The organism is Okeania sp. SIO2B3, from assembly GCF_010672525.1.
Taxonomy (GTDB): Bacteria; Cyanobacteriota; Cyanobacteriia; order Cyanobacteriales; family Microcoleaceae; genus Okeania.
On the sequence record NZ_JAAHGH010000007.1, the window covers coordinates 102,362 to 217,704 of the forward strand.

Consider the following 115,343-nt stretch of genomic DNA (forward strand, 5'->3'; position numbering starts at 1 on the left):
AACTTTGTAATATCTACATTGGCAATAAAAATTGCTCGAACTAACAAAATTCCTAAAGCATAAATTACAATCGCAATTCCTGTTAATGGGTCGCCAGTAGTACTTTGATTTTCAACTTCTCTGATTTTTTTACTAGATGGAGTTTGGTTCTGATAAATAGTAGCGATCGCTGTACCAATAACTCCTAAATAAATTGCCAAAATTGGAAATCCTGAAAATCTCCAACCATAATGTAAATAACTCAGACTTAATAAGTTCAGCGTAGCAATTGAAATCCAATTTGTAGAGACAGAATTATTTGATTTTTTATCTTTTTCTTTTTGGTTTAATACATCGCTATCTACAGGGTTTTGACAATTGGTTAGGGTTTGAGTCCCCATCCACTTTTTCCTTCTTCCTTCTTCCTTCTTTATTCTTCCTTCTTCAACAAAATAAATGATTATGCTAGTTAGTAAGAAGCAAGCGATCGCTACTATTAACCATTCCCCAATATTTCCCCACAAACCTAAACCATCTATTGCCCAAAAATTTACAGGTACTAATAGTAATGTCACCAATCGTAACGTCTCAGAAGTTAATCGCAAACCTCCGATTTTTCTAGTCCAAAATGTCGCTCCCCAAAAGCATAATGTATATGCTAAAAGTACTAAATATTGTCCGGTGAGTGGAAATTTTTCCCACTGACTAGCAGCAAGTAATCCAGAAGATACGACCACCATAAATAAACCTAAAAAAAGTAGCCATCGGAGGCTAATTTCTGCCATCAATGACTGTAATAATTGAGCGATTAAATTAGGAGATTTTTTGGTGGAACTATTAGAAATACTAGGGCGTGAGTTTGCTTCTTTTTGAGATGTTTGAATATTAGTTGCTAATGTGGGTTTAGTTTCGATAAGTTGTGGTTGTGGCAGTGGAGAACTTAGATATTTTTGGCATAGTTTTCTAACTTCATCGTCAGAAATTAAACCTAAGCGTAACCAAATATCTAAACCTTCTAATAGTTGTGGATGAGTTCGATCAATATTGATTAACATTCAATTTCTCTTCTAACTTCCTCAATTTCAATATTATGAATTTTACAGAAATTTGACAACAGTCCCTAAAAGTTCTTCTGGTTTCTTGCATTCGTCTTTAAATAGAAATAAACAATGGAGGAGTCAGGAGTCATAAGTCAGGAGGAAAAAAAGAACAACAGAGGAAAGTAGAAGGAGAAAATTTTTTATCACTAATTAAACGGACATGATATCAAAACTCAGACAAAACTAGATTCTTGCTTCTGTGGTAGATAACTAAATAAATAGACATCTCCAAAAATCAAAAATTAAATCAATTCTTATCCATAAATTATCAATTATTCCCCTCCTGGGAGGGGTTAGGGGTGGGTAGCCTGTTGCCCGTTACCCGTTGCCTGTTCCCTGTTCCCTGCTATATAAGTTTATAATTCTACTTCTTTAAAGCATAAAGCAAAAAATTTAGTATTTTCGTCCTGGTAAATGCAGGAACTTTTAGTATAATGAAAATAGGTAATCCTAAAAATGTAAAAATATTAGTTGCTACATCCCTTGAACGATCGGGAGGTATACGATAAAAATCATTACTTGTTTACCGAAAAATTGTGCTCTAAGCCCTCTCCTTTTAAGGGGATAAAAAAAGAGAATATACCTTATTTCAAGCCTCCTTATTGCAGAGGTACTGACCGCTGATAACTGATGACTGAAATGACCGCTTTCTGAAAATGTAATCTAAAAGTTTATCGCTCATTTTATTCAACAATTAAAATAGAAAAAAATAATGAAATTAAGTAAAAAAGATAGAAAAGATAAGATTCGCATAATAGCCAAAAATTCAGGAATAAGACAAGAATACCTGGATTTAAAGCTGACAGATGACGAAATCTTAGAAGTGTATGAAAATCTACGTCCTTTGCAAATTGTTAAACCTGCCAATACTTACAACAGATATATGTTAAGTCAAAATACAGGTAAAGCAAATAAAAAGGCAAAGCTAGCAGAAACCAAAGCTAATGCAGAAAAAGAAAGAGCAGATCGAGCTGAGAGTCAACTACAGCAATTTTTAAATCCAGAAAATTCTGAACTTTTACAAATAGGTCGATGGTTAAAAAATGCACTATCTCAAGTAGGTAAAGAACGTGCTGAATTATTACAAGAAAAAGACTTAGTGCATAAGACTGACTACGAACATCATGTAGAAGATATAAAAGATGCTATGGAAGAGCATCAACAAATTGCAGAGGAAGTTGTTTTAGAAAGTCATCAACTCAAAAAAGAAATTAACACTAAACTTGATGTATTAAGACATCAACAAAATATGACCAAGAAATATATTATCAAGCATTACGGTATAGATGTATGGCAGAAAATTGAATATTATTTTGATAAAAAAGTAGTTTAAAAAGGGTAGTTTCAATGAAGATAGTTCAAGGTTTAAATTATCGGCAATGGCAACAAAGAAATACAGATAAATTCAAAACTCTGACAGTTGCACAACAAAAAGAAGCTCGAACACAAGGATTTTTCAATCGAGGATGGGATAAAGTTCAAAAATCATGGGACATACTTATACCTTTTGTCAATATAGTGAATAACAATGTTGTCACTATGTTCGACCATAAACTGAACAAAGGGGATCTTATTGGTGCCATCGATCACTCTCTCCATGAAACAGAACATATTGAAGAAGTTTTAGACCAGCAAGTTGACAAAATTGACCAAATTTTGCAGAAAGCAACAGATATATTTAAGAAAACTAAAAAACGGTTTGCCACTTACGAAACAGCAATGGAGCATAGATACAATGAGCAAAATAAGACTTGATAAACTATATACACTATATGACGCTTCTGAAATCAAAGATATTTGGAATGCAGCTCAAACAGTACCCTGTATCAAAGACCCAAAAGAAGGTTTTATCAGTCCATATAAGTATCGAACTAATAAAAGCTCAAAACCATGTCCCTATTGTGGAAAAAAAATGGTGCATGGTAAACAATATTCTACTCAGTCCAAGGAAGAAGCTAAAAAACGAGGTTATGAGTACAAAACAATTGATGGGAAATCATACATAAATCAAGCGGGTTCATCTTACTATCACGAACATTACGTTACCATTGACCACAAATTGAATAAAGCACGTTTCCCAGAAAAAATGTTTGATTATGATAATCTAGAAGCAATTTGTTGGCGTTGCAATAATGAAAAAAGTGATAATCTGATATTTGAATTAGAACACAAACTAGAACATCTTAAATCATTAAAGAAGTCTGTTTTTAACAGATATCCAAATGCACATCAGACATCTCCAGAAAAGAGGCAGTAGGCAGTAGGCAGTAGGGAACCCACCCCTAACCCCTCCCAGGAGGGGAAATAATTGATAATTTCTGTGTGATAATTGATTTGATTTTTTATTATAGGAGATGTCTATTAATGAAATATTTGGTATAGGGGAGTTGCTCGCTAGTGCCAAGGAATTTTATAGTTAAATTTTTACAGCCACTAGCGATAAACTGTAATATGAAATCCGGTTATACAGTTATCGCACTTTCTACTTCCATTCAATGCAGATATAAAATGCCGGAATATCTCCATATAATTCCCACTCTCATCCTTCTTTTCTCCTGACTCCTGACTCCTACTCCTGACTCCTAACTCGGAGAGCGATACGATAACTAATTACCCGGATTTTATATAAAACTCTATCTAAAGTATTATGAGTTCTTCCTTCTTTTTCCATTCAGCTATTTTGACATCACACTCCAGACAACTAGAATTTTCTATTTTCAACTGCTTGATTTTATCGAACAACCCGCCATAGAATTCCTGATTAATTGTTACAAATAATAATGAATTAACTACCACAATAATTTGACTGATAACTGTTAGTGTAGTTCCTCTGTAGGAAGCTAACTTTTCGCTGAAATGACCTATTTTCATTGGGCTTAATTTGATTGTGCTTCATTAAAACTGCTTATTTCTGTTATGACCCTAAATATTTATATATGACTTATTTCTTTATGCTTAATTCAGGTTTTTTTAATATTTCTTAATTGAAAAAAATTATCAAATCAAGATTAGGTTTACTGTTTTAATTGATACAAAACAACTTGATTACGCCCTGCTTTCTTCGCCTGATATAAAGCTTCATCCGCTCGTTGAATAATCTTTTCTCCTGTAGTTCCATGTAGAGGAAAACAGGCAACTCCAAGAGAAGCAGTAATATATGGCAGAGTTTCTCCTTGATTTTGTAATGATAATTTCCTTACTCCAGAACAAATAATTTCTGCTCTTTGTTGAGCAATTTTTAGAGGAGTATTAGTTAATATCACAGTCATTTCTTCTCCACCGTAACGACAAACAATATCATATTGTCTAACTTGTTTCTGTAAAAAATGCGCTACTTTTTGGAGCACAATATCTCCTACATCGTGACCATAAGTATCATTAAACTTTTTAAAGCGATCAACATCCACCATGATAATACTTAGAGGTTGTTGATAACGTTTCGCTTTGATAATTTCTTGCTTGAGAGATTCATCTAAATAGCGTCGATTAAATAAACCTGTTAGGGAATCACGAATACTTTCATTTCTTAATTTTTCTCTAAGTTTGAGGTTGTACAGTCCTAAAGAAATTTGTTCGGCGACAGTACGAGCTAACTCTCGTTGATAATTACTAATTCCTTGTGGCAGTTCACTTCGTAGGTAAAATATCCCCCAAGCTTTACCTTGAGCTAACAGAGGTATACAAATAGTACCAGTAAGTTGAGAGTCCTGATAAGTATGAGGACAAAATAATTCTGGTTGATTATTGCTAGCAATATGAATTTTTTGATGGCGCAATGCCCAACAATCATTAAATTCAAGCAACATTTCACTATCGGCTAAATTGCCATAATGACTAACACTTTCAAATTTATGGTTATGTTCATCTCTTGATAACACAGTGCCAGAAAAACCTGGAAACAATTTTTTGATAAATTCTGTTAGCAATTTATTCGCATCTTCAATTTTTTCGCAAGCTTGTAAAAAATCTATCATTTGGTTAATAATTGCCATTTCTTGGTTGCGTTGCTCCAGTCTATGTACTGATTCTTGCAAACGCTGTACCTGTTGTTCTAAATTATTATTATTACGATGCAACATTTCAATTTTCTCAGTTTGTAGGCGATCGACTTCCTCTTGCAATATCTGAATCATGCCATACATATCCACAGAATTCAGATTTTCCAACAAGCTAGTTTGTGTGACGATCCCTAACAATTGGTCATCATCACCACATACAACTAATCGCCTTATTCCCAATTTTTGCATTTTTTGATGAGCTTTCCATAAGCTATCAAACGGAGTCAAACTCTGTAAAGGTGTACTCATAACTTCTGAAGCTTTGAATTGTTTGATATTCATCCCCAGCGCTTGAAATTGCACAATATCTCTTTCTGTGACAATTCCAATGGGATATAACTTCTGTTGTGGATCTGTGCGAACTATTACGATAGAACTCACTCGATACTTTGCCATTTTTTCTATCAAAGCAAATATAGATAAATCAGGGGGTCCATGAATAACATTAGTAGTCATCACTTCTTTCACCTGTCGATGTTTGAGTAAATCAACTGATTTTAAAGAATTGCGGAGACTTGCTACTGTAATCAAACCTACTAATTCTCCTGTCTTGGATAATACTGGTAGATGACGAATTTTATGCTGCCGAAAACAATTAATAACTGTGAAAATATTCTCGTTCTCTGAAGCAACTATTGTAATCAACTCCCGAGTCATCACATCATTTATTTTTACATTTTCCATAGAAATTTCTTGGGCAATTAAGCGTACTATATCTCGCTCGGTTAGTATTCCTAATAGTTGATTATTTTCTACTACTAATAAACAACTCGATCGCTTGCTTGACTCTATACTTTGATTTGATTTTGTAACTACATCAATCCCCTCATCTTTGTTTCTGGGTTTACTAAGCTGATTTATTGCTTCAGTCAGTGACATATCTGAAGTAACGATTAGAGGATTTCGCTCAATTGCTACCTCAATCTGTGAATTTAAAAATTGACCTTTGTTAATAGACATGGATCGTAAGTATAAAATTACAAATATACAATTTTAGCTTTAATCTTATTGGGGACTTAATCCCTACCAATTGTGGACAACGCAGCTTGGTTTTAGGGTGTTCAGCAAGCCCTATTTAGGTATTAGGTAAACTTTTATCATAATAAGTAGAAAAATCAAATTATTTATATATTTTTTGTATATTGACTGTTGAATGATATTTCTTTCCTGGAGAACGTTTAAACAAATTTATTTTAGTAAAAAATACACTGTTTATTTTCTGTAGGTATTATACCTACGATTTACTACCTTCGGAGCCTAGCAATTATACTCAATTTCATAATACATAAATTAGGAGAGTATTCGTTTTGTTAGTCTTGTAGATGTAATGATATTTATCAGTAAATTCCTTTTACTGTCAGAAACAAAGCTACAAAAATCACTACTTGTACACCACTGCGTTAGTTTTAATTAAAGTATTAGACATCTCCTCCAAAAGAGGGAGTAGACAGTAGGGAGAAATAATTGATAATTTCTGTGTGAGAATTGATTTTATTTTTGATTTTTGGAGATGTCTATTACCGACAAATATCTTTCTTGCTAAGTATTAATCTCCTAGATAAATCAATATTAAGTAGAAGTAGTAGAATGCAGTTTGTAGATTCTACCACTTTTAAATAATACAAAAAATTGTGCTACTTATAGAACCCCTAAACGGATCTATTAAGCATCTCCTCCATGCATAGGGAGTAGGGAATAGGGAGTAGGGAGTAGAGAGTAGGGGGAAATAATTGATGAATAAGAGTGCAATAATTGATTTGATTTTTGATTGTTGGAGATATCTATCTATAGCTATTTCAACAATTAATAATTAATAATTAATAATTAATAATTACCTCTCCTTGAAACCGGATAGGATTGATTCAAAGGAAAATTTTTCTTTATTATCCCCGAAAAAAGGGGAGGCTTTAAACCAAAATTTTTCGGTAATTAAATATCAATATCTATAGCTATGTAACTAAATATCAATATCCTAACTTATTTGCCTAAAAACCCAACATTAGCTAATATTCCACTCACGGCTTTGATAGAACCCATTTGATCCCTATATATAGCGCTGTGCGCAGGCAACAGGCAACAGGCAACAGGCAACAGGGGGAATAAATTGCCTATCATACAAGACTTTTAGCTATTTGGCCTTTCCTGTAATTTGTAAATATACCAGCGCTCATTGCTATAATTATGGTACTCAAGTCTTTTGGCGCATAAATTTTGACCGAAAATCTTGGTGTTGGTGTGTTGAATTTTTTGTATTATTTCTCCCCACATCTTCCCTTTTTCTTCTTCCCCTCCTGGGAGGGGTTAGGGGTGGGTTGTCTCCTGTCTCCTGTCTCCTGTCTCCTAACTAAAAAAATTTAATATTTATGAAGATACCAAATGAGTTCTATAAATCTCCCCATCTTCCCCATCTTCCCAAACTCCCCATCTCCCCCATCTCCCCATCTCCCCATCTCCCCCATCTTCCCAAACTCCCCATCTCCCCCATCTTCCCCATCTCCCCATCTTCCCCATCTCCCCATCTCCCCACCCTCTCCATCTCCCCACACTTTACATATTAGTGTAGTCAGGATAATCTTAATATTGGCGTGATTTGGCAATTTTTAAACTGAGTAAAATTACTGGTATAATCCCTACCAACACAATTGCTAAAGCTGGACCTGCTGCCTCCGTTAGTCGCTCATCAGAAGCCAAATTATAAACCCTTACTGCTAAGGTATCAAAATTAAACGGACGAATTACCATTGTTGCAGGTAACTCTTTCATCACATCCACAAAAGTTAACATTGCTCCAGTTAATAACCCTCCCCACATCATCGGTGCATGAACTTTAACCAGAGTCTTCGTGGGTCCATAACCTAAACTTCGGGAAGCATCATCTAAACTTGGTTTGATTTTAAGCAAACTTGACTCCACAGCACCAAATGCTACCGCCATAAACCTCACCAAATAAGCAAACACTAATGCTGTAATAGTTCCACTGAATAATAAACCAGTTGATATGCCAAATATTGAACGCATAAAACTATCAATGATATTATCAACCGCACCAATGGGAATCAAAATTCCCACTGCAATAACTGAACCCGGTACAGCATAACCCATTGCAGCAATGCGAGTTGATAAACGCATTCCCAAATTTCGATTCAACCGCACGCCATATGCCATAATTAAGGCGATCGCCACAGCAAAAACAGCCGTAATTCCTGCCAAAATTAAACTATGGGAAGCATAACTCCAAAACTTTCCCCGAAAACTTTCCGCACTTTCAGCAATAGTCATTTCTAATAATAATCCTGCTGGCAACAGAAAACCTAACAATACTGGCAGCAAACAAGCAAATAAACTGACTATCCCACGCATTCCACCTAAATGAAACTGCTGCAATTTTTGATACTGACTGCTAGTTTGATAGTATTTTGCTTGCCGACGCGACCATAACTCCAGCAAAATTAACCATAAAATAAATAACATCAATACTGCTGCTAACTGTGCTGCAGCAACTCTCTCTCCCATGCCAAACCAAGTCCGATATATGCCAGTGGTAAATGTTTCGACTCCAAAATATTGTACTGTACCGAAATCATTGAGAGTCTCCATCAGCGCTAGAGCTAAACCTGCCATTATTGCTGGTCGAGCTAGGGGTAAAGCTATTTTATAAAAGCTACGCCAAGGGTTGCATCCCAGGGAGCGACTGGCTTCTAAAGTACAGGTTGATTGTTCTAAAAAAGCCACTCGTGTTAGTAAGTAAACATAAGGATATAGGGTAAGGGTTAATAGAGCGATCGCTCCTCCCATGGAACGGATCTCCGGGAACCAATAATCACTAACACTTGCCCAACCAAATACCTCTCGCAACCACATTTGCACAGGCCCATAAAATTCTAGTAATTCTGTGTAGGTGTAGGCGAGAATATAAGCAGGAGTTGCTAATGGTAACAACATCGCCCATTCAAAAATGCGACTACCAGGAAAGCGACACATTGTGACTAACCATGCTGCTCCTACTCCGATGATGACAACTCCGCAACCTACTCCTACCATTAAGATAAAGGAGTTTAGCAGATAACGGGGTAAAACTGTAGAAGCTAAATGACTCCAAATTTCTCCTGTATCCGAGAAAATACTGCTGAGAATAAATAGTACAGGAGCTGAGATTAAAAAGGCGATCGCTATGACAAATACTGTCCAAGCATTCCAGTTGAAATAGTTAATTTTTTTCACATTATCAAACATTTTAATTTTATACATTAGAAATTGTTTGTCAAATAAATATTAAACCATGTAGGGGGTAGGGTGCGAATAACGCACGTCTCCCACAGGAAGCGGTGCGTGAGCTGTCAAACCAATCGTGTTTGCCATTCTGTACCGAAAGCGGAACGGAGTTCTATCGTTAATTTCAGAAATTGTAAGAATACTGTCACAAACCGTTCTTAGAAACCTATGATAATCTATATAAATCTATGATTATCTGTTCCATTCCTGCTTCTAGCTGGCAACGTCGGCGTTATCCAGTCCACAGGCTGACACGGACGTTTGCTTCGCAACGCTGGCGCGAAACGCGTTAGCGTTGCGGAGCAAACTGCCCGCCATAGCTAAATTAAACGCTGCATTTCCTACGGAATGCTTCCCTACGGGATGCTTCCCTACGGGATGCTACGCAAACGCAAACAAATATCGTTCGCAGCTAAAATTGCAGTGTTCGCACTTAAACACTCTTTCAGATAAAGATAGAGACTCTTTAACAGTTCCACATCTACTGCAGGTTTTAGAACTAGGAAACCATCTATCAACAATGGTTAAGGATGAGCCATATAATTCACACTTGTACTCTAACTGTCTACGAAATTCATAAAATCCCATGTCAGTAACAGCCTTAGCCAGCTTGTGATTTGACATCATACCTGATACATTTAAGTCTTCACCCACCCCTCTAGCTCCCCTCCCGGGAGGGGATGGGGGTGGGTTGTGGTTTTTAGCTAGAGAAGTAGTTAGTTTATGCAATGTATCTTTTCTGATGTTGGCTATCCTGTTGTGTAGCCTGGCTATTTTTAGCTGTGCTTTTTTCCAGTTATTAGAAAACTTGACTTTATGTCGGTTAAGGTACTGCAACCGAGAAAGTTTGGCTTCTAACTTTCTGTAAGGTTTAGCACCAACAAAGACCTCACCAGTGGATAACGTGGCTAGAGATTTTACTCCTAAATCTACTCCAACTACATCTACTGACTTCTCAGTAATTATGGAAGCTGAGTCTATCTTGAAACTAACAAACCATCTATCAGCTTTTTTGCTAATAGTTACAGATTTAGGAGCTATATTATCTGGCAGTATTTCATAGGTTTTAATCCATCCAATTCGAGGTAATTTTATATGTTTAAAACCTACTGATATAGAACCATCTAAAGTAAAACTATCATCTCTACCTTTCTTCTTGAATTTAGGTTGACCCGACACTTTACTCAAGCAACGTTTCCAAGCTGACGATAAATATCTCAAGGCATACTGAGGAGCTGTTTTTGACACTTCATAATACCAATAGTTATTAGGTTTAACCATTGCTACTAATAGTTTGTGCAAATCAATAGCTGTAGGAAATTTAAGTTTACTGTCAGGATTGTTGGAATTGTGATTAAGGATGTTCCTAGTCAGCCATAATCCCCAATTCCAGGCGTGCCTTGCAACACCAGCGTGTTTAGCTAGTAAGGTTTTTTGCTGATTATTCGGATGTAGTTCAGTTTTAAATCCAAGTAGCATAAAACAGATAATTGGTGATTTTCACGCGATTATACTAGATTATAGCCAACAGTTATTAGCCCTAACTTAATCTTTTGTTGATATAGCACTACAAGAATTGGTTAGGACATTTTTCAATCTTAAAATCCTTTTACAGTTTGCTATTCCCTGTTCCCTGTTCCCTAGCGCGTAGCGCTATAAACAGCCTCTTAGAAAAGTTTCCATAAACTTAATGAGAACATTTCCTAAAAATTAGGTTAATATAATTGAGAAGTCAATAATGTTCTAGACATATTTTAAGAATCTAAGGGAGGTTAAACAATAAATGGCCCAATCTGTAATTCTCTGTTTGGAGAGTCTCAGCAAACAATTTTCTCGCACTGCTATCCCTGCGGTGCAAAATGTCAATTTAACATTGTACCAAGGGGATATACTAGGGTTATTGGGGCCTTCAGGTTGTGGCAAAACAACTTTATTGAGAATGATTGCTGGATTTGAGCAACCACAGTCAGGTATTATTACTATTAATGAGCAAGTAGTTGCTGGTGTGAATGATTGGGTGGCACCGGAAAAACGAGATGTTGGTATGGTTTTCCAAGATTATGCCTTATTTCCCCATCTGACGGTAGCTAAAAATATTGCATTCGGTCTACATAATTCTGGCAAAAAGTCAAGTAGGCAAATTAATCATCAGGTTGCAGATGCTCTGGAATTAGTTGGTTTATCTGGTTTGGAAAGTCGCTATCCCCACGAACTTTCTGGGGGTCAACAGCAACGGATAGCTTTGGCGCGTGCTTTGGCACCAAATCCAGCTTTAGTATTATTGGATGAACCTTTGAGTAATTTGGATGTACAAGTCAGAATCAGATTACGGCAAGAATTACGAGATATTCTCAAAAATGCTGGTGCTTCGGGAATTTTTGTTACTCACGATCAAGAAGAGGCAATGGCTATTTCTGATCGGGTGGCAGTAATGCGAGCTGGATGTGTGGAACAGTTTGGTACTCCGGAAGATATTTATACTGAACCTGCTTCTCAGTTTGTAGCTGAATTTGTAACTCAGGCTAATTTTTTACCTGCACGTCGTCAAGGTCAGCTGTGGGAAACGGAGCTTGGAGATTTTGAATTAACAGATAATCATTTATTTGGTGGGAAAATTGGTAGCTTAGATGAGTTCGATCAAGTTGAGTTAATGATTCGTCAGGAAAATTTGATGTTAAAACCTGATGATGGGGGGTCTGTAGTGATTCACGATCGCCAATTTTTAGGTCGTGAATTTCGTTATTCTTTACGCACTGAATCTGGACAAGAATTAATTGCTCGTACAACTCCACAATTAGCATTGCCCATGGGAATTAAGGTTAAGGTATCTATTGCAGAAGATTGTTTGAGGGTTTTTCCTGCTACATCTACTAAAAATTTGGCTCAATCTTCTTCCCTAGTTAGTGTTAATTAATATAGGAAAAAAATGGTTCAGAGAAGGTTATATGTAAGCATTTCCTACGGACTGCTTCCCTACGGGATGCTACGCAAACGCAAACAGCAGTCAGCTAGCCTCCTATGGTCGGAACTTTCCTAGGTCATGCTACGCAAACGTTAACAGCTATCAGCTTTATTACCTTATAGTGGACAATTTAAGTTCGTTGTTCTTGTGCTTCAATTCTTTGTTTAAAAATGTAGTAGAAGTTAAACAAATACTTGGTTTATTCATTACAGCGCTTTTCAAATTGATGAACCACATCGTCATAACCAAAACCCAGTAGGGACGTTGCATGCAACGTCCCTACTGTGGTATACTGAAATGAAAACCGCTGTAAAAAGCTGAATGCGAGCGCATTCCGCACCGAAGAGCTAACTTCTAATCGCTGAATGCTTACTGTTATATTTCTCATCTCTAGCCATTCTACTAAAGTTTGCGGTGTTTTGCCAGATTAATCTAAATCTACAATAAACGACTGAGGAGACAGGAGACAGGAGTCAGGAGACAGGAGGGAAGAAAGAAGAAGAAAGAATAAAGAGGAGAAAGTTTTTTTGATCACTGATTATCCGGACATGATATAATTACTGATTAACTTGATAATTTTTCTGAGATGCAAGAGATTTTTTAAATTTATATTCTGCTTCGACAAAACCAGAGAGGTTCAAATTAGGGTAATCCTAAAAAGGAAAGGATGAAGCAATTCACGTAGATGAGTACCACCTCCTGCCATCAATTCGGGACTTGGGATAAATTTCTGGATAATCATCTTCAACTGAGTTTTTTCTCAATTATTTTAGTCGATCTTACTAAAGTATTCAGATTTTTGTCGATAGATTATTTATCCACTACAAAAATTCAAAGTCGAACTGACATTAAAAAAAAATAGGTATAGCACTACGCAAATACAAGATTGACATTCCTCTGTTCCCTATTCCCTGACAGCCCAAATTTATTGTCAAACACCAAAAGACGTAGTGCTTTTTTTATGAAAAACCTAGGTTTCCCAGTCAGCAGATGCAGAAACCCGGTGTCTCTAGATAGTAATAAATTTTGCCTGATCGCTAACTAACTGATAGCTACGGCCTCTTCAACAGCATTGTCATGTTCTACTCGAAAAACATTTGCACTGAGGTTAGCTACTATCTGTTTTCCTTGTTGAGTAAGATTTAGATAAGCCACCGCATCCTTAACATAACTATAAACCACATTCCAGTAAAACTTAGGATAGCCCTGGCGTAAATCACCAGGGTTATTATATCCTAATATTTTATTCTGGCCTGTTTCCTCAAATTCATAGAATAAGGCACTGATTTTTTGTAAATACCGGGGGTCACTTAACTGACCAATTAAATCTGCTGCCCTAACTAAACCAGGATAGTTTTCCTTATCCTGATGATCTTCATCTGCTGGTACAGGGAAACGAGTCAGTTCTATGTTACGCTTAATCACTTCTGCATCAATTAACTTATGGCCTCCAAAGCGTTCTTCAATAAACAGTTTACCTCGGTCAACATGATAAGGAGTTAGGTTGGCATCCGTAGCGCCTCTAGGTAAAGATACACTGGTACCATCTATGCCTGTAGCATATAGTCTTAGGTCTCCTCTATCTTGACGACATACACCTTTGACATACCCAATATCGTGACAAAGTAAGGAAATGTGATAGTGTAGCCAATCTTCACAAGAAACTCCACCTTCACGGATATGTTTCCCGCGTAAAATTTCTTGTCCCACTAAAGTTACAAGAATAGTATGTTCTACATTGTGATACAGGGCATCACTATTAGCAATATTTTCTAATGCCATTCCAGCTGCCCAGGCAATAATATCAGCATAATCTGCTTTATATCCACCATAAGTATGACGATAGCCATTAGTCAGCCGTTTTATGAAGGCATCAATTAAAAGTTCAGTGGAGTTAAACATCTGCAGTCTCCTAATTTACATTTTCTATTTCACTAAATGTCAGTTCAATGAACTGATACTCTTTTTTATTTACTATCATAAACAAATTATCTCACCTCATTTTCTTTTTTTCATTCCTCTATACTAATTATTATTATTTTTAGCCATAGTTAAAAAGTTAATTTGAGGTTTCAATATATAGCAATTTTATTTTATTTGTGAGAGTTTCTAGGCTTTTATGGACCACGGAACAGGGAATAGGGAATGGGAAACACTAAAGTAATAAAATTCTCACGAATGATTTAGGATTGCTATATCTACATTGATTGAATACTTTAGATACTATCCAAAGTTTAAGCTGGAAGATCGTCTATGAATCATTATATAATAGTTTTTCTATTTTATAGATAAAACTAGATTGTCATCTTTATATTTTACAAATAGTTCTGTGAAACCTGCCACTTTTATCTCATTGTTTTTTATTTGATCTTGATATCTTAAATCTTAATTTCATCATATATAATATCCTTGAATTATGCAATCGTAAAAAAATGTTTTAATCAAGAGGAAAATATTATAGTTTCATTATGTAAAAATGCTTATATATCTTATGAGTTTGTATAAGTTTTACGCTGGTCACTCTGTTGATTTTTTGGGAGTTTATTAGTAATAATAATCAAATTGTTGCAACTATCAAAAACAGGCTTTAGACTTAATCTTTAGTTATTTTTTCCTGAAGATAATACTCACAACTAAAATGTAAATACCACATATTTCGGTGTTATTTACTATTGACAAAAAAAATCATGTCTCAAGCTTCCCCTTTTAAGGGCATAAAAAAAAATTCTGCATTTTCCCGCCTCCCTATTGCAGGAGGTACTGAAGTCCGCAGTTCCTCCCCAAGAGGCTAACTGTTAACACAGTTCCTCTCTCAAGAGGCTAACTGAATTGACACATCAAGTCTAACATTCTATATTCGAGATAGCTTGATTGATTTAACTATAGAAGTATCAAAAAAATCATAGCCCCATTCTGTGATTAACGATTATAATTATGGTTAATATTCTTTTCAGATAACTATCATTGCCAATATATTAATTGCCAATATATTTAAAACCTTTATACTAGCTTTTTTGATGATTATTATATGTAATTTAATCTCGACTTGTCTGTGATTAAAATCTACTATTAGTTGTGAGAGTAAAAAATAACTAATGTGATTTGAATCACAATAATAAAAAAAATACTATATTAGCATCCGTAAAAATCAAAATAGTAATAATGAAAAATCGAAAAAATAAATATCAAAATATATTTTTTGAACCCAACTGTGAAGATAGTATCTTTAATAAACTACCTCAAGAAGTTAAACAATGGGCGGCTAGCTTGCCTTGGCATCAACGCCGTTATGTTTTATCTTTTTCTTATATTTTATGTGGATCTTCTCCAGAAAAACAAGCAGAATTTTTAGATGACTATATAGCTGATGGTTTAGCAGTCAAAATGCTACAAGATATAGATACAATTAACAGGATTAACAAATATCTAAGACGCTTTCGTACTCAAACAAAAATCAATGAAAATGTACTCAGAAATTATATTAGACAATATTATATTCATTCTGCTCAAGACGTACGCTGTAAAACTCAACAATATTTAGAATCGGCATTAAAATTAGTCATTAATACAGAAGAAAGAAATCACATATTTAACTATATTTTGGGATTTGAATTGGTTAAGATTATGTTCACAATGAGTTGGCTACAACATGAAAAATTAGCTCGTCTTCAAACAAATCAGGATAATTTTCTTAAAACATATATTAAACCAATTCAGCACGCTCATCAAATTAATGGCATTATTGTACCTAAAGATAAAGGAATATTTTTTGCAAAAAGAGATTATTATGTGCAAATACCTGAACTATCTCCAAAAAAATTAGTAACTTTAGTAATAGCAACTTTTACGACTGATAAAGTTACGAAATGTGGTTTTGCGATCGCTCGCCATATTAAAGCTTTAAAATTTGACTTTGATTATATATTTCAACAGCAAGAGGAAGAAGAAATTTTTCCTCTAGAATTTGAGTCTCTAGTTAATTAGAAGAAAATTATTCAAATGTATCTTTTAGAAATATATTAAATAATTAAATAATTAAATAGTTAAATATTGAGCTGCTTTCATATAAAGTATTTTCAGATTAATTATGATATAGGAATACTCAATAATTTATGATAAATTGATTACTTCCTGTTTCCTGCACCCTAGAAATCTACAATATCTCATAATTCAAACAAAATTGCGATAAATTGTCATTTTTTAAGTCATAAAAACTCTCTCTACTACCTATCACTTTCAGCTATACCCCATCCCCTCAAGCATTTTATTCTCTTTTCTTTCACAGTTCAAATGTAAATGCCATACTTCAATAAAGTAATAATCTCTTGATAATCTAAGCTCTTAGGCATATACCAAATATGTTAAATATACTGATACCATTAAAAATATAAATAAACCATATTCAGGAGCCTGTTGTGCTGCTATCGAAAGGATTTGAAGTAGAAATGTACACTGGCACACCCCAAGGTGATACTGTTGGCCTTTCAGACCAAATTGTGGCCAAAGTAGAGGGGTTTGTTAGGGAGCCAGATAGTAGAAATGTAGAATACACAACTGCACCATTGTGTAGCTACGCTCAACTTTTATGTGCTCTAGTAAAGCCAAGACTGAAATTGAGAAGTTATTTAAACACTTTAGGGGATTACACAATAATTCCAGGAAGTACCTTATCTTTAGGAGGTAGTCATACCTTTGAACGCTCTGACCCTAAAAACCCATATCACACATATATACAAGAAACTTACGGTGCAAAAATTGTTACCACCAGTATTCATATAAATGTTGGTATTAGTGACCCAGAATTATTGATGCGGGCTATTCGTTTGATTCGGATGGAAGCCCCTTTATATTTAGCTCTCAGTGCCTCTTCTCCTTTTCTAGATGGTCAAGCTACAGGGTTTCACTCTACTCGTTGGGCTACTTTTCCTAAAACTCCAGCTTATGTCCCTCTATTTGAAAGTCATAGTCATTTCATTAAATGGACTGAAGAGAAAATTGCTACAGGTGTTATGCAAAATGTCCGCCATCTGTGGTGTTCTGTGCGACCTAACGGCGATCGCCGTCCCTATAATCTTAATCGTCTAGAATTAAGAATTTGTGACTTTGTAAGTAACCCAATTATGCAGCTGGCCTTGGTAGCTTTATTAGAAGCTCGTTTATGGCAATTAATTGACGATCCTAGTCTCGACCCCTTAGAAAAAAGTAACTTATCTGCAACTAACCGTTTGGAAGATTTAGCAGCTTTAGCAGATAATAATGAAATAGCAGCAGCTCATCATAGTCTTGAAGCTCAACTCTCCCATTGGCAAGATGGTAGAACTATTTTAGCGAAAGATTGGATTGAGGAAATTTATCAACAGGTTTTACCTTATGCCAAAAAACTTGGCTTTAGTTGTTTTCTTTCTCCAATCAAAAAAATTATTCGGGAAGGCAATACAGCACAAAAATGGTTAGATCAATATAACAGTAGTCTTGATAGTCGAAGCGTAATTAAAGCAGCAATTTTGGAAATGGTACAACAAGAAGAGGAGCTAGAAGATCAATTATGTCAATCAATGGTGGCCTAATATCATGTCTGCTTGAATACGTATAGATAACGACGGAGGAGTTAGGAGTCTAGAAGGGAAGAAGAAAGAAGATTTGAAGAAAGTTTTTATCACTAACTAAAGGGACATGATATGGTCTGAAACCATTTCATTTGGGATTGCATGGTGACGAATGATTTTGGATTTGGGAATTTCTAGAATGATTAATATTAGGTTTTTTTAGCCAAAGTTTAAACTAATTTTTGGTAATATTATTCCATAATATCCAACTCCTTTCATTTACTTTAGCTACATAGGGTAAAAGGAGTTAGGAATTAAGGTAATACCAGTTTTATATGAGGTTGCATAGAATGATGAAATTCATTAAATCGATCTATATTTATCTACGCTTACCTATGGTCAATTATGCTTTAAATATTATTCTATGCAGCTTCATTTCAATTTGGTATAAGTAGCATTATTTATTTTAATTAAGGCTTGCTGATTAATCCTAAAACCATTGAAAGGTAAAGGTTTGAGCCTTATTTAATTCCCAAGGGATGCGCTGGTTTTAGTATAAAACCCTCATGCCTTTTAGCATAAAAGGCAAACCTTCGGACAGAAAAATTGAGGAACAAAACGCCCGCTCCTACCTCCTCGCTCCCGACCCATTCCTCCTGTCTTCACCTCCCCTCCTGGGAGGGGGAGGGGATAGGGGCGAGGGGTGGGTTGTCTCCTGTCTCCTGTCTCCTAACCCTACCAAAAAGCTTTATGAGCGCAAACCCTAATTATTATAACTTCTACTGTGTCAAGATTTTTTCCTCAACTAGGAAATCAAAATATAGTGTTTCTTAGAACGGTGAGGCACGACACTATAGCAGTCCTAAATGAAATAGAGAAGCACTCTAGACAGCGTCAGGAATTGATACAGAACCTTTCTCCAAAATCATCTGGGATTACTATAGTCTAGAAAGCAAAACTAACAAAACTAAAATCAGACTAGGGGAAAAAACTTAATTGCTATATAGGCATTATAGTTAAGTTTTTATTATACCTATATTGATTGTATATTGTATTGAATTTTTAGAGAAATCCTAAAACTTAAAAGTAGGATATTCTAGCTAACAACTGTAATGTTCTCAATATCAAAATAAATTGATTTAATGCCTCAGATTGTTCTAGTATATCCGCAAATTCCCCCAAATACAGGAAATGTTGCTCGTACTTGTGCTGCTACTAATACAGAATTACATCTAGTCAAACCTTTGGGTTTTGAAATTAGCGATCGCTATTTGAAACGGGCAGGTTTAGATTACTGGCCTTATGTTCAACTATATAACCATGATAACTTCAAAGAGTTTCAAACCTATCATCAGCAACGAGGTGGAAGACTGGTAGGTTTTAGTGCAAAGGGAGATTCTAATTATACTAAATTTCAATACCAAACAAATGATTGGCTATTATTTGGTTCAGAAACTAATGGACTACCACAAGATGTCCTAGAGTATTGTGTAGCAACTCTCTATATACCAATGACACAACCAAAGGTTCGTAGTTTAAATCTTTCTGTTAGTGCTGCCTTGGGTTTATTTGAAGCCAGGCGTCAATTGGATTATCTGAGTTAAAATCATTATTTCTGATAGTATCTATAAAATCTATAATCTTTAATTTTACAGATATGAATGATGAAAAACACCATATATCCCCAATCAAAACTATAGTACTACACTAAATATAGTGTTTATAACTCAAAAATCCTTAAGTTCTGAAATATTCCAATTTAAGTATTTAATGGGTCATTTTGCTCTATAGAGGTTTATCTATACAATCTGTAATTCTATATTTATCTATAAGAAATTTCTATAGCTCTAGTAATTGTCACGATCGCCAAGTTAGTGTATACCAAAATTTAGATTATATTTCCTCCTGAAATCCTTTTGTTAGTCTAGAGGGTATTTACTAAAGGACTATTCAGAGAAGAATACAATTGGACAATTTCTAAATAACATGGCAAAAACAAACTATGAGCCAGAATGTTGTAATATTTAGTGTCTTAAAAGTTAGTTACTCTTTTTTGCTCTTTTTTTGACCATCAAATCAAAATTAAATTAAAATTATCCTTGCTTTTTTTATGAAAGCAAGATAATGTAGCCTAAGTTTGATATTTGTCAGTGATCTTGATCTCTAAAATAGAGTTAATTAGATCATTGACAAGGAAAAATTAAAGACAGTTAAACGCTTGTCAATAGGAGGTCGTTCTTTGAAACGAACATTTCCAAGTAAAGGAAAATCTGCCACTACTTGTGAACTTCACACAGAAGCAAATATTGAGCAGTCAAAACAAATAAGTACAGTTGGTAGCAAAACTTCTTCCGCTGCTGCCATGATTGGACTTGCTGCTATTTCAACTACTATGGGTGCATCAGGCATCCTGTTCTCTGGGAAAGGCGATATTGCAGTAGCAGCAGAACTTCCTGGAGTAGACACCAACAAACATGAACTTTCAACTAGAGAATTAAATGTTACTGGAGTTAATAGGTCAAAAGGTCTACTGCTTCAGAAATTAACCCAAGGGTATGTAGAGGCAGAAGGAAATACTGATTCTGAAGTTGAAGCAACTCAACCTGAGACTGTTCTGCCTTTAGAACATACACTAGGAGAACAATCCTTTTTTCCTATAGAACTTAAACAGAAATATAGCCAGACTAAAGCCAGAAAATCTGAGCAAGAGACTGTAGTTTTTTCTGAACCGAAAATTAATAAATTACAAACTAATGAGCTGCCTCCTCTGGGGTCTCTAGCTCAAGTGCAGGTCAAAGAGACGATAGGCACTAATAGTCAGCTAATTGACCAATTAAAAGTAGGAATTAATCCTGTCCAAAGACAAGAAAACCTCTCTACCAAAAATTCTGTAGAGTCGAGGTATAAGCAGTTAGTTTCTGAGTCTGTAGAAAAGTCCTTTGATTCATCCACAGAGAAATTTCTAGATAAAGGTGCTAAATCAGAAAATTTAGTTGTTAAAGAACCAGCTCTAGAAATAGCCACTCCTTCTGAATTAGACCATAGTTCCACGGCTAAACAAATCGCCAATAGTCAAACAGAAATTGCTCAAGAGTCAATCAAGACTGAAGGGACTAAACTAGAAGGGGCAGTGGTTATTGATTCTGATATGACATCTACACCAGTTTCATTGGTATACAAGGTGCGTGTAGGAGACACACTAAGTTTAATTGCCAAGGAAAACAATGTATCTGTCGAAACTTTAGCTAGAGTTAATAATATTAAAAATCTAGATGTAATTGAAGCCGCTAAATTACTTAAAATTCCTCAGCAACCATTTTCTGAATCATTAACACTTGTAAGTTCTACAAGTAGTTATTCAAAAAAGGAATTTAGTCAACCTTCTTTGGAAACTACAACTAGCCAACCCAATATTTCTGAAGTCAAGCTTCCTAATATCAAGTCTAATTATTTATCGTACAGCGTACCAAGTGTGACTGAAGCTGAAGTTCCACACGGAAGTGTACAACTTGTTTCTTGGTCTCAAGGTATAGACGAGGGTCGAGAAAATCAAATAGACAAGAAACCAAAAGAATTTTCAACTTCAACACAGTTGGTTGCTACAGATAGCCCGAAAAATCCCTTAGTTAATAAAGTATGGCCTGATAATTTAGGTACAAGGGAATCTAGACAAAATCCTGTGGCATCTTCTAGTAATAGTCAACCCGTTCAACCATTACCAGTGGACATAAATACTGAGAGTGGTGATTTACTACCAAAAGGAAAATCCGATAGTAAAAACAATCCTTATGGTAACCGTTTGAGGTCAGAAATCAGCAGGTTAAGAGAGGAATATAACAATCAAAAAGAACTTGAAGATTCTCAAACAATAACCTCAGAAGCAATAAATATTCCAGTACCTGAACCGTGGTCTTCAGAACAGAATTTACCGAATAATTCTCAAGTTATTAACGAGAACAATAGTAGTAGATACTTACAACCAACTTATCAAGAAGAAGTAAGTCGCAGCCAAACCAGACAATGGTCTGAAGAAATGGGAACTAACAGACCTGAAATCAGAAATCCTGCTACAGTTGTGAAAGAACTACCCCTAGAAAGAGATATTAGTCAATCTCAAAGGTCATCAGTCATGGCCACAGCACCAACAGGAGCTAATTTTAATGAGATTCTGAATAATCCTTCACTAGGAAAAATGGTTTCTCCAGACTTGCCACCTCTGGGTAAAGCTGATACCTATTTACCTGGTGGTTCAATGCAATTTACCGGGTATACATGGCCTAGTAAGGGTACTTTAACATCAGGTTATGGTTGGCGCTGGGGAAGAATGCACCGTGGCATTGATATAGCTGCACCTACTGGTACTCCTATTGTTGCTGCTGCTCCTGGTGTTGTAACCTTTGCTAGTTGGAGTAGTGGAGGGTATGGTAATTTAGTGGAAATTAAGCATCCCAATGGTAGTCTGACCGTCTATGCTCATAACAGCCAAATTCTTGTTAGAGAAGGTCAAAAAGTTGCTCAGGGTGAGCTAATTGCTAAAATGGGAAGCACTGGACGCAGTACTGGGCCACACTTACATTTTGAAATCCATCCGACAGGAAATGGAGCTGTTAATCCTATGGCTCTTTTACGTTCGGGAGTGTCATATAATTAGGTTCAGTGTTGCATATAAGTGGGAAAGCACCGTCTTTTAAGCGGTGGATGGAAACGACGGGCGCGGATTTTAATCCGTAGTAAAAAAAATGTGTTATAATGATCCGGAAAATTAAAAAGTAGCCTCCATGGTATGCATGGCCGGAGAGAGTGATGGCAATTGACATTGCCTAGTGGACTGCTGATGTATACGTACTATGGTACGGTACTGGCAATGTGGTTGTTTTGCAGGAGCAGCATACTTCGTAAACGAGCAATTTGGAAAACTTGGTAATAGCGCCCGTTTGACAGCTCTGAAGAATCTACGCGGATTTATCCCGTGGAGAGTCAAAATGAGAATGATTTTATATAGTACAGTTGTTTTAATCCCATTACATATTTGTATGTATTGGGAGGAAATCAAAGCCTTCTAATACTCAGAACTTATTCTAACTCCCTAATCCCACCTAACAGTCTTCCTATTTTCAGTGCAACGCCTCAAATGTTAAAATCCCCATTGTTGTCAGTGAAAATGGGGATAGAGATATAAATAAACTTAGGGTGCAAATTAAATCTAGTTTGGTTTTTTTCAGAAAAAAATAGTAAAGGATTGAATAAATTACAATATTCTGTGCTATAGTTATGAATGGTTGAAAATTTAGGCTCAGTAGCTCAGTGGTTAGAGCAGGGGACTCATAAGCCCAAGGTCGCAGGTTCAAATCCCGCCTGAGCCATATATTATACATATAAAGTAGTAATTATTTTTGTGATTTATCCAAATAGCTCACAATAGTCTAAGCTTAGTCAACAACTAGTCTTGAGGTGAAAGTATTTGGTTATTTATGGAATCAGTAGGCCTCCTAGGTCTTCAATAATTGATAATTGATAATTGATAATTACCTCTCCCTAAAAGGAAGAGGATTGAATAAAAAGAAAATTTTTTCTCTCTTGGTCGATTGGATATGGCGCAGGTTTCGGAGCCATCCCTTGACCTCTTGTTTCTTCTTTCAAGAAGAGGATTTTTACCTTAACTATTCGGTAACTGCGTTAACAGGTTTATGATTGGGGAGTTAAACAGTGATAAGGCCAGTATATCAATTATCAGTATAATGGATAATGGTTTGGCATTTACAGCGCTTTTGCTCATTGATGAACCACATCTTCACAAGCAAAACTTTGTAGGGACGTTCCATGGAACATCCCTACTGTGGTCTACCCAAATGAAAACCGCTGTAAGCTGTATATCCCAATTGGAGCTAAGGAAACAATGGAGATGGGAACAGCGGTGTACCCTAAGTCTGCGAAGCATGTTAGCTCCTCTGTAAGGGACTAGAAGCAAGGAGTCAAGGGATATTGATGTCCCTTCCATACGGGACGCTACGAGACCCTTTGCGAAGCGCAAAAACACCATATCCAATGGACTAATAAAGGGAATGCGCACTTCTGTGAGGAAATAGGGAATACAAAATGTCAATAGGCCTGAATTTAGTTCCGGTTAAATTTTTACCATCAACTAGAGTTTGGAAACAGTTAACTGATAACTGAATAGTGGGGGGTGAATTACGAACCTGTTAAAAATATTAACTGATGACTGTAACAGATATGACTGATAATATATTCTATACTGTTAGAACTAAACTTTAAAACACTAAAATACTTCATTTATTCTTACTGGTCAATCCAATGATGACTGCACAGCATATTTCACTATTATCTCAAAAACTGGAGTGACAATTACTTTTATACTGCTTCCTCTTACTTGTTTCTCAGGGTCATTTCATTCTAGATTTTGGCAATGAATTTATTGATTTTCAGACAGCGAAAGATAAATTTCCTAAAGCTTGAAATAAGGTGGTTTCATCAATACATAAAATGGCACAGTTTAGAATGAAACAGCTATGCTTGTTTATATTATTTGAATATCCTTCGATTTGTCAACTTTGAGGAATGTAAAGCCTGAAAGAACTCTTCCTATACTTTTGTGGATAATCCAATTTTACTCAACTTTTACTCCACAGTTGTTAACTTGCACGAATTTTTTTTTAGTGTCGGGATAAATGGCGAAAATATTTGATCTGAAAGCTTTATGTATAGTAATAGTAGGGCTGAAAACTAACACTCTGCTAACGCTAGACAGGTTTAGATTTTCTGTGGTATAATAGACAAAAATAAGTATAAATTAAGGTTTAGTTCAGTGACTCTTTGCTAGTCCAACTACCGAAAATCCTCTGTGGTTTAGTCGGAGGAAACATTCCAATAAAATGAATACCAAAACTAAAAAAGGTACATGAAAACAGATTTAATTCGCAACTGATTAACTGTCTCAAAAAACTTTTATTTGTACATCCACCTAGATATTTGAGAATCAGAATGGAATGAGAGGCTGAGTATGAAAATATTTGATCTGCTAAGTTGATCTAGGGAGGTCTGACAAGAGACATTCTAGGGTGTTATTTGTACTTAAGGAGTATAAAGAGGCAATATGGAAGAATAAAGAATCTCAAACCATAAGTTTTCTTTTAGTTTTGAGTGTCAACAAGTTATTTTAAGGAGAATTAAATAATGACAGACGAATGCCTGCGTGTGGGCCAGGAAGCCCCAGATTTCACTGCTACAGCTGTAGTGGATCAGGAATTCGAGACAATTAAACTTTCTGATTATCGTGGTCAGTATATAGTTTTATTCTTCTATCCCCTGGACTTTACTTTTGTTTGTCCAACAGAAATTACGGCATTTAGCGATCGCTACAAAGAGTTTGAGTCACTTAACGCTGAAATTTTAGGAGTTTCAGTAGACAGTGAATTTTCACATTTAGCTTGGATTCAAACAGATCGTAAATCTGGTGGAGTTGGAGATCTTAACTATCCACTATTATCTGACATTAAGAAAGAAATTAGTTCTGCCTACAATGTCTTAGACCCAGAAGCAGGTATTGCTCTGCGGGGGTTGTTCATTATTGATAGAGAAGGTATTATTCAACACGCCACGATTAATAATCTTGCTTTTGGTCGTAATGTTGATGAAACCTTACGTACTCTACAAGCTATTCAGTATGTACAGGCTAACCCAGATGAAGTTTGCCCTGCAGGTTGGAAACCAGGAGATAAGACTATGAATCCTGATCCAATCAAATCTAAGGAATTCTTTGCAGCTGTTAAATAAATTGATTTAGGCAGTCTATAAAGTACCGAATAATTGAAAAAAAATTCAACTCCAACACTTTCATAGATATTCTGAATCTAAAAGTGTTGGAGTTGTAAATTTAAAGGATATTTAAACACATTAAAGTTTTGAGTTTTAACTTTTAAATTATATCAAGATTATGCTAACTTCCTATGATTTTAGAGGTTTAATAAATCAACGTTTTGTTCAAAATTTATTACCTATTCCACCTATTAATAGTTTGGATAACGGAAAAAGAACACCAGATTTTGAATTGCCAGATCTCACAAATGGTAAATTAGTTCGTTTGTCAGACTATTGGGGGGTAAAGCCTGTCATACTTGCTTTGACTCGTATCTTTACGGAAAAACAGTATTGCCCATTTTGTTTCCCTCATATCTTAGCTTTAAATAATAATTATGAAAAATTTTTAGAGCGGGGAATAGAAATATTAATGATTACGAGTACAGATAGGGAACAAAGTAAGACTGTGGTGAGCGATCTAAGTTTAAAAATGCCTTTACTCAGTGATTCTAGTTGTCAGGTGTTTAAAAATTATCAAGTTGGTCAAGCTTTGGGAGCACCTCTGCCAGGACAATTTGTATTAGATAAACAAGGTAGACTTAGCTATAAACATTTGTTTTCTTTTCTAGATCATAATGCTAGTATTGAGGACTTATTTGATGTTTTAGATAATTGTATATAGCAATCTTATTTGAGTTGTGAGATATTGTAGATTTTAATAAATAGGCAATAGGGAACAGGGAAAACCGGAGATGGGAATGAGAAAAACTGAAGCAATAAAATTATCACAAATGATTTAGGATTGCTATAGTTGAGCAAAATGGCTATTAGTAGCTGAATTATTTCTTAGTGCAAGTAACTCTATTTTTTATAGACTAATCTCGCAGGTAAATTTAGCCTGTGGCGTTGAAACATAGCTTGATAGTCTGTTATCCCATTTTGATAAATGTTTGTGACAAATAGTAGAATTAAGGAATAGGGAAGACCGAAGTTGGAAGAAGGAGTAAGTTTTGAAAAAAAGGTAAATAATGATAGAGGTAGCAATTTCAAATGAATTGGAACAGCTCTTTATTAAGTATCTCCGTTCAAAATGCACTTTTTATAGCATTCTTTTTTTTTACTGGTATTAGTTATATACCCAAATTTTAACTGCAAATCTTGCCAATTTTCATTATGGTTAAGTATCTTAATTTTTCAGAAAAATCAGATAATATCATGTCCGGTAGCATCGGTCTTGTATAGAGAAGGTAAGGAAGAAGGAAGAAGGAATAAGGAATAAGCTTTAAGAGAAGGAAAAATTTTATTTATATGGCGGTAGATATTTCCCCAAGTTTTACACGGGACTATACTAACGGACATGATATAACTCAAATATCATTTGAATATACAAATGACTTGAATGAACTTGATGATTTTTAGTTGCATCAGTTTGGAAAATTTTTAAGACATAGGAAAATATAATAAACTTTTTACTTATGCAAATAGCATAAGTATTTTTACACATAGTATAATTTATAATTGAGGATTAATATATATGAAATTATAAGATATTTACTTCCTTTACACAAGGCTTTGCTAAATCCTAAAAATATAAACATTTTGTCTATACTAATATATATTTTTCACAAAATCAATATAGATTTAGCTATTTTTAACTAGACTCAATAAATCATAAAAAATCATTATAAATTTAAGAGATATTGATATTATGCACCCAAATTCTTTATCTGACTCAGAATTAATATCTGAAAAGAAATTTTCTAAAATTTTGGCAGAAATATCTCTCAAAATTCGCCAATCATTGGAGTTAGACTATATCCTCAATACTGCTGTAGCAGTAGTACGAGATTTACTCAATGTTGACCGTGTTTTTATATATAAATTTCAATCAGATGGTAGTGGTATTGTTGAGGTAGAATCAGTTAGCTATCAATCAAGAACAATAATTAATGAAGTCCTATACGATCCATGTTTTAAAGAAGATTTAATCAATCTTTATAAAAATGGTCGTGTGAGTTCAGCTACAGACATTACTAACAGTAATCTGCCAACTTGTTATGTAGAATTATTACTTAGATTTCAAGTACGATCTATATTAGTAGTACCTATTTTACAAGGTGATGATCTATGGGGATTATTAATTGCCCATCACTGTATTGATGCTAGAGAATGGCAAAATTCAGAGATTGAATTACTACAACAATTATCAGTGCAAATGGCAATTGCTATTCGACAAGCAGAACTTTATCAACAACTGCAAGAAGAATTGAAGCAACGTCAGCAGGCACAAACTAAACTAAAACAAGTTAATAAACAATTAAAAGCAAAGCTTACAGAAAATAAAATATACGCAGATATAGTTAAAAATATGCAAGTTGGTTTACATGTTTGGCAGATGGAAGACCTAAATGATGTTAGTAGTTTTAGATTAAAAGCAACTAATCCTGCTGTTACTAATTTAACTGGATATCAAGAAAAAGAAATAATGGGTAAGCGAATTAGTGAATGCTTTCCTCACTTATTAAAGACTGATTTACCAGAAATTTATGCTGAGGTTATTCATTCGGGAAAAAATAGAGATTTGGGAGAAATTGAATATTTTGAACAACGAATTCCCCATAGTATTTTTGCAGTAAAAGCCTTTCCTTTGCTTAATAATTGTGTGGGTATATTATTTGAAAATGTGACAGTTCGTCAAGAAACAGAAAATGAGCTGAAAAGACAAAAAAAGGTCATGCAAATGTTGACTACAATGAATCCTGATGGAATTTTCATTGTTGATACAGAGGGTGTAATTCAATTTGTTAATCCTGCAGGAGCATTGCTTTTTGGTCGTACAGAAGATGAACTAATTGGAAAAGCTTTTGGGTTTCCTTTAGTTGTGGGAGAAAGAGTTGAAATAGATATAGTCAGACCATTGGATGAATTGCGTGTAGAAATAGGAATGGCTGAAATGCGACTTGGCAATATAATTTGGGAAGGAAAAGAAGCTTATCTTGCTTCTTTTAGAGATATTACTGAACGAAAACGTACAGAAAAAACTTTACGAGAAATGAATGAAGCGATCGCTCAAGAAATTCAGGAAAGAGAACAAGCACAAAATCAATCCCAAGAAGCTAATAAAAAATTAACAAATTGGGTCGAAGCTTTAGAAAGTCGGAATCAAGAAATTACTTTACTAAATAATATGATTGACTTACTTCAAGCTTGCTTTACTGTTGAAGAAGCTTGTCAAGTTATTCTGCCATTAATTCAAAATTTATTTCCCAATACTTATGGTTCGGTCTTTAAAATTAGTGATTCAAGAATGTTAGTTGAAGCCATTGCAAATTGGGGAGAAAAAATACCAGAAGAAACACTTTTTGCCCCCCATGAATGTATTGCTTTACGTCGGGGAGAAGTTCATTTTGTAGAGGATACTCAAACAGCTTTAACTTGCCAACATCTCCCACAACCATTACCTAAAACAACATTATGTATTCCAATTATGGCACAAGGCCAAGCAATTGGAGTTATTTCATTTTATTATCAAGAAAAAACAAACATTACAAAAGAAGAACATCAATTAGCAGTAACATTAGCTAAACAATTTGGGCTAGCTTTAGCAAATCTAAAATTGCAGGAGACTTTGAAAATTCAAAGTATTCGTGACCCTTTGACCGGATTATTTAATCGCCGTTACTTAGAAGAATTTCTGAATAGAGAAACTTATCGAGCCATTAGAACTGAAAAGCCTATTGGTATAATTATGATTGATGTAGATTATTTTAAAAGGTTTAATGATGAATTTGGTCATGCTGCTGGAGATATTATTCTCAAAAATTTAGGCTCTTTTTTAAAACAGAAAGTTCGAGATTATGATATAGCTTGTCGTTATGGTGGGGAAGAACTAATTATGATATTACCAGGAAGTTCTTTAGAAAATACTGCAAAAAGAGCTGAACAAATACGGCAAGAAATCAAACAATTATCTGTAGAATATGATGGTATACTGCTAAGTTCTATTACTGTTTCTTTAGGAGTTGCTTGCTTTCCTGAACATGGCAAAACTGGGGAAAAGGTGATTCAAGCTGCTGATGCTGCTCTTTATCAGGCTAAGTATGAAGGACGTAACCGAGTTGTAGTAGCTTCAAATTATTGAATATTTTATTTATATTACATTGTTTAAATTAATACAGACTATTTTCAATTAATTAGGGTTTGCTTATGGAAAGTATGCATGGTAGGGGTAGGAGTCAGGAGACAGGAGACAGGAGACAACCCACCTCTAACCCCTCCGGTGGAGGGGAAGACAGGAGAAAAGGGTCGGGAGCGAAGAGGTAGGAACGGGCGTTTTGTCTCTCAATTTTTCTGCCATAGTCAGCCCAAAATACTAGCATGCATGAGCGTTTTCAACTGAAACAGGCGTACTGCAATTTCGAACCTAAAAATACTCAAACCTATATGTATCAATACTTTTATAATTAATCAGCAAGCCCTAAATAATATTGAGGTGTACAGATAAATTTTTTTTGAGTCTTAATAAACTATAAAATCGATCGCTAGGTAGGCTTTAGAGAAAAGATATTATAATCGAAAATAATACAAAAATCAACTACAAAATTTCCCATGGATAATCCTAATCTAATGCTTTATGAAAAAATCTACCGCATCCCAGTATCCTTGAAAAATCAATAAAAATTGAAACTAAAGTTCCTAGAAATTTTATTGGAAATCATTCATACCCAGACAATTCATAAGAAGTTTGAGGAATCACATTAATATTACGATGAGAATAACGAGTAATGGCCAATAAAGGTACTGCCAGAGTCAGCACAGCGATCGCTGTTCCCAAAATATTTGCAATCCTTTGAGGAGGTTCATCGTCTGAGTAACTAGCAGGTTGACTATCTGATTCCATAGTAAGAAAAATTCTAAAAAACTTAAAATTGTTAGTAGTAATACTTAGTAGCAATACAAGTTGTATGATAATTGTTTTGGAATAGGCCTAAACTTTGATTGTTAAGAACTACAATTTTTTTTCAGCAACTTTGTCCTTAATCTCTTTAGCTGTTTGTGCCAGTACAAGAGACCTTTGACCCATACTTACAGGTAGTCTAGGTGTATCTGCCAAAGAAAAACGAGATAAATCCAACAAAAGTTGACGGACTTTTTCTACCCATTCTAACGAATCTGGAGGAATTATTTGGCTATCTGCTTTTTCTTGAATAATTTTTGCTTTCTGTGCTAGTGGTACAGCTTTTTCTGCAAGATTTTCTGGTAGTTTAGGCTTATCCGACAAGGAAGTACGGGCAATTCCAAGCAATAATTGATAAACCTGCTCTATCCACTCTGTATCTGAGCAGTGGGAATTTAGATTAGTCATAACTAGGGCTAGTTTTTTTCAAAAAGAGAGCTAACATTCTATTCTTGTTTAGATAGAAATTGTTTACTTTTCAGTTAAATTCCAGACTCCATCCCAATCCTTGGGAGGAAGTTCGGCCTGAAATAGCTGACAACGACCAAGGTGTAATTTAGCAGCTTTGTTGTTGGGATCGATTTTCAAAACTTCTTTAAATTCAGCTTCAGCCATTGCAAAAGCTTCTATGATAGAGGGGTCTGTTAAATTTTTTTCTTTGGATGGTCTTAAGTAATACTCTCGTCCTTGATGATAATGTTCAACTATATGGTGTTGTTCCTCCGTTAGCTCTTGCTTGAGATCCCCTTCCTTAAAGCCTAACAGTTCATATATTCTAACAGGCTTACTTTTTCCCTTCACAGTAATTAGGTCTAGTTCCCGAACCCAAAGTATATCTTTGTAAGGTTGATAAGTATTATCACTGATGACCAAATCTGTACCATACTGCTTGCTTGTACCTTCAAGGCGAGAAGCTAAATTAACACCATCTCCAATAGAAGTTAGCTCCATACGCTTACTAGAGCCAATATTACCACTAACTACTTCGTCTGAGTGAATGCCCATACCAATCTTAATGGCCATTTTGTTCTGAGCTACACGTTCTTCATTGAAAATTTTCAGGCGTTGACGCATTTCTACAGCACTTTGCATAGCACACAAAGGATGATGTTCTAGAGGAGCTGGAGAGCCAAATACTGCCATTAGGGCATCCCCTATATATTTATCGAGAGTACCTTTATATCTGAATACAGCATCTACCATCTCTTCAAAATATTCGTTCAGCATAGTGACAACCTCTTCAGCTTCCATACCTTCGGTCAAAGTAGTGTAGCTACGAATATCACTGAAAAGCACAGAAACCTGTTGACGTTTTCCTCCTAAACCAGTATCACCACTTTCTAATAATTGTTCAGCAACTTCTGGCGTCATGTAGCGATACATCAAGTTTTTCACTTGTTTTTCTCCAGTAATGTCCTCCATCACTACTAAAACGCCATTAACCTTCTCCAGGTCGCAAACATCAATCATAGAGTTAATTGACAAATTAATACTTTGAGGAGGCAAATTTCCCAGGGGTAACAAAGTTTGGTCTGGATAATACTGTTGGTATTCTTTAGTATAATTCGGAGAAAGGGCTAAATCTAGCCACCTAGAAAAGTCACCTTCCTTGAGGCGTACTAATTCGCTTACAGACTTACCTGCTAATATATCTGTGTCACTGATGCCTAGTAAATGTCTAGCACTTTCATTTGTAGCAATAACTTTGCCTTTTTGATCTGTAGATATTACCCCGTTGCTGAGACTCCGTAGAATATCCTTTTGTCTTTGTTGCTCTTGTTTGACTGTATCAAATAATTTAGCATTTTGGAGGGCCACACCTGCTTGGATATTAAAGGCCTTCATAAATTCTAAATCGTTGCGATTAAAACTGGCTTTCCACTGCTCTGGTGCTTCAGGCCAGTTGCCATGGTTATAGGGTGGATAATCTCCCTGTTTCTTTTTATTAATTAGCTGAGTTACACCAATTAATTCATTGTCAGCATTAAAAACAGGCATACACAACAAACTACAGGTACGATAACCTGTTTTTTCATCTGTTTCCTTAGCTGTAACTGAGTGGGTATCTTTATAAACATCAAAAGGAATGAGTAGTGGTTCGCCAGATGTGGCCACCATACCAGCAAAGCCTTTATCTTTAGCAATCCTGATTTCTGTGAGCTGCCCATTAATCGGGATTTTTGTCCATAGTTGATTTTTCTCGTTATCTATGAGCCACAAGGTACTGCGGTCTGCGTTCATTAGTTCCTTGGCCTGCTCCATAACTTTTCCTAGAGTATCTTCTAAGTCTAGACTACTTTTGCTGAGGGAGTCTACAGCTTTCATTAAAGCTTCTGCTGCTCTCTGTCTTTGAGTTGCTGCATAAAATGACTTAGAAGATTCAAGAATTAGACTAATGGAAGGGGCAAATTCACGAAATACTCTTTCATCTTCTTGAGTAAATCCGTTGACATCTATTTTTTCTCCTAGTTGTTCATATTTTTCGTGGTCTGGTTTGAACTTGTTTAGGAGTTGAACAACTGCGATTAAATCCCCTGTATCTTCTTTCAGTAATGGCATTACTACCATAGTATAGGTACGATATCCATTCTGTTTGTCAAATTTTTGTGCTGAAGCGGAACGTGGATCGTCATAGAAATCGTAGGGTATGTTTATGACTTTTTTCTCTTGAGCTGATTCCCCTGCTATTCCTACATTGGCTGAAATTCTTAATTCTAAGAGCTTCCCATCTGCTCCTTTAGCTACTGTTGACCAAAGTTCATTTTTTTCTTCATCTAATAACCAAATTGTTGTCCGGTCTGCGTTTAATAATTCTCCTGTTTTGAGAGTAATTGAGCGCAACATTTCATGTAGAATTGCATCAAATCCTTGAGCTTCTAGCAAATTGTTGAGCATTCCCAGGGTTTGGTTAACTGTCTTTAGCTTTTCTTCAACATCTTTAACCGCTTCAACAAAGGTTTCTTTTGTTAGGGGAGCTAGATAGCTTGAGAAGCTAGACCCAGGATGAACTAATGCACTACTTTCGTTGAGTTTTGAGTAACTTTTGGGGTTATCTCCATTACTAAGATTAATTTCTGGATTATTATAAGTATCATTATTATTAGAGTAAGTTTGAGGGTGAGACACCTCATGGTTAGTACCCTCTATAACTTCCACATCCTCTTTTGGGATTGTGTACTCTGTTGCTATTTGGTTTGGAGATGCAGATGTCATAACGTTTTTATTAAATATTTTAGATGCTCTTTCTATTAAGGCTTTTCAGTAGTTATGGCTCAGTTTGTTAATTAATATTAAGATAGGCACTGAATAATTTTTAAATCATTCATATCCTGTAGTGTAGTTTAACATAATTAAATTTTTATTCTTCTCTCAAGAAGTTGATTATAAATATTTTTTATATCAGATTTGCTACAAAAGTTATAGGTATGAGTTTAGGGCAATCGATTCTGTGAATATTTTTTTTCTTTACTTTTACCCCATTACCGGAATGTTTGTTATTTAATAAGCATATTAATTTTGATGCTATAGAAGCTTACTTGTTGTACTTGATAAACTGTTAATTAATAATTATCAAAACTATCATTACTTCAAGTTTCAAGTTTATTCTCCACATTTTTGATAGAAATATAAGTAAGCAAGTTTTGGTTTGTTAAAATTATGACCTCCAGTTTTATACTCATAATGTAGCACAAAAAGTTGCTATTAATACTATGGATTGTGTGATATCTAAGTTAATAACTCAACATAATCTACAAAATTTGTTTTGCCCTTTGTTGAAATCAATTGATAATATTATTTTATATATTGTATTTTTAGTAGAGATTGATTTTATGGACTAAGATTCTCCTCCAGAACTAGAAATAGGTACAGTCAAATTTTGACGACGCTTAGTAGCAGCTTCGGTTAAAAGAGATTCTGCAAAAGCTATAGCTTCTTGAGCTGGCCTACCACTAGCTAGTTGTGCTAACTCTTCCCGACGTTGATAATTATTAAGATTTTTAACTCTAACAATAGTCCGTACTTCAGAGTTTTGATTAGGTATTTCCTCAACTACTTGTTTACTGACATTAAAGTGATTATCAGCCATTGCAGCTACTATCGGTTGATGGGTTACGCAGAGGACTTGATGTTTCCGACTAAGTTGATGTAGTTTTTCTGAAATGGCTGCTGCTACTCTTCCTGAGACTCCAACATCTATTTCATCAAATACTAGAGTACCAGATCCTTCTATTTGAGAAAAACAAGCCTTTAATGCCAATAAAAATCGACTCATTTCCCCTCCAGAAGCTATTGAATTTAGAGGTTGTAGTGGCTCACCAGGATTTGGACTGAAGCAGAATGTAATCTGGTCAGCACCTGTAATTGTTGGGGTAGTGGGAGTAATTTGTACCTGAAATTTCACTTTTTCCATAGCGAGGGGTTTTAATTCCTCTACTAAGTGTGTCTCTAATTTAGCAGCCGCACTATGACGTTTTAAGCTAAGTTCGCTACATTTATCTTGTAATTGTTTTTGAGTTTCTAGGTATACTTTTTCTAGTGCTTCAACAGACTCTCCACCATCTTGTAGTTCTTTGAGTTCTGCCTGTATTTTGTAATAATAATTAATAGCTTCTTCTAGGGTAGGACCATACTTGCGACAAATTTGTTTAAGCTCTTGAATTCTTTCTTCTACATCCTGTAATCTTTGGGGATCTGCTTCTAATTCCTCGCCATAACTACTAATTTGTCGGCTAGCTTCAACAACTTGAGATAAAGCTTCACTAATAATTTCCAATACAGGTTGTAATGTGGAATCGTAGTTTACCATATCGTTTAAGATGGTTTCTGCTTCTCCAAGGAGGTCTGCTGCTGCTGAATTATCTCCTTCATTTTGATATAAAGCTTGATATATTTGATAGCTTTGATGTTGAAGTTCAACTGCATGACTAAGCCGTTGACTTTCTTGTGTTAGTTGTTCTAATTCCTGAGGTTCGGTAAGATTAGATTTATCTAATTCTTGTACTTGGTATTCTAATAAATCTATTCTTTGTAAACGTTCTTGCTCTGACTGACGACGATTTTCTAATGCTGCTTTGGCTTTCTGAGCTTTTTGGTAGGCAATACTTACTGCTTCTCGGCATTGTACTAGGGGATAACTACCATATAGATCGAGCCATTCCCTTTGGAGATTAGGATTTCCTAATTGTAGAGTTTGGCCTTGGGCTGTAATTTCTAATAGGCGATCGCGCAGTTGGTCCATTATTTTGCGATTGACCAGAATGCCATTTAGACGAGACCTAGTACGGAGAGAAGTTTGGGCACAAGTAATTTCACGGCTACAGACTACTAATGTACCATCCACTGGGTCTATTTCTTGATTTCCTAACCATTTGGCCAGGGATGAGTTTAGCTCAAAGGTTGCTTCTAAGATAGCTCGTTTAGTTCCTGTTCGGATGACGCGACGGTCTACTTTTCCACCTAGAGTTGCATCAAGAGCATCTAGGATAATGGACTTACCAGCACCCGTCTCTCCTGTGAAGACATTTAGACCGGGACTTAATTCTAAGTCTAGATGGTCTATAAGAGCAAAGTTATTAATGCGAAGTGATATAAGCATTTATTCAAGGAAGAAAGAAGAAGGAAGAAGGAAGAAGGAAGAAGGAAGAAGTGAAGATTAAATGTTTGCACTTTACTTTTATCCTGCTTCGGTCAAACTTGAAGAAGGCAGAAGGTAGAAGGCAGAAGGCAAAAGGCAGAGGGGAAAATTACATGGGGATAGTCAACGACCGGCCACTCTGTGTCTTATAACCCCAAGCAATTTTAAGCACCGTATAGATGGTGGGGTATTAAACCCACAAAAGAAAAGATAATTTTTGAGTTTATGGCTTTAATCTCTGACTAAAATTATGCCAGTAAATCCTCTATTTTCTTGGAGGTCTTCAAGATAAAATTATAATATAGCAATCCTATTTCAATTGTAATATTTCTGTGGTAGTTAGGAGTCAGGAGTCAGGAGTCAGGAGTCAGAATTTTCAAGGTTTTTCGTCAATCTTAACTATTATAAAAAGTCTCACAAATTATTTAGGATTTATATATATAATTAGAAGAATACATTAAGGTTTAATTGGATGAGAGATGATTTTTTTTTGTGATTCTGTTTGTTAGTATAATATCAATTAATAACTCTAGTAATTGTTTATGAGTGAAGAATTATTTAGATTTTCTTAGCTTCTCAATCACGATTGATTTTAATTTGAGAAACAATTGACATTGGGTTTATTGTCGGAAATTTAACACTAACTAAGTGGAATTATCTTTTTCAATTATTTCTCTATACTGATAATTATCTCAAAATGCTACTATAAATTCAAAATTTATGACTTACAGCAGTTTCCGAAGTTATAAGTTACACCCATCGCAGGCAAGATGCTATAGCGGGCAAGATGCCCGCACTGGGAACATTCAATTGTTAATCTCTGTACTTCTTATGCAAGGAATCTGCTGTAACTACTAACTCCTTCCCTAAAAAATTACAATTAAAATAGGATTGCAAGAGATATCAATTAGTATTTATTGAGGAATATGAGTTATGCAGAAACTGGAATCAAGTTAAGAAAATAAATCTCATTCATCATTTAGTATTTTTATTCAATAAAATAAACTAGAGGAGATTTTTTTACAAATAATTTCCGGTATTAATATAGAACCAATTTGAGATATATTTAAACAGAGATAAATCGGTGGGGAGATAGGGAGGTGGGGCGTATTTTTCAACCTTTTTCTCTTATGCTTTCTCTCCATATCCTGACTCCTGATGCCTCTTCAACAATTAATAATTAATATTAATTATTATTGCTCTGCTGATTAAATATAAAAGTCTTGACAGATCAAGAAAAGTGCCTTTTTAGGATAGAAAAAAGTGCGATTTTTTTTCAGTCAAAAACGTTCAAAAAGGAGCGTATTTTAGGCAATAATTGGGCAGAAAAATAATTATTACAATTGTTACTCCTACCTGCTCTAAATTCCCATTTATCCTGTCTCCTGTCTCCTGTCTTTCCCCTCCTGGGAAGGGGAGGGGCGAGGGGTGGGTTTTCTCCTACCCCTACTAAAAGACTTTTTCAGCAAACCCTAATTAGTATAGCGTTTTGATAGTTGACTCCTAATAACTGATAGCTAAATGCTTACTCCTAGATAGATTATTTTTTGTCTATAATTTTAATAGATAAGTAAATTTAGGTCAGAGGTAATGTTATGACTCCAAATCCTGCGATAATGAAAGCCGTGGAGAATTTGGACTACCGTGTTACTGTGGGAGATGTGGCAGCTAAAGCTGGATTAGATGTGAAAGTGACAGAACAAGGATTATTAGCTTTAGCTACAGATGCTGGTGGTCATTTACAAGTATCAGAAACGGGAGAAATTGCTTATTTATTTCCTCAGAATTTTAGAGGTATTTTAAGGAATAAATTCTGGCGGTTAAGATGGCGAGAATGGTGGGAGAAAGTCTGGCGAGTATTGTTTTATTTAATCCGAATTTCTTTTGGTATTTTGTTGATACTTTCTCTTGTAATTATACTGGTGGCTATTGCTATTATTGTGATTTCTCTTAACTCTAGTGGCGATCAAAATGACTCAGGTGGTAGGAGTAATAATTCCGGTGGCGGGATGATATTTTTCCCTGGGTTTTGGTTTAATTCTAATTGGTTTTTGTTGTTTGATTGGGGTTATTACGACCGACCCTATAGATATCAACGTCAAAGACAAAAATATCATTCTCAAGGTCAAAAAAATGGGATGAATTTTTTTGAAGCTGTGTTTTCTTTTTTGTTTGGAGATGGCAACCCAAATTTCAATTTAGATGAACGACGTTGGCAAGCGATCGCTACTGTGATTAAGAATAATCAAGGAGCGGTAGTTGCTGAACAAATTGCTCCTTATTTAGATGATTTGGGTAAAGGTTATGCTTTGGAATATGAAGAGTATATTTTACCAGTATTAATTCGTTTTAATGGTCGTCCGGAGGTTAGTTCTGAGGGTCAAATTGTTTATCATTTTCCTGAATTACAAGCAACGGCAAAAGGGTGGAATTCTCAACCTATTTCTGCATTTTTAAAGGAAAAACTTTGGCGGTTTAGTGAGGCAACTTCTAGTCAAATAATGTTAGCAACTGGGTTTGGTGCTGTAAATTTTGTTGGTGCTTTAGTTTTGGGTTCTTTGCTAAAAGATGGTACGGTAGCAGCTCAGATAGGAGGATTTATTTCTTTTGTTGAAGTTATTTATCCTCTTCTACTGGTTTATGGTGTTGGTTTTTTAGTTTTACCTTTAATTCGTTATTTTTGGGTACAATGGCGTAATGGTAAAGTAGAGGCACGGAATCAACAAAGGCAAAAAAGAGTTATTACTTTGAATCAAGCAGATAGTCAGTTAAAACAGAAGATTGAATATGCTAAAAAATTTGCGAATGAAACTATTATTGGTCGTGAAAGTTTAGCATATACAACTGAAAAGAGTATTCTAGAACAGGAAGCTGAACAAGCAGATAAAATTGATGCTGAATGGCAAAAAAGATTAAATCAATCAGATGCTTAAGATATTAACTGAAGTGCTTAAATATCGATAATTTATCTTGTAATACCAATTGTATGTGAGGCTGTACAGAATTAGGTGTTATACTAATTTGATAAATATTTGCTACAAATAAAGAGGTTATTTCTTAGGAGTCAACCCACCCCTTAATTTGGTATAATTTTAGAGCGTTTGACAGTCCTGCAAGGGTAATGGTATTGATTGAACTTGGGACAAATGACCTAATTATGTCATCTACGACCACCTCAAGTCCAATTAAAAGAAAGCGTTCGAGGGATGGCGTTAGCGCTTGGGATAGCATTCCCCTACAAAAGCTGCTCTGTCAAGAGCGGGTCTCCTTGCTATATCCATGAAACCAAGAGAGAGGATGTATTTCGGTGTCTTTCCTACTCACAGTTTTTTCCCTTTGAGGTCTCCCCCCTACTCCCCTACTCCCCTACTCCCCTATTGCCTCTACCATTACTATGCACCACTACCGGACGTTTAAATATGAAGTAATTATTATCATTTTTTGAGTCATGGCGAATAGCTACTAATTCCCATCCTTGATTACCCAAATAATTAACTAACTCATGTAATTCTCTGTCTTTCCAGTCTCGCCATTCTTGACCATTGATATATATGCTAATCAGCTTATCTCCAAAAGGATAAGGACTAGCATCTACTAATATATATTCCCATTTTTGCATTTGTTATCTAAAAATATAAAATATAGAACCTTTTTTTTCTGCGAGAACTGTCCAGAGGTTTGAGGGCATAATTAACATTATAAATCAGGTTTACTGATGTTTCTTGTGAAAAGATGGTACAGGGAATAGGTGAAAATTATCATCTCTTTGTTTCTACAAAGTTTAGTATTATTTTAGATATCCCTTAAAGATTTCAGGATATTAGTTGCTACATTCCTTCAATTATCAGAAGGTAGATGAGATAAATCATTATATCAAGTCCGGATAATTAGTGATGAAAAAACCTATCTTCTTACCGAGAAATTGTGGGTATGCGCCTCCCCTTTTAAAGGGAAAAAAGAAAATTTTTTTCCTTTGAGTCAATCCTCTTCTTTTCAAGGAGAGGTAATTATTAAGTAAGCATTCAGCTATTAGCTGTCAGCTATCAGCAACAAGACTCTCTTGTTAAGGACAGTGTTTAAATTAACGACTGACTTTAAGGGCAAGGGAGACAACTTTTATAGTAATACCAAATTGAAATGAAGTTGCATAGAATAATATTTCAAGCATAATTGACCGCAGATAGGAGTAGATAGAGATAGATAGATTTAATGAATTTCATAATTCTATACAACCACATATAAAACTGGTATAAGACAATTAATCAAGCTTCTATCCTAAATTAAAATCAATAGCTGATGGCTGACGGCTGAATGCTTACATTATTAATTATTAATTGTTGAAACAGGACAAGTATCCCTATTATCCCTGCTCCCTAATCCCTACTCCCTTATTTAATAGTAAAGAAAATTTGGTTTCTTGGATGAAGTTATATACTTCATTAAACTGAAAATATCTGTAACTATAGAATGATCATATAAATTAAGCTGAAAAAAAGTTGTTTGAGAATAAAATAATCAATAAATGATAGAAATACGTAAAACTTATAGAACTACCATTACCGGGATTATTTTTGTATTTCAACACCATTAATCAAGACAATTTAAATCTTTTCTTGTTAGTAAAATCTGGGTTTTTGAGATTTTTTTTTACTGAACAGTAGAATTTAATTACTTAGACTAGAAAGAATACCTAAATTCTAGTTTTAGCGTACATCTATTCTAGCTAAATTTGCACCTTGGTAATAGTACAACAAAATCTGCTGGTAATTATATCCGTTCCTAGCTAAATTATAAGCTCCCCATTGACTCATTCCTACAGCGTGACCAAAACCTTTTCCAGTAATTTTGAAACTGGTTGGAATTTGTTGGCCTTCGTCTTTATTAGGAGTAACTATAAATCTGGTACTTTTTAATCCCAGAGCTGCTGTAATATCTGTACCTTGAAGAGTCTTAACTCCTGCATCCCCTAAAACTTTTATAGTAATTACACTATTGTGAGGAGTAGTAGTCTGAGGTGACATAGATATGATATTTCCTACACCTGATATTCGCTGTTTCAATTCCGCTTGAGTAAATGATTCTGTCCATTCATAAACTGGGGCGTCTTGATCGAAGTCGGGAACTGCGCGGAGGTAAGGAAGTGGGTTTGACCAAACATCTTCTACATTTTCTGTATGGCCTCCAGAGGATGAATGGAATAGAGCTAAAATAATTTGACCATTGTAGGTAAGCACTTGACCTTTAGTGGCATCAACAGCAGCATAAGTACCTGGAGACTCTGTTTTAATTCCTTGGTATACTTGCCATAATTGGTCATTGCCTAAGTCGTAGAAATTATTACTATTTTCTTGACGCTTATTTAGAGCATAGGAGCGGGCTGCAACTGCTTGGGCCTTTAAAGCTGCTTGAGGCCAATTTCCGTTCATTTCTGCTCCAATAACACTATATAGATATTGTTCTATATCAACGTAATTGATAGCTGTAATTCCTGATTTGCTAGGGATAATGTGAGTACGTCCACGATACCAGCGATCGCCTATCCATACATAACCTTCCCCTTTGGGTTCGATCCACATTTGACCAGATACCCAGTTGGACAAAGCAACTTTTCCCGATTTTAATTCGGCGGTAAAGCCTTTCGTCGGCTGTAGTTCGCCAATAGCTCTACCCGCACCATCTCTAATTATGGCGCTTGTGGAACTACCAACTTTAACTTCTTTTGCCCCTTCTTGAATGGCAATTCGCAAGACTAGGGAAGCTTGAGCAGGGGCGATCGCTAGTAACCAGAATAGAATGGATGTCCAAAAATAGTGTTTTAGTGGTTTAATGGAACGATTAATAACAGAAATAAATAGCAATCCAGAACTCATCAGATTTTAGATTTTATATTTAACTTTAAGGTTAACTAAATGTAGGTAAAAGCTATAACGAAGTCAGAAGTCAGAAGTCAGTAGGGGTGGTTTCCTACGGAATGCTCCGCAAACGCGAACCTCCCGTACAGAAGTTATTTTTGTAACGGGGGTTTGAGCAAACCTCCAAAAATATTGCGCCTTAAAAGGCGGGGTTTTCGACCCACATTATTTTGATAATAAATCTCACAGGGTAAAATTAGAGAATAATTATCACTTGTGGATATAATTATCATATTTTTTTAGTTTATTTAGGAAGCTTGAAGTTTTGCAGGTAACTTTTCTAGGAACTAGCTCTGGTGTCCCGACGCGATCGCGTAATGTTTCGAGTGTTGCTTTACGCTTACCTCAGCGGGGTGAATTATGGTTGTTTGACTGTGGGGAAGGAACTCAACATCAGTTTCTCCGCAGCGAACTTAAGGTTAGTCAACTGACTCGTATTTTTATTACTCATATGCACGGCGACCATATTTTCGGTCTGATGGGGTTATTAGCTAGTTGTGGTTTGGGGGGAAATGTTAAAAGTATCGATATATATGGCCCCCCGGAGCTGGAGAATTACTTGCAAGGTTGTATTAAATATTCTCAAACTCGTTTGGCTTATCCTCTGAAGATTTACCAATCTAGACCTGGTGTAATTTATGAGGATGATGAATATGTTGTTAGTTGTGGTTATTTAAAACATCGGGTTCCTGCTGTTGGTTATCGGGTAACAGAAAAGGACCGACCGGGACATTTTGATGTGGAAAAGGCTAAGGCTTTGGGTATTCCTCCTGGTCCTATATATGGGAAGTTAAAACGGGGTGAATGGATTACTTTGTCTGATGGACGGAAAATTAGTGGGGCAGATTTATGTGGAGCACCTCAGATTGGCCGGAAGTTTGTTTATTGTACTGATACTGTTTTTTGTGATGGGGCGGTGGAATTGGCACAGGATGCAGATTTACTTGTTCATGAGGCTACTTTTTCTCATCGGGATGCTGAGATGGCTTTTCAAAGATTACATTCTACTTCGACTATGGCTGCGCAGGTTGCTTTGGCCGCAGGTGCTAAACGTTTGATGATGACTCATTTTAGTCCTAGGTATGCTCCTGGGAATCTTATTTTGTTGGATGATTTGCTACAGGAGGCGCGTGCTATTTTTCCTAATACTGATATGGCTTATGATTTTCTGAGTTATGAAATTCCTAGATTTGATGAGACTTCTTAGTTAAAGGTGAGAAGTAGTGGAAACAAAAGAACGGAGAGCAGGAGTTATATCATGTCCGTTTATAGCGCGATATAACTCTGCTCCGCTTTCGGTCTGAAATGCTACGCAAACGCGACTAAAAACTTCCTTCTTTATACCAAGTATGTGTTTCGCTTGAAACCAGGTGCAACCAATTAGTTTGACCATCAATTTTCAATCCCATATATTAGATATTTCAGCGCAAAACTTTCCTGGCGGAATGCTACCGCAAACGTTAATGCTACGCAAATATGTCGTGTCGCATTCCGCACCGAAAACGCGGAGCGCGGAACGAAGTTTTATGGCGCTCTTATCCGGACAAGATATCATATCAAATCCGGTAGCATCGGTGTAATTAGATGGGGTGATGGGGTGATGGGGTGATGGGGTGATGGGGTGATGGGGTGATGGGGACCCACCCCTCGCCCCTCCCCCTCCCAGGAGGGGAAAATCAAGAAATATTTGATAATCGTTGAAGATGGAACATTTTTTTATACCGAATTAAACGGTTTTTAGATCATATCATACCTCAAATCACCAACGCCAATTTTTTTACTATTCGGGAAAATAAGAAACTGAGGGTGAAGGTAAACAAGATGATAGTTTCTTGTTACAAATCTCAGTCAAATAATTTAATTCTTGGTTGATTATTCATAATATCAACAATAGTTGCTCTTAAGCAAATGACATATTTATAGACTGTTTGTAAAGTAAATATTAAAACTGGAATGAACCTAGGGAATTTAACTATGTTTTTGATAGGAAAGTTCATTAATGGATAATGGATAATTACCTCTCCCTTTTAGGGAGAGGATTGACCAATAAGGGAAAAATTTATTCTCTTGGTCGATTGGATATGGCGCAGGTTTCGGAGCCATTCCACCCTTCGGGAAGCTACGAATATCGACCGCTTTTTTCCCGTTGAAAAGGGAGGCAGAATTAGCTGAATTGTTTAATTATTTAATTATTTAATTAGGGCTTGCTGATTAAATATTAAAGTATTTACAGATAAAGGTTTTAGCCTTTTTGGAGCTTTTAAAAAGTGCCTGGTTTTCAGCTCTTCACACTCAAAAAATTAGTATTTTAGGTGCATATTTGGGCAGAAAAATCAAGGAACAATTCTTAAACTCCTACCTCCTCTAAATTCCTTTTTCTCCTGTCTCCTGTCTCCTGTCTCCTACCCTCACCCATAAGACTTTTTCAGCAAACCCTAATTATTAATTATTCGGTAAAGTTTTGGTCTCCAAGCTATGTAGAGATGAGTGGGAATATTTGAGTTATCGTTATGGCAAATAACTTTTGTTCTCTCTTCCCTGTGTAGATACAGCAGATTCCCAGTATATGAAGTACAAATATTAATAATAAAGCCTTTGTAATGCGGGCATCTTGCCCGCTACAGTTGTACTTCACTAAGATGAAATCCGCTGTAATTTGTGTTCCCTATTTCCTTTTTTGATTTGCTGATACATTCAATTTATTAATAGGTAAAGAAACCATCATAGTCTACTCGTAAAATTTGATTTTTAGTGTCATTCTAGAAAGTGAATAAATACCATGAGTAAATGTCTTAATCCTAACTGTTTACATCAGAATTCAGCAGAAACAGAACTATGTCAGGAATGTGGTTCAAAACTATTATTGGCAGAACGATATCGTGCTTTAGAAATTATTGGTGAGGGTGGTTTTGGCCGAACTTTTAAGGCTGTGGATGAGTTCAAACCTTCAAAACCTTTATGTGTAATTAAACAATTTTTCTCTACAGTTCAAGATGCTAAAAGTATTCAGAAGGCAACAGAATTATTTGAAGAAGAAGCAATACGTTTAGAAACTCTTGGTAAACATCGACAAATACCAGAGCTTTTTGCTCATTTAGTTCAAGATAATCATCAATATTTAGTACAAGAATATATTGCTGGTCAAAACTTAGCTGAAGAGTTGGCAACGGAGGGAGTTTTCAGTGAAACTAAAATCCGAGAATTTCTGAATGAAATGTTACCTATCTTGGAGTTTGTTCATAGCCATCAGGTAATACACCGAGATATTAAACCAGAAAATATTGTTCGTATTGCTAAGTCCGAACGAGGTGAAAATCAGAAATATTCTCTAGTTTTAGTTGATTTTGGTGCAGCTAAATTTACATCTAAAACTGCTTTGGCAAAAACTGGAACTTTAATTGGTTCGGCTGCGTATATTGCACCAGAACAAGTAAGGGGTAAAGCTATCTTTGCTAGTGATATTTATAGTTTGGCTATAACTTGTATTTATCTACTTACTGGAGTAGCGCCTTTTGATTTATTTGATAGTAGTGAAGATACTTGGGTTTGGCGAGATTATTTAAAAAGTCCTGTTTCTCTTCAGTTGAGTCAAATTATTGATAAAATGCTGAAAACTGCGACTAAAAATCGTTATCAAACAGCACGGGAAATTTTACATGATTTGAATAGTTATCCAGAATTAACTACAGTCAAAAATAATATTCCTAAATTATTTATTGGTGGAGTTGCAGGTATAAGTTGCTTATTTTTAACGGGGATAGTTTTAGCAGGAATATTTTCAAGTTCTCCTCGACAAAAACCTGTTGTTATTCAATCAGAAAAACTTAAATTAGAACCTCGAAAACCAGTTATTTCGACTCCAGAATTTGGCGGATTATATGCAAAATCTCCCACAGGGACGGTACAAGCTTTTCCATTAGAACATACAGATGTTACAGCTAAAATTGCGGGAAATGTATCGCGGGTAGAAGTAGTACAACGTTTTACTAATCCCTATCAAACTCCTTTAGAAGCAGTTTATCAATTTCCGTTGCCCGATGAATCTGCTGTAGATGATATGGAAATTCGCATAGGCGATCGCGTGATTAAAGGTGTTATTAAAAAACGGGAACAAGCTAAAAAAATCTACAATAAAGCTAAAAAAGAAGGAAAAACTGCTGCTTTATTAGAACAAGAACGACCTAATATTTTTACTCAGTCTTTAGCTAATATTAAACCAGGGGAAACTATAGAGGTAGTAATTCGCTACACTGATGCTTTAAAATTTGCCGGGGGCGACTATGAATTTGTCTTTCCTATGGTTGTCGGACCTCGTTATCATCCAGGAAATTCTAATTTAAGTAGCTTTCCAGAAAAACCAATTCATTTAGCAAGTTTGCCTACCACAAATTCTCTGACTAATTTACTTTCTCAAACGGCAAAAACTCCGCCAAAAGAACGTTCAGGCTATGATATTAATGTCACAGTTGAAATTGATGCTGGAGTACCAATTTCTAATATTATCTCCACCTCTCATCAAATCCAAATTCAAAAAGTTGCTGCATCAGGATTACCATCTATTACTCAAGTACAATTAAACAAAACTGACACTATTCCCAATAAAGATTTAGTTCTTCGTTATCAAGTAGCTGGCAAAGAAACCCAATCTACAGTTCTCTCTCAAGCAGATAATAAAGGCGGACATTTTGCAGTTTCTTTAATTCCCGCTCTGGAATATCAAACTAAAGAAATTGTACCCAAAGATGTAGTATTTTTAATGGATACATCCGGTTCACAAAGCGGTGCGCCTTTAGCACAATCAAAAGTATTAATGCGCCGTTTTCTTCAGGGATTAAATCCTGACGATACCTTCACAATTATTGACTTTGCTAATAGCGCTCAAACATTATCAACCCAACCTTTAGCTAATACTCCTGCTAACCAGAAAAAAGCCATAGATTATGTTAATAACTTAAAGGCAAATGGTGGAACAGAATTACTCAATGGAATTGATACTGTACTGAATTTTTCACCTGCAAAAAATGGGCGACTGCGAAGTATTGTCCTAGTAACAGATGGTTTAATTGGCAATGAAAATCAAATCATTTCTCGCATACAAAAACAACTACAACCAGGAAACCGTCTCTATAGTTTTGGTGTTGGTAGCTCCGTAAATCGATTTTTATTAAACCGACTGGCAGAAGTGGGACGGGGTACAGTCCATGTTGTGCGTCACGATGAATCTGTTGATGCAGTAGTAGAAAAGTTTTTCAATGAAATTAATAACCCAGTTTTGACCAATATAGAAGTAACTTGGCAGGGTTTAGGAGAAGCTCCCGAAATATTCCCACTCAAACCTGCAGACTTATTTGCTCAAGAACCTTTAATTTTGTACGGACGTAAACAAGACCGACTCAGTGGAAATTTGCAAATAACTGCCGTTGCTGCTGGTGGAAAACCATATCGTAAGACTTTTCCCTTGCGCTTTGACTCAGATGGTGGGAATGAAGCGATCGCTCAACTTTGGGGACGGGCGAAAATTAAGGAGTTGATGCTGGAAATGACTGATGGGGAGATGTCAGAAAGAGTTGAAGCTGTGACAAATGTAGCCTTGGGTTATCGGTTGCTGTCGAAATATACTGCTTTTGTAGCGGTGAGTGACGAGCAACGAGTTGACCCTAATAATTCTAGTCGTCGGGAGAAAGTGAAAAAACACACCCCTGATGGGATGGTGGGTATTCCAGAACCTAGTTTTGTTTGGGCGATATTATTGTTTGGTTTATATATGGGTTGGAAACATTGGGTGCAGTTGTGCAAAGCTAAAAAGTTGTCAGAGAATAGTTAATTAATTGGTAGTCCTGCATGGTAATGGCGAGAATATATATTTTTTAATTTCTCCCACACTCCCCATCCTCCCCCCAAACTTTTTTACTATTACTATGCACTACCACCAATTAATTTTAGAGAAATATAGAGCGACCGCTTATGTAAAGCAAATTTACAAATTGAAGGATTTTTCAAATTGAGCAGCTATGGTGGAAATAGCAGTAATAATTCGGGTTTGCTGAAAAAGTCTTTTAGTAGGGATAGGAGACAGGAGACAGGAGGAACGGGGAATGAGCGAGGAGGTAGGAGCGGGCGTTTTGTCCCAAGATTGTTCTACCATAGTCAGCCCAAAATACTAGCTTTTTGCAGCTCTTAGCACCGAAAAGCTGGCACTTTTTTGAACTCCAAAAAGGCTAATACCTTATATTTATCAATACGCGCGAGAATTAATCAGCAAGCCCTAATTCTAAGTCCATGACCAAAAAATCAGGTTTCCCTTACCTTTTAAGCGGATGAAAAGAATAAACTTCAGTATTTTAAGCCTTTGACTTTCCTGCGAAATGCTGCACAAACAGCTAGAGGTACTGATAACTGATAACTGATAACTGAAATGACTCAGACAAGAAAAATTAAGAGAACTATTATTATTTCCTTAGTATTAATCTCTTCAATTTCTATTACAGCTTGCGCATCTCGTAGACGTCGGGAAATCTATAAAAGTCTCGAAGACTGTAGTAGAGAATGGGGAGGAGTTGAAAAATGCGAACTGATAACCGATGGCAGTTATCCACCTGGGTATTATTATGGTCCCTACTACTATAGTTCTAGTAGTTCTAGTAGTTCTAGTAGTTCTAGTAGTTCTAGTGGCCGAATATACTATTATCGAAATAGTAGTAGTAGTAGGTATCAACCAGTTCCCAGTAATGCAGGTATCCTCAGAAGTCCTTCTGGAAGGTCTACAACTTCTGTAGGTACGGTGAATAGAGGTGGTTTTGGTAGTAGAGGTGGTAGAGGCGGTAGTAGTTTTGGCGGTAGAGGTGGTGGCAAAGGTTGATATAGCACAAGAAAGAAGGAAGAAGGAAGAAGGAAAAGTTTGCGTTGTGTGAGTTTTAAGCTTTTGATATGTCCGCCCTGTTTGCTTCAACTGCTATAAAATCCAAAATGAAAATTCAAAAAATAAAGTAACAAATGAAACGGATAAATATTGAACCTCGCCCCAACTGGCAGCAGAAATGTGAAGCGGTTGGCTTTCACTTTTATAATATGTATGGAGAACCATATTGGGATGAGACTGCTTGTTACTATTTCACTACTTCACAAATAAATCAATTAGAAGCAGCAACTCAAACTCTACAAGAATTATATATTGAAGCGGCAGAGCGCATTATCCAAGAAAACCGTTTTTCTCAATTATCTGTTCCGGAACAGTTTGCGGAATTATGTCGCCAGTCTTGGCAACGGAAGGAAGAAGGAAGAAGGAAGAAGGAAAAAGCTTGCGTTGTCTGAGTTTTAAGCTTTTGATATGTCCGCCCTGTTTGCTTCAACTGCTATAAAATCCAAAATGAAAATTCAAAAAATAAAGTAACAAATGAAACGGATAAATATTGAACCTCGCCCCAACTGGCAGCAGAAATGTGAAGCGGTTGGCTTTCACTTTTATAATATGTATGGAGAACCATATTGGGATGAGACTGCTTGTTACTATTTCACTACTTCACAAATAAATCAATTAGAAGCAGCAACTCAAACTCTACAAGAATTATATATTGAAGCGGCAGAGCGCATTATTCAAGAAAACCGTTTTTCTCAATTATCTGTTCCGGAACAGTTTGCGGAATTATGTCGCCAGTCTTGGCAACGGGATGACCCTAGTCTTTATGGTCGTTTTGACTTTGCTTATGATGGTGTTAACCCACCGAAGTTATTGGAATACAACGCTGATACGCCGACTGCTCTTCTAGAAACCAGTGTGGTGCAGTGGACTTGGTTGGAGGAAATGTTTCCCGAAGCGGATCAATTTAATTCTGTGCATGAAAAGTTATTGGCAGCTTTTGTGGAAATGAATGGTTTGGCAGGGGAGACTTTATATTTCAGTTGTGAAAGAGAGACTTTGGAAGATTTAGGAACTGTTGAATATTTGCGAGATTTGGCAATTCAAGCAGGATTAAATACTCAGCATATTTATATAGATGATATTGGTTGGAGTGAAGATTTAGAAGTTTTTTGCGACCTGGATAATCAAATTATTCGTCATTTATTCAAGTTGTATCCTTGGGAATGGATGATGCGAGAAAAGTTCGGGAAATATCTATTATTAGAACCCATGAATTTAATCGAACCTGCTTGGAAATTAATTTGGAGTAATAAAGCTATTCTGCCAATTATTTGGGAATTTTTTCCAGACCATCCTAATTTATTGCCTGCCTATTTTGACTCGGTCAAATTATCTCATCCCTATCTAAGTAAACCAGTTTTTTCTAGAGAAGGTGGAAATATTACTGTTTATTTTGGAGATAGAGAATATCAAACCGAAGGAATATATGAAGATGAACCTTTAATTTATCAATCCTATTATCAATTGCCGAATTTTGATGGTTATTATCCTGTGATTGGTGCTTGGGTTATTGGTGGAGAAGCGGCTGGTATTTGTGTTAGGGAAGATAGAGAAATTGTCACTCAAGATTTAAGTAGATTTGTTCCTCATTATTTTACATGAATAGTAAGCATTCAGCCGTTAGCTAGCCTCTTTCAATCGACACTTCATAGTACTAACAGTTATTAGGTTTTACCATTGCTACCAACAGCTTATGTAAGTCAATTGCCGTAGGAAACTTGATTTTACCGAAAAATTGTGGTTTAAAGCCTCCCCTTTTAAGGGGATAATAAAGAAAAATTTTCATGATTAGTCAATCCTCTTCTTTTCAAGGAGAGGTAATTGTTAATAATTAATAATTAATAATTAATTATTAATTATTAATTGTTGAATATCGGGATTATACTGGTTGTAATTCAAGATGTTTCTGGTTAACCATAGTCCCCAATTATAGGTATGACGAGCTACACTAGCGTGTTTACCTAGTAAGGTTTTTGCTGGTTATTCGGCTCTAACTCAGTTTTGAATCCTAGTAGTGGACTGACACAGCTAAAATGGTGCGTTAGATGGGGAGATGGGGAGATAGGGAGAAAAAGACACCTAGAAACAAAAATAAGAGTGCACAGTTTATAGATAATTTAGAGATTATTGTAGATAATACCAGATGATAGACAACAGTTAAAAACCCTTATGAAACGACTAATTTCTATAATTATCAGTTTACTTATTCTGACAGCTATTTATTGGAAAATTGATTTTGCTGGACTGATAAAAGTATTCCAGAATTCTCACCCTATATGGATGGTAATCAGCGTTAGTATGATAGCACCATTGACAATGTTAACTGCTTGGCGGTTACAACAATTAATGCCAAAAAGAGGGAATAAATCATCATCTTATGTAAATTTTGGAGAAGCAAATCAATTAATTTTAGCTGCCAGTGTATTAAATATGATATTGCCCTCAAAAATGGGAGATATTGTCAAAGCTTATTTTATGAAACAAAGAGGACATTTAGAAGGAAGTTTATCTTTATCTCTAGTGATATTTGAAAAGGCTTGTGATTTAGTTTCTTTGTTAATATGGTGTGCTTTTGGATTGATTGTTTATCCAGAAAAAGATTTATTATTTTGGGTGATGACTGCCGGAGTAACTTTGGGATTAATTATTGGATTATTATTATTATCTTCTCGCAAATTTACTAATATATTTTTTCAAATTGCGCGGAAAATAGCTCCGAAAAAAATCTATTCAAAGATTGATAATTTGGAGCATTCTTGGATAGAAATGCACAGATATTTTTGGCACGACAAAGCACAATTAACGAAAATTGCTACTACTTCAATATTTATCTGGTTCGGACATTTATTACAAATTTGGTTTTTTACTCTAGCGTTAAATGTTTCGGTTCCACTTTTGGCAAGTTTAGCATTATCTCCCTTAGCAATTTTGGCTGGATTATTACCTTTAACTTTTGCTGGAGTTGGTACTCGTGATGCTGCTTTTATTCTGTTTTATCAACCTTATTTTTCTACAGAAGTTGGGGCGGCTTTAGGATTACTTTGTACATCCCGTTATGTATTACCAGCAATTGCTGGTTTACCATTTTTCGGACAATATTTAATTGCTATGGAAAAAATGCAGAATATTTCATCAATTGATAATTGATAATGGATAATTGATAATTAATGAACAGAGTTAGTAACTTCTGTTGCTGCTGTCCGTCAAGGTGCATTAACTTTGGCAGTTAGTGATATTATCGGAGGCAATACTTTTGATGTTTTATTTATAGCTTTTTCTGATTTTGCTTATCGCCGAGGTTCTATTTATAATGGTTTGACTAATTCTCAAAGTTTTTTCATTAATGGATAATTGATAATGGATAATTGATAATTACCTCTGGTTAAAACCGTTACGGAATTGAATATAAGGAAACATTATTTCTTCTCTTGGTCGATTGGAGATGGCGAGGAGACCCGCTCTTATCAGAGCCGCTCCGCAACATATAAAGCGGAGCAAAACGCCATCTCTCGACCGCTTTTTTCCCCTTAAAAGGGTCGGGTTCAAGGCGCGAATTATTTAATTATTAATTATTAATTATTCGGTAATTTCTCTGACTATTTTGATGACTGGAATTTTGCTTTTGGGTTTGTTACCCCGTCAGGAATATGGTTTAGGAAAAATTGGCTTTGAGAGTTGGTTGATTTTGATATTATATCTAGGATAATTTTCGCTGTTGTTTGTTGGAATTTAGGATGGAAATTATTAGAAATAAAAATTTTGATTTACCAGATTGGAAATTTTTCCTTGACAATCAAATACTGCCATATTTAATTATTGCTTTTGGGGTGTCTGTAAGGTTAGTTCAATATTTATCTAATCGTTCTCTTTGGGCGGATGAAGCGGTTTTGGCTTTGAATATTGTCAATCGTTCTTATTTGGAATTGCTCCAACCTTTGGATTATGACCAAGGTGCCCCAATTGGTTTTTTGATGGTAGAAAAATTGGCAGTTCAGATATTAGGGAATAATGAGTATGCTCTACGATTATTTCCTTTTATTTGTGGCGTAGGTTCCTTATTTGTATTTTATGAATTAGCAAAAAAATGGATGACTAAATCTGCTATTCCTATAGGTTTACTTTTGTTTGCCAGTTTGGAATACTTAGTCTACTATTCTGCAGAAGTAAAACAATATTCTAGTGATGTAGCGATCGCCCTCCTTTTATATCTACTATTACTACCTTTGGTCAAGGCAAAATTGAACTTTGATCAAATGATTAGATTTGGTTTGCTCGGAGCGATCGCTATTTGGTTTTCTCATCCTTCTATCTTTATTTTGGCAAGTATTGGTGGGAGTGCTTTACTAATTAATTTTTGGCAGAAAGACCTGAGTAAAGTCAAAAATTTATTACTCATTTATTCAGCTTGGGTTTTCAGTTTTGTCATCTTTTATTTTGTATCTCTGAGAAATTTAACTGGCAACGAAACTCTCACAACTTCTTGGGGCGATGGTTTTCCTAGTTCCCCATTTGATATTGTTTGGATGTTTGATGCTTTTGGTAAATTTTTCTATAAACCTTTGGGTTTTACTAAATGGATGGATGGATTAGCTATTATCCTTTTTTTAGTAGGTTGTATTTCTTGTTGGTTGAGCAGAAAAGAAATTTTATTGCTATTACTTTCTCCATTATTCGTAACTTTTCTAGCCTCCTTTTTACACCAATACCCATTTCGGAGTCGTCTAGTTTTATTTCTCACACCATTCGTAATTTTTCTCATCGCAGCAGGTGGAGGTTATATTCTGAGTAAACCTAAGTTTCGACCGATAAAAATTATTGGGATTTTCTTGGTTATTTTATTGTTATATAAACCTTTATCAAAAGCTATTGATTTGATAGAAGACCCCATAACTTATTCAGAAATTAAACCTGTGCTGAGTTATATTCAAAAACATCAACAACCAGGGGATGTTTTATATATTTATCAACGAGGAATATATCAATTTCAGTATTATGCAGAAAAATATGGTTATCAAGAGGGAGATTATATTATTGGAGTGGATGACTTAGATAAATATGATGGTCAAGAATTATCAATTGCCGAAATGACTAGATATGAAAAAGACTTAGATAAACTTCGGGGGAATAAAAGAGTTTGGTTATTATTTTCTCATACTCATATTCCCGCAGAAAGGAGATTTTTAAATTATTATTTGAATGAAATTGGTCTCAGAATAGATACTTTTGAAAAGCCAGGGTCTTATGTATATTTATATGATTTGAGTTGAGGTCTGGCTAAATAGGTTGTGATATTTTGTTTTTTTCGCAAATCATTTCTACAACCTGAAGGTTATAGCTGCCGCTAGGCTCCGCCAACGCGTTTCTATGGGAAGTAAAGCGGAATGTGGCTTCTATCACTCAGAAACGATACAATTTTTTTTGTTGAATAAAAAGTCATGCGTATAGGCAAGTTACCCCATTTAATACTTACGATATCAGAAAAATTGTGAGGATGCAACCTCAAATCCTTTGACGCGCTAGGAGCTTAAGAAAATGAAGAGGTTCGTGGTTCTCGAATGAAGAAGGATTAATGGCAAGATTTGATGAGGTAAAAGCCTGCATTTTTATCAGATGTTCATTTTATGAACATCTTTGTGATATTGCTCTTGGAAAAAAAATCCTGTATCAGAGTGATCGCCCTGTTACTAGGAAAAAGGAGTTGAATAAAAAGTCATGCGTATAGGCAAGTTACCCCATTCAATACTTACGATATCAGAAAAATTGTGAGGATGCAACCTCAAATCCTTTGACGCGCTATTAGCTTCAGAAAATGAAGATGTTTTTATCTAATGTTGGCATTTATACCCGCGCTCTCCCGAAGGGGAGCGTCGGGATGAATGCCAACCCATGCTATAATAATAAAACTACGAGCGTGTTAGTAATAGGTCGAAAACATTGAAAGCTAGATATAAATATCGTATCTACCCTAACCATATTCAAATCAAGAAACTAAATCAATTGTTTGGTTGTTGTCGGTATGTTTGGAACCAAAGTTTAGCACATTGCAATCAACTGTATGTTAACGGAGCTAAAAGACCAAGCTATGTTGATTTAACCAAACAATTCATAACACAAGCCAAGAAAGAATTGCTTTGGTTGAAAGAAGTAGCCTCTACTCCATTACAACAATTATTAAAAGATTTAGACCAAGCTTACAAAAACTTCTTTAATAGTTGTACTGGTAAAAGGAAAGGAGTCAAAGCAAGACCGCCTAAATTCAAGAGTAGAAAGTCAAAGCAAACTGCCAGATTTGTAGGTGCTAATTACCAGATTAATCAAGATAAAATCTATCTACCAAAAGTAGGTAAAATCAAAATAGTTTGGTCAAGGCCATTAGCTAGTCAGCCTACATCTCTGACTATAATTAAAGATTCAGCTAACCGCTATTTTGCTAGTTTTGTAGTAGAAATTAGTCCTGAATCTCTGCCTAAAACTGATAATTCAATCGGAATAGACTTAGGCATTTCAAAATTTGCAACATTGAGCAGTGGGGAGAAAATATTAGCTCCCAAGCCTCTTAAAAAGAGCTTGAAAAAGTTAGCTAAGTTTCAAAGAAAGTTTGCCAAAACTGAGTCAGGTAGTAACCTATACGAAAGACGCAGGCTGAAAATAGCTAGACTACACGCCAAAATTAAGGATATTCGTACAGATTTTCTACACAAATTGTCTACTAATTTAGTTAGAAAATATGACATAATTGTATTAGAAGACTTGAATGTTTCTGGCATGATTCGTAATCGCAAGTTAGCTAAGGCAATTAGTGATTTAGGATGGCGACAATTCCGAACTTTAACAGAGGCAAAATGTGAGAAATATGGTCGTGAGTTTAGGGTAATTAACCGTTGGGAACCGACAAGTCAAAAATGCAGTTGTTGTGGTTTCCGTGGTGGCAAAAAAGAATTAAATGTTAGAGAATGGACTTGTCTCAATTGTGGTACGTTTCACGATAGAGATGTCAATGCTGCACTGAATATTCTAGAAGTTGTTCAACCAAAAAACAAAGCTGAAACACTCAAAGAAACAGTAGCAGAAAATCCTGTACAACTATCACTTTTTGATATCGTCGCGGGCGGGCAGCCCGAGACGTTAAACAAGACGAGGAGCCGACGTAATTCTAACCGTAAAAAGGTAGTTGATGGCAATGAGTCGTCTACCCACCCTGAGTCAATTCAACTTCGGTTGTCCTGATGGATGGGAATCCCGCGCTCTCCCGTAGGGGAGCGTCGGGAGGATGTCAAAATAACTATCTAAACTATAGTGAGTGAGTTTTGCTTTTGCTCCTACAGAGGTATTTCCTGTTAGTAGTAGAGAAACTACATCGTTACGGTGGGGGTGTCAGTTCGACAATCCCCTACTTCCCCTCCTGGCTCCCCTCCTGGGAGGGGCGGGGGTGGGTTAACTTCCGACTTCTGACTTCTGACTTCGTTAGCAGATTAGGACATGAATCGATGCACCCACATATTTTTGTAACTAGAGTCTAACTCCCCTTGGTTGTAGATACTTTGAGCATCTCCATAACTGCTGCTGGCAACACAAGCTGCATAGATACAATAGCTGGAATAATAGCCATCGTAGAAATTCCCTCCCAGATCGTAACTCCAGCTAGGTGCATCGAATTCACTCCAGGGGTCTTTGACCTCAAACTTATAACTATTGTTTTGAGTATCGATTTCCAGACCTGAGAGGCAAATCACATGACCTGAATGAGTTAACCAACCATGGGTAATCAGAAAATCTCCCTCTTCCAGCCAGATCTTTGCATCATCAAGGCAAGCATTCAGATGCAATTCATAATTAACCGGAAATTGACGAATCACATCGGCCATTACTTGCGGATCGCCAGGACTGCCGATGGCTTCCAACTGCTGACGAATATCTTCAATATTTGGGTCATCAACAGCCATAGCAATACAGGTACTCTGGCAAGTGTAGGAATCGGGTTGGCTGAGATTAAGAACTTTAAGTTTGGTATGGTAATCCCGAATAGCATTCATGGTTTCAGGACTTGCTGGCATAGTTTAACCTCCTAAGTTTAAATTTTAGTTGGACGAAAGCTAAAACCATAATTATTCTGTAACAAAACAGAAAATTGGGTTTTTATCAAACTGAGTTTGCAATTAAGACGATTCTTAAATATTATTTCTGACAAATTTATTATAACCGGGAAAAAAGCAGGTTTTAACTATTCCCTAAACCTATTTTGTTGGTGAAAATATCCGGTGTTGGCAAGGAAGATATGGCCCACCAAGGATTATGTTGTTGTAACTCCTCCAAGTTATAGGAACCAGTAGCAACAGCAATGGACCTAGCACCAATGGCCTGACAACAACTTATATCATGGGGGGTATCTCCAATCACATAAACTTTTTCTAAGTTAATTTCTCCGACTAATTCTTGGGCACTGGTTAACGCTTGACGAGCGATCGCTTTTCTATCTGCTACTGTATCTGAAAATCCGCCCTGGGTAAAACTAAAATAATTATTTAAACCATAATGAGTAAGTTTTGCTTTTGCTCCTACAGAGGTATTTCCTGTTAGTAATAGAGAAATTACATCGTTACGGTTGGGGTGTAAATGAGAGAGAATTTCTTTGACTCCCTGTAATATTGCCCCTTGTTTTCTAGTAAGACTTTGAGGTAGGTATTCACTATAAACTTGTAATAATTGGTCTATTTTGCCATCATTGGGAGTAATACCCCCTAATTCTAAAATTTGAGCTGCTAGTAAGCGATCTGTTGCTCCTGCTGTGTTGAGTTGTGATAAATCTATCTCTTTGCCAATTATTTTTCTAGCAGCATCTTCTAGGGCAAAAATACCTGCTCTACCAGTGGTTAATAATGTTCCATCAATATCCCAAAATAGTATTGTAGTCATTTTGATTCAGAGTAACTGGTTAATTGTTTAGAAATTAATAAATATTTCGTACTTTTAGCTATTATTTTATCCTTAAAGTATTTCCTTTCTCACCCATGTACGAATATTCTATCTTTTCTTACTTTTAAACTTTTGAATTTTGCCTACGGAAAGCGCTGTATTACTCATTATTTGAACTATTCAACTGCACATAATATTACTCCTGCTTAACAACTACTCGATGTTCTTGACTCAACAACAAAACACCAATAGTAACAATAACAATACCCAAAATTTGCAAACCATTAATAGTTTCTTGAATAGTTAACCATGCTAAAATTGCTGTAAGACAAGGATTAGTCGCGCCAATAGTTGCAGCAGCAGTAGCACCTATTAACTTAATTCCATAATTAAACATTAAATGACCGCTCAAAGTACAGATCGCTGACAGGAAACCACCCACCCACATAGGAGTCCAGTTAAGGTCAGCATAGTCTCCCTGCCAAATTAATAAACTTGTAGCAGATAACCCTAAAGTAGTAGCAAAACTAATCCAAGTAAAGGGAACTGGATGCATAGTTTCAAAACTTTTTTGTGCATTTACAGTATAGAGAGCATAAGCAAGTCCGGCAGCAATGCCAAAAATTACTCCTATTCCGTTGTAACTATCAGATGTTGTCTGAGTATAAGGAATAGTCAAAAAAGTACCAACTAACACAACTACCATTACTATCCAGCGAAACCTTGTAGGGGGAATACCCAAAAATGCCCAAGAAAATAGGGAAGTGAATATTGGGTAAGTAAAAAACAGAGTTAAAGCAATTCCAGTTTCGATTAAACCGATAGAGATAAAAAGTAGTGCTAAGAATAGAAACATTAATGCTCCACCAAGGAGCGATCGCCTCAATATAGGACGCGCTTCATTATTTCCTAATGCTCGAATATCTTGCCAGGTTAGCGGGTAAAGTTTTGTCGCGAAGGATGCCATTAATGGAACTACTAATACCATCCGCATAAACATTAGTAGAAAAGAATTTTGTAGGGTAGGAATGACAAATCCTCCTGTCTGAAAAATTCCCAAAATTTTCTGTTCATTGAAGAGAATTCTGACTATTACATTTTGGAAACAAAAACAGAATGATGCGAGTAAAACAATGATAAAACCAAACATAAATAATACCAATTCCCAATGCTATCGTTCTTTCATTATTCCGCAATTGATAATCTAAACTTTCTCAAAGATAGAGTTAAAATTTAAAAGTTTTTGCTTGAGGAGTAAGCATTTACGTTGTATTTTGTCGTCAAGAGATATGTGTCCTGTTCTGTCGAGTACATAATAATATTCTGTGGTCTTTTTGTGATAATGCTTTTCTGCTTTATCTACTATAATATGTACCAGTTTAGCTGTTCCTTCTGATAAAAGTTTTCTAATAGTATCACAATGTCTTCTGACCTGGGGAATATTATCACTATAAAGTATCATTTTATTTCAAACCTCCATTATTTTAGTGTTTACTTTCATTTTTTTTACTAATAGATATCTCCAGAAATTATACATATAGATTAGATCATTTTTTGTGTCTTTTTTCATAAATTTTATTCCCTGTTGTCTGTTGCCTGTTGCCTGTTGCCTGTTGCCTACTTCTGCAAAAAATCTATTCTTTTTCACCAGATGTCTAATGCCATAAATTCATAATTTCTACTATTTGAATAGCTGTTCTTGCGGAACAAGGATTATTTCTTTTTCCCTGAAAATATTCTACGGCATTTTTCATGGATATACCCATTGTATCATCAGCTATAGAGGAAATAATTTTTTGTACAATGCCATCCTGACAAATTACAACTCTTCCTTCTCCCCGGTTTTCACCAAAAATTGGTTCATAAAATCCAGCTACAGTTATCCCCTGGTTATGGTCTTCTATAGCTAATACACGATACCGAAAATTGTCCTCTTTAGGAGGTTTATCAAAGTATCTTAGAGAGTATCCTGGATAAAAATATTTTATCTTTCCTACCATAGAAGTATATAAAACAACTTCTGCACCATTAACTGCCGTATAATGTTTTTCTACCATTCCTTGCTTAGGCAAAAAATATTTTTTATCATTAATATTTATATCTATATCTTGATAAAATATCTTTCCTACTTTTTGAGGAAAATATTCTTTTCCCAAAGTCATAACATTTACAACTATATGTGAACCTTCATAGCCAAAAGCATAAAGTTTATCATCTAAAAATCGACCATTAATAAAATCATTTATTCTATTTTTAGTCATCTCTGAGACAACTCTATGGGGGGTAACTTTCAGAGATATAATTAGTTCTTTAACCTTCTGAGTTACTAATGATGCTATATAGTTTTCATTAACAACCAGCTTTCCTTTAAATTCCTTCAATAACTCACACAAGATTTGAATATCTTCATAATTGCAGATAGGTTTTTCTACAAGAAGATTAGCCTCATTATCAATTTTTATAATATTTCTAATAACTTCAAGATGAGTATCAGTAGGAGAACAAATATCCCAGAATAGAGGGCGTATTTCTGCTGCTTGTTCTAAGGATGAAAATATATTTATTCCTCTCTTGAGTGCCTCTTGTTGTTTAACTAAATTTGGATCGATAATTCCTAAAGTATGAATTCCAATATTGCTTAATTTTTTTTCATGCCATAAAGCTACATTTCCATTACCTACACGCACACATCCAAATAAATCTGACTTTCTATCTAAAAGATGAGAAAATTGATTAGTCCTAGTTAGTAGTTGCATATTTTTCAAAGCTTTTAAAGCTCGATATATTTTTCCTGTTAGTTATTTACGTTTTTAGGTTTATGGACGATCAGTATTGATCGCTTAATTTTGAAGATAAATAATGTAGAGTCTTGTCTACATAGATAGTTTGGAAAAGCTTGAGTCTTATGTATCTTTATATATTATGAGTTAGCAAAGAAACAATTCATTTGTGACAACTGATAACTGAAATGACAGAGGTACAAATCTAAAGACAACCTCCTAGAAAATACGGGATTACTAAATCAAGGGATTAAATATAAATTTAGTCAAATATAAAATGCTTTTCTGTTAGTAGTTAAGCAATTACTATAAATGAATATAACATAGTAAAAATATGGCTGAAGCAAGCTATAAGCAAGGCACACTTTGAATCTACACCGTTACTACAAAATCATGTACATCCAAAATCTTAAACAAATCTTAATCCCATCAAATACCCCAAAAACAAATCAGAAAATATTCTGGCTAATTCTCAGTTTAACCTTCGCAACAATATATAGTTTACTGGCACTTAAACAAGCATTTAGTGGAGAATATATTGTGCAAGATGATGCAAGACAGCACGTTTTTTGGATGCGTCGTTTTTTAGACCCAGAATTATTTCCTAATGATTTAATTGCCAATTATTTTCAGTCTGTTGCACCATGGGGTTATAAAACTTTCTATTGGCTATTTTCCCAAGTAGGAATAGACCCAATATTCCTGAATAAATTATTACCATTACCTTTAAGTTTAATAACTGCTGCCTACTGTTTTGGAATTTGTTTTCAGATATTGCCCATACCTTTTGCTGCTTTTATTGCCTCAGTATTATTAAGTCAAAATATCTGGCTTCAAGATGATATAGCTTCTGGCACACCGAGAGCTTTTTTATATCCTCTATTTCTGGCAGTTTTATACTATTTATTACGCCAATCATTAGTTCCATTTTTAGTAGCGATCGCTCTGTTGGGATTATTTTATCCGCAATACGTTATCCTGACTGCTTTGATTTTAATTATCAGACTTTTAAATTGGGAAAAAAGGCGGTTTTGTCTGAGCAAAAATCCACAGGATTATCTATTTAGTGGAGTGGGTTTAGGATTAAGTTTGTTGGTGATTTTATTTTATGCTTTAAATTCTAGTAATTATGAACCTGTAATTACAGCAGCTCAAGCAAGAATTTTGCCAGAGTTTGGCGAAGCTGGTAGAAGTGTTTTTTTCTTACAAAATTCTTGGGATTTTTTCATCTTCGGCGGTCGTAGCGGCATTTTACCTCAACAATTATTTCTGCCTCACATATTAATACTTGGATTATTTTTGCCAATACTTTTTCAGAAGGAAGAAGGAAGAGGGAAGAGGGAAGAAGGAAGTAAGAAGAAGGAAGAAGAAGAAATTTATAACTTTGATAGGGCAAGAATTTTTCTCAGAAGACTAACTCCAACTTTCAAGAAGGAAGAAGGAGGAAGTAACAAGCAACAAGATAAAATTCATAACTTTGATGAGGCAAGAATTTTTCTCAGAAGACTAACTCCAACTTTCAAGAAGGAAGAAGGAGGAAGTAACAAGCAACAAGATAAAATTCATAACTTTGATGAGGCAAAAACTTTTCTCAGAAGACTAACTCCAACTTTCAAGAAGGAAGAAGGAGGAAGTAACAAGCAACAAGATAAAATTCATAACTTTGATGGGGCAAGAATTTTTCTCAGAAGACTAACTCCAACTTTCAAGAAGGAAGAAGGAGGAAGTAACAAGCAACAAGATAAAATTCATAACTTTGATGGGGCAAGAATTTTTCTCAGAAGACTAACTCCAACTTTCAAGAAGGAAGAAGGAGGAAGTAACAAGCAACAAGATAAAATTCATAACTTTGATGAGGCAAAAACTTTTCTCAGAAGATTACCTTTAATTAAACAAATAACACCGAATATTAAATTGTTAGTTCAGATTTTTTTTGCTGGTGTAGTTTTATTCGTGGCAGCTCATCTTTTATTATTCAAATTACATTTACCAAGTCGCTACACAAATCATAGTTTTCGGATAATTTTAGCTATAGCAACTGCCGTTGTTTTGTGCATAATTTTAGATGCGGTCTTTCAATGGGTAAATAAACAGCCATCCGACAAAAGTAGAAGAGTTGCAGGATTAATTTTTATCGGATTTTTAGGGATTTTATTTATTGGTAATTTTAGCTTGTGGAAAAATTTTTCTGACCTTGATTATCAAAAAGGTAAATCTCCAGAAGTTTATCAATTTTTTGCTCAACAACCAAAATATATTCTCATTGCTTCTCTCTCAGAAGAGGCGAATTATATTCCTACATTTTCTCAACGTTCGGTATTGTTTGCCTGGGAATATGCCATTCCTTATCATCTCGGTTATTACAATCAAATTAAACAACGAGCTACAGAATTTATTTTTGCTCAGTATCATTCAGATATTCAATTTATTCAGAATTTTATCAATACTTATGAAACAGATTTTTTAATCTTAGACCGTCAAGCATTTATGCCAGAATATGTTCTGAAAAATCGTTGGTTGAGACAGTGGTATCATCAAATGGGAAATCAGATTGGAATTAACCTCCAAAATGGAACTATTCCTGCTATATTTGGCACTATAGATAAATGTTCAGTTTTAGAAACAGAAAATTTATGGGTTTTGGAAGCAGACTGTATTTTGAATGAATAAGTAATATCATGTCCCCTGGTATCGTTTGTGTAAAACCAAGGGTAAATATCTACAGGAAATTTACCTTGTTTCAAGCTTTTAAGCTTTCTTCCCTCTTCCTTCTTCCTTCTTGCTTACCGAAAAATTATCGTTATCGAGATTACAGTTTTGCCATTCTTTTGTTAAATTTAAACTCGCTTCTAGCTAACTTATATCTGATTTTTCATCCTTATGATAAGGGTAATAAATTTATCTTTTAATTCTCCGGATGCTAGATTTATTATCTCTAAACACCCAACAATATAGATACCAATAATAATATAGGCAAACTAACAAATATAATTCCAAAAAAGCTTACCAAAAAGTGAGGATACTGTAGTATTTTCAGCGACATTTGTTCTGGGTTATTCAGAAAATTATTAATCCGGTCTACTTTTTGAGTAGCTACTAATTCGCTGGAAGCAGAAAAAGCATCTTGTATTGGAATTTCATCATATTCAGTCAAAAGAAATACTCCAGATCCACTCTTTTATTTATTACCCCTTCGCTTTTTTTTAGCACCTTGAAGCTGTCCTCGAATAATTTCAGTAATACGTTTTCCACGCAAGCCAAAATGAGTAATTTCAAAAGCCACTTTTTGCTTTAACTGGAGACGGTTACATTTTAAGGTTGTTATTTCAGAACCAAATATCCAAACTCACCCTAATGGAATGAGTAAAATCACAACTATAATTTCATAAATATTAGTTTTTTTTGACATGGCCTATCATCAGATAAATATTTAGCAGATTTCTTTAAAATCATACAAAAATTTATTGCTTGATGAGGTATATAGTCCTATATTTTTCGGCAACAGAGATTAAGATTAACTTCTAAATTAATTTACAATATGGTGTCATTTCAGTTATCAGTTATCAGTTGTAAATTTTCTAGTATTATATTTTTCTATATGGATTCTATATGGATTTAATACCTTATATCTACACAGTGTACATAATTGGTTGGGGTTAATCCCATGGAATGGCAACTTTTTAGTATCCCCATCCATTTCTTCCTTCTTCCTTCTTCAAAACAATGAAATGGTGAAAATTACCACGTTGAAAAATCAAATCCTCAATCCGATAGCTCAAATTTTTATCCTAGGCTTAATTTTCGGAATTTCTTATACTCAAGACCCTCTATATACCTCAAATCAACATACTAAATTTTTGCAAGGATTAGCTAAAGCTGATTTAGGTTATTTAAACCAAGATTGGTTAGCGAATACACTCGACCCTCTACCTGCTTTTACCTTTTTAGTTCAAGTCACTTATACTTACTTCCATGAAAACTTTTTCTACTTTTATTACATCCTAATTTTTGGCATCTATATTTACAGTATGCTTGGCATTGCTTCAGTAATTTTCAAAATTAATACTTCCCGACTGAAACTACTAATTTATTTTCTCCTCCTCCTGACTATCCACTGTCTACAAATCAGAATATTTGACTTTAAAACTCATGTACATCTACACTATGGTTTAGCCGAACAATATATTCTCGGTGACTATTTTCAACCCTGTACATTTGGGGTATTAATTATCTTTTCTATCTATGCCTTTCTCAGAAAAAAACCTTTTTTAGCAGTCTTAGCTTTAGGAATAGCTGCAACTTTTCATCCCACATATCTTCCCAGTGTAGCTTTACTAACTTTAGCTTATACGACCGCCACTTTTAACGAAGTCAGAAGTCAGAAGTCAGAAGTTAAAAGTTATTTTTGTAACGGGAATTTGAGCAAGCTTCCAAAAATATTTCGCCTTAAAAGGCAGGGTTTTAGACACAATTATTTTGATAAAAATGAAAATAATCTCAAAAAATCATTATTAATAGGTGTCGTTTCATTTATCTTTGTCTTACCAGTAGTCAGTTATATGACTATTACTTTTAGACCCACATCTCCAGAGCTTTTTCAAATTTCTGAAAGTTTACTTGTCAATCGAATTCCTCATCATTCCTTCCCGGATATTTGGTTAACTGAACCTGCCGCCCCAATTCAAATCTTAATAGTAGCGATCGCTCTCTATCTTCTCCGCAAAACTCGATTATTTTTTATCTTATTTTTTCCCTTTGCTGCAGCAACTATTCTGACAATAATTCAAATAATTTCTGTCAGTAATACTCTGGCGTTTCTTACCCCTTGGCGAGTATCCGCTTTTTTAGTTCCGATTTCTACTTGTATGATAAGTGCCTATATTGTGACTGTTATTTTTGATAGATATTATCCCCAGATTCTGAAATACAAAAAAATACTTGAAATTAGCACTTTAGTAGGAATATATCTTTTCATCTTGTCAGGAGTCGGAATACAACTAGAAAAGCTAACTATTAATCAAAAAGATACGCCAATTATTATGGAATATGTCAAAGAAAATAAACAGGTGGGAGATATATATTTAGTTCCTTACGCTTCTGGGAAATTCGTTGATTTTAGAATTGCTACAGGTGCGCCAATTTTGATTAATCTTAAATCTCATCCCTACAAAGATACAGAAGTTATTGAATGGCACAATAGATTATTAATGGCACAGCAATTTTATGATAATTCTGCTATAGCTAAATGTCAGGCTTTGCAAAATTTAATTGATAAATATCAGATAACTCATATAATTATTGAAAATGATGATTCTATTCAATGTTCAGGAGTAGAAAAAACTTATATAGATAATTTATATAAAATGTATCAAGTTATTGCAGAATAGCTACTATTGAAAAATTTTGTTTCCCTTCTTCCTTAGAAGGAAAAAGCAAGAAGCAAGAAGCAAGAAGGAAAAAAGAAAAAGTGAATGGGGACTCAAATCCCAACCAATTGTAAACACCCTGTAGACGGCGGGGTATTAAACCCAAAATAAAAAGAGAAACAGCTACCATTGACAAAATAATCCCTATTTGATAATTTTCAAAAAAATTACTAACCAAAAAATGCTGAAAAGGGTCTAGATTAATCTAGGGAAAGCAAAAAAAAAGAATTATTTCCAGACAAAAAGTACAAGAAATCAGGCATAGTTCATAAATTCATAAAAATCATCATCACTACCCTTTCCTTGAGTATTGAATTGGAGGTTTGAGTTATGAAAAAGCAGATTTTCAAGAACAGTATTGCAGAGTCAACTTTGTTGAAGCTTTCTCAAATTGATTTGGTGGAAATTCCCAATCAAATAGAGGTTTGTGTTATGAAAAAGCAGATTTTCAAGAACAGTATTGCAGAGTCAACTTTGTTGAAGCTTTCTCAAATTGATTTGGTGGAAATTCCCAATCAAATTGAACCTAAAATCTACGACTTACCACCTTCTTTAATGCTACCCTTTCCTTGAGTATTCAATTGGAGGTTTGTGTTATGAAAAAGCAGATTTTCAAGAACAGTATTGCAGAGTCAACTTTGTTGAAGCTTTCTCAAATTGATTTGGTGGAAATTCCCAATCAAATTGAACCTAAAATCTACGACTTACCACCTTCTTTAATGCTACCCTTTCCTTGAGTATTCAATTGGAGGTTTGAGTTATGAAAAAGCAGATTTTCAAGAACAGTATTGCAGAGTCAACTTTGTTGAAGCTTTCTCAAATTGATTTGGTGTAAATTCCCAATCAAATTTAACCTACCACCTAAAACCTACCACCTAAAACCTACCACTTAAAACCTACCACCTACCACCTTCTTCAAGAATGTTCTATAAAAAACCTTATTTTACTTGGCTAAAAATATTTATTGCCATTACCTTAATCTTAGGAATATGTTTCAGATTCATAAATATTGACCGTAAAGTTTACTGGTATGACGAAACAATTACCTCCTTAAGAATTGCTGGTTATACTAGAGGCGAATTAGAAGATATAACCGATGAAGCTGACATAATTAGTGGAAATTTTTTCCACCAGTATCAAGGAACTAACCCTAATAAAAATGTCATTAATACTATCAACTCTTTAGCAACAGAAAACCCCGAACATTTGCCAATTTATTTTGTACTACTAAGATGGTGGGTACAATTATTTGGTCATTCTGTAGCAGTAACCAGAAGTTTCTCAGCTTTGACCAGCTTATTAATATTTCCTTGTATTTATTGGTTATGTCGAGAATTATTTAATCAACCATTAGTTGGAGAAATAGCGATCGCTCTGACGGCAGTTTCTCCAATTTCAGTGTTATATGCTCAAGAAGCACGGGTTTATAGTTTATTCACAGTCACAATTTTATTATCAAGTATTGCCTTACTTCGGGCAATGAAAATCCCCACTAAACGTAACTGGCAAATTTACACAGTAAGTTTAATCTTTGCCTTATATACTCATCTTTTTTCCATATTAGTAGCCTTGGGTCATGGATTATATATACTTTTAATAGAAAAACTAAAATTAACCAAAAAATTAAAATCTTATCTCCTAGCATCTGTTTCTGGATTTTTAATTTTTTTACCATGGTTTATAGTAATAATTGAGCATTTCGATGGCACAAAATGGGTATCTCAAACAGCACCTTTATTAACCTTGTTGAAAAGATGGTTGATTAATTTAAGTTTTACTTTTATCGATATTCAAATTGGCTCTTCAGAAAGATTATTTGATGTCAAAAATATTGTTTTTGATAACGATGCTTTATTAAGTCTCAATACAATCTGGCCGTATCTATTATTGATAACTTTAGTCTTAGTAATATACTCAATTTATTTTATTTGTCGGAATACACCTAAATCAGTAAATCTGTTCATCTTAACCTTGATATTATTAACTCCCATAACTTTAATAATTCCCGATTTAATCTCTGGTGGACAACGTTCAACTATTCCTCGTTATTTCATCCCCAGTTACTTAGGAATTCAAATATCTGTTGCTTATCTTTTGGCTACAAATTTAACCAACTTTAGTAACCAAATTCAATATAAAATTTGGCAAATAGTGACAGTTACTCTAATTTCTGTAGGAGTAATATCTTGTGGAATTAGTTCCCAAGCAGAAACTTGGTGGCATAAATATAGTAGTTATTATGACCCCCAAGTAGCAAAAATAATTAACCAAACAAACAACCCACTTGTAATTAGTAATCATTCCCTGAGATTAACTTCTCTCAGTTATTTACTTAATCCTCAAGTTAAATTTCAATTTGTAGAAGTGGGTGATGTACCAGAAATTCCTGATGGCTTTAGTCATGTGTTTATATTTCGCCCAGAATGGAGTTTAATTTCAGGATTAGAAACACAAGAAAATTCTCAACTTAACTTAGTTCATGATTTCGGCGAACTCTGGATTTTACCTAAATAGGGTTTGCTGAAAAAGTCTTTTTGCTGGGGTAGGAGATAGGAGACAACCCACCCCTAACCCCTCCCAGGAGGGGAGGAGACAGGAGGAACAGGGAATGTAGAGGAGGTAAGAGTAAGAATTTCCCTTATAACTGAATTTTTCTGCCCAACTCTTGCACAAAATGCTAATTTTTTGAGCTTTTCGGTCAAAAAAGCTGGCACTTTTTTTAAACCTAAAACAACTAAAACCTTTATCTATAAATACTTTGATATTTAATCAGCAAGCCCTAAATAAACTACAGGCAATAGAAATGCTATTTGCTTAACCATAAAATTAAACTTAAATTAGTAGAAGCAGAAGCGGATGCCCTACCTAAAAATTCCGATAATTTTACCGATATATTTAGAGCTTGCTGAATAAATCTAAAAGTCAAGATAGCTAAGGTAATGAAGCTTTTTATATTCAGTTTATCTCCAAGTTTATGGCTCTTATTGGCATCAATTTACTGAAATTTTCTGCTGAAATTCAAGAAAATTTCTTCATAATAAAATTGCCGAAACCGTTGCCTGTTACTCCACAAATCGACCCGTCTCCGCATCTCCGTGTCCCCGTGTCCTACCCCCACCAACCAATTTTTTCAGCAGACCCTATTTATATCTCACCCGGAGATAAGTTTTATAGCACTATGCAAATAGGTTAGGACATTTATAAATTCTCAAACTCAGTCAGATATTACTTTTAACTTTTAACTTTTGACTTTTAACTTTTGACTTGCGCGTAGCGCTATATTTCTCAATTAGAAATACAAGGAAATTATCAGCTCAAATTAATTCACAACTTTGGTGAACTCTGGAAATTAATTAAAAATAAATAATCAAGATTTTGCTAAATCATCACAATCTCTGAAAAACCCTCTACTTCAGAAAGAGGAGGATGAAAATTTTTGGGAGCAATAATCAAAAATTCCGAGGTGCGATCATCAACTGGAAGGTCAAAAACCCAAAAGCAACACCAAGCAATTTCTCAAAATCTGATTCTCAATCTCTATAAACTAGCTTCGATGACTCCAGAGGAATCACCGAATGCAGTGTTTAATTTATTCTGTCCATAGCCTTAGACAGCCATCGGAACTACANCCCTTGCGCCTATCGGCGGCGCGGGGTCTGACCGCTTGCGTCTTTCGCCGACGCGGGTTCCCATCCGCAAAATGTTTATCGAAGCGTTTATGTCCCTGTCATGGTGAGCTGCACACTCTGGACAATCACACTCTCTAATACTTAGAGGTAATTTTTCTACTGTGTGCCCACAACTAGAGCAACGCGCGCGAACTAGGGAAATATCTATCAATTTTGATTAACTCTCGGCCATGCCATTCAGCTTTGTATGCTAATTGCCTGACTATAGTCATTTAACTTTAGATTGAGACAAAGCTTTCTTACTCTGAGGAAGTTTCAGACGAAAAAACGTCTCATTTTTAAGTTAAACAACTATAACTCTCCCCAGTTGGCATCACTACCCACTCCTCTTGCTCCCCTCCCGGGAGGGGATGGGAGTGGGTTGTGATTCTTGACCATATTTTTTACCGCTAAATCTTCAACTACAATAGTTTGATTTTCTCTAATCAGTTGAGTGGGCGCGCTTATTGGTATAGTCAAGCCTTGAATCTTTGATTTTTGCGTGTATCCTCGCTACTTTTATCCTAGCTTTGTGATAGTTATTAGAGCCTTTGGTTTTACGAGAAAGTGATTTTTGGGCTAACCTCAGTTTTTTGTGTAACTTGTAATGGTTCTTTGGGTTAGCAAATTTTTCTCCATTTCAATACCTAAAAAGTGCGCTTGTTTTAGTCTAAAACATTCAAAAAGTTAGCATTTTAGGCAAATCGAGGACAGAAAAATTGAGAGACAATTCTTACTTCTACCTCCTTTAAATTCCCCGAACTCCTGTCTCCTGTCCCTTGACTCCTGACTCCTTCTTCTATATTTTGTGGGTTAAAAAGTTAGCAAATATTTCTGGATAGGATTTAACTCATTTCTCCAAAAGACACATTCTCTTTGATAGTCTGATAAGTTATCTGCCAAATAGTGTCTGTGTTTTTCTGAAAAGTGACCAGGTCCACAGAAAAAGGGATGATGTGGCGTGCGAGTATAATAGCTGTAAAATATAGCGCATCTATCTACTTGAGTAGATGGTTTTCCTCGATGAACAAGTCGGGCTGTATCAACAAAAATCACAGTTCCTTGTAAACCTGTAAACGATTTTAAATTATCTAATAAGCTGGTGGGAATCAACTTTAATAGGTTTCGGTGACTAAGAGGTTTATGGGGTCCAAGAAAAGGATAATGCTTTTTCAAAATATTCAAGATAATTGAACTGCTTTGTTTCTCAAAAATTTCAAAAGGACCACCATCGTCAGTTACATCGTTAAAATACACTGCTACTTTAAGCATACGTTTATCTTCTTTATCAATATGCCAATACCCATCCTGTTCGCTAACAAATTTAGACCGATGAAGACGAAATGAAGGAAAGCCGTAGGCTACTGGACTCTTGAGATAATTCTCAACAACTTTCAACAGAAAGGTATTCAATCCCCAACGATAAATATCACAGTATTTAACAAACTCAGTAGAAGGAGCAATTACTGAATATTGATTACCATCAGAATTACCTAGAGAAGAATTATCAAGTTCTTGACGCAATAATGACGATTGCAGAATAAGCTCAGTAGTTCTCGGAAGATTTAAAGATGCTAAAGAAGATACATAAACTCCTTTTTCTTCTAATTCTTTGACAATAACCGAGACAGATGAATCAATAGAAGATAAATGGTTTCTATGAAGATCATGGTCTTCTTTTTGCATCAACCAACCATCAATTGATAAAATCCGCATCAGATAAGCTAGTAGTTCTTTTTTAACCTCAGGAAGTCTAGATAATATTTTTGAAGGTAAATAGGAAAAACTTTGTAGGCTCATAGGTTTTTTTTCTAAAATCACTGGTAATCTCTTTCAATAGTAAATATACAAAGATAAAGCAATAACAAATCAGCATCTTAACTAAATCTTTATCTAGATAAATATATGTAAATACATTAGTTTTTCAAATATTTCTAACACCGGATGAAACAATTCAAATTTTCCAAAATTATACTAAGTGTAAAAATAACACAATTAGGTCTATACAAATATTTGATGAATTTTATATTTAATACCAAGATTATCTATCACCATAATTTTAATCATTAAATAATGTTGATTTATATTAAGTAATTATGCCAATATCTCTCACTATTTATCAATCAAAAATCAAGATATAATCACTATTTCAAACTATTTATTTGTATTTGTTAAATTGAGCGATCGCTAACTTCTCACAACTGCTATAGCAGTTGTGAGAAGGAAGAAGCACTGAAGTTGGAAAAATCTTGCTTTGTCTGAGTTTTAAGCTTTTTATCTGTCCTAACTTTTGCTATACCAAAATTTTCACTTTCTTCTCAGGAAAGCGATCGCTAATCATCAAAAAGTAGTTTCAAAGCAAAAATTAGACAAGAAGGAAAAAGTATAGGTTTTACTTATCAAGTCAGCTATTAAAATTGTTTATTCCAATCAAACAAGCCCTGATTTTTCCCAAATCATTACAAAATATTTCACGAACTTGCGTTATTTCAGCGATTTGGTATCATTTAGATACATAGTTTATTATGCCAATGTTGTATTTAAAAATAAGAAATTTTATCTAGAAAAAGCTACAACCTTCTATTCTTCGTTAATATAGGGTGCAAAAATTTATACCTTCTCTACGGATGAATAAATCTTTGCAAGATGCAGCTACTATCAATTTCTTGATTTTTGGAGTATGTAGCCTGGAAACTTGGCAAAAGAATTATCACGCGTAGACCCAAAAGGTACATCTCAACATTGTTGGGAATGTCTGAATAAAGTCTCTAAAAGTTTATCAGAACGCTGGCATTCATGTCCTAAATGTGGACAGGAACTAGATAGGGACTATAACTCACCCACCCCTCTAGCTCCCCTCCCGGGAGGGGATGGGGGTGGGTTGGATTGTTGTCAACACAGGAGGAGGACATCACTTCTGTTAAAACTGCGGTCAGTTTTTCTCTGGCTGAAGAATCCCGCGCTCTCCCCTAGGGGAGCGTCGGGAGTATGTCAATGAGGGCATAAAATTCAACAACAACCAGATATGCATGCTTTGTGAGCTATGCGAATATGAGCGAAATTAGAACAGGAGTAAAAGTCAGTCTATCCGCAATGTATAGAATTTTAAAAAAAATCAATATAAGTAGAAAAAAAAAGTATTTGTGCTTCGGAACAAGAGAGAAGATATTAAGCAAAAACGTTATGAGTATCGAAAATGGCTGGATGCGCGTAGACATAAATAATTTGGTTTTTGTGGATGAATCAGGAGTAAATTTAGGAATGACTCGTCTTTATGGTCGAGGAAAAGTAGGAGAGAGAGTAGTCAGCAATGCTCCTAGAAATAAAGGTAGAAACACAAGTGTCTTAGGAGCCTTAAGCTTGGATGGTTTAATAGCATCAATGACGGTAATTGGTAGTACAAATAAAAATGTATTTGAAACATATGTAGAGCAAATTTTAGTACCTCAATTATGGCGCTTGAGCAATTGTATTGATGGATAATTTAAGTATTCACGGGAGGGCTAATAATTGAAGAATTAATTAACAAGGGCAGGAGCCGAATTAATATTCTTACCAGCCTACTCTCCAGATTTGTCACAAGCCCGAATTTGAAGAGTCAAAATTTAAAAATTTCCTCCGTTCTTATCAGCCTCGAACTTCAGAACAATTGGATCGAGTTATTAGTAAGTGCGTTCGCGGAGCGTGGCGTTAGCCGTATCGCTCAAATTACTGAAGATGATGCCATGGGTTGGTTTGAACATTGTGGTTTATTCATATGAAAACTGCTGTAAGTCTGGATAATTAGTGATGAAAAAACCTATCTTCTTACACTGGGCAAATATCCCTATTATTCCCGCTCATTACTCCCTACTCCCTTATTTATAAGTATTCAAGCGGACATGATATTATTCTTCTACCAAAGGCAATAATTCTAACTGATAAAGATACAAGGCTACAGGATGATTACCTGCCACAAAATAATCAGGGTCTTGAGGTGATAAATAAATTGCAGTTATCTGATTTGCCTCAATTATTTCTCCTTGATTTTCATTGATAATGTGATGATAATCTGTAGTTGTTTCTACCTCATTTAAGTAAATCATTGTCTCACCCTGAAATAGTTGCTGAGTTATTTCGCAGGTAATAAAATTATCTGGGTTTAATTGTTCGTTTGCCCTACTGGTAATAACTGAAATTAACTCTAGATTATCTCGCAAAATAGTTGTCTGACGATTAGGATTATTTTGGTCAATTTTTACAGATAAAATTGCATCGTCGCCCAAAAGTGCTTTGCCAATATTTAATCCGTTAAACTCTCGATCTGCAATAACCGCTTCTGGGGGTAAATCTGATTTTTCAGTAGACCAATATATAGGTAAATTAATTAATCTTTGTTGGGATATTCCTTCGAGCTTCAAGTTTGGCTCTAACTTAATAAATCTAACTTTAAAATTTACTGATTGATGCAAATATTTACGATTATTTTCAAAACCTGGCGTAACAATTTCTGGCGCTAATGGTGCAACCATATCTATTAAAGTGCTTTTAACATTCCAATTTCCTGCCATCCAGTCTGGATAAATTAAGTCTTCTTTAGCAATACTAATTGATGGTTTATTTTCCCAGTTAGGAAAATCGTTAATTCTGGAAGTAAGTGTTCCTGCTATTGCATTATTAGCCCGAAGTAAAATAATTGTAATTAAACATAAGCTCCAAATTACTTGCCAGAATTTTTGATGATTTTTTCTTTTGTGCATTATTATAGTCGAGATTATTTGTTGAATAATTTCCTAGTGTACCATTTATATTTGAGATGTTTGATTTAATCAAATATTCATCCTTTTTTGTCGGATAGTTGCTGCGAAGTTCGTTCCTCAAGCCAACCTAGATAATTTAAGTTTTTTTGGTTCTAACTGAACTATATTGGCTTATAAGATTTGTTTTTGTCACAAGGTGTTGTTATCTATAAATCTCAGCATCAACTTTGTGAGCTTTCTGACAATATCCCCTCACTTTTAATACCATTTATCAAAAACTTTTCTACATTTTGTTGAGCAGGAGACCCACCCCTCGCCCCTCCCCCTCCCAGGAGGGGAAATAGGGGAGTAGGGGAGTGGGGGAGAAATAAAACCCACATTCCGCACCACAAAATGTAGTATATAAGAAGAAGTCAGGAGACAGGAGACAGGAGACAGAATTTTATCAGAAAATCATAGCTGCCGTGATTGAGTAATCAATCAAACAAGTATTTATGCGTAAATTTTTGACTCGGAATTTGATCGACGAAAAAAGTAATGGAGATGATTTGCATAGTATAAATACTTACCAAGCTACGGATTTATATACTACTTATAACGTTACAAATTGAAGTGCGGAATTTGGGATAAAAAGTAAGAAGAATTCATATTAACTGGGCTATTTTTAGCAAAAAAGTAATTATATCTGTTTTGATTAATTAATAACTGAAGTCTTACCCAAGAATAGCGTTACTTTTAGGAATTGGTATAAAACATTCTCTCAATTATACTTTTAACAATTCTTCGATCAAATCACTTAAATTCTGTAAATCATAAATTCTTTATTGGTGATTAAAGCAAGATTTTAAGTTGAGTTTTCCTAACTAAATAATTGAAAGCTTCGCCAGAGATGAGTAACTAAAGTTTTATACTATTGAGATGATCTCATATTTGAAAATGCTGATTTGAGTCATATCAACTACAGTACAATAAAATCTTTCCTGTTTGATACCAGATTCATTTCTAAGTTGCATAGAATAATATTTTAATCAGAGTTGACTGTAAATCTAGATAGACAAGTTAATAAATTTCATAATTCTGTGCCACCTCACATAAAATTGGTATCACACTCAATACCTAACACCTACTACCTAATATCAACATACTTTAAAATGTAAAAAGGATTATTGCCTGGAAAGCTGGTATCTATAAATTTATATAAATAAACAATCTCGAGATTTTTATACTCAAGTATCTTGATAATTTAAAAATGAACTTAAAGTAACACAATCTCCTTGTTCTTGAGATTCAAATAAAGCTTCTTCTGCTGCTAAAAACAGACTACTTGGTTCATTTTCGCTAGGGATTGTACAAGCAATTCCCATACTCATAGTTACTATAGAATTAGGTAAATTAGTCAACATATCTCTGTCAGGAGATAAAGTTAGTTCTTTGATTTCCCGAATAATTACTTCAGCAATAGAAATTGCTTTTACGCCATCTATTTTCGGCAAAATTATTATAAACTGTTCGTTTTCTTTGTTGAAATGTACATTTTTAATATCCTGTAAAATTAGAGAAATTTTTTTTGATATAACTTGTAAACAATTATGAATAAATTTAGTTCCATATTGATTTTTATAAACTTTATAATTATCTATTTCACCTAAAATCAAAGCAATAGGATAGTTTTCGGCGACTATATTATCCCATTCAATCTTAGTGTAGAAGTTAAAAAAATTATGATTACTCATTTTAACAGAATTAATATTTGTAAAAACTGGTGGATTTTGATCGTCTTGATTTTTGTTTTTTTCTTCCACAGTTTTATAACCTGTCTCCCCTAATTTTTGACCTTGAAAATAGAGAGAATATAACTTACAGCAAGGAACACAAATATTTCCATCTATTTTGACTAATCCTAAATTTTCTAGTTGATAAGTAATCATTGGTTCCAATTGAATATTCGTTGGTTCTGTAATTAACTGTGTAAATGTAGCTGCCAGTTTTGTTTGTTTTTGCAATACCATCCATAAACTGCGTAAATAATCACTATAAATTCCTCTTTGAGTAGGAGCATATTTTAATAATTCTTCAAAAGTTAAATTGTGATAATATAAATTATCTAAAGCCAGATGTACTAAATAGGGATGCCCGCCTACTAAATTCATCAATTCTTGTATTTGTTCTTCTTGCAACTTTAGTCTATAACGTTGAGCAAAATCTTTAACTTGTTCTAGTGTAAATTCAGATAATCTAATGGCTAAACCAAGATTAAATGGTGATTGATTCACACTTAATGAAACATATATTTCAGTAGCATGAACTAACACTAATCGCAGTTTTTTCCAGATTTCTACTATCCGAGCTTGTTCATGCCAAAATCGTAATAATGGTAAAAAATCCTGAGTGATTTTAGTATATTTAAAGACGCAATTAACTTCTTTAAAAATCAACACTACAGGAGTATCAATTTCATATAATAATTCTTCAACAAAAATCGTACAACATACCTTATATCCTATATCTGCGTCCCAATAATCATCTATATTATAAGTCGATTTTAGCTGTCTACTAAGATTAATACAAAACCAACGTAAAAATTTTTCTGTACTCTCAAAAACTGCTGTATCAGTCTCTAAAAAATCTATAGTTATGATTCGGTAATCTAAAGTTTTAGTGTAATTAATCAGTCGTAGTAGGAAAGAAGTTTTTCCCACTTGCCTCGGCCCTCTAATCCTAATTAAACTACCTGGAGTAGCAATTTCTTGATATGCATGTTCTTCGCAAGGCGATCGCTCGATATAAAATCTGGAGTTAATTGCTATGGGTGCTCCTGGACGATCTGGCCTAGGAGCTATACTTTCTGAGTGAGGAATATATGTCATCAGATTTAAAAGATTTTGTATACATTTATAACAGTTTTAGCTTCATTAGACTACAGTTATATATAAGGTCTCTACAAGGATTATAGTTTTTACTGAGTATTTCATCTTCCTGAAAAATGCTCTAATTTATATTCAGATATAGCCATTTGAAATGAATAGTGAAAAATCCAAAAATAGATGAAATTTTCGTAATTCCTACCCTCATTTTATAGTTCCTAAATTCTATGGATATTCTCTACCAGATCCAAATCTAAGGTTGATGTTATTTGTATAAATATAATACTATTTTATTTAATATTTAAATCGTAAATTTGGCTCAATATCTACTTCTATATGTTTTTTTATTACTAAATACTTAATAAGACCAATACTACCGGAAAATTGATAATTTATATATTTTAAGATTGATTATTCAAACATTTTGAACAAAAATTTATAATAGACATCTCCGGTCATAAAAAATCAAATTAATTATCATACTAGATATATTAATTCTTTCCGCTTACTCCCCACTCTCTACTCCCTCTTTTGGAGGAGATGTCTAATCAACAAACTCTTGCAGGATGGCAGAAATAACTGACCAGTTACAAAATCCTAAAAGCCTTACCAATCAATACTTTTGACTGTAAGATGTGCCTCTTATACCAAGCGTGAAAAAAGAATGTTACGAATAGTAAGAGCGATAAAAATACTTTATAGCAAGCGTGATAAATGTTTGTTACAAATGGTAGGGACGTTGCATAGTCCGTACGAAAGAAGGAAGAGGGAAGAAGGAAGAAGGAGTAAATATTGAAAAAAATGGAAAAACGATAGAGATAACTATCTAAAATGAACTGGAGCAGCTATTTTTAAGCATATCCGATCAATATCTACCTTTTTGTAACATTCTTTTTTGAAATTGGTATTACAGGAGCTGTCCCTTTGACAAAGCGGTGCAACCCCGCGACGACGATAGTCGCATCTGGTAGCGCACCAAGAGAAAAAGATAATTTACGCCCTAAAAAATGGTATTGAAGCCATTCCCATACGACTCCTGACTTAGTCCTCCTGACTTCCCCTCCCAGGAGGAGAGGGGTTAGGGGTGGGTTGGAGAGGCCCGCGGGTGGGTTGACTCCTAAGAAATAGCCTAACTATTTGTAGCAAACATTTATCAATTTGGTATTACATTCTGGAGGCGATGTGTGTGGAAATGGTTCCGCACTTTAAAAACGCCGTAGGAAACCTCGCCAATTAGCACTCGCTTTTAAATGCTAGACTTTTAACTTCCCGGTAGCTGCACTCTTTTCTACCTCCCTCTCTTTCCTCCTGTCTTGCTTCCATCAAGTTATTAGTATTCAATCAAATTTAATATAATATCATGTTTGTATAAGAGCGTGATCAAAAAACTTTCTCCTCTTCCTCCTCTTCTTTCTTCCCTCCTGACTCCTGAGTTCTGACTCCTCCCTAATTTATTTATAATTATTCAACCGGACATGATATAACCTGTCAATAAATAGTCACAACCAATAGCACGAATACTCATATTCTCTACCTCCACAGCATCCGTCATTTTAACTAATCCTAAATCCCCCACAGGTGAAGGTGCTATTTGCCCACCAATAATTTTAGGAGCAATAAAAGCCAATATTTTCTGCACCACACCATCAGCGATCGCCCTTGCTGCCAAAGTCCCCCCACATTCCCAAAGTACAGAAAGAAACCCCCGATCATAGAGATTTTCCATCACCTTTGCCGGAGTCAATGATGAAACTTCTACGACTTCAACCCCTTTTTGCCTCAAATATTGCTGAAATTCTTGATTAGACCCTACTTCTGTAAACACTAAAGTATTAGCTTCATCAACATCCCATAAATTAGCCTCTGTAGGTAAATCTAGACCGCGACTCATAACCACCCGCAAAGGATTATCAGCTTTAGTGCTGCGACTCGTCAAAAGTGGATTATCTCTACGCACCGTATTCCCTCCAATAATCACAACATCACAAGCAACCCGTAACTTATGTACTTCACTCCGCGCTGCAGGTGATGTCACCCATGCACTATGACCTGTAGTAGTAGCAATTTTGCCATCAAGAGTCATGGCATATTTCAAAATTCCAAAAGGTTTTTGATGGAGTATTCGATGAATAAAAGCTTCATTTAGTTGACGACATTCAGCTTCTAACACTCCAACCACAACTTGAATACCAGCTTCTCGTAATTTGGCAATACCACTACCTGCAACCAAAGGGTTCGGATCGATCATTCCAACCACAACCTTTGCCACACCTGCTGCAATTAAAGCTTCCGTACAAGGTGGTGTACGTCCATAATGACTACATGGTTCTAAACTCACATAGACAGTAGCTCCTTTTGCTTTTTCACCCGCCTCCTTGAGAGCAAAAACTTCTGCATGAGGATGACCGGCACCAGGATGAAACCCTTTTCCCACAATTTGGCCATTTTGAGCGATCGCACAACCTACCATGGGATTAGGGGCAGTTCTGCCTAAAGCACGTTGGGCCAACTCTAGACAATAACCCATGATTACTTGGTCGAATTTTTGTTGATTTTCACTTCGATCAAATTCTGACATCTTCAAATTTTTAGCTTCAAAGTACAAATTCGAGGAGCTACGCTATCAGTTTACTACCATGGGAAGCGTAGCATGAGATCAAATGAGTCCTGACTCCTGACTCCGAGCACAATACGATAGCTTAATAGAATTATAGAATTTGTAGTAACAGAGAACATTAACTACTCTTAAGACGCTCCATTAATGCTTCAAATCTAGACTTAGCTACGGCACTATTCTCTGCTAATGTTTCAGTATTATTATTATTCCCATAATTATCTTGATAAAGTAAATCTTTATGTTCACTAAAGCGGGTTACAGTACCGCGTAATCGAGTCGATAAAAACTTAGTAATTGCTCGATAAAATCTGAGAGAAAATAATACATCTTGCTCTAATTTTTCATTTAATTTTTGTTTAGAGATAGACAGAATTAAAGTATTTTCTATCGCCTTTACAGTAGCAGATGGTAATCTACCATCTACAAAAGACATCTCTCCCAAAATTTCACCAGAAGTAATAATACCTATTTCTTGATTTCCAACACCAGCTACATAAGCTTTCATTGTGCCATCAAGTACAATATAAAGAGCATCAATTGGTTGACCTTCATGGATTAATATAGTGTTAGTAGTAATTGTTTCCTTACTACCATTAGCAATCATCCAATCAATGTCACGATTGCTCAATTCCCCTAATATAGCTAACACTTTACTCATACGATATTTGTTTAATAATACATATTTCTCAATGATTTAACTTAAGTATTTAACTGGACATAATACATTAAACCTGAAACGGCGATTCATTCCTACTAAACAGATTTTACCAACATTAATACCAATTATCAAAAATAATACTATAAAAAGAAATTTGGAAATTTATGGCAACTTTGAGACTGAGAATCATATTTCCTACCTAATCTCTATCATAATTTTTATTCTTTTTTCTTCCTTACCTTTTTGCGAAATTGTTTGATGCAACAATTAGTACTAAATAACTCTAGTAGTACTAAATAACTCTAGGAAAACTTTTTTGCCTTAAGCAAGCTCCAGTAGAATGCCACCAGCATTCTAGTAATTTTATAAATCGAAGGGTTTGCTCAGTTATCGATCGCCCTGATGAGCTTAATATTTTACCTATTTAGTTTACAATACTTCACAAAATTAGTTACTATAGTTTAAGATGAGGTTAACTTTTTCCTAGTCTATCCCTAGACCAGATAATTTACCACTTTGAAAAGAGTTATAAAAACTAATAATCCTGATAAGGAGTTAAAATATAACCATGACTGACAAATACCCTTCAACTACTAAGAAAAATTTAGAAAATTATCTTGAGATAGATAAACCAGAAGAAGCTTGTGGTGTTTTCGGAATTTATGCCCCAGAAGAAGATGTAACTAAACTAACCTATTTTGGCTTATATGCACTACAGCATCGAGGTCAAGAGTCTGCAGGAATTGCTACTTTTCAAGATGATAAAGTTTACATACATAAAGGAATGGGGCTAGTATCTCAAGTCTTTAATGAGTCCATCTTACAGCAGTTGACTGGTAATATAGGAATTGGTCATACTCGTTATTCTACTACAGGCTCTAGTCAGATTATTAATGCTCAACCTGCTCTTGTTGAGACCCCTCTTGGACCTTTGGCAATTGCACACAATGGTAATCTTGTCAATACACAAGAATTAAAAAAAGAACTAATTGACCGTGGATGTAGCTTTAAGAGTACTACAGATTCAGAAATGATTGCATTAGCGATCGCCACAGAAGTTAAAAGTGGTAAAAGCTGGCTAGAAGCTGCTATTAGTGCTTTTCATTTGTGTAAAGGAGCCTTCAGTTTAACCATTGGTACTCCAGAAGGTCTGATGGGAGTACGAGACCCCCACGGGGTACGACCCCTTGTTATTGGTACATTAGAAGATATCAACCCAAAAAGATATGTCCTCGCCTCAGAAACCTGTGCTTTAGATATTATTGGTGCAGAATATCTCCGAGATGTTGAACCTGGAGAGTTAGTTTGGATTACAGAAGAAGGTATGGCTTCCTTCCACTGGAATCAGAAACCACAAAGGAAGCTATGTATTTTTGAAATGATTTATTTTGCCCGCCCGGACAGCATAATGGAAGGTGGTAGTTTATACAGCTACAGACTCAAAATAGGACGCCAGTTAGCAAGAGAATCTTTAGTAGAGGCAGATATGGTCATAGGTGTTCCTGATTCTGGTATTCCCGCAGCTATAGGTTTTTCTCAAGAATCAGGTATTCCCTATGCTGAGGGATTAATTAAAAATCGCTATGTTGGTCGTACCTTTATTCAGCCAACTCAACACATGAGAGAATCAGGCATCCGCATGAAACTTAACCCTCTCAAAGATGTATTAGAAGGTAAGCGAGTGATTATAGTTGACGATTCTATTGTGCGTGGCAACACCAGTAAAAAAATCGTTAAAGCTTTGCGAGATTCTGGCGCAACAGAAGTTCACATGAGAATTTCTTCCCCACCAGTAACTCATCCCTGTTTTTATGGCATTGATACAGATAACCAAGAGCAATTAATTGGAGCCACAAAATCAGTTGCAGAAATTGCCGAACAAATAGGTGTTGACTCTCTCGCATACTTGAGTTGGGAGGGGATGTTAAGAACAACGGATGAAGATCCTAAGACTTTTTGTTCTGCTTGTTTTACTGGTGACTATCCTATTCCTTTACCAGACAAATTGAAGCGTTCTAAACTTATTCTAGAAAATACTGTTCAAGTTTAAATAGTATTATGTCTGGTTAATTAATGACAATCTAAAGTATCAGGTGATAGGTATTAGCTTGTAGGTATGATATTGAGATCAATCATTGCCATGGAAAATTTATTCTCTAAGTTGCCCTTGTTTTCTCCATGTCCTGTTCCTAATTATTCATAACTATTCTACCAGACATAATATAAAACGATAGAATAATATTTTGATCGTTATTAAGCATTCAGCAATTAGTAGTGAATAATTACTTCTAAGGTTTGGGAAGGGTACTTTGGCAGTAACTTTTTATTCTTTCCTCAATTTCAAAGGTTGCTTTTACCTTCCCCAAAATTAATTGCTCATTAGAAGGTTAGATAATAAATGACGGCTGTTTACGCAGCATTCCGCAGGAAATGTTGACGATAATTAGGGTTTGCGTATGGAAAGTCTTTTGGTAGGAGTAGGAGACAACCCACCCCTCGCCCCTCCCCCTCCCAGGAGGGGAAGACAGTAGACAGGAGAAAAGGGTCGGGAGCGAGGAGGTAGGAGTAAGAATTGTCCCAAGATTGTTCTGCCCAACTATGCGCCTAAAATACGCTCCTTTTTGAGCGTGAAGAGCTGAAAAATTTGCACTTTTTAAAGGCCCCAAAAAGGCTAAAACCTTTATCTGTAAAATACTTTTAGATTTAATCAGCAAGCCCTAATTAGTTACCAATAATCAAATTTTTCAGCAAAAAAAAACACACCTTTTTTCAGATTATGGAGTTGTTTTTTAAATAAATCAAAAGTAATATTTACTTGCTCATATTATCAATTATTTTTTGATATTCATCCTGATTTTCTGTTTTAAATAAATCATTCATTAGCCAATCTAATAACCCCATTTCATCATCATCAACATCATAATCGTCTTTACCAAAAATTTTCAGGAAATACGTTAAGCTCTTATTTTCAAGATTATCATAAACTTCTTTTCTGGCTTAACTATCAGAAATATTATCGTCTTTATTAGCCTCCTTGGCTTGCTTGATTAACTATTAAAATTTTTCTCTATCTTCTTGATTGCTCATATTTTCCCTCTACTTTTATGTAAATTAGAAAGGTTAAACTTAAATATTCTAATCAATGCCTTGCTAAATTATTTCATACAACTTTTACAGCTTTATACTTTTGATAATTTCTTAATACTAACGATTATTTCACATAAGCTAGGTATGAAACAATTTGCAATATATCTGAGAGTGAAATAGTATAACAACTATTACTTTGGAGAATCGCCGTCTGTAACATTTGTTGGTCCTAAATATTTCCTAAGATAAGGTGAAAATACCTCATAAATTAATGTCAGTGGCTGGCCATGATGCCAAAATAGGTAATGTCGTCCCCAAAATGGTCCTAACTCCCCAAAAGCTAACTCTAATTCTCTAGAATGACCATAATAAATTCCCTGGACATCTCGATACAATTCAGTCCGCAAACGAGCTAAACTAGCCCAAATAGGCAAAGACCGATTTTGCAAATACTCATCTACATGACTCGCTTCCCACCAAGAAGCAGCATAAGCGAGTCTTTGTCCTGAAGTTGTCCTCAACCATACCTGCCGTCGCAGTCTAGGGCCAGGTACAGCATTAATTAAGTCAGGGGCATTATCAAGATTCATGCCAATAGGAGACATATCAATTACATCAACTTCTGTTGGTTCAGTTGTCAAAAGTTGTAAGTGACGAGTGGGAGAGCCATCTCCAAGTAGTAATATTTGCCATGCAGGTGAAAGTTGGCAGTGGGGCAGACCTTGGCGCACTACTTCTTCTCCTCCTTGCCATAAGGGGGCTAGGGAGTACCAAGGTTTGGGTTGTATAATAGAATGTTTGGGTGAAATAGCAGTCAATTTTTTTTCTTTACAAAACTTAATTTATTTATTTCGATCATAGCGTCCCGACTCAATTCTTTCTACTACCATCAAAATAATTAGGGTTTGCTTATGGAAGTCTTATGGGTGAGGTTTTTTGCCCCTGTCTGCTCAAAATTCTTACATTTTCAGCTTCGCACTAGGGAGATGGGGAGATGGGGAGATGGGGAGATGGGGAGATGGGGAGATAGGGAGATTCGTATATTTGCACAACTTTTTGTAGTTCATATAACTTAAAATTTTGTCACGCATAATTTCACACAATTAAGTGCAAAATTATTACCTAAGTCAAATTATTATCAGTTAAACTTTTGAGCTAAATCAATCTTAAACTTTTAACTTTTAACTGTAATGAAGTTCCTCTTACTTAGCTGTTGGCGTAGCATTTATGTCAGAAATAGAGACCGACAAATTATCCACTGGATGGATGATTTATGTGAAACATCATAAGTAGTAAAAAGTTCAATTTAAAGGAGTATTTAAACTGCCTCTAAATCTTTTATGTAGGACTTAAAACTAAGGGTAATTTCATTATAGATTTTGGCAATGAATTTATTGATTTTCAGACAGCGAAGGATAAATTTCCTCAAGCTGGAAATAACCTAGTTTCATCAATATATAAAATGGCAAAGTTTAGAATGAAACAGCCCTGCTTAAAAGCATTCCTTAAGAAGTATTAAAGAAGAGCAAAACTTTCTAGCATTGGCTTTTTGTTTCTTTCTTCCCTAGGTAATGCTGTACATTTATCTCATGGTGTGAAACAAGTCAAGCAAATTCAAGCTTAATAAATATTTTTGCTATATTTCGTACTATTAGTAAACCAAAATAAAATTACCGAATAATTAATAATTAAATAATTAAATAATTAAACAATTCGGGTTAAAAGCCTCCCCTTTCAAGGAGAAAAAAATAAATTTTTTCCTTATTTGTCAATCCTATCCCTTTTAGGGAGAGGTAATTATCAAGTAAGCATTTCCTGCGGAATGCTGCGCAAACAGCTATTAGCTGTCAGCTCTTATGACCGGGTTTTAATAAATATAGACTGTTTTAGCCAGCTTTTAGGCGTAAGTATAAATTCTGGGTGTTACTGATAGATAGGCATGATTTGATGATTTTGTATTTTCGATTGTTTGAACTACTTGTTAATATTAACTTTTCCCTCCATACCTATTCCCAACTCCAGTGTTTCCTCCATACCTATAAACCTACTTTCATACCTTAATTCCACAATGCCTAATTCTGATAAATTAGCAAAGCTTTTATCTCAAACTAAAAGCAATAGCTGATAGCTGATGGCTGACGGCTGAATGCTTACATTATCAATTATCCATTAATGAACGCATCTATGAATAAAACATACTATTAATACCAATTTCAGAAAATATTTTTCTAGAAGGTGACAAGTTCAGAAAATAATAGGCTATCGTCAAAAAAAAGTGTATAAAAAAAAGAAAAAAAGATGAAGATTTAAAATATATGTAAGGAATAAAAATTTCAACTATAGATAGAAAACACAGATTAATATTTCAACAATTAATAATTAATAATTAATAATTGTTGAAATATTAATTATTAATTATGTAATATAAGGATTGGCTAAAAGGATTTTTTTTCTTCTCTTGGTCGATTGGATATGGCGAGGAGACCTCGCCATCCAACCCTACGGGAAGCTGCGAAGATCGACCGCTTTTTTCTCCATGAATGGAGAAGCTTTATACCTTAATTTTTCGGTAAGTAATTTGTCCTAAATGTATAATAAAAAATACTGACAGCGATTAAATCCTAAAATATGACATATTTTTTGAGTATAGCTTAGTGCTAAATCCTGTACTATTAATTGCTCAGACATTAAATATGAGACAAGAGAGATAATTTATAAATAATCAAAATTATGAATAAAAAACAACCATCATCCTTATGGAAATCAGTGACTGACAAGGCATCAACAGTTAGAGACAATCTTGGTAAAAAAGTATCTAAAGCCGGACATTCAATCAGTGAACAAGCTTCCAAAACTGCTAAAAGTAAAGCTTCAGAAATAGAAGAAATTATTAGTAATAAAACATCAGATGTTGGTAAATATTTTAGAGAAACTGTTAAAGAATCTGCTTTTGGAAAACAGCAAACTAATTCTGAATTATCGCCAGAAATAGAAAATGATTTAGAACAAGAAGAAATATATCATATTTTTGTTGCTTATCAGGTTGCTAGTCAGGGAGGTACTCAAAAAGTAACTCTTAAATCAGGTAAAAGCTATAACGTGAAAATTCGTATTAATAGTACTGAAGGCTCTACTTTACGATTAAAAAAATGCGGTTTACAAGGAAATGATGCTTTTCTAGTTTTACATACTTTTTATAATCCCGAATTAAACATAGACCGTCGGATGAATAATTTAATAATTCATTCATCAATTTATGAAAGAAGTAAAACTAGATGTTTAGAAGCTTATAACAGAATTAATACTGGTTTATATGTTTATGATTTAGCAGCACTCAATCTATTGGATTTTCTTGTTAACTCTTCAAATATAGATTCCTTGATTGGTTTACGCTATACAATTGCCAGTGAAAATTCGCGGTGGATAGGTATTGATAAAAGTTTGGAAGAAGTTTTAGAATTTGCCAATTTAAGCGAAGTTAAAAAATATCAAATCAAGAGTATTTATCAATATATTAAAGCAGCAGACCCTTTACCTAAATTAGATGATTTTCAACAGTTGGATGCAATGGTTTTAAATTCAGCAATCTCCTCTGAACTAAAAGATAAATATTTATTGGCAAGCGCAACATCAACTGGGTTAAGAATAGATATGTTGATTGTAGATTTAATTTACAGCAGCTCAGAAATAAATGATAATCAGCGTCGGAAATATTTATCGTTATATCAACAGATTAAAGAAGGTGTAAAAATTAGAGATAATTTTATTTCAGAAAGTTTAGACACGATAATTATGCAGGCAGAAATTCCGAGAATCTGCAAGATTGTATATCAACTTTTAAGAGAAAGATATTTTGAAATAGAATTAGAATTAGAAAAACTAGACCGAGAAGAATTTTACTCAGTTTTTAACAAATTCAAGAAAGTAGAACAGTTTGTAAAACAGGCAGAAAATCCAACCAAAACTACAAATAGTTTTGGGAATATTGCCATTCAGAAAGGAATGTTAATCGAGGAAGTGAATGATGCTGTAGTTAGTGGTGGTGTTGGAGTATTAGCAGCAGTAAAAGTATTGAAAGGAGGAGAAGCTTTAATTGGAGCTGTTGGTTTAGTAGCGATCGCCTCAACTTTAGAAATGAGTACTCAGGATAAAATTAAATTAGGAATTACTGAGGAAGGAAATTTTTATGGGGCGGTTGCTTATAGTGGAATTATGAATGCTATTAATCAAGTTAGTTGGGTAATTAGCGATGGTGGAGAAAGAAAATTAGAGCAGAAATTAGATATTTTTGGAATTTTTAAAGGCAGTCAGGATAAAAAGCAAATTTTACAAGAGTTGGAAACTAAATTGTATAGTTCTAATTAACCAACAGTATAGGGTTTTAAAATTAGATGATTCTGTATTTATTATCCAAGATTATCAAGGTTATATTTACAGAGATGGCAGTAGTAGAAAAGTAGAAATTTTAATCGAGAAAATTAGAGTAAGTCAGTATGCTAAAGGATCTACAAAAACAAAAATAGTTACATTGAAAGATGAGCAAATTTTAGATAAATTAAATTCTGTACAGGCAGCAGATGAAGTATATGTGTTTGAGAGTTTAGAGAAAGTTGATGATGTTAATAGTCTGAATTTTCCTGTTTCAAATAATTATTTATGGCCGATATGCTTAGAGGGGGAAAGGTTGATATTTCATGCTGCTAGATTAGAGCAATTAGAAGTAGGAAATAGATACGGAACGGGACAATTAATAGTTATGAAGTTAGTTATTAAGAAATTTTTTATCGATAAACCCCCTTCAATAATTCAAAGGGGTTATGAGATTACAGTGTGTTACAGATGGCCTGTTTATAATGACTTCAGCTTGCGTTTGAGAGTTTAGGCTGTACCTAGTCAGCAAAGCCTTTGAAATAAGAGGGATCTACTGCAAATGTCGGAATAGGCTCACCTTCACGCCGAGCCTTAGCACACTTAATTAGGTAATCATTGACTAAATTTCCAACTGCTTCAGTCAAACTAAACGCTAATCCAGATTGAATAACCGTACCCAACCCTGGAATTAATTTAGTTAAACTTGTTGCAAGCATTGTACCTGCTACTTGAGAAATCATAGGAGCAAAATAAGCTTTTACTCCTTCTTCAGTAAAACCGTACAATACAGTTAAAGATGCTATCATTCCATACTGAATTCCTGTAATCCATAAAGAATCGCTAAGTGGAATAGGATCAGCTGCAGCTACTGCTGCAGCTACTGCTGCTGTATGAATGATAGTTTGGGCCTTTGCCTGTTTGGATTCTAAATCAATTAATTGTGCATTCATAATAGCTTCCTTATAGGCATCAGGCATCATTTTTATAGTTAGATTTAGTAATTTTTTGAGTTGCTTTTGGCTTTGTTTCTTTTTTTCATTTTCTATAGCCTCTGAATAGCCAGAAGTGGTAGATTTTAAACTATCATCATCATCATCATTTAGAAAGTCTAATGCCTCATAAGGTTCTGGTATATAAACAAAAACTGGAATAATTTTTTCTTTTGAAATATTTGCATCTGTCAATGTTTAAATCATCTCTTCAAGTTGTTTTTTACTCGTTCTGTCTACTTGAGTAATAATAGTAATGATATTTTTAAAACTTTTAATAAAATCAGTATCTGACTCTGTTACTCTTGCCAATGGCCCATGAATAGTATACCAAATCATATGAATAGAACTATCAGGATTATTTTCTTTTGCTTTTATCCATTTTTTAGTTTCTTCTGTTAGCTCACTTTGAGCTTTATCATGTTCAAAACCTTTAGAATCCCAAACGTTAATATTAGGATTTTTATATTTTTCAAACCCTTGAGTCATTGGTTTACCATGACCAATTAACTTATCATCTACAGTATCTTTTCCAAATAAACTCTGAATTATTGAAGTCTTTCCAGTTCCCGTATAACCACAAACAAGTATATTAGGTACAGCTTGTTTTTCTTTTTCTTTAATATAGTTTTCCAAAAAATATTTAAAACCCTCAGAGCTAGAGCTTGTGTTCATATATTAATATCCTAAGTTAATATCTTAAGTATTATCATATCATTGAGGGGCTACGAGGTTTAAATTCTTACAGGCTTTTTGAAAATCTTGACCTGTTAAATGTCAATTTTTCATCCATAATACATCCAACTTGATTCGGCAAGGTCTCCCGTTATAATCTGTGATTTAACGGGAGAGAAATTGCCTGGTAGTAAATTAAATAGGTTTCGATTGCTGTTCAAATCTAGCACTAAAGAGTAGTATAAAATTATGATAATTACTCATTGCTACAAAGTTAAGCCCACTCCTGAACAGTCAGTCAAAATTGATTACTGGCTAGAACTATTACGAAGGCATTACAATTATGCTTTAGGTCAAAGACTAGATTGGTTAAATAGAACTAGATGTCAAATTGACCGTTGTTCATTAATTTCATGTCCTATTGGCGAAATTCAAAAGTTGCCAAATTATTATTTTCAGCAATCAGCACTTAAACAGACAAAAAAGTTATTTCCTGACTACAGAGAAATCTATTCAGAAGTCCAGCAAATTAACTTACAAAGACTAGATAAAGCTTGGAAACGTTGGCTAATACCTGACAAAAAGGGTAAACGTGGAGGACGACCAAGATTTAAAAAATCAGGAAAGTTAAGGTCATTTTGTTTCAGTAGAGTCAATCATTCCAAAGCAGTAATTAAATTTGATGGAAAACAAATAATTACTACGAGGTTTGGTACTATTCGAGTAATAGTTCATAGAGCTATTCCAGACGGTATGACGATAAAAACTGCAACTATAACTAAAAAAGCTGATGGTTATTATGTAAGTTTCAGTTTAGAAGATAAGTCGATTCCTAGTTTAATTCCTACAGAAAATATCAAAACTGCTGTAGGTATAGATGTCGGCTTAAAAGAGTTCTTAACTACCAATACTGGTGAAACTGTTTCTGTTCCTAAATTCTATAGAAAATCTCAATCTAATTTAGCAAGAAAGCAAAAAAAAGTATCTAGAAAAGAAATTGGGTCAAACAACTGGAAAAAAGCACAAAATAAAATAGCTAAATTACATCAACATATTGCCAGACAAAGAGAAGATTTTCACTATAAGACTGCTCATAAATTAGTTAAAGAATATGAGTTAATTGCTGTGGAAAACCTTAATATTAAAGGTTTAGCTAGAAATAGCAAATTATCAAAATCAATTTATGATGTAGCCTGGGGAGTTTTTATTGAAAAATTGAATGCAGTGGCGGTAAAACGCGGTGTTCATATAATTAAAGTTAATCCTCACAATACATCACAAAATTGTAGTAATTGTGGTCAAAAGGTACCTAAAACTTTGTCAGTTAGAACTCACTGTTGTCCTAAATGTAAAGTAGTTTTAGATCGGGACGAGAATGCAGCAATTAATATATTAAATAAAGCGTTAAACGAGGTGGGTATCATCTTGTCTGCTTGTGGAGGCTTAGATGTTAATCAGCCTGTGAAACAAGAAACTTCTTTGTTTGAGAAGCTCCCGTTATAATCGCGAGATTTAACGGGAGAGAACTTCACAACACTACATAAGATATAGCGCTATAGTTTTAACTATCCACATCTAACGTTAATTCCTGGGTCCAAAAAAAGAAAATCAGAGGTTAAACTAACAACCCCTGACTATTTTCCAATGCGGATGGCGAGACTCGAACTCGCAAGGCAAAGCCACACGCCCCTCAAACGTGCGCGTATACCAATTCCGCCACATCCGCTCTAGTTAGCATCTATCAACCAAACTTCCAGAAAATTATGGAATTTTAGCTAACAATATACAATAATAACATAAAATTCTGGAATGTCTACAAGAAATTTTCTAAAATCTTTTTAATGTAGTAGCCGTTGGGTTGGTTAGGACATTATCCCTCCTCTAAAATTTAGTCACAGTTAAGAATGTGCAAAGGGTCATTGACTCCCAATCGCTTATGACAAAAAATAAGGTCAATAGCTTCCCCCTTTCAAAGGGATAAAAAAGCGGTCGAAGGATGGCGAAGTTTCCTCGCCATATCCATGAGACCAAGAGAAAATAAACTTCAGTATTTCAACCCTTTGGCTTTAGCCAGAGTTACTGATAGCGTAGCTCCTCCAATAGGAGGCTAACTGATAACTGATAACTGATAACTGATAACTGAAATGCGGTTCTCTAAAATCCTAATAGCCAACCGAGGCGAAATAGCCCTACGCATTCTCCGCACCTGCGAAGAAATGGGCATAGCTACCATTGCCGTCCATTCAACCATAGACCGCCATGCCCTCCATGTGCAACTGGCGGACGAAGCAGTTTGCATTGGTGAACCCACCAGTAGCAAAAGCTATCTCAACATTCCCAATATTATTTCAGCAGCCCTAACTCGGGACGCCTCTGCCATCCATCCAGGCTATGGCTTCCTCGCAGAAAACGCCCGGTTTGCAGAAATCTGTGCTGACCACGACATTGCTTTTATCGGCCCAACACCAGAGGGGATGCGGGCCATGGGGGACAAATCCACAGCTAAAGAAACCATGCAAAAAGCTGGAGTTCCTACAGTTCCAGGAAGTGATGGTCTTCTCACAGATGAAAAAGAAGCAGTAGCGATCGCCAAAAAAATCGGTGTTCCCCTGATGATCAAAGCCACTGCTGGAGGTGGGGGACGAGGAATGAGACTGGTTCGCCAAGAAAACGAACTGTCCAAACTGCTTCAGGCAGCTCAAGGAGAAGCAGAAGCAGCCTTTGGCAACTCTGGAGTCTACATAGAAAAATTCATTGAACGTCCACGTCACATTGAATTTCAAATTCTAGCCGATAGTCACGGAAACGTGATTCACCTGGGAGAGAGAGACTGTTCTATTCAGCGTCGCCATCAAAAGTTACTAGAAGAAGCTCCCAGTCCAGCATTAAGTCCTAAACTACGTCAGAAAATGGGGGAAGCCGCAGTCAAAGCAGCCAAGTCCATCAATTATATAGGTGCTGGCACTGTAGAATTTCTCCTAGACCAGTCTGGTGAATTCTATTTTATGGAAATGAATACTAGGATTCAAGTAGAACATCCAGTCACAGAACTAATTACAGGACTTGACTTAATTGCGGAGCAAATTAGAATTGCCCAAGGGGAGAAACTGCGACTAACCCAAAAGCAGGTAAATTTTAATGGCCATGCCATAGAATGTCGAATTAACGCTGAAGACCCAGACCATAATTTTCGCCCCCATCCTGGTCGCATTAGTGGTTATCTACCACCGGGAGGTTTAGGAGTGAGGATGGACTCTCATGTTTACACAGACTATGAGATTCCACCTTACTATGATTCTTTGATTGGTAAATTAATAGTCTGGGGACAAGACCGTTCTACTGCTATTCAGAGGATGAAACGTGCCCTCAGGGAATGTGCTGTGACAGGAATTCCCACAACTATCAGCTTTCATCAAAGAATTTTAGAGACTCCAGAATTTCTGGAGGGGCAAGTATATACAAACTTTGTTGAGACTGTGATGAAACCCGATAGTAGTAAATAAGTAAGTTGAGGCAAAAAAAAACTAAGTATGTAACAAAAAGTAAAGTAGCTCTAAAACCTCTTCCCTTCTGCCTTGTGCCTTCTGCCTTCTGCCTCCTGCCTTCATTAGCTACAGCATCATTCTCAATAAACCTTGCTGGCCTAAAAGCAACTCTCGTAATAAACTGAAAATACCTACCCAAATAATCGGACTAATATCTACCCCACCTAGAGGAGGCACAATTTTCCTAGTGGGGGCTAAAAATGGTTCTGTCGGCCAAAAAATCAAATTAAACGGAAGTTGATTGATATTTACCTGGGGGTACCATGTGAGAACTATTCGGAAGATAAATAAGAAAGTCATTAACCCCAGGACAATACCTAGAGTCCAATTAGCTAATGTCAGATAGTCCATAAGACAATAAAAAAATGTAATTTTGTCGAGTAAAATTTGCTTTAAGTTATCTGATTGTATTTCAAATTATCTAAACGTTGGTTGAAGACCCGCGCTCTCCATCCCCACTTATTTACTACTACCAAAATTTGTACTGAAAAAAATCGCAAACCGCTATAATATTGAAGATTAAAGTAAATCAAATTTTGTGGCAAAGGGCAATAATCCATGACTCCTTCTTTATCAAACTTCTTATTAAGTCTACTGGCGGGAACTCTAATTGTAGTTATTCCTGCTACAATTTTTCTGATATTCGTCAGCCAAAAGGATAAAGTTACTCGTTCCTAGACCCTAAATAATAAACATTTTCCTTTTTGGAGCAAAGGTTAAGTCAGAATACCATTTCCTAGAAGTCTAACAATCACGAATTCTTCTTAGGAATAAACTTTTTTCTGCAATAACTTAACAGTTATGTGAAGAGCCGAAGAGCAAACTATTTTTGGTTTAAGTTTCACCTAATTTTTTTTTTGCAAAGACAAAGTTAAAGCCTCAGACTATAGAATAGGGAAGACAGTGATATAATTGTCCAAACCTAACAAGCTGAGGTTTTTCTTTGTTAAATTGATGATGTAGCAGAAGGCAGAAGGAAAAATCTGGCGTTGTTTGAGTTTTCAGCTTTTGATATGTCAAATATAGCAATGGCGACTGCTATACAATATCCAACTAAATATTAAATAAGCTTTATATCTGCCAAATAACTTCAAGTCTAAATACCAAGTCAGGGTAGAGATTATTAAACTTGAATTACTAATTGATGAATTACTTAGGAGATTTAGAATGGTCAACTTAGGATTAAATTGGAGTAGTTTGCTAGGAATAATCCTGGCCATAGCAGGAGCAGGACTATACTTTCTCCGCACATGGCGTCCAAAACTAGCGAGAGACCACGATATTTTCTTTGCAGCAATTGGCTTACTATGTGGAGGTATTCTTATATTCCAAGGCTGGAGATTAGACCCTATTTTAGCTTTTGGTCAGTTTTTGTTAACTGGTAGTGCCATATTCTTTGCCACAGAATCTATAAGAATGAGGGGTCTTACAACTAAGCAGGCAAGAGAACGTACCCCTATTGTAGATGAAGAAAGACCGGTAAGTCCTGTTTATGGTTATGCAGAAACAGACTTAGACGAACTAGAACCTTATGAAGAATATCCTGCTAACCGTCGTATCAGAGGTACTCAAGATTATCGTTCTTCTAGGCCAGATAATTTTGAAGATGATTACCGCCGTCGTCCTCCTAATCGCAGAAGCAGTTATGATAGAACAGGAGAAACAAACCCAAGATTACGCAAGCGTAGTCCTCGTTCAGAAGATTATTCTACTAGATCGTCTGCTGAATATTGGGAAAATTCTGTAGACTTAGAAAATAACAGACCTGCTTCTCGCAGTCGAGGTAATTTTGGTGATGCTAATAGGCCAGAAGATAGACTACCTCGCCCTCGTAGTCGAGATAGTTGGGAGACTTCTAGTACTGAAGAAAGACCATCTAATAACCGTACTCGTCGTCCTATTCCCGAAGCAAGCTACTCGGAAGAAATATCCTCTAGAACTAGAAAACGTCGTCCACCAGAAGCATCATCTACTGATGGAGAAGCAACATCAGAAAATTATGTAGAGTATACTCCTATGGATTCTGCTGATAGTGATATTAATGGTTAAATTCTAATATAAATAGAAATATTAGGTGGGGATAATTTTGATTTTTCAAGTAAATTAAAAAATTGCATTTTTCCCCGCCCACTCTATTATTTATTTAGTCGCTGAATATCAATACCTCTGTAGAAAATCAATTTTTGCTGAATCTAAAAAATCATCATCAAAACTTCACCACAAAATTCCTAATCTATTCATTAATAAGCTGTTTTGCATTTAAACCATATATCCAATTTTTGTCAAAGGGAACAGCGGTGCGACCCCGCGTCGGCGCCAGATGCAAGCGGTCGGAACCAGGCTAGGTCTCCTCGCCATGGGAATGACCAAGAGAGGGAATGCGCACCAAGAAAGGGAATATAGAATCTAAATGATTGTGAACTTATTACTAATTTTCTATAAGTTTATAAATAATAGTTCAAACGGTTCAAACTTTATGAATTCCTATATCCATTTGCAGTGAAGTATAACACAATACTTTATTTGGTTAAATGAAACCCTAATTGAGTAAATTTCCTGTTAAATTGGCTCTACAATTATATAAATTTTAGGAGTTTTCAATTTAGTAAAAAAGACAGAGTACATAGACTTTAGCCTCAAATTAGAACGAACTTATTCTCATGGCAAAAGTTATTTGTTTCACTCAAATAAAAAGTGCTATTCCTATAATTATTAATAACTTGATCTACAAAGCTGGCGCGAAGCTAATATCTAGAATACTTGAAAGCCAATTCCCAATACAATAATTAAAGAATAGATAAATTAAATGTCATATTACTTTTAAGTCTAGTGCCAATTTTACGGAAAAAAAATGCAAGTTTTTTGCTCCAAAAAGCTGAAAATGCTCACATTTTCAACAAACCTAGACAGACAAATCTCAGACAATTATTCCTCTTTCCTCTTTCCTGCTTCTGACTCCTACAAAAAGACTTTTTCATCAAACCCTAATTAATCTTATCTATTAGCGACTCAACTTCTAACTCTTTTTTCAAAAAATTACTGCGTAATAATATTAAATATAAACTAGACTTGACAAGCAACAATGAATGCCAAATTTTTGTCAAAAACCACATTAAGAATACTTATAGTAGTAGCAGTTGGTGTAAATTTAACTAATTTTTCTCCAGTCAAGGCTCAAATAACAGTAGATACAATTCCCAGACCCCTGAATAAAAACCAAAAAGAAACACTACTTTCTCTAAGTCTAGAAGAAAAAACTAATATTCGTGTTTATGAACAAGCTAGTCAAGCAGTAGTTTCCATAGATACAGATAAAACTAATGGTAGTGGTGCCATTATCAGTCCCGACGGAATGGTATTAACAAATGCTCATGTGGTATCTCAAGGCGGTGTGGTCAAAATTAGCTTAGCAAATGGTAGAAAAGTTACAGCAGATGTCATAGGTTTTGGTGAAGAAGATTTAGACTTAGCAGTTCTCAAAATTCGAGGAGAAAGAAACCTTCCCACTATTAGAATAGCTCGTCCAGGTTCGACAAAAGTAGGTCAGCGAGCTTTTGCCATCGGAAATCCTTTTGGCAGATTTCAAGGTACTCTTACTGTAGGAATAGTTAGTCGTATAGACCGAGAAAGAGGATTGATCCAAACAGATGCAGCTATTAACCCTGGTAATTCTGGGGGACCACTATTGAACAGCTCTGGAGAACTTATTGGTGTCAATACTGCTATATTTACTCGTGGTCAATTAGGGGGTAATATTGGTATTGGTTTTGCTATATCTATAGATAGAGTCCCAGAGTTTCTAAGAGCAGTTCGAGAAGGAACAGCGCCTTTAGTAGCTCAACAACAAACAGGAATGTTTGATGAGAAGCAGGCTGAAAAATTAGACCTTAATGGTTTAATAGAAATCAAGGGTAATTTGGACAGTGAATCTAATGTATTGCCTGTAGACAATAGTTACTATGACCTTTACGCTTTTGAGGGTTTAGCAGGTCAAAAGATTTCTATTGATATGAGCAGCAATAAAATAGATTCTTACTTAATTTTATTAAGTTCAAATGGTCAAGAATTAGCTCAAGATGATGATAGTGGTGGAGAGAAAAATGCCAGAATTGTGATTACTTTACCAGAAGATGGAACTTACAAGTTATTAGCAAATTCTTATGAAGCAGGAGAGTCAGGAGAATATCAGTTGAAAATTGAGTCTGTTTCATCCAGAATTAGACCTTTCTTTGAGCGCGAAAGGATAAATTAGTATAGGTAAATTGTCTGAAATTTTATCTACTGATTTTATAGATAGGGATATGAAGATTAAAAAAAATTTTGACAAGAAAGATCGACAAAGCAGAGTGAAAAAATTTTGACTTTAAAAGCCACCTACATAGTAAACTATTATGTGCAATTATAAAAAATTGACTTGATATCTAGACTGAACCTAAAAGAATATGAAATAATCAAATTATTGCTACATATCCTCCCCTTTTTTGGTAGTCATACTAAATCCGGTTTATAAAGTACCCTTTTGTGTCGATAAGGGTATGGGGTATAGAGCAGATCGGGAAAAAGTTAGAGAGTATTTTTAAAAGTGCCTTTTGATCACCGGATTTGGTCTCAGTAGGGGTAAATCGTCGTTCTCTTGTACAGTAGTTAGTAGGTATAGGTAGGCTTGAGGATCGGAAACCCAACAAGATGTATTGAGATGAAATACTAAAACTTCTTGCCACATATCCTCCCCTTTTTTAGAGAGGAGCTAGAGGTTAGGAGAATTAAGGGAAGATATTTTTTTATGTGAAATATAAAATTGATTTAAAATGTCATAATGAGCAGATAATAGCAATTTTATCAAAAAATGTATTTATAGGAAACAGGAATTTATAGCAAGTTCAACAAATTGTATTACAGCAAAATCAAACAGTTAATAAATTCAGTACAAGTATTGATTTTGAAATCAAAAAAGATGATTATACTGAAACTCTGTAATTACTGACTAAAATTTACCCTAAACTTTTTCAATTAATAATTATTCGTTATTATTTCCCACTATGCTAGTTGGAGAATTTAAGTAGTATATTTATTTGTATTTGAGGTGATTAATGCGTCAAGCAAGATTTTGGGCGATCGCCCCTTTTGGTCTACTAAGTATTATGGGAAAAACTTTACTTTTTCCTATGCTTCTATTTCATCTGGTGGTTATCAATTCTAGCTATGCTAATGAAATTTTAGCTCAGGATACTCCAACCCAAGAAGAAACTACCCCTTCTACCCAAGAAGAAACTACTCCAACTCCAGAAGAGACTCCAACTCCAGAAGAAACTACCCCTTCTACCCAAGAAGAAACTACTCCAACTCCAGAAGAAACTCCAACTCCAGAAGAAACTACCCCTTCTACCCAAGAAGAAACTACTCCAACTCCAGAAGAAACTCCAGCTCCAGAAGAAACTACCCCTTCTACCCAAGAAGAAACTACTCCAACTCCAGAAGAAACTCCAACTCCAGAAGAAACTACCCCTTCTACCCAAGAACAAGAAGTTGGAAAAGAAATATTACAGCTAGAAGGAACGCTTAGTGATGGAGACTTAGTACTTCCATCTGATGAAAGTATTTATGATGAACATACTTTTGAAGGAACAACAGGTCAAGTAGTAACTGTAATCTTAGAAAGTCCTGACTTTGATACTTATTTAGCAGTATTTAGTCCTAATGGTGAATTATTGGGAGAACATGATGATGTTAGTCAGAAAAATACAAATTCTCAATTAACAATTACTCTAACTATTACAGGAACATATCGTGTAATAGTTAACTCTTATGATAAAACAGGTAGGGGTCAGTATAATCTCCAAGTAATTGAGTCAGGTCAAACATCAGATTTATAATTGAAAAAAAATTAATGGTTAATGGCTAATATCTAAATACAATTTAAACATTAGCCGGTGGTGGTGCATAGTAATGGTAAAGGAGTGTGGGGAGATGGGGGGATGGGGAGTGTGGGAGAAATTAAAGAATATGTATCCTACCATTACCATGCAGGACTATCCATTAGCCATTAACATTTAGCTATCAATAAATAATATCAAATCCGGTAGCATTGGCGTAATTAGATAAGGAGTTAGGAGTTAGTGGGACTTACACAAAACAGAAGTAGAAAATAGGCTCAAACATAGACAGGTAAAGATTTTTACGTCAAAAAGGCATAAATCCTGAATAAGCACGGGTTTTAGCCATTTTTAAAGTATCGACGTAATTTCCTGGTATAGACTGACTTTTAGGCATTTTCTATCCCAGAAAATGTCTAAGTACCATTAGGAAGGAAGAGAATTTAGAAAGATTTGGCAATGACGCTCAGATGGAACATTTTTTTATACCAAATTAAGCTGATTTTAATAAAAATTAATTATCTTAGTACAAATCTAATTAATAGCTAATAGCCAATAGCTAAATGTAATTAAAGAATTAGTAATAATTCAGTATAAGAGACTGTTTGTCAAATAAATAAAATATTAGATCGTGTAGGGTGCGAAGGGTGTTACGTAAAGTACTATCCCACAGCACGCAGTGCGTGAGGTATCAAACCTATATATTATTCCAGAAATGATCAGCGTACCGTCACACACCATACTTAATCTTTATGTTGACAAACAACCTCTAAATTATAACCTCTAAGTAATTGAATCAGGTCAAACATCAGATTTGTAAATACTAATTTTTTGACTGTTTAATAGCTAATAGCTAATAGCTAAATGTCATTCAAAGATTAGCTATTAGCATTAATTAAGCTGTAAGCATTCAGCTATTAGAAGTCAGCTCTTCGGTGCGGAATGGGCTCGCATTCAGCTTTTTAATGAATGAACCAAGTATTTGTTTAACTTCTACTACATTTTTAAACAAAGAATTGAAGCACAAGAACAACGAGCTTAAATTGTCCACTAAAGGTAATAAAGCTGTTTGCGCAGCATGACCTAGGAATAGCTGATAACTGACTGCTGTTTGCGCAGCATTCCGCAGGAAATGCTTACATTAAGCTTGATTTTTTACCGCAAACCTAACCAAGAAAAAAAATCTTGATGAGTAAATAACTCCAGTAATAACAAAATGAAAAATCCTACCATAGCAAATCTACCATTGATTCTTTCTGCGTAAGTATTCCAACCAAAAGCAGGTTCATTAGACTTAGTAGTTTCAACTTTTTTAGTAGATTCTGATGTAGATTGAGAAGTCAAATTTTCAGACATAATATTGATAGAATTCTATGAGCTTTTAAGATTTTTTAGTACGGATAAAATTACTGAATTATCTCAGTAGATTTATTGTCCAATTTTTTTACTGATTCAATCAGCGATCGCACAGTTTCCGTCCCCTCAGAAGGTTCAAAAGTCAAAGGAAACTTACCTTTTGCCAACATTCTTAATCCTAATGGGCCTAAACTCAATAATCCTTGAATATCTCTAAAATAGTTACCCACTACCTGAATACCAAATTTTCGTTCATCAATCCAACCCCCATCTTTAACCAAATCAATTAAAACTTTTCGATGGCGAATAGAACGACTAGCTTCTTTATCTTTACGATCGAGAATTTCTTGTTTAATTTTACCTATTTGATCCATAGGTGCTACTTCCATTGGACAAACAGAATTACAATAATAACAACGGGTACAACCCCAGACTCCTGCTGTGTCAAGATTATATTTTTCTAATCTTTTCTCTATTTGACTGTCACGAGAATCACCGACCATTCTATAAGCTTTGGCTAAAGCGTGTGGTCCAACAAAATCTGGATTAACTTCACGAGCATTACATTCAGAATAACAGGCTCCACAAAGAATACAATTACCCGTCTGATTTAGTTTATCCCGTTCAGTGGGAGTCTGTAAAAATTCTCGTTCTGGAATTTGTCGTGCTTTTGTGCTGACATAAGGTTCAACTGATTCTAGATTTTGCCAAAAACTGTTCATATCTACTACCAAATCTTTAATTACTGGCATATTTCCCATAGGAGCAATAGTTATTTCTGGAATAGATTTTGCAGTAGTATTAGCAGAATTATTATTACTATTATTTGCTATTTTTTGTAGTCTATCTACTTCATTTCTAATATTTTCTTTACAAGCTAAAGCTGAACGACCATTTATTTTCATTCCACAACTACCGCAGATAGTATTACGGCAATTTTTACGAAAAGCTAAACTACCATCTTGCTCCCATTTAATTCGATTAAGGCATTCTAAAATTGTATTGCCTGGTTCAACTTCTAAGGTGTAAGTTTGAACTCTAGGAGTAGTATTTTGATGCTGACGAACTATATTAAAATTGACTTTCATCGATCATAAATTAAAGATATTTTGTACTAGCTTAGTTGTGTTTTTTTTAGATAAAACAATATTAGCATTAATTATGAGTTTTTTGATTCCGATATTATTTTTATTTTACTACACTTCTATTAGTTTTTTCGTAAGCATTTCCTGTGGAATGCTGCGCAAACAGCTATTAGCTGTTAGCTGTCAGCTCTCATTAGAAGGTTTAAATGAATATAGACTTTAAAGCCAACTTTGGTAGTAAGTATAAATTCTGTCTCAATTAGTAAAGCTTTGATCTAAAACTAAAAGCAATAGCTGTTTGCGTAGCATCCCGCAGGGAAGTGCTGAAGCCCTGACGGCTGAATGCTTACATTTTTCGGTAGTAGGTGTTAGATTTTAAGTTTGAGCTTGTAGACGAAATAAAGTTTACTTTAAAATATATTTATTTGCTATATTTTTTAAATTAGGTTGAAAACTTCAGATTTCACCTGTTTTGTCCACAATTATTGGAGCTTAATTACCATTAAATTAAAATATTAACTTACTGTCTACAAACTTCCTGAGTATATTCAATGTCGTGACTGTAAAAAGTCACAAAATAATAGTTTATATCAGTTAATGTGAAGTTGTAAATAAACTGAAACAAGGCAATGATGTTATACCAAATCCGATTTAGAAAAGCTGATTATATATTCTCTCTATTGTCTATTGAGTGTTACTTTTTGCCTCACACCATAATCAGCTTATAATAACCGGATTTGTTATTAGAAGCTTTAGTTGTATGCAGCTTCATCAAAAATTTGTATTACAAGAAAAATCTTCAAAAATTAAAATTAATCATTATCTCTCCTTGAAAATAAGAGGATTGACTAGAAGGAAATTTTTTTTCTTTTCTCTTGGTATATTTGGATATAAAGCTCCCTTCGAGAACTGAGTTCAAGGAAAACCCAAGAATGAGGAGTAAATCGGCTTTTTCTGTTTTTCATTCTGCGCTTTCCATTCCGGCGATCACTTGAGCTATTCTATAATAGGCTAGGCGTTAACTTAATTCTGCGAAACGCAAAGCTGCCGTTTTTTCCTTTAAAGGAAATGCTTTAAACTCAATTTATCGGTAAAACTTAAAATTAAAATTAAAAGCAAAGCTTGAGTAATTATGGATTAATTATACTGATGATTGACCAGAGCAAAAATTTCATTTTATCTTATTAGATGTAAAATCATAGTAATTCTTAAATTGTAGTGAATATTTTGATTTAATTAGATTTAATTTCATATTCAAATTAATAACTACTTACTAACCTAGCCATCAACTCCTATTACTATGTACAGCTACCAATCAACAATTAATAATTAATTATTAATTATTAATTATTACCTCTCCTTGAAAACGGATAGGATTGACTAATTATAAAAAATTTTTCTTGTTTCTCCTTGAAAGGAGAGGATTTTTACCTTAATTATTCGGTAATAACTATATGTATATTAACTTCTATCTGGAAAACCAGCAAAAATTGACAAATAAAAAACGTGATAAAATTATAGAACAGTAACAAAAGCCAATCAAACAGTTACATATTCTCCTAACCAGACCAAAAAATAATTAAGGTCTATCTTATGAGTGATAATATTATACCCCAATTGCCAAAAGCACCTCTATCCCGTCGCGTAGCAGCATTCAGTATAGATGCTGTAGTAGTTTGGTTTTTGAGTGCCATAATTAGCAATAATTGGTTCACGTTTATTTTATTTTTTATGGTACTTTGGATAATAACACGAGTGTTAGTAGTCCATAAAAACCATGGTCAGAGTATAGGACACTATGCTCTAGATATGAAAGTTTTAGATACTAGATACCAAAGAAATCCAGGTATCCTAGAACTATCAAAGCGAGAAGGAATTTTAGCATTATCGGGGGCATTGGCTATGTTAGGCATTAGTAATTTAACATCAGGAAATGCTGCTGTCTTATTACTAATAATTCCTTTATTTTTGGACTTTACAGTAGCTTTAGTAGATATTGAAAGATATCAACAAGCTTTCCATGACAGAATAGCTCAGACAATAGTAGTAGGGACAATGCGTGGTTACTCCCTAGATATTAAGGTAAGGTGGCTAGTTGACGAAGCCAAACGTTATATGAGAAGATAATAATTTGTGTCTAGCATTCATGGAAATTGAAATATGGCCAAAGGAGTCAGAATAGTAATTACACTAGAATGCACAGAATGTAGAACGAATTCTAATAAACGTTCACAAGGTGTGTCTAGGTATACAACAACTAAAAACCGTAGGAATACAACTTCAAGATTAGAATTGAAGAAATTCTGTACTCACTGTAATAAACATACAGTTCACAAAGAAATTAAGTAAAAATTCAGTGAGTATTAAAAATAGTAAGTAAATAGTTAAAACGTAAACAAAAATAACTAACAAATAATTAGAAATGGCGAATTACTTCCGCAAAAGAGTATCACCAATTAAACCAGGAGATCCAATCGACTATAAAGATGTGGAACTACTCAAGAAATATATTACAGAAAGAGGTAAAATTCTGCCAAGAAGAATCACTGGTTTAACTTCAAAACAGCAGAGAGATTTAACGAAAAGTATCAAAAGAGCTAGATTAGTAGCCTTATTACCCTACGTTAATCGGGAAACCTGAAGATAAAGTGTTTGAGATTTGAGATTTTGGGTAAATCTGAAAAAGTTAAAAAGCATTCAGCAGTTCAGCGGTCAGCGGTCAGCTTTGCGCAAAGAGGATGAGCAACCCAAGCTTGGACGTTTCGGAATACGACCCTTGCCAGATGCCTAATTATATGCACAAAATTTGAGGCTGATATGCTGATAGCTAATAGCTGATGGCTGAATGCTTACAAAAGCCAAATTCAAAAAATCTCAAACTAGGAAATACCACAACCTAGTCAAAGGTAGTTGAAAATTTATAGGGATATATAAATGTGGAGAAGGGAAAATTAATTGAATTTAGATTGCATGGAGAACGGCGGCTAGCCATAACAGAACGTCCAGATGGTAAAAAAAACTGGGTCGTGGTGGAAGAAAATGGTCAATCTCACAGCATACCTCCAAAGCAAATCAGTTATGAAGTAGCAGGAGAAGGTTACAAATCATCAGAAATTCCCAAATTTCTTCAGGAAGTAGAAACTTATATAGACCCTTCAAGTATAGAATTGGCATGGGAACTACTGGTAGAAGAATCAGAAACAGTAAATCCAGAAGAAATGGCCTTACTGCTATTTTCAGAACAAACACCAGCCCAATGTTATGCAGCGTACATATTATTATCAGACGATAAACTCTACTTTAAGCAAAAAGGCGATCGCTACGAACCCCGACCTGTAGCTCAAGTAGGAGAAATCAAACATCAGCAGGAAGTCCAAAAGCAAAAACAACAAGAACTAGAAAACTTTTTACTCCGGGTGCGTAACCGACTAGCAGGAGAAGAAGTAGAGTGGCAACCAAGTGATTATAACCGCCTAGATGTAATAGAAAAATTGGCAACTTATGGAGAAGAAGCTTCTCATCGGGCCCAAGCAATGGATAGCTTGGCAATGTTAGAATTACCAGAAACTCCAGAAGCAGCGTTTAAACTATTAATGGATCTAGGTATATGGAGCAAACATGAAAATTTATTTTTGCGACGTAGTCAGATTCCAAAACATTTTTCTACCAAGGTACTAGAAGTGGCTCAAAGCTGCCTGAAATCTCCTCCACCAGATCCAGATACAAATCGTTTGGATTTAACTCATCTAAAAGTTTATACCATAGACGATGAAAGCACCAAAGAAATAGATGATGGCCTCAGTATTGAATTTTTAGAAGGCGATCGACAAAAGATATGGGTACATATTGCCGACCCAACTCGCTTACTTACTCCTGGTGATGAGTTAGACCTAGACGCAAGGCGAAGAACTACTACATTATATTTACCCACAGGTATGATTCCGATGTTCCCGTCAGAGTTGGCCACAGGACCAATGAGTCTGATTCAGGGACAAATTTGTAGCGCCTTGAGTTTTGGCATTATTTTAGATGAAAGTGGAGGAGTTGTAGACTATAGCATTCATGCTAGCTTAATCAAACCAACCTACCGCCTGACTTATGATGATGTAGATGAAATGTTACAGTTAAAGATTCAGCTAGAGCCAGAAATTCATGCCCTCGACCAGTGGGCCAAACAAAGATTTCAGTGGCGACAGTCACAAGGTTCTATTAGTATCTATATGCCAGAGTCAGTAATTAAAGTCGAAGGTGAGGAAGTAAAAGTAGAGGTATTGGACGACTCACCATCAAGACAGCTAGTGGCAGAGATGATGATTATGGCAGGAGAGGTTGGGGCAAAATATGGTCAAAAATATGATATTCCCCTTCCCTATCGCAGTCAACCCCAACCAGAACTTCCACCAGAGGCAGAACTAATATTATTGCCTGCTGGACCAGTTCGGTCTTGTGCGATGCGTAGATGTATGCCTAAAAGTGAAATGGGGATTATACCAGCTCGTCATGCGAGTTTGGCCTTAGAAACTTACGTTCAGATTACTTCTCCAATTCGGCGTTATAGCGATCTATTGGCTCACTTTCAAATTAAAGCTCATTTACGAGGAGAGGAGTTACCTTTTAGTCGAGACCAGATGCAAGAAATAGTAATGAGTTTAGTTCCTGCTGTCAAAGAAGCTTCTAGTGTGGAAAGGTGTACTAACCGTTACTGGGGACTGGAATATTTGCGACGTAATTCTGATGAGGTTTGGCAAGCGTTGATAATTCGGTGGTTGAAAGAAGAAATTAATTTAGGGTTGGTGTTATTGGAAGAGTTGGGGTTAGAGTTGGCAATGCGGTTTGGTCGGTCTGTCAATGTGGGCGATCGCCTAGAGGTGAAGGTTGCCCATGCTGACCCTCGTAAGGATGAAGTTATATTCCAGGAAGTAATTACTACTGTAGCAGAGGCGGCAGCTAATTAGATTTTTGAAGAAGTTATCCAGGAGTGGCTCACAGGGATTATGGCACGGATATACGGATAGGGCAGAGAGTAGGGGAGTGGGGAGTATTTTTCTACTTTTTTCCCTTGTTGCATAAATGCGGGATGATTTTAATAGTTTTGTGGAATGGGTATCTTGCCCGTTCGCGTTCCTGATATTTTCACCGCACTCCTACCCTCACCCATAAGACTTTTGAGCGCAAACCCTAATTATGATGATTTATAACGCGAGCAAGATGCTCGCACTAATTGTTCTAACTAACCTGACTGATAACTGATAACTAAAATGGCAGTTCCTATATTTTTGAGATTAAAATCAACATTTTTACAGAATTTTTACAGATATATATTAGGTTATTTAATACCTTTTATGTAAGCAAAAACACCAAACAAACTTAATATAGTAGCGAAGGAAAGGTTAGGACAGATCGGCAGCTTAAAACTCAGACAAAGCAATATTTTTCCTTCTTCCCTCTTCCTTCTTTCTTCTTCCTTCTGCTATATATATACTTAACTATGGTTGGGATTAAAAACAAGGGATTAAACATCGTTATTTGATTTTTATTTAAGGTTAATGATAAATCTTAGTAATGTGTCTACCTCAGATGAGTCGTAGTTAAAACCCCCTCTATAGAATTATGAAAGCACTTAATTTTTTGTAATAAACACCTCTACACTACTCCTATCAACAATTTTTTACTTTTGGTAACTAAGGTGCATACCTCAGAAAAGTTGTCGGTTATACAGAATTTAATTAATATATAAATATAGAGAAAAAGTTTTTTAATAAAATTTCTCTAATAAGATAGATGGGTAATACACAACTATAAATCAAGAAATAATTGTTAGCGATCAATGTGATATAGGTTGTCGAACGTTAACAAAAATAGTTTTTTAAAGGCAAAAATATAGGGTGCATCTTAATATTTGCAAAAATACTTTTTTCCTATATATTCCCTGTTGACTGTTGCTAGATGAACTGTTGCCTAAAAGCGATAAATTTTAGGCTTTATTCATGCATTGAGATGCACCCAAAATATAGTGATTTGCCTTGAATATAAATTTGTGACGAAAATTCTATCCAAGCTGCACCGTGACATGATGAAACAGCTTAATTTTAGGAGAAATTAAAACAATGCTAAAAACAGTAACAATTCAAAATAAGACTTTTACTGCTAAAGATAAAAGCTTAGTATTGTGGTTTGATGAAGTTAGTATTAATGACATTCCTTTAGTAGGAGGTAAAAACGCATCTTTAGGAGAAATGATGCAACAACTTACCCCCAAAAACATCAATATTCCGAATGGTTTTGCTACCACTGCCTACGCCTATCGTTACTTCATCAAATCTGCTGGTTTAGAAGCAAAACTGCGCTTACTATTTGCCGACCTTGATGTTGAAGATATGAAAAATTTGCAACAACGGGGGAAAAAAGCGCGAGCATTGATAATGAATACACCCTTTTCAGCAGAACTCGAAAAAGCGATCGCCCTCAGCTACGAAACCCTTTGTTATCTCTACGGTCAAGATACAGATGTTGCTGTACGTTCCAGTGCCACTGCTGAAGACTTACCAGATGCCAGTTTTGCCGGACAACAGGAAACTTACCTCCATATTCACGGGGTCAAAAATGTACTTAAAGCAACTCATAAGTGTTTCGCATCAGTATTCACCGACCGTGCTATCTCCTACCGCACTCTCAAAGGTTTCGACCACTTTGATGTTGCCCTGTCAGTTGGCATTCAAAAAATGGTGCGTTCCGACCTTGCTACCTCTGGTGTCATGTTTTCTATAGACACCGAAACCGGGTTCAAAAATGCTGCCCTAATCACAGCAGCTTATGGTTTAGGGGAAAATGTGGTACAAGGTGCAGTTAACCCCGATGAATATTTAGTATTTAAACCAACTCTTCGGGAAGGTTTCCGTACTATTCTCAACAAACGCCTGGGCACTAAAGCTCTGAAAATGGTTTATGATGGCGGTAATTCGATTAAAAATGTACCCGTACCGGAGCGACAGCAGCAACAGTTTGCTCTAAGTGATGATGAAATTCTGCAACTTGCCCATTGGGCGGTAATTATTGAAGACCATTATTCCCAAGTGCGTGGTAGTTACACGCCGATGGATATTGAGTGGGCAAAAGATGGTATAACCAATATTTTATATATAGTTCAGGCGCGACCAGAAACAGTGCAATCTCAAAAAACCGAGGATATGCTGCGTAGTTATCAGTTGCAGGAAAAAGGGAAAGTATTGTTGACAGGTCGTGCTGTTGGTCAGGCGATCGGCGAAGGTAAAGTGCGCGTAATTCTGGATACGCATAACATTTCTGAATTTAAACCAGGGGAGGTGTTAGTCACTAACAAAACTGACCCCGACTGGGAACCCATTATGAAAAAGGCTAGCGCTATAGTTACTAACCAAGGTGGGCGTACTTGTCATGCTGCAATTATTGCGCGGGAGATGGGTATTCCGGCGATTGTTGGTTGCGAAAATGCTACGAAACTATTGTACAATAGTAAGGAGGTAACTGTTGACTGTGCTGAGGGAGAAGTGGGGATAGTTTATGATGGGTTGTTGCCGTTTGAGGTTGTGGAAACAGTATTGGATGATTTGCCAGAAACTCGCACTCGCATTTTGATGAATGTGGGCAACCCAGAGGAGGCTTTTCGGTTATCGGCACTTCCGGTTGATGGTGTGGGTTTGGCTAGATTGGAGTTTATAATTGCTAATCATATTAGGGTGCATCCTTTAGCATTGCTCAATTTTGACGAAGTAGAGGATGAGGCGGAAAAGGCAAAAATTGCTGAGTTGACTATGGGATATGAAAATAAGGCAGATTTCTTTATCGATCGCCTAGCTTATGGGATGGGAGCGATCGCTGCTGCTTTTTATCCGAAACCTGTGATTGTACGGATGAGCGATTTTAAGAGTAATGAATATGCTAATTTATTGGGAGGGAAACAGTTTGAACCTGATGAGGAAAACCCAATGATTGGTTGGCGGGGTGCGTCTCGTTATTATCATCCTAAATATCGGGATGCTTTTGGTTTGGAGTGTTTGGCGCTGAAGCGAGTGCGGGATAAAATGGGATTGGCAAATGTAATTCCGATGATTCCGTTTTGTCGTACACCCCAAGAAGGAATGAAGGTTTTAGGGGAGATGGCTAAGTATGGTTTGGAGAGGGGTGAGAATGGTTTGCAGGTTTATGTGATGTGTGAGTTACCGAGTAATGTGATTTTAATAGAACAGTTTGCTCAAGTGTTTGATGGATTTTCTATTGGGTCGAATGATTTGACTCAGTTGGTGTTGGGTTTAGACCGAGATTCGGCATTGGTAGCAGATATTTTTGACGAACGCCATGATGCTGTGAGGCGAATGATTAAGATTGCGATTACTATTGCTCATGAGTGTGGGAATAAGATTGGTATTTGTGGTCAGGCGCCGAGTGATTATCCTGAGTTTGCGAAGTTGTTGGTAGGGTTGGGGATTGATTCTATTAGTTTGAATCCTGATTCTGTGTTGGAGACTCGGGTTGAGGTGGCGAAGTTGGAGGGATTTTCTTGAATTTAGAATTTAGAATTTAGAATTTAGAATTACCTCTTCTTATAAATAATAGGATTGGTTAAAAGGATTTTTTTCTTCTCTTGGTCGAGAAGTCAGAAGTGAAAGTTGATAGACTGAAAGTAATGGATATACAATAATTTCAGCTTATTCTTTCACATCGTCAGTTGCCAACTATTTGTGACATCTTTAAAGTGAATTGGTATTAAGTAGGGAATAGTCAATAGTTAGGGGTTTGGTAGCTAAACCCCTACAGTATTTTTTATGTTGCACAATAACAAATGATTAAGATAACTGAGGAAATTGGCTTTGCTTTAAATCATAGATGAGAAAGGGCAATCAATTTAGAATAACGCAGAGTTTTAGGGATGTAGCCTAACTCTATGGCTACTCAGGTAAATTTTCAATATCTATTACAAAAATCCCTAAAATATTCTTTTCATTTAACTGATTGTTTTGATGTCCTAAATCTTTTCGCATTGCTAATAGCATAGAGCTGAAAAGCTTAATGGGATTATCTGAAGAGTTTTCTGTATCACTTCTTGAGATTTGTTTCAATTTTATATACAGATTTAAAACATCATCGGATGCCCATAAAATTAAATCTGGTGTCATATCATAAATTTCTTTAGCTAATTCTTCTGGTGTTTTTTCATTTCCGTTCATTTTTTTAGCAAAGATACTATCAAAGAAAAAATTAATAACTTTGTCATATACTTCAACCTTTTTAGGTATTTGTTCATTACGAATTTGAATGTTAAGATTACTTGTAACTGTAATCAATGCTCCTAATGCAGCAACTAAAATAGCTATAAATGGCCAAGGTGCTTTGCTGATTTCAGAAAATAAGAACCAAGCTATTACACCTAAAATTGCAAGGCCAACTATTCCTATGCCAATGCTCTGCCAATTAGTACTGTTGCTTTTCATGGTTGTTTTCCCTAATAATCTTCCTCAAGCTAAATATTTACAAAAAATACATCATACTACATTAAGATAATTTTGATCTTCATTAATTTTTCACTTGTCAATTTTTCATAGCTTTAAAATATCCTCTGATTTATTGACAGTAAGTTCCATTATTTCCAACCATTGAGAACCAATTAAAAATTCAGGTATTTCTTCACCAACATGAACTGGTATTGTCATTTGTTCTCCATCAATAATTATTAAACCTTGATGGATATTAAAGAATTCATTCCCTCTAGCAGTCTGCATTTCTATGTCAGGTGCAACTAAAGGCCACTGCAAAGCTTCTAAATCTTGAGAATTAATGGCTAACCATCCTGTGGTAAAACCAGTATCTAACAGAGCGTCTACTAAAAATTTCTCTCCAGTGACAGTAACTAATTCTATTTCAAAAAATAATTCGCCGTTATCTCCAAATTTACCTAACATTATATTCTGCCACAAGCTCCTGTTTCATTAAGTCGATAAATAGCGACTTTGACTGTACCATCTGGGTAACAGCTGCGAACTTTTTGAATTAAGTTTTCTAAGGATGAGTCGATCATATATTCTTGAGTGTCTGGATCGACTGCTATAAAATGGTTGTAATATTTGTCAATTAATTGAGGGCGAAGTTTTTCAAAGACTGGTCGGCAGCGGGCGCTAAATTCTACTTTGATAGCTTTGCGTCTTGCTATTTCTTCAGCAGGTAATGTCTTTCCAGGCAATAGTCTTGTCCGAAATTTTTGAGTTCTTTTTGGTAAAGCGATCGCTTCTTTTTCTCTGTCCATAATTAATGATTCCTGGGTTGTATGTGTCAACTTATTTAATATCAATTATACTACTGTCTACTTAAAATTGACAAAAAAGATAAATGTTGGGTTTCGCTGTCGCTCTACCCAACCTACAGAAAATTGTTAGTTACTTAGAATGTCTTTCTAATGCTAACTGAATTAAACAGTCTACTAACTCAGAAAAAGGAATGCCACTAGCTTTCCAGAGCATAGGATACATACTTGTCGCAGTAAAACCAGGCATCGTATTAATTTCATTAATAAAAATTTCCCCTGTTTTCTCTACATAGAAAAAATCTACTCTAGCTAAACCCGCAGCATCCACAGCTAAAAATGCTTGAGTTGCCATTTCTTGAATTTGAGCAGTGATCGCTTCACTGACTCGCGCTGGAATAAATAAGTCCGCTTTTCCTTCTGTATACTTGGTTTCATAATCATAAAAATCACTCTCAAAAGTAATCTCTCCCACTACAGAAGCTTTCGGCAAATCATTTCCTAACACCGCACATTCTAACTCTCTCGCTTCTACACCTGCTTCAACAATAATTCGACGGTCATAACTAGCAGCATTATCCAAGGCAGTTTCCAATTCCGAGCGCAACCGCACCTTAGCAATACCCACTGACGAGCCTAAATTAGCAGGTTTAACAAAACAGGGATATCCTAAAGCTGCCTCAATATCATCACACAATTTGGGAAACACACAAGGATTAGACCAAATCTGCGATCGTGTCACTGCCTGATATTTTACCTGGGGCAAACCTGCCTGAGCAAAAGCCATTTTCATCGCGATCTTATCCATACCCATTGCTGACCCCAAAACTCCAGACCCCACAAATGGAACCTGCATTAACTTCAGTAGACCCTGTATGGTACCATCTTCGCCATTGGGACCGTGAAGCACTGGAAACCACACATCTACTTGGGCAGCTTGAGGGGGAGTTTGCCAGAGGTAAGACGAGCTTTGAGAAGCAAGAGAAGAAGTGGTTTCAGTCTCGGAACTATCATCTGTAAGCTGAGATGATGGTAGGTTGCCAGACTCCAGAACTTGTTGAGAAAAATCAGTTGGTTGCCAACGACCATCTTTTTGGATGTAAATTGGCATCAATTCGTATTTGCCTGTATTTTGACCTTGAGTTAAAGCAGTAGCGATCGCTTTTGCCGAATTCAGGGATACTTCATGTTCCCCGGAACAACCACCAAATAATAAACCTACTCGTAATTTTGTCATTATCTAGATTCCTTTAACAGAATTTTATTGCTGATAGATTATCATATTCAGGTTAATCAGTCATTATCAGAAAATTCAGGAAAGTTTATTTCTAACTTGATTTTTGACTAGACTTATTGCAAAAGTCAAAATAATTTGTTTGACTTCTTTTGTTATCTATTTTTCTTTTCTGTTAACTGTGTCTTGTTCGCTTTTAATAGTTGGTGCATTTTTTTTATCTTTCCTTTTTTTTAATTTCGTAGATATGGAGGTGAAGTGTTCCACAGGAGAGTAAAAAATTGTTAATTATTGAATAAAAATAGTTTATATTTTCTTGGAATTTTATCTTATTTTTACTTTGTTGAAGTTATTTTTTTTAGGTTTAATCATTAGCAAATCATGAAATATAAAAATATAAGTTATTATACCAAGGGTAAAAAAATAATGTTATAAATACCGCAAAACTATGCTGCTAAATTATTTTGAATTTATTTGGTTAAAAGAATAGATTTGATGTAAGCATTAAGCTATTAGCTGTCAGCTTTCAGCTCTCATTTCTCATCAAGGAGTTTAAATTAATATAGACTTTAAAGCTAGCTTTTGTAGTCATATTTAATTCTGACTCAGTTATTAAAGATTTTATCTTAAACTAAAAACAATAGGTGTTTGCGTAACATCCCGCAGGGAAGCACTCATAGCTGACGGCTGAATGCTTACGATTTGATTTCTCTTGACTACTGGCTACTAACTACTAAAAACACCTTGATTATTTGTAGCAAAATTTATAAAAATGGTATTATCTATTAACTAATTATCTGACATAAAATCAAGAGGCCATATAGGAAATAAATTATTCAAAATTTAAGATTATATTCATAGCATTCAACAGTCTAGATGTGATATATAAAATTAGATAGTCGATAATCATATATTTAGGAGTTAATAATGATGAATAACGACGAATTTCAGATATTGACACAGCAACGTAATGCTAAACTTGCTGCAGTTTTGATCGAGATAATTGATGGTGAATGGAATCGAGTTAGTAGGCAACTAGATGCTCTTGATACTGATTCTAATGATGTTACTAAAGCAGCAATTTTAGTGGGACAATTTCAAATATTAGATAAGTTGAGGTTAGCATTATCTGAAGGCAGTCTAAGTTCTGATTATGAAATAGAAGCTATATGGCGCTCAAAATTAATTCAGCGGGTTATCGAAGGTTTTAATTTAGACTTAGATACTCACACTCCACCTCGTCAATATAAAAGTATAGCACAACAACTGGCAGAAGCTTGTGGACTAGAAGTAATTATAGATTAATTCTACAAATATAGATGTTATAATTTGATTAAGATTAACTAATTATTTGAATCAAGTAGCCCGGTGAGTTGTAGAGGTAACAACTTCCGGGCTAAGTTATAATTTGGCTTAACTAGCTATCAGCTATCAGCCTAAAAATTTGTGCATATAATTAGGTATCTGTTTGCGGAGCATTCCGTCAAGAAACGCTTTTTTATCGGATTTATTTATAAGAGTAAAAACAATTATGGAAACTAATACTAACAAATTTAATTCAAACATTATTCGACAGTGGGCTAATTTAATAGGAATTCTTGCTGCTTTTTTTCTGAATGTTTATGTTAATCTTGCACCTCCTGGTGGCAAAACTATTGGTGAAATTTCTAATACTGTATTTCAGGATGTTTTGATTATTCCGGCTAGTTATGCTTTTGCAATTTGGGGATTAATTTATTTAGGTTTAATTAGTTTTGGAATTTATCAAGTATTACCAGCCCAAAGAGAAAATCAAATTTTACAGAGATGTGGATATTTTTTAGTAGGTGCAAGTCTGGCACAAATAGTTTGGGTGTTTTTATTTCAATATCAATTATTTACTCTTTCAGTTTTGGCAATGTTAGGAATTTTAGGCTGTTTAATTTGCCTATATCTAAGTTTAGGAATTAGTTATGAAAGAGTGCCTAAAAAAGATAAATGGTTAGTTCATCATCCCATCAGTATATATTTTGCTTGGATTAGTGTCGCAACGATT

81 protein-coding genes, 2 tRNA genes and 2 pseudogenes (2 of these 85 running past the window's edge) are annotated in these 115,343 nt (G+C 35.2%); 47 read left to right on the forward strand and 38 right to left on the reverse strand.

Going from position 1 to position 115,343, the window contains the following annotated elements:
• Positions 1 to 1,034, reverse strand: the beginning of a protein-coding gene (locus F6K15_RS08775; RefSeq protein ID WP_293059880.1) for a DUF2157 domain-containing protein. It extends 3,268 nt beyond the left edge of the window; 1,034 of the gene's 4,302 nt are visible here — the first part of the coding sequence; the start codon lies at positions 1,032 to 1,034; the stop codon falls past the left edge of the window.
• 757 nt (positions 1,035 to 1,791) lie between these two features.
• Here F6K15_RS08775 and F6K15_RS08780 point away from each other — a divergent pair.
• The 3 genes from F6K15_RS08780 to F6K15_RS08790 are packed head-to-tail and all read left to right on the forward strand — an operon-like array spanning position 1,792 to position 3,336.
• Positions 1,792 to 2,412: a hypothetical protein gene (locus F6K15_RS08780; RefSeq protein WP_293059883.1), complete on the forward strand. Its 621-nt coding sequence runs from the start codon at positions 1,792 to 1,794 to the stop codon at positions 2,410 to 2,412.
• A gap of 14 nt (positions 2,413 to 2,426) precedes the next feature.
• Positions 2,427 to 2,834 (forward strand): hypothetical protein, encoded by a 408-nt coding sequence (locus F6K15_RS08785; RefSeq protein ID WP_293059886.1) that lies wholly within the window; start codon positions 2,427 to 2,429, stop codon positions 2,832 to 2,834.
• On the forward strand, positions 2,815 to 3,336 hold the full coding sequence (locus tag F6K15_RS08790) for an HNH endonuclease (RefSeq protein ID WP_293059889.1): 522 nt from the start codon (positions 2,815 to 2,817) through the stop codon (positions 3,334 to 3,336). Before F6K15_RS08785 ends, F6K15_RS08790 begins: the two co-directional genes overlap by 20 nt.
• A gap of 380 nt (positions 3,337 to 3,716) precedes the next feature.
• Here the strand turns inward: F6K15_RS08790 and F6K15_RS08795 are convergent, their stop codons facing one another.
• The 5 genes from F6K15_RS08795 to F6K15_RS08815 all read right to left on the reverse strand — a co-directional run bounded on the left by F6K15_RS08795 (position 3,717) and on the right by F6K15_RS08815 (position 10,888).
• Positions 3,717 to 3,950, reverse strand: a complete 234-nt coding sequence (locus tag F6K15_RS08795) for a hypothetical protein (RefSeq protein ID WP_293059892.1) — start codon at positions 3,948 to 3,950, stop codon at positions 3,717 to 3,719.
• 143 nt (positions 3,951 to 4,093) lie between these two features.
• On the reverse strand, positions 4,094 to 6,097 hold the full coding sequence (locus tag F6K15_RS08800; RefSeq protein ID WP_293059895.1) for a diguanylate cyclase: 2,004 nt from the start codon (positions 6,095 to 6,097) through the stop codon (positions 4,094 to 4,096).
• A 1,401-nt stretch (positions 6,098 to 7,498) separates the two neighbouring features.
• The gene (locus F6K15_RS08805) at positions 7,499 to 7,681 is read right to left on the reverse strand and encodes a hypothetical protein (RefSeq protein ID WP_293059898.1); all 183 of its coding nucleotides are present in this window, start codon (positions 7,679 to 7,681) and stop codon (positions 7,499 to 7,501) included.
• A gap of 30 nt (positions 7,682 to 7,711) precedes the next feature.
• On the reverse strand, positions 7,712 to 9,385 hold the full coding sequence (locus tag F6K15_RS08810) for an iron ABC transporter permease (RefSeq protein ID WP_293059901.1): 1,674 nt from the start codon (positions 9,383 to 9,385) through the stop codon (positions 7,712 to 7,714).
• A 405-nt stretch (positions 9,386 to 9,790) separates the two neighbouring features.
• Entirely contained in the window at positions 9,791 to 10,888 is a 1,098-nt protein-coding gene (locus tag F6K15_RS08815) for an RNA-guided endonuclease TnpB family protein (protein ID WP_293059904.1), read from the reverse strand.
• A 304-nt stretch (positions 10,889 to 11,192) separates the two neighbouring features.
• Here F6K15_RS08815 and F6K15_RS08820 point away from each other — a divergent pair, with 304 nt between their 5' ends.
• Positions 11,193 to 12,323, forward strand: a complete 1,131-nt coding sequence (locus tag F6K15_RS08820) for an ABC transporter ATP-binding protein (protein ID WP_293059907.1) — start codon at positions 11,193 to 11,195, stop codon at positions 12,321 to 12,323.
• A 1,089-nt stretch (positions 12,324 to 13,412) separates the two neighbouring features.
• Here F6K15_RS08820 and F6K15_RS08825 read toward each other — a convergent pair.
• A complete protein-coding gene (locus F6K15_RS08825; protein WP_293059910.1) occupies positions 13,413 to 14,273 on the reverse strand; it encodes an Npun_R2479 family HD domain-containing metalloprotein in 861 nt (286 codons plus the stop codon).
• 1,260 nt (positions 14,274 to 15,533) lie between these two features.
• Here F6K15_RS08825 and F6K15_RS08830 point away from each other — a divergent pair.
• The 8 genes from F6K15_RS08830 to F6K15_RS08865 all read left to right on the forward strand — a co-directional run bounded on the left by F6K15_RS08830 (position 15,534) and on the right by F6K15_RS08865 (position 29,873).
• Complete coding sequence (locus F6K15_RS08830; RefSeq protein ID WP_293059913.1) at positions 15,534 to 16,355, forward strand: cobyrinic acid a,c-diamide synthase; 822 nt, start codon at positions 15,534 to 15,536, stop codon at positions 16,353 to 16,355.
• 431 nt (positions 16,356 to 16,786) lie between these two features.
• Entirely contained in the window at positions 16,787 to 17,938 is a 1,152-nt protein-coding gene (gshA, locus tag F6K15_RS08835) for a glutamate--cysteine ligase (RefSeq protein ID WP_293059916.1), read from the forward strand.
• 1,121 nt (positions 17,939 to 19,059) lie between these two features.
• Positions 19,060 to 19,521 (forward strand): tRNA (cytidine(34)-2'-O)-methyltransferase, encoded by a 462-nt coding sequence (locus F6K15_RS08840; protein WP_293059919.1) that lies wholly within the window; start codon positions 19,060 to 19,062, stop codon positions 19,519 to 19,521.
• A 635-nt stretch (positions 19,522 to 20,156) separates the two neighbouring features.
• Positions 20,157 to 22,568 (forward strand): peptidoglycan DD-metalloendopeptidase family protein, encoded by a 2,412-nt coding sequence (locus tag F6K15_RS08845; protein WP_293059922.1) that lies wholly within the window; start codon positions 20,157 to 20,159, stop codon positions 22,566 to 22,568.
• Between the two features lie 639 nt (positions 22,569 to 23,207).
• Positions 23,208 to 23,280 (forward strand) — tRNA-Met (locus tag F6K15_RS08850).
• Positions 23,281 to 25,108: 1,828 nt separating this feature from the next.
• Positions 25,109 to 25,708: a peroxiredoxin gene (locus tag F6K15_RS08855; RefSeq protein ID WP_293059925.1), complete on the forward strand. Its 600-nt coding sequence runs from the start codon at positions 25,109 to 25,111 to the stop codon at positions 25,706 to 25,708.
• Positions 25,709 to 25,868: 160 nt separating this feature from the next.
• On the forward strand, positions 25,869 to 26,414 hold the full coding sequence (locus F6K15_RS08860) for a peroxiredoxin (RefSeq protein ID WP_293059928.1): 546 nt from the start codon (positions 25,869 to 25,871) through the stop codon (positions 26,412 to 26,414).
• Between the two features lie 1,026 nt (positions 26,415 to 27,440).
• On the forward strand, positions 27,441 to 29,873 hold the full coding sequence (locus F6K15_RS08865) for a diguanylate cyclase (RefSeq protein ID WP_293059931.1): 2,433 nt from the start codon (positions 27,441 to 27,443) through the stop codon (positions 29,871 to 29,873).
• A gap of 573 nt (positions 29,874 to 30,446) precedes the next feature.
• Here the strand turns inward: F6K15_RS08865 and F6K15_RS08870 are convergent.
• The 4 genes from F6K15_RS08870 to recN all read right to left on the reverse strand — a co-directional run bounded on the left by F6K15_RS08870 (position 30,447) and on the right by recN (position 36,285).
• Positions 30,447 to 30,632, reverse strand: a complete 186-nt coding sequence (locus F6K15_RS08870; RefSeq protein WP_293059934.1) for a hypothetical protein — start codon at positions 30,630 to 30,632, stop codon at positions 30,447 to 30,449.
• A gap of 108 nt (positions 30,633 to 30,740) precedes the next feature.
• Positions 30,741 to 31,097, reverse strand: coding sequence for a hypothetical protein (locus tag F6K15_RS08875; protein WP_293059936.1), 357 nt, complete (start codon positions 31,095 to 31,097; stop codon positions 30,741 to 30,743).
• Between the two features lie 63 nt (positions 31,098 to 31,160).
• Positions 31,161 to 33,902, reverse strand: coding sequence for an adenylate/guanylate cyclase domain-containing protein (locus F6K15_RS08880; protein ID WP_293059938.1), 2,742 nt, complete (start codon positions 33,900 to 33,902; stop codon positions 31,161 to 31,163).
• A 622-nt stretch (positions 33,903 to 34,524) separates the two neighbouring features.
• Positions 34,525 to 36,285, reverse strand: a complete 1,761-nt coding sequence (recN, locus tag F6K15_RS08885; RefSeq protein WP_293059941.1) for a DNA repair protein RecN — start codon at positions 36,283 to 36,285, stop codon at positions 34,525 to 34,527.
• A gap of 1,634 nt (positions 36,286 to 37,919) precedes the next feature.
• Here recN and F6K15_RS08890 point away from each other — a divergent pair.
• Positions 37,920 to 39,257 carry a hypothetical protein gene (locus F6K15_RS08890; RefSeq protein WP_293059944.1) on the forward strand — a complete coding sequence of 446 codons (1,338 nt, stop codon included), beginning with the start codon at positions 37,920 to 37,922 and terminating at the stop codon, positions 39,255 to 39,257.
• 425 nt (positions 39,258 to 39,682) lie between these two features.
• Here F6K15_RS08890 and F6K15_RS08895 read toward each other — a convergent pair whose 3' ends face one another.
• The gene (locus tag F6K15_RS08895; protein ID WP_293059947.1) at positions 39,683 to 39,943 is read right to left on the reverse strand and encodes a hypothetical protein; all 261 of its coding nucleotides are present in this window, start codon (positions 39,941 to 39,943) and stop codon (positions 39,683 to 39,685) included.
• 1,084 nt (positions 39,944 to 41,027) lie between these two features.
• Positions 41,028 to 42,194: a SpoIID/LytB domain-containing protein gene (locus F6K15_RS08900; RefSeq protein WP_293059950.1), complete on the reverse strand. Its 1,167-nt coding sequence runs from the start codon at positions 42,192 to 42,194 to the stop codon at positions 41,028 to 41,030.
• Positions 42,195 to 42,501: 307 nt separating this feature from the next.
• On the opposite strand from F6K15_RS08900, the gene F6K15_RS08905 reads away from it, so the two are divergent.
• From F6K15_RS08905 to F6K15_RS08950, 9 genes and pseudogenes are all read left to right on the forward strand, one after another.
• Complete coding sequence (locus F6K15_RS08905; protein WP_293059952.1) at positions 42,502 to 43,443, forward strand: ribonuclease Z; 942 nt, start codon at positions 42,502 to 42,504, stop codon at positions 43,441 to 43,443.
• A 1,572-nt stretch (positions 43,444 to 45,015) separates the two neighbouring features.
• Complete coding sequence (locus F6K15_RS38205; RefSeq protein ID WP_363267561.1) at positions 45,016 to 48,060, forward strand: VIT domain-containing protein; 3,045 nt, start codon at positions 45,016 to 45,018, stop codon at positions 48,058 to 48,060.
• 591 nt (positions 48,061 to 48,651) lie between these two features.
• Complete coding sequence (locus tag F6K15_RS08920; RefSeq protein ID WP_293059955.1) at positions 48,652 to 49,095, forward strand: hypothetical protein; 444 nt, start codon at positions 48,652 to 48,654, stop codon at positions 49,093 to 49,095.
• A 134-nt stretch (positions 49,096 to 49,229) separates the two neighbouring features.
• Positions 49,230 to 49,547 carry a glutathionylspermidine synthase family protein gene (locus F6K15_RS08925; protein WP_293059958.1) on the forward strand — a complete coding sequence of 106 codons (318 nt, stop codon included), beginning with the start codon at positions 49,230 to 49,232 and terminating at the stop codon, positions 49,545 to 49,547.
• Positions 49,548 to 49,629: 82 nt separating this feature from the next.
• Positions 49,630 to 50,757 (forward strand): glutathionylspermidine synthase family protein, encoded by a 1,128-nt coding sequence (locus F6K15_RS08930; protein WP_293059961.1) that lies wholly within the window; start codon positions 49,630 to 49,632, stop codon positions 50,755 to 50,757.
• A gap of 567 nt (positions 50,758 to 51,324) precedes the next feature.
• Entirely contained in the window at positions 51,325 to 52,302 is a 978-nt protein-coding gene (locus F6K15_RS08935) for a lysylphosphatidylglycerol synthase transmembrane domain-containing protein (protein ID WP_293059964.1), read from the forward strand.
• Between the two features lie 39 nt (positions 52,303 to 52,341).
• Positions 52,342 to 52,506 (forward strand): annotated as a pseudogene (locus F6K15_RS08940) (sodium:calcium antiporter); the annotation flags it as partial.
• Positions 52,507 to 52,889: 383 nt separating this feature from the next.
• On the forward strand, positions 52,890 to 54,422 hold the full coding sequence (locus F6K15_RS08945) for a glycosyltransferase family 39 protein (RefSeq protein WP_293059970.1): 1,533 nt from the start codon (positions 52,890 to 52,892) through the stop codon (positions 54,420 to 54,422).
• A gap of 667 nt (positions 54,423 to 55,089) precedes the next feature.
• Complete coding sequence (locus F6K15_RS08950; RefSeq protein WP_293059973.1) at positions 55,090 to 56,382, forward strand: RNA-guided endonuclease TnpB family protein; 1,293 nt, start codon at positions 55,090 to 55,092, stop codon at positions 56,380 to 56,382.
• Between the two features lie 245 nt (positions 56,383 to 56,627).
• Here F6K15_RS08950 and F6K15_RS08955 read toward each other — a convergent pair whose 3' ends face one another.
• From F6K15_RS08955 to F6K15_RS08975, 5 genes are all read right to left on the reverse strand, one after another.
• Positions 56,628 to 57,209 (reverse strand): hypothetical protein, encoded by a 582-nt coding sequence (locus F6K15_RS08955; protein ID WP_293059976.1) that lies wholly within the window; start codon positions 57,207 to 57,209, stop codon positions 56,628 to 56,630.
• 163 nt (positions 57,210 to 57,372) lie between these two features.
• Positions 57,373 to 58,068 (reverse strand): HAD family hydrolase, encoded by a 696-nt coding sequence (locus F6K15_RS08960; RefSeq protein WP_293059979.1) that lies wholly within the window; start codon positions 58,066 to 58,068, stop codon positions 57,373 to 57,375.
• A gap of 196 nt (positions 58,069 to 58,264) precedes the next feature.
• On the reverse strand, positions 58,265 to 59,218 hold the full coding sequence (locus tag F6K15_RS08965; protein ID WP_293059981.1) for a DMT family transporter: 954 nt from the start codon (positions 59,216 to 59,218) through the stop codon (positions 58,265 to 58,267).
• Positions 59,219 to 59,272: 54 nt separating this feature from the next.
• Complete coding sequence (locus F6K15_RS08970; RefSeq protein ID WP_293059984.1) at positions 59,273 to 59,530, reverse strand: hypothetical protein; 258 nt, start codon at positions 59,528 to 59,530, stop codon at positions 59,273 to 59,275.
• A 193-nt stretch (positions 59,531 to 59,723) separates the two neighbouring features.
• The gene (locus F6K15_RS08975; RefSeq protein WP_293059987.1) at positions 59,724 to 60,824 is read right to left on the reverse strand and encodes a Gfo/Idh/MocA family oxidoreductase; all 1,101 of its coding nucleotides are present in this window, start codon (positions 60,822 to 60,824) and stop codon (positions 59,724 to 59,726) included.
• 390 nt (positions 60,825 to 61,214) lie between these two features.
• Between F6K15_RS08975 and F6K15_RS08980 the strand changes: the two genes are divergently transcribed.
• Entirely contained in the window at positions 61,215 to 63,518 is a 2,304-nt protein-coding gene (locus tag F6K15_RS08980) for a hypothetical protein (RefSeq protein ID WP_293059990.1), read from the forward strand.
• A gap of 265 nt (positions 63,519 to 63,783) precedes the next feature.
• On the opposite strand, the gene F6K15_RS08985 is transcribed toward F6K15_RS08980, so the two are convergent.
• Complete coding sequence (locus F6K15_RS08985) at positions 63,784 to 64,002, reverse strand: hypothetical protein (protein ID WP_293059992.1); 219 nt, start codon at positions 64,000 to 64,002, stop codon at positions 63,784 to 63,786.
• A gap of 574 nt (positions 64,003 to 64,576) precedes the next feature.
• Between F6K15_RS08985 and F6K15_RS08990 the strand changes: the two genes are divergently transcribed.
• The 4 genes from F6K15_RS08990 (at position 64,577) to F6K15_RS09005 (ending at position 68,788) form a co-directional block, all read left to right on the forward strand.
• The gene (locus tag F6K15_RS08990) at positions 64,577 to 66,235 is read left to right on the forward strand and encodes a DUF6798 domain-containing protein (protein WP_293059995.1); all 1,659 of its coding nucleotides are present in this window, start codon (positions 64,577 to 64,579) and stop codon (positions 66,233 to 66,235) included.
• Between the two features lie 369 nt (positions 66,236 to 66,604).
• On the forward strand, positions 66,605 to 66,847 hold the full coding sequence (locus tag F6K15_RS08995; RefSeq protein WP_293059997.1) for a hypothetical protein: 243 nt from the start codon (positions 66,605 to 66,607) through the stop codon (positions 66,845 to 66,847).
• A 23-nt stretch (positions 66,848 to 66,870) separates the two neighbouring features.
• Positions 66,871 to 67,011, forward strand: a complete 141-nt coding sequence (locus tag F6K15_RS09000) for a hypothetical protein (protein WP_293059999.1) — start codon at positions 66,871 to 66,873, stop codon at positions 67,009 to 67,011.
• 184 nt (positions 67,012 to 67,195) lie between these two features.
• Positions 67,196 to 68,788: a glycosyltransferase family 39 protein gene (locus F6K15_RS09005; protein WP_293060001.1), complete on the forward strand. Its 1,593-nt coding sequence runs from the start codon at positions 67,196 to 67,198 to the stop codon at positions 68,786 to 68,788.
• A 1,092-nt stretch (positions 68,789 to 69,880) separates the two neighbouring features.
• On the opposite strand, the gene F6K15_RS39035 is transcribed toward F6K15_RS09005, so the two are convergent.
• The 4 genes from F6K15_RS39035 to F6K15_RS09015 all read right to left on the reverse strand — a co-directional run bounded on the left by F6K15_RS39035 (position 69,881) and on the right by F6K15_RS09015 (position 71,763).
• Complete coding sequence (locus F6K15_RS39035) at positions 69,881 to 70,114, reverse strand: zinc ribbon domain-containing protein (RefSeq protein ID WP_375341052.1); 234 nt, start codon at positions 70,112 to 70,114, stop codon at positions 69,881 to 69,883.
• A 140-nt stretch (positions 70,115 to 70,254) separates the two neighbouring features.
• Positions 70,255 to 70,422, reverse strand: a complete 168-nt coding sequence (locus tag F6K15_RS39040; protein WP_375341053.1) for a hypothetical protein — start codon at positions 70,420 to 70,422, stop codon at positions 70,255 to 70,257.
• Positions 70,385 to 70,531, reverse strand: coding sequence for a transposase (locus F6K15_RS39045; protein WP_375341055.1), 147 nt, complete (start codon positions 70,529 to 70,531; stop codon positions 70,385 to 70,387). The genes F6K15_RS39040 and F6K15_RS39045 overlap by 38 nt, the downstream gene beginning before the upstream one ends.
• 224 nt (positions 70,532 to 70,755) lie before the next feature.
• Complete coding sequence (locus F6K15_RS09015; protein ID WP_293060003.1) at positions 70,756 to 71,763, reverse strand: hypothetical protein; 1,008 nt, start codon at positions 71,761 to 71,763, stop codon at positions 70,756 to 70,758.
• Between the two features lie 874 nt (positions 71,764 to 72,637).
• On the opposite strand from F6K15_RS09015, the gene F6K15_RS09020 reads away from it, so the two are divergent.
• Together F6K15_RS09020 and F6K15_RS09025 are read left to right on the forward strand one after the other, a co-directional pair.
• Positions 72,638 to 72,940, forward strand: a complete 303-nt coding sequence (locus F6K15_RS09020; protein ID WP_293060006.1) for a zinc ribbon domain-containing protein — start codon at positions 72,638 to 72,640, stop codon at positions 72,938 to 72,940.
• Positions 72,941 to 73,125: 185 nt separating this feature from the next.
• Positions 73,126 to 73,425, forward strand: coding sequence for a transposase (locus F6K15_RS09025; RefSeq protein WP_293060008.1), 300 nt, complete (start codon positions 73,126 to 73,128; stop codon positions 73,423 to 73,425).
• A gap of 404 nt (positions 73,426 to 73,829) precedes the next feature.
• Here F6K15_RS09025 and F6K15_RS09030 read toward each other — a convergent pair whose 3' ends face one another.
• Both F6K15_RS09030 and F6K15_RS09035 read right to left on the reverse strand, forming a co-directional pair.
• A complete protein-coding gene (locus F6K15_RS09030; protein WP_293060011.1) occupies positions 73,830 to 74,681 on the reverse strand; it encodes a DUF6816 family protein in 852 nt (283 codons plus the stop codon).
• 1,226 nt (positions 74,682 to 75,907) lie between these two features.
• Positions 75,908 to 77,548, reverse strand: coding sequence for an AAA-like domain-containing protein (locus tag F6K15_RS09035; protein ID WP_293060013.1), 1,641 nt, complete (start codon positions 77,546 to 77,548; stop codon positions 75,908 to 75,910).
• A gap of 661 nt (positions 77,549 to 78,209) precedes the next feature.
• Here F6K15_RS09035 and F6K15_RS09040 point away from each other — a divergent pair.
• Positions 78,210 to 78,341: a hypothetical protein gene (locus F6K15_RS09040; protein ID WP_293060016.1), complete on the forward strand. Its 132-nt coding sequence runs from the start codon at positions 78,210 to 78,212 to the stop codon at positions 78,339 to 78,341.
• Between the two features lie 669 nt (positions 78,342 to 79,010).
• Here the strand turns inward: F6K15_RS09040 and ribD are convergent.
• Together ribD and F6K15_RS09050 are read right to left on the reverse strand one after the other, a co-directional pair.
• A complete protein-coding gene (ribD, locus tag F6K15_RS09045; RefSeq protein WP_293060019.1) occupies positions 79,011 to 80,123 on the reverse strand; it encodes a bifunctional diaminohydroxyphosphoribosylaminopyrimidine deaminase/5-amino-6-(5-phosphoribosylamino)uracil reductase RibD in 1,113 nt (370 codons plus the stop codon).
• A 157-nt stretch (positions 80,124 to 80,280) separates the two neighbouring features.
• On the reverse strand, positions 80,281 to 80,820 hold the full coding sequence (locus F6K15_RS09050) for a cyclic nucleotide-binding domain-containing protein (protein ID WP_293060022.1): 540 nt from the start codon (positions 80,818 to 80,820) through the stop codon (positions 80,281 to 80,283).
• Positions 80,821 to 81,388: 568 nt separating this feature from the next.
• Here F6K15_RS09050 and purF point away from each other — a divergent pair.
• Complete coding sequence (gene purF, locus F6K15_RS09055) at positions 81,389 to 82,870, forward strand: amidophosphoribosyltransferase (RefSeq protein WP_293060025.1); 1,482 nt, start codon at positions 81,389 to 81,391, stop codon at positions 82,868 to 82,870.
• A 1,228-nt stretch (positions 82,871 to 84,098) separates the two neighbouring features.
• On the opposite strand, the gene F6K15_RS09060 is transcribed toward purF, so the two are convergent.
• Positions 84,099 to 84,725 carry a chorismate lyase gene (locus tag F6K15_RS09060; RefSeq protein WP_375341054.1) on the reverse strand — a complete coding sequence of 209 codons (627 nt, stop codon included), beginning with the start codon at positions 84,723 to 84,725 and terminating at the stop codon, positions 84,099 to 84,101.
• Between the two features lie 93 nt (positions 84,726 to 84,818).
• On the opposite strand from F6K15_RS09060, the gene F6K15_RS09065 reads away from it, so the two are divergent.
• The 3 genes from F6K15_RS09065 (at position 84,819) to F6K15_RS09075 (ending at position 88,789) form a co-directional block, all read left to right on the forward strand.
• Positions 84,819 to 84,983, forward strand: a complete 165-nt coding sequence (locus F6K15_RS09065; RefSeq protein ID WP_293060028.1) for a hypothetical protein — start codon at positions 84,819 to 84,821, stop codon at positions 84,981 to 84,983.
• A gap of 1,654 nt (positions 84,984 to 86,637) precedes the next feature.
• Complete coding sequence (locus F6K15_RS09070; RefSeq protein ID WP_293060031.1) at positions 86,638 to 88,272, forward strand: hypothetical protein; 1,635 nt, start codon at positions 86,638 to 86,640, stop codon at positions 88,270 to 88,272.
• On the forward strand, positions 88,196 to 88,789 hold the full coding sequence (locus F6K15_RS09075) for a hypothetical protein (RefSeq protein WP_293060033.1): 594 nt from the start codon (positions 88,196 to 88,198) through the stop codon (positions 88,787 to 88,789). Before F6K15_RS09070 ends, F6K15_RS09075 begins: the two co-directional genes overlap by 77 nt.
• A gap of 7 nt (positions 88,790 to 88,796) precedes the next feature.
• Here F6K15_RS09075 and F6K15_RS09080 read toward each other — a convergent pair whose 3' ends face one another.
• Positions 88,797 to 89,462: a hypothetical protein gene (locus F6K15_RS09080; RefSeq protein ID WP_293060036.1), complete on the reverse strand. Its 666-nt coding sequence runs from the start codon at positions 89,460 to 89,462 to the stop codon at positions 88,797 to 88,799.
• A 3-nt stretch (positions 89,463 to 89,465) separates the two neighbouring features.
• On the reverse strand, positions 89,466 to 89,942 hold the full coding sequence (locus F6K15_RS09085; RefSeq protein ID WP_293060039.1) for a GTPase: 477 nt from the start codon (positions 89,940 to 89,942) through the stop codon (positions 89,466 to 89,468).
• Between the two features lie 249 nt (positions 89,943 to 90,191).
• On the opposite strand from F6K15_RS09085, the gene F6K15_RS09090 reads away from it, so the two are divergent.
• The gene (locus F6K15_RS09090) at positions 90,192 to 91,445 is read left to right on the forward strand and encodes a transposase (protein WP_293060042.1); all 1,254 of its coding nucleotides are present in this window, start codon (positions 90,192 to 90,194) and stop codon (positions 91,443 to 91,445) included.
• 142 nt (positions 91,446 to 91,587) lie between these two features.
• On the opposite strand, the gene F6K15_RS09095 is transcribed toward F6K15_RS09090, so the two are convergent.
• Positions 91,588 to 91,668, reverse strand: a tRNA-Leu gene (locus tag F6K15_RS09095).
• A gap of 418 nt (positions 91,669 to 92,086) precedes the next feature.
• On the opposite strand from F6K15_RS09095, the gene accC reads away from it, so the two are divergent.
• A complete protein-coding gene (gene accC / locus F6K15_RS09100) occupies positions 92,087 to 93,445 on the forward strand; it encodes an acetyl-CoA carboxylase biotin carboxylase subunit (protein WP_293060044.1) in 1,359 nt (452 codons plus the stop codon).
• A gap of 108 nt (positions 93,446 to 93,553) precedes the next feature.
• Here the strand turns inward: accC and F6K15_RS09105 are convergent, their stop codons facing one another.
• On the reverse strand, positions 93,554 to 93,838 hold the full coding sequence (locus F6K15_RS09105) for a YggT family protein (RefSeq protein WP_293060047.1): 285 nt from the start codon (positions 93,836 to 93,838) through the stop codon (positions 93,554 to 93,556).
• Positions 93,839 to 94,045: 207 nt separating this feature from the next.
• On the opposite strand from F6K15_RS09105, the gene psbX reads away from it, so the two are divergent.
• From psbX to F6K15_RS09125, 4 genes and pseudogenes are all read left to right on the forward strand, one after another.
• Positions 94,046 to 94,165, forward strand: coding sequence for a photosystem II reaction center X protein (gene psbX, locus F6K15_RS09110; RefSeq protein ID WP_124146589.1), 120 nt, complete (start codon positions 94,046 to 94,048; stop codon positions 94,163 to 94,165).
• A 489-nt stretch (positions 94,166 to 94,654) separates the two neighbouring features.
• The gene (locus F6K15_RS09115; protein WP_293060053.1) at positions 94,655 to 95,536 is read left to right on the forward strand and encodes a Ycf66 family protein; all 882 of its coding nucleotides are present in this window, start codon (positions 94,655 to 94,657) and stop codon (positions 95,534 to 95,536) included.
• Positions 95,537 to 96,569: 1,033 nt separating this feature from the next.
• Positions 96,570 to 97,703 (forward strand): annotated as a pseudogene (locus F6K15_RS09120) (trypsin-like peptidase domain-containing protein); the annotation flags it as partial.
• 874 nt (positions 97,704 to 98,577) lie between these two features.
• The gene (locus tag F6K15_RS09125; protein WP_293060059.1) at positions 98,578 to 99,360 is read left to right on the forward strand and encodes a pre-peptidase C-terminal domain-containing protein; all 783 of its coding nucleotides are present in this window, start codon (positions 98,578 to 98,580) and stop codon (positions 99,358 to 99,360) included.
• Between the two features lie 1,155 nt (positions 99,361 to 100,515).
• Here F6K15_RS09125 and F6K15_RS09130 read toward each other — a convergent pair.
• On the reverse strand, positions 100,516 to 100,716 hold the full coding sequence (locus tag F6K15_RS09130; RefSeq protein ID WP_293060062.1) for a chlorophyll a/b-binding protein: 201 nt from the start codon (positions 100,714 to 100,716) through the stop codon (positions 100,516 to 100,518).
• 50 nt (positions 100,717 to 100,766) lie between these two features.
• The gene (locus tag F6K15_RS09135) at positions 100,767 to 101,804 is read right to left on the reverse strand and encodes a succinate dehydrogenase/fumarate reductase iron-sulfur subunit (protein ID WP_293060064.1); all 1,038 of its coding nucleotides are present in this window, start codon (positions 101,802 to 101,804) and stop codon (positions 100,767 to 100,769) included.
• 1,590 nt (positions 101,805 to 103,394) lie between these two features.
• Here F6K15_RS09135 and F6K15_RS09140 point away from each other — a divergent pair.
• The 5 genes from F6K15_RS09140 to ppsA all read left to right on the forward strand — a co-directional run bounded on the left by F6K15_RS09140 (position 103,395) and on the right by ppsA (position 110,341).
• A complete protein-coding gene (locus F6K15_RS09140) occupies positions 103,395 to 103,928 on the forward strand; it encodes an RDD family protein (RefSeq protein ID WP_293060066.1) in 534 nt (177 codons plus the stop codon).
• 33 nt (positions 103,929 to 103,961) lie between these two features.
• Complete coding sequence (gene rpmG / locus F6K15_RS09145; protein ID WP_124147576.1) at positions 103,962 to 104,150, forward strand: 50S ribosomal protein L33; 189 nt, start codon at positions 103,962 to 103,964, stop codon at positions 104,148 to 104,150.
• Positions 104,151 to 104,223: 73 nt separating this feature from the next.
• Positions 104,224 to 104,442, forward strand: a complete 219-nt coding sequence (rpsR, locus tag F6K15_RS09150) for a 30S ribosomal protein S18 (RefSeq protein WP_202220750.1) — start codon at positions 104,224 to 104,226, stop codon at positions 104,440 to 104,442.
• A gap of 295 nt (positions 104,443 to 104,737) precedes the next feature.
• Positions 104,738 to 106,756 carry a ribonuclease catalytic domain-containing protein gene (locus tag F6K15_RS09155; RefSeq protein ID WP_293060082.1) on the forward strand — a complete coding sequence of 673 codons (2,019 nt, stop codon included), beginning with the start codon at positions 104,738 to 104,740 and terminating at the stop codon, positions 106,754 to 106,756.
• A gap of 1,152 nt (positions 106,757 to 107,908) precedes the next feature.
• The gene (gene ppsA / locus F6K15_RS09160) at positions 107,909 to 110,341 is read left to right on the forward strand and encodes a phosphoenolpyruvate synthase (RefSeq protein ID WP_293060085.1); all 2,433 of its coding nucleotides are present in this window, start codon (positions 107,909 to 107,911) and stop codon (positions 110,339 to 110,341) included.
• A 384-nt stretch (positions 110,342 to 110,725) separates the two neighbouring features.
• Here ppsA and F6K15_RS09165 read toward each other — a convergent pair whose 3' ends face one another.
• From F6K15_RS09165 to F6K15_RS09180, 4 genes are all read right to left on the reverse strand, one after another.
• Positions 110,726 to 111,268, reverse strand: coding sequence for a hypothetical protein (locus tag F6K15_RS09165; protein ID WP_293060088.1), 543 nt, complete (start codon positions 111,266 to 111,268; stop codon positions 110,726 to 110,728).
• A 105-nt stretch (positions 111,269 to 111,373) separates the two neighbouring features.
• The gene (locus F6K15_RS09170; RefSeq protein WP_363267575.1) at positions 111,374 to 111,736 is read right to left on the reverse strand and encodes an aspartyl protease; all 363 of its coding nucleotides are present in this window, start codon (positions 111,734 to 111,736) and stop codon (positions 111,374 to 111,376) included.
• The gene (locus tag F6K15_RS09175; protein ID WP_293060090.1) at positions 111,736 to 112,077 is read right to left on the reverse strand and encodes a hypothetical protein; all 342 of its coding nucleotides are present in this window, start codon (positions 112,075 to 112,077) and stop codon (positions 111,736 to 111,738) included. The genes F6K15_RS09170 and F6K15_RS09175 overlap by 1 nt, the downstream gene beginning before the upstream one ends.
• A gap of 130 nt (positions 112,078 to 112,207) precedes the next feature.
• Positions 112,208 to 113,311, reverse strand: a complete 1,104-nt coding sequence (locus F6K15_RS09180; protein WP_293060092.1) for a D-alanine--D-alanine ligase family protein — start codon at positions 113,309 to 113,311, stop codon at positions 112,208 to 112,210.
• Between the two features lie 924 nt (positions 113,312 to 114,235).
• Between F6K15_RS09180 and F6K15_RS09185 the strand changes: the two genes are divergently transcribed.
• Positions 114,236 to 114,613: a hypothetical protein gene (locus F6K15_RS09185; protein ID WP_293060095.1), complete on the forward strand. Its 378-nt coding sequence runs from the start codon at positions 114,236 to 114,238 to the stop codon at positions 114,611 to 114,613.
• Between the two features lie 226 nt (positions 114,614 to 114,839).
• Positions 114,840 to 115,343 carry the 5' portion of a tryptophan-rich sensory protein gene (locus tag F6K15_RS09190; RefSeq protein WP_293060098.1) on the forward strand. It continues 279 nt past the right edge of the window, so the window shows 504 of its 783 coding nt (coding positions 1–504); it begins with the start codon at positions 114,840 to 114,842; the stop codon falls past the right edge of the window.

What these genes read in the sequence shown, in the direction of transcription:
- F6K15_RS08780 (WP_293059883.1), top strand. Translation starts at nt 1,792, where the DNA reads ATGAAATTAAGTAAAAAAGATAGAAAAGATAAGATTCGCATAATAGCC.
- F6K15_RS08785 (WP_293059886.1), top strand. Translation starts at nt 2,427, where the DNA reads ATGAAGATAGTTCAAGGTTTAAATTATCGGCAATGGCAACAAAGAAAT.
- F6K15_RS08790 (WP_293059889.1), top strand. Translation starts at nt 2,815, where the DNA reads ATGAGCAAAATAAGACTTGATAAACTATATACACTATATGACGCTTCT.
- F6K15_RS08795 (WP_293059892.1), bottom strand. Translation starts at nt 3,950, where the DNA reads ATGAAAATAGGTCATTTCAGCGAAAAGTTAGCTTCCTACAGAGGAACT.
- F6K15_RS08800 (WP_293059895.1), bottom strand. Translation starts at nt 6,097, where the DNA reads ATGTCTATTAACAAAGGTCAATTTTTAAATTCACAGATTGAGGTAGCA.
- F6K15_RS08810 (WP_293059901.1), bottom strand. Translation starts at nt 9,385, where the DNA reads ATGTATAAAATTAAAATGTTTGATAATGTGAAAAAAATTAACTATTTC.
- F6K15_RS08815 (WP_293059904.1), bottom strand. Translation starts at nt 10,888, where the DNA reads ATGCTACTTGGATTTAAAACTGAACTACATCCGAATAATCAGCAAAAA.
- F6K15_RS08820 (WP_293059907.1), top strand. Translation starts at nt 11,193, where the DNA reads ATGGCCCAATCTGTAATTCTCTGTTTGGAGAGTCTCAGCAAACAATTT.
- F6K15_RS08825 (WP_293059910.1), bottom strand. Translation starts at nt 14,273, where the DNA reads ATGTTTAACTCCACTGAACTTTTAATTGATGCCTTCATAAAACGGCTG.
- F6K15_RS08830 (WP_293059913.1), top strand. Translation starts at nt 15,534, where the DNA reads ATGAAAAATCGAAAAAATAAATATCAAAATATATTTTTTGAACCCAAC.
- F6K15_RS08840 (WP_293059919.1), top strand. Translation starts at nt 19,060, where the DNA reads ATGCCTCAGATTGTTCTAGTATATCCGCAAATTCCCCCAAATACAGGA.
- F6K15_RS08855 (WP_293059925.1), top strand. Translation starts at nt 25,109, where the DNA reads ATGACAGACGAATGCCTGCGTGTGGGCCAGGAAGCCCCAGATTTCACT.
- F6K15_RS08860 (WP_293059928.1), top strand. Translation starts at nt 25,869, where the DNA reads ATGCTAACTTCCTATGATTTTAGAGGTTTAATAAATCAACGTTTTGTT.
- F6K15_RS08865 (WP_293059931.1), top strand. Translation starts at nt 27,441, where the DNA reads ATGCACCCAAATTCTTTATCTGACTCAGAATTAATATCTGAAAAGAAA.
- F6K15_RS08870 (WP_293059934.1), bottom strand. Translation starts at nt 30,632, where the DNA reads ATGGAATCAGATAGTCAACCTGCTAGTTACTCAGACGATGAACCTCCT.
- F6K15_RS08875 (WP_293059936.1), bottom strand. Translation starts at nt 31,097, where the DNA reads ATGACTAATCTAAATTCCCACTGCTCAGATACAGAGTGGATAGAGCAG.
- F6K15_RS08880 (WP_293059938.1), bottom strand. Translation starts at nt 33,902, where the DNA reads ATGACATCTGCATCTCCAAACCAAATAGCAACAGAGTACACAATCCCA.
- recN (WP_293059941.1), bottom strand. Translation starts at nt 36,285, where the DNA reads ATGCTTATATCACTTCGCATTAATAACTTTGCTCTTATAGACCATCTA.
- F6K15_RS08890 (WP_293059944.1), top strand. Translation starts at nt 37,920, where the DNA reads ATGACTCCAAATCCTGCGATAATGAAAGCCGTGGAGAATTTGGACTAC.
- F6K15_RS08895 (WP_293059947.1), bottom strand. Translation starts at nt 39,943, where the DNA reads ATGCAAAAATGGGAATATATATTAGTAGATGCTAGTCCTTATCCTTTT.
- F6K15_RS08900 (WP_293059950.1), bottom strand. Translation starts at nt 42,194, where the DNA reads ATGAGTTCTGGATTGCTATTTATTTCTGTTATTAATCGTTCCATTAAA.
- F6K15_RS38205 (WP_363267561.1), top strand. Translation starts at nt 45,016, where the DNA reads ATGAGTAAATGTCTTAATCCTAACTGTTTACATCAGAATTCAGCAGAA.
- F6K15_RS08920 (WP_293059955.1), top strand. Translation starts at nt 48,652, where the DNA reads ATGACTCAGACAAGAAAAATTAAGAGAACTATTATTATTTCCTTAGTA.
- F6K15_RS08925 (WP_293059958.1), top strand. Translation starts at nt 49,230, where the DNA reads ATGAAACGGATAAATATTGAACCTCGCCCCAACTGGCAGCAGAAATGT.
- F6K15_RS08930 (WP_293059961.1), top strand. Translation starts at nt 49,630, where the DNA reads ATGAAACGGATAAATATTGAACCTCGCCCCAACTGGCAGCAGAAATGT.
- F6K15_RS08935 (WP_293059964.1), top strand. Translation starts at nt 51,325, where the DNA reads ATGAAACGACTAATTTCTATAATTATCAGTTTACTTATTCTGACAGCT.
- F6K15_RS08945 (WP_293059970.1), top strand. Translation starts at nt 52,890, where the DNA reads ATGGAAATTATTAGAAATAAAAATTTTGATTTACCAGATTGGAAATTT.
- F6K15_RS08955 (WP_293059976.1), bottom strand. Translation starts at nt 57,209, where the DNA reads ATGCCAGCAAGTCCTGAAACCATGAATGCTATTCGGGATTACCATACC.
- F6K15_RS08960 (WP_293059979.1), bottom strand. Translation starts at nt 58,068, where the DNA reads ATGACTACAATACTATTTTGGGATATTGATGGAACATTATTAACCACT.
- F6K15_RS08965 (WP_293059981.1), bottom strand. Translation starts at nt 59,218, where the DNA reads ATGTTTGGTTTTATCATTGTTTTACTCGCATCATTCTGTTTTTGTTTC.
- F6K15_RS08970 (WP_293059984.1), bottom strand. Translation starts at nt 59,530, where the DNA reads ATGATACTTTATAGTGATAATATTCCCCAGGTCAGAAGACATTGTGAT.
- F6K15_RS08975 (WP_293059987.1), bottom strand. Translation starts at nt 60,824, where the DNA reads ATGCAACTACTAACTAGGACTAATCAATTTTCTCATCTTTTAGATAGA.
- F6K15_RS08990 (WP_293059995.1), top strand. Translation starts at nt 64,577, where the DNA reads ATGGTGAAAATTACCACGTTGAAAAATCAAATCCTCAATCCGATAGCT.
- F6K15_RS08995 (WP_293059997.1), top strand. Translation starts at nt 66,605, where the DNA reads ATGAAAAAGCAGATTTTCAAGAACAGTATTGCAGAGTCAACTTTGTTG.
- F6K15_RS09000 (WP_293059999.1), top strand. Translation starts at nt 66,871, where the DNA reads ATGAAAAAGCAGATTTTCAAGAACAGTATTGCAGAGTCAACTTTGTTG.
- F6K15_RS09005 (WP_293060001.1), top strand. Translation starts at nt 67,196, where the DNA reads ATGTTCTATAAAAAACCTTATTTTACTTGGCTAAAAATATTTATTGCC.
- F6K15_RS09025 (WP_293060008.1), top strand. Translation starts at nt 73,126, where the DNA reads ATGAGTATCGAAAATGGCTGGATGCGCGTAGACATAAATAATTTGGTT.
- F6K15_RS09030 (WP_293060011.1), bottom strand. Translation starts at nt 74,681, where the DNA reads ATGCACAAAAGAAAAAATCATCAAAAATTCTGGCAAGTAATTTGGAGC.
- F6K15_RS09035 (WP_293060013.1), bottom strand. Translation starts at nt 77,548, where the DNA reads ATGACATATATTCCTCACTCAGAAAGTATAGCTCCTAGGCCAGATCGT.
- F6K15_RS09040 (WP_293060016.1), top strand. Translation starts at nt 78,210, where the DNA reads ATGTTACGAATAGTAAGAGCGATAAAAATACTTTATAGCAAGCGTGAT.
- ribD (WP_293060019.1), bottom strand. Translation starts at nt 80,123, where the DNA reads ATGTCAGAATTTGATCGAAGTGAAAATCAACAAAAATTCGACCAAGTA.
- F6K15_RS09050 (WP_293060022.1), bottom strand. Translation starts at nt 80,820, where the DNA reads ATGAGTAAAGTGTTAGCTATATTAGGGGAATTGAGCAATCGTGACATT.
- purF (WP_293060025.1), top strand. Translation starts at nt 81,389, where the DNA reads ATGACTGACAAATACCCTTCAACTACTAAGAAAAATTTAGAAAATTAT.
- F6K15_RS09065 (WP_293060028.1), top strand. Translation starts at nt 84,819, where the DNA reads ATGGAAGTCTTATGGGTGAGGTTTTTTGCCCCTGTCTGCTCAAAATTC.
- F6K15_RS09070 (WP_293060031.1), top strand. Translation starts at nt 86,638, where the DNA reads ATGAATAAAAAACAACCATCATCCTTATGGAAATCAGTGACTGACAAG.
- F6K15_RS09085 (WP_293060039.1), bottom strand. Translation starts at nt 89,942, where the DNA reads ATGAACACAAGCTCTAGCTCTGAGGGTTTTAAATATTTTTTGGAAAAC.
- F6K15_RS09090 (WP_293060042.1), top strand. Translation starts at nt 90,192, where the DNA reads ATGATAATTACTCATTGCTACAAAGTTAAGCCCACTCCTGAACAGTCA.
- accC (WP_293060044.1), top strand. Translation starts at nt 92,087, where the DNA reads ATGCGGTTCTCTAAAATCCTAATAGCCAACCGAGGCGAAATAGCCCTA.
- F6K15_RS09105 (WP_293060047.1), bottom strand. Translation starts at nt 93,838, where the DNA reads ATGGACTATCTGACATTAGCTAATTGGACTCTAGGTATTGTCCTGGGG.
- psbX (WP_124146589.1), top strand. Translation starts at nt 94,046, where the DNA reads ATGACTCCTTCTTTATCAAACTTCTTATTAAGTCTACTGGCGGGAACT.
- F6K15_RS09115 (WP_293060053.1), top strand. Translation starts at nt 94,655, where the DNA reads ATGGTCAACTTAGGATTAAATTGGAGTAGTTTGCTAGGAATAATCCTG.
- F6K15_RS09125 (WP_293060059.1), top strand. Translation starts at nt 98,578, where the DNA reads ATGCGTCAAGCAAGATTTTGGGCGATCGCCCCTTTTGGTCTACTAAGT.
- F6K15_RS09130 (WP_293060062.1), bottom strand. Translation starts at nt 100,716, where the DNA reads ATGTCTGAAAATTTGACTTCTCAATCTACATCAGAATCTACTAAAAAA.
- F6K15_RS09135 (WP_293060064.1), bottom strand. Translation starts at nt 101,804, where the DNA reads ATGAAAGTCAATTTTAATATAGTTCGTCAGCATCAAAATACTACTCCT.
- F6K15_RS09140 (WP_293060066.1), top strand. Translation starts at nt 103,395, where the DNA reads ATGAGTGATAATATTATACCCCAATTGCCAAAAGCACCTCTATCCCGT.
- rpmG (WP_124147576.1), top strand. Translation starts at nt 103,962, where the DNA reads ATGGCCAAAGGAGTCAGAATAGTAATTACACTAGAATGCACAGAATGT.
- rpsR (WP_202220750.1), top strand. Translation starts at nt 104,224, where the DNA reads ATGGCGAATTACTTCCGCAAAAGAGTATCACCAATTAAACCAGGAGAT.
- ppsA (WP_293060085.1), top strand. Translation starts at nt 107,909, where the DNA reads ATGCTAAAAACAGTAACAATTCAAAATAAGACTTTTACTGCTAAAGAT.
- F6K15_RS09165 (WP_293060088.1), bottom strand. Translation starts at nt 111,268, where the DNA reads ATGAAAAGCAACAGTACTAATTGGCAGAGCATTGGCATAGGAATAGTT.
- F6K15_RS09170 (WP_363267575.1), bottom strand. Translation starts at nt 111,736, where the DNA reads ATGTTAGGTAAATTTGGAGATAACGGCGAATTATTTTTTGAAATAGAA.
- F6K15_RS09175 (WP_293060090.1), bottom strand. Translation starts at nt 112,077, where the DNA reads ATGGACAGAGAAAAAGAAGCGATCGCTTTACCAAAAAGAACTCAAAAA.
- F6K15_RS09180 (WP_293060092.1), bottom strand. Translation starts at nt 113,311, where the DNA reads ATGACAAAATTACGAGTAGGTTTATTATTTGGTGGTTGTTCCGGGGAA.
- F6K15_RS09185 (WP_293060095.1), top strand. Translation starts at nt 114,236, where the DNA reads ATGATGAATAACGACGAATTTCAGATATTGACACAGCAACGTAATGCT.